The organism is Pontibacter sp. LHS2 (assembly GCF_058932845.1).
The window spans coordinates 403,699-519,041 of sequence record NZ_JBZYWG010000001.1; the positions used below are offsets into that span (position 1 = coordinate 403,699).

The window sequence follows — 115,343 nt, forward strand, 5'->3', positions numbered from 1 at the left end:
TTCGCAGCGATAATGCCGGCTGTAAAGAAGTTCTGCTTGTTGGCCACCCACTTCATCGGCTCAGAGATCGTCTCTGTCTCAGTGCCTTCCGAAATAGACAGATAATCGAAGCTTTCGTCTGCTGTATAGTAATTGATTGTAGACTTAGCACGGTTCTGCTTGATGTCTTTTTCCAGCTGCTTCAGGTTGTCGTTCCAGATCATGGTCACATTGTCACCGCTGATCTGATTGTTCAATCCTTTGAAATCCAGCTTATAACCTACCTGAAAGCTATTGTCAAACAAGGTATAGGTCTGGTCAATGGTTTGGCCATTGCCCAGGTCAGCACGGTACGTGATCGTCTTGGCAGGCACTTCACCCACCGTAACTGTCTGTACATCAGACGGCGTGAAATACAGGTCAGACAGACGGATGCTCTTTCCGTCATTAGTCGTGAACTGCACATCGGTTTGGCTGCTTTCGCGGTCGAACAGCACCAACGTGTTGCCTCTGTAGTCTTTGTAATTCTTCAGGACTACTTCCTCTACCTGGCCGCCTTTGCTGTTAAAGCTAACGGTCATGTTTTGGTTTTCGAGGGTTGTAGAACTGGCCTCACCTGTACCTGCTGCACTGAACGTGCCCAGGGTGGCGGCACGGCGCACTTGTGCCAGTGAGTCATCTTCTACTACAGGAGCGGGGCCCGTCTGTACCTGCTCTACCTTGGCTGTCTGGTCAAAGGCCGGTGTGTTGGCTTCATCTCCCGTTCCAGAGAAGAAGAAGGAGTAAGCCAGCAGTAGCACGGCAATCAATCCAAAGCCAATAGCTTGATTTCTATCCATTTAATAAAAATAATAATGTGTGTTGGTTACTTACTTCGATTTAGTGTAATTCATAGCCGCTTTCACAAACTTCACGAAAAGCGGGTGCGGGTTAAGAACGGTACTCTTTAGCTCCGGATGGTACTGCGCCGCCACAAACCACGGATGGTTCTGTAACTCGATCACCTCCACCAGGCCCGTATTCGGATTTATGCCAGAGGCGATCATACCCGCCTGTTCGTAATCAGCTAAGTACTTATTATTGAACTCATAACGGTGACGATGGCGCTCCGATATTTTGGACTTGCCATAAATAGAAAATGCTTTTGAGCCCTTTTTTAGTTCACAGGTATAGGCACCCAGTCGCATGGTACCGCCTTTCTGCGTGATCTCTTTCTGGTCTTCCATCATGTCGATCACCGGGTAAGGCGTGTTCGGGTCCATTTCGGTAGAAGCGGCACCTTCCAGCCCCAGCACATTGCGGGCAAACTCCACGGCAGCACACTGCATACCCAGGCAGATGCCCAGGAACGGTATACCTGCTTCGCGCACAAAGCGGATCGCTTCCAGTTTGCCTTTGAAGCCACGCTCACCAAAACCAGGCGCTACCAGCACACCGTCCATACCTTGCAGCAGACTGACTACGTTCTCGTCATTGATGTTCTCTGACTGGAACCACTTGATGTTTACCTTGCACTCGTTGGCTGCACCGGCATGCACAAACGACTCTACAATTGACTTGTAGGCATCCGGCAACTCCACATACTTGCCCACCAGGCCAATGGTAACTTCTGCCGTCGGGTTCTTAAGACGGCCCAGGAATTCTTTCCATGTTTCCAGTTCCGGCTCACCGCGCTGCGGCAGTTTCAACTTCGCGATCACCCGCTCATCCAATTTCTCCTTGCGCATGAGCAGTGGCACGTCATATATTGTTTCCGCATCGATTGACTCGATCACAGAGTTTTGCTTCACGTTACAGAACAGGGCAATCTTTTTGCGCAGGTCCGTCGGTATATGGTGCTCAGAGCGGCAAACCAATATGTCGGGCTGCACACCAGCCTCCGACAGGTCACGCACCGAATGCTGTGTTGGCTTTGTCTTCAGCTCACCGGCTGCTTTCAGGTAAGGTACCAGTGTCAGGTGGATCACACAGGTTTCGTTCACACCCAGTTCCCAGCGCAACTGACGCAATGCTTCAATGAATGGCAAGGATTCAATATCGCCCACGCATCCACCAATTTCGGTGATTACGATGTCATATTCACCTGACTCACCCAAAAGCAGCATGCGGCGCTTGATCTCATCTGTGATGTGGGGGATAACCTGTACAGTTTTACCTAAGTAGGCACCTTCACGCTCCTGTGTGATCACATTGTAATAAATGCGGCCAGTGGTCACATTATTTGCTTGCGAAGTAGGCACATTCAGGAAACGCTCATAGTGGCCCAGGTCCAGGTCAGTCTCGGCGCCGTCTTCGGTCACGAAGCATTCGCCATGCTCATAGGGGTTGAGCGTGCCTGGGTCGATGTTGATATAAGGGTCGAATTTTTGGATTGTTACAGAGAAGCCCCTTGCCTGCAGCAACTTAGCAAGAGAAGCGGAGATGATACCTTTACCGAGTGAGGAGGTAACGCCCCCTGTAACAAAAATATATTTAGCAGCCATAAGTTAGGTTAAACTTTATGGGCTACAAAGGTACAAGATATATTTGATTTTGCGGTACGATGTCCCATTGTTCTGTTTTTTGCATAGGATATCTTTCTTAATATTCAACTGATACTATAAATAAAAAGCCCCAATCTAGGTGATTGGGGCTTTCTCAATTTTATTCTATCCGAAAATTAACTTTTCGGATTCAGGATGTTATCGATGCGCACCAGTGCGTCCTGCAGGTGGTACTTCGTCATGCTATCCTTTGTCTTCGGCAGAGAGGCCTTGATCTGGTTGCGTAAGGCAGTCAGTTCGCCACGTACCATCGGACGGATATCAGACTGCGACACGTTTACCTGCGTGAAGCCCATAAAGGCGCGGGCGCCGCTAGGAACCGAACGCTGCTCTTCCTTCATCAGATGTTCCATGCGGTCAAGGTAGCCGCGCTGCAGGTTACGACGGTACATATCCACCGTTTTGCCGCTTCCGATCTCAGACCATAAGCCATTGCGCAAATCAGCCATCATCTCCGGCAAGGTATAGGTACTGCTACCCAGAGAAGCCTGTGACTCCATCAAGCGCTGCATACGGCCCGGCTCCAACACATTGTTCAGGATGTTCACCTGTGCCGTGCGTACACGCTCCACAGCACCAGCTGACTCGATCTTACGGAGGATGTTCTGATCCAGCATCCAGGTAGGAGTAGAGAAGCCCTGCTCGTTAAGGAACTTCATCGCACGCTGCTGCTTTTCTTTTGGCACGGCAGCGTACACATCGCCTTTCTGGTCGTAGGTTTTGTAGTTTTCGTACACACCACCAATGTTAGCCGTTACGTGGCCCATGTAGCGGTTCCACTGGCCCAGCACCTGGGTATACATCTCCTGCAAGTCGTCATAGTTTTTGTTCTCCTCTTTCGTCCACTCCATCAGGTTCGGCATGATGCGCTTCAGGTTCAGTATACCGTAGTGGCTGGCCAGCATGGCATCGTCACCTAAGTCTTCAGTCTGTGAAGAAGGATCTACCGGGTTACCCTGCTGACGGCCAAAGCGGTACATCGGGTCGTCACCTTTATCCAGAATCCACTGGGATAGCTTAGCTACGTTATCGTATCCGTTCATCTCCGGGAAGTACGAGTAACCCCACTTCACAGAGTGCTTGTCATACACGCCTATACCTGGCATGAGCGCCACACCTTTGTCCTCTGGCTGCGCCACGTAGTTGAAACGGGCATAGTCCATGATAGAAGGGGCGGTACCCATTTCCTTGGTAAACTTGGCATCACGCAGTTTTTCCACAGGGAAGGCGGCACTAGAGCCCATGTTATGTGGCAGACCCAAGGTATGGCCTACTTCGTGTGCCGATACGAAACGGATCAATTCCCCCATCACTTCATCTTTGAACTTAATGCCACGTGCATCCGGGTTCACGGCTGCTGTCTGCACAAAGTACCAGTTACGAAGCAGGTTCATCACGTTGTGATACCAGCCGATGTGGCTTTCCAGGATCTCGCCTGAGCGCGGATCGTGCACATTTGGTCCGTAGGCGTTCTGCGTTTCGGAAGAGAAATAGCGGATCACAGAGTAACGGGCGTCTTCGGTGCTGAACTCCGGATCCTCTTCCGGGGTAGGGGCGTCTTTTGCGATGATGGCATTCTTGAAGCCGGCAGCCTCAAATGCTTTGTTCCAGTCTTCCACACCTTGCTTCAGGTAGGGGCGCCACTTCATCGGCGTAGCCGGGTCAATGTAGTAAACAATCGGCTTGATAGGCTCTACCAGTTCGCCACGGGCATAAGCCTCCTTGTCTTTTGGCTCGAGTCTCCAGCGCACGATGTAGCGACGCTTGGCAGCACGCTGCTCGTCGGTGCCATAGTCTGTCTGTGATAGTGTAAAGTAACCTACACGCTCGTCAAATCGACGGGCCGGCATTGGTACTTTAGGCAGCAGGAGCATAGAGTGGTTGAGCTCTACAGTGATGGTTCCAGCATTGGAGTTGGCGGGCGGATCAGTCGCCTCGTAGGTCATGAGTGAGCGTGCCTCAATGTTGAGCGGGAAGCTTTTGATACTCTCCACGAAAGAGCGCTTATCGTCCAGTTTCTTCACTTTATGTTCCTCACGCTGGCGCTTGTTCAAGCCAAGTGCCTGCACGTCTTTTGAGAAGAAGTCAGTTACTTCCACTACCGAAGCACCGTTGTTGAAGGCCTTGATGTCGAAAGCCTGGATCACAGGTGCCAGGTTGGAGTTCTGTACGGAATGGTAGATTTCCAGTGTGTCGCTCGCTACGTTTTGATAAGAGATCAGGCGCAGCAGCATGCGGTTGCCCTTTTTCTCCCAGCGCAGCATCTGGCGGTTCAGCTCTTCACCCCCATAACCGAGGTTGGTAGCGGTCTTGGCGATACGGCTCACCATGAGCATGTCACGGTTCAGGAGCGTGTCCGGAATTTCGTAGAAGTACTTTTCGTCGATGCGGTGCACCTTGAAAAGGCCTTCGTCTGTTACGGCACTCGGGGTAATGACGCTGGCATAAGGTTTTACACCGTTGTCGTCTTTTTTAGGAGTGGCCGGGGTAGCCTGTGTGGTGGTTACTTCCTGCTTAGCTTTTTTCTTCTTCTTCTTTTCCTTGCTTTGGGCAAAGGCGGGAGGTGCTACTAGAGCACCAGCCAGAAGCAGTGTAGCCAGCCGGGCGTAGCGTACATTTTTGCTCATAATGGGGTGAAAGATTAGGTTGTTTTTGGATTAGTGTTTTACAATATACCGGTTTAGGGTAACTGATAAAAGACTAAGCCCGAAAAGAATGGTTTAATGTGAGATGCCTGCTTATTTTTTTATACCTGCTAGGGGATTATTAAAGCTCTGAAAATAAACAATTCCCAGCAGAATGAGTAAAAAATTAGATGAGGCTATACCTTGTTAAAACCTCTAGTTGACTCCCTCTCAGTTAAGCATTTAGTGACTTAACTATCGGCGTGTATCGTCTTTGCTCCTGGAACGCACTCTATTCTTCTATTATCCCGAAAAGCATGCGAATATCATTTGTTATAGCACTCGCCTTATGCTTATGTTTTGTCTCTCCGGTTAATGAATTAACTGCGCAAGGACATGAGACCAAACACGGTACCGTCAACCTGCAAACTTCTTGTGGTGAGGAAGCACAGAAGCATTTTGATACTGGTCTGGCACTCATGCATCACATGATGTATGAACAGGCAGAGCAGGAGTTTTCTGCCGCCGCACAAGTTGCGCCGGATTGTGGAATGGCTCAGTGGGGCATTGCCATGAGCTACATCCACCCACTTTGGGGTGAGCGGCCTTCTGATGATCATCTCCGGAAGGGGCAAGCGGCGGTAGAGGAGGCGATGCAGCAAAAGAACCTGACTGCTCTGGAGAAAACTTATATTAAAGCGGTATCGCGGTTTTATGAAAACTGGGAAAATACGAGCTATGCAGATCAATTAAAAGCTTTTGAGGCAGGGTATAAGGAAGCCTACGCAGCTCATCCGGAGGAAGTAGAGGCAGCGGCTTTTTATGCCTTAGGGCAGCTGGGTACCGCTCCGAAGACAGATAAAACTTTTGCAAAACAGAAAGAAGCTGGTGAACTGCTTGAACAGCTGCATGCCAGGCATCCCGACCATCCGGGACTGTTTCATTATATCATCCACGCCTACGACAACCCTCTGCTGGCGAACAAAGCTGTGAAAGTATCGCGGGAGTACGAGCGCATTGCGCCGGATGTGCCGCATGCCCTGCACATGCCAAGTCATATCTTCATCCGTCTCGGCCAGTGGACTGACGCCGTGGACTGGAACATACGTTCCGCCGATGCCGCATTACGGCATTCATCCAAGGAGGCTGTTTCTATGCACTACCCGCATGCTTTGGATTACATGGCATACGGTTACCTGCAACAGGGGCGAGACAAAAAAGCGCAGGAGGTATTAGAGAAATTGCAGGGTGTTGCGGGCTACGCTCCCAGTTTTGCAACGGCCTACGCGCTTGCGGCTATACCTGCCCGCCATGCACTGGAACGAGGGAAATGGGCGGAAGCTGCCGCCCTACCAGTACGTTCACCCGAAAACTTCACGTGGTACAATTATCCGGGAGCAGAGGCCATTACGCATTTTGCCAAAGGTATTGGAGGTGCCCGATCTGGTAACACCAAAGTGGCCGAAGAAGCCATTGTGGCGCTAGACAAATTGCGGACGCAATTGAGCGGCGCTGGAGATACATACTGGGCGGCTCAAGCAGAGGCCCAGCAGATGGCGGTACAAGCCTGGCTGGAATATCAAAGAGGAGATAAAACCAAAGCGCTGGCCATGATGCGGGAGGCGGCTGACAAAGAAGATGCGTTGGATAAACATCCTGTAACGCCAGGGGCTGTTTTACCGGCCCGAGAGCTGCTAGGTGATATGCTTTTAATGAGCAAAAAGCCTGCTGAAGCCATGCTGGCCTATGAAGCAAGCCTAAAGGTGTCGCCTAAACGCTATAATAGTCTGTATGGTGCGGCCCTCTCTGCTGAAAAAGCCAAAGACAAACAAAAGGCAAAGAGTTACTATACAGAGTTACTGGAAATCAGCCCGGAAGCCGATGGAGACCGTGAGACATGGGTACTTGCCAAAAAACACGCCAGCAAAAAGTAAGCTAAAACTCAATTGTGAGTTGGTAACCCTCCATTTTGTCATGCTGGTAGAGGAGGGAAGAGGCGGTTATACCCAGTAGTCGCACCGGATAGGCTGGCAACTGAGGCGTGCGCAACAGGTCGCGGGCGATGGTGAAAATGGCGTCCACTGACTTGATCTCACCCAGAAAGGTCTTGCTACGGGTGGTCTGGTTGAAATCAAAATATTTGATCTTGACCGTGATGGTTTTGGCCGTAGCCTGCAGTCGCTCCATGTCATGCGCTACTTCCTTGGCCAGCCTGTCGAGTTCGGCCAGCATCACCTCTTCTTCTGTCAGGTCTACCTCAAAGGTGCGCTCCGAGCCGATGGACTTGCGGATGCGGTGCGGCTGCACCTCCCGTTCGTCCTGTGCGCGGGCAATGCGGTAGTAATAACGCCCCGTTTTGCCAAAGTGCCGCACCAGTTCTTCTTCGCTACGCTCCCGCAAGTCGGCACCGGTCAGTATACCCATGCTCTGCAACTTGGCAGCGGTCACTTTCCCAATGCCATAGAATTTCTCGATGGCCAGTGCAGCTACTATTTCCTCGGCCTTGTCTGGCGTGATCAGTGTAAAGCCGTTGGGCTTGTTCATGTCCGAGGCGATCTTGGCCAGAAACTTATTGAAAGACACACCAGCCGAGGCGGTCAGGCCGGTCTCCTCCTGAATTTTGGCTCTGATCTCGTTAGCAATAATGGTAGCGGAGGGCATCCCGATCTTGTTTTCGGTCACGTCCAGGTAAGCCTCGTCCAAGGAAAGCGGCTCCACCAGATCAGTATAGGAATAAAAAATCTCCCGGATCTGACGCGACACGGCACTGTATACCTCAAACCGTGGTTTCACAAAAATCAGCTGCGGACAGCGCTGCGCCGCGATCTTGGATGCAAGCGCAGAGTGTACGCCATACCTGCGAGCCTCATAACTGGCTGCGGCCACCACGCCCCTAGCCCGCGAACCACCCACCGCCACAGGCTTACCACGCAACTCAGGGTTGTCGCGCTGCTCCACAGAAGCGAAAAAGGCGTCCATGTCGATGTGGATGATCTTACGAATAGGCGTATGCATGGCTACAAAGATACGGAGAATTAGAGTTCAGGAAGTTAGAAAGGTATAGCCAGCCTTCACTTGTCTAGTCGCTTATGCGCTATACCTTCTAGTATCATCAACAATCAGCCGGTGACGATCGTTAATCTATTATTGTCAATCATCAATTTGACCATCCAACAATTTAAATATCAAAAAGAACTATGAAAGTATTATTTGTATTGACCTCACACGATCAACTCGGCGACACGGGCAAGAAAACCGGTTTTTGGGTAGAGGAGTTTGCCGCTCCCTATTATACTATGGCCGATGCCGGGGTGAAAGTGGAGCTCGCCTCCCCAAAAGGAGGACAACCACCAATCGACCCGAAAAGCACTGAGAAGGATGCGCAGACAGAGGCGACAAGGCGATTCTATGAAGACGATGACCTGCAGCACAAGCTCTCCCAGACCATAAAACTGAGTGAGGTAAGCGCCAAAGATTATGATGCCGTATTTTTCCCGGGAGGTCACGGACCGCTATGGGATCTAGCCACCGACAAGGACTCAACCCGTCTGATCGAAGAATTTGCAAAACAGCAGAAACCAGTGGCGGCCGTTTGCCATGGACCAGCTGCCCTGATGCAGGCCAAAGGTGCGGATGGTGAGCCGCTCGTGAAAGGTAAAAAGGTAGCAGGCTTTACCAACACTGAGGAGGAGGCTGTGCAGTTAACGGACGTGGTACCTTTTCTAATTGAGGACCGCTATCAGGAGCTAGGCGGTATATACTCTAAAGGAGATGACTGGCAGCCTTATGTGGTCACAGATGGCTTGCTGATCACAGGGCAGAACCCGGCCTCGTCAGAGCCAGCGGCAGAAGCCTTGCTGAAAATGCTTAAAAAGGAGAAGGCGGCTTAATCAAACGGTTTTCCGTATACCTTACTATCAGTGTAGCGTGAAAATCCCACCTATCTCCTAACTGGGAGCGGTGGGATTTTTATGTTAAGTTGATAGGTCTGCGTGGCTTCACAGAGGTTTAACATCAAATCTCTCAATTCCAAGTCTGTTGTTTGGGGTGATGGAAGTTGAATTGAATATAGCCATAACCTGACTGCCCTTTAACTTTAATACCTTTTGATCTAAAAGATGAAAGGTATTCCTATGATTGTCATTTTGTTAAGAATCCAGGTTAAAGAGTATTTAAACCTTTGCTTCTTGTGGGGGCAGGGACCCTTCAGAACCAAGACCCTTACAAGAGACAAAAAGAACTGAGCCAAGAGACAAAAAGAACTGAGCGCATCTATCCTCAAAGGGATAGTTGTACCTGGAACCAAGCTTTCTATGCATTACAGTACAGCACAATATGCCCTACACCTGAAACAATCAGGTAGGTGTTAGGGTAATTGATGTATATACATTATTTTGCGGTAAAGAAATTTAAGCCTTATGCGAAAGATAAAGAAATTACATAAAGCAGTATATGCGCCCATGGATGACTTGGTTACCTACCGGGCTTTACCCACGCGTGAAGTAGAGTACATCGATCCCTTCTTGTTCCTGAACCACCACGGTCCGCAGGTATATAAGGCCGGCAACAGGGGGCTACCTTTTGGTCCGCACCCGCACCGCGGCTTCGAAACACTGACCTTCATTCTGGACGGCGACATTATGCACCAGGACACGGGCGGAGGGAAGGATGTCATTGAAGCAGGTGGGGTGCAGTGGATGACAGCCGGTAGTGGTTTGATCCATGCAGAGGTATCGTCTGACAAGTTCAAGAAGGAAGGTGGCCCGCTGGAGATCTTGCAGCTTTGGTTCAACCTGCCCGCCGAGCATAAAATGACCGCTCCAAAGTACATCGGCCTGCAAAAAGACAAAATTCCGGTAGTGGAACTCGACAATGGCAAGGTGCGTGTAAACGTGATTTCCGGTAGCTGGGGTGAGGCGCAGGCGCCTATCCAGAACCTGAGCGATATTCACATGGTGAGCATAGAAATGCAAAAGGGCAGTGAGTTCGTCTACAACATCCCTTCGGAGCGCAACATTTTCTTCTACGTAGTGCGCGGTGCTGTCAAGGTCAACGGCGAGACGGCTGAAAAACTAACGCTGGTGGAGTTTGCAAACGAGGGAAAGGAAGTGAAAGTGGAAGCAACGGAGGATGCTTACATTCTCTTCGGCCATGCCCACCCATTCAACGAGCCAGTCGTATCGCATGGACCATTCGTGATGAATACCGAAGAGGAGATCCGTGAGGCTTTCCGCGACTACCAAATGGGTAAAATGGGTACTTGGAGTTAGGATGTTAAAAAATTAGAAAGTTTAAAAATTTAACGGTAGGCTTGTAGGGACAGGTCGCGACTTGTCCAATCGTGCACCAAATTTAGACCGGTCACGGCACAGCATAAAAAAGCCCTCTTTCCCGACCGGGGAAGAGGGCTTTTAATTATAGCATCAGCTAATTACTTAGCTTTCAATCATTATCTGCCGCGCTTTGGACCACCACCTTTTGGGGCATCACCGCGTTTACCGCCACTTTTCGGAGTTGCGCTCCTGCCGGGTGCAGATTTAGGGGAGCCTTTAAAGCTACCGCTTCGTGTGCTCTTGCCCGGACTACCAGCGCCGTCTCTGGAAGTGCTTGTTCTTTTAAAACCATCTCTCGAATCGTCTGTTCTTCTGGTGCCGTCGCTTCCTTTGGCTGAAGATCCGGGTCTGCCACCTTTTGCAGGGCCTTGACCCGCACCGCCTCTGGAAGGCGCACCCGAGGCACCACTTCTGGATGAAGCGCTTCTAGCGCCGCCTCTTGCCCCGGAACGTTCACCTCGTGCCGGTCTGTCATAGCTACTTTCTGAAGTCTTTCGGCTGCTCGCTCCCTTACCGCCGGGTACAAGGCTGGTCAGACTGTTGACTTCCTGTGGCGTTAGTACGCGCCAATGGCCTGTTGGCAATTTAGCCAATGAAAACTCACCGAAGCGTACACGCTGCAAGTGCACCACCTTATACCCAAGGCTTTCGCACATGCGCTTCAGGTAGTGATCCGTGCCCGGCTTTAAGGTGATTCGGAATCTTGTCTGATTTTCTTTAGACACGGAATTGTTGACGCGTTCTTCTCCGGGTATTGGTTCTCCGCCACCGCTCATTTTGTGCAGGAAATCAGCCGTGATCGTTTTATCGACCGACACCACATACTCCTTCTCGAACTTATTGTCCGCACGCTTCACGCCGCGCACAAAGTCGCCGTCGTTGCTCAGGAAAATGATACCTTCCGCCTCACGTTCCAGCATGGCGGTTGGCTCCAGCGTAGCCGGAAAATTGATGGCCCGTACCACATTGTCGCGCACGGCCATGTCGGAAGTGGCCGACATGTTGGCCGGTTTGTTAAAGATCAGGTATACCGGTTTCTCCTGCTTCACACGCAGCATCTCATCGTCGATGCGTACTTTGTCCTTCGGTGTCACTTTCATGCCCGGGTCAGTCGGTATCTTCCCGTTCACCGTCACGCGGCCCTGTTCTATCAGCTCGTCAGCATCGCGACGGGAGCAAAAGCCCGAGTCGCTGATGAATTTATTTAGTCTTTTTGGTTCCATGATGTTCGAGGCGTTCGTGTAAACTCTAATCGACACACGTTTCTACGCCAATTCTTTAAGAAGAAGCAAAATTACGGGAAAATATAGGTTTACCTACTTCTTTGCGGCAACTGATATATTTGAGAGAGCTAAATATAGAATCGCCTATTCGTTTTCGAGCGCATAGGAAGTCTGCCGCATAGAAACTGCGAACCCTATGAGACAACCTACAAGTGCCGGTACAATCCAGCCCATGCCGAGGCTGAACAGTGGCAGGTACCTGGCGAACACTTCGCTGATGCCCAACTCAAATCCTGCTGCGCCCAGGCCTTCCACCACACTCACAATACCCGTTAGCAGCACCGACCAGGTATAGATCGCATTTCTGTTACGAAGCAGGGAGCCAAACAAGGTCAGGGTAATCAGGACGATCACGATCGGGTATATTGCCACCAGCACAGGTATAGAGAAAGAGATGATCTGCGTCAGACCCACGTTTGAGATCAGGGCACTCACCAGTGTCAGACCTAATACATATTTCTTATAGGAGATAGAGGGGCGTAGTTTGTTGAAGTAGCTGGAGCAGGCCACAATAAGCCCTATACTAGTGGTGAGGCAGGCAAAGATAATAGCCACACTGAGAATCAGGCTTCCAAAGGTGCCAAACTGCAGTTGCGATATCTGGCTGATGATAAGTCCACCATTCTCCAAGTGGCCGATCGCCTCTACGCTCGTCGCTCCCGAGTAAGCCAGTCCTACATATACTAAACCAAGTCCGGCTGCCGCCACCAGGCCCGCTGTGGTGCAGACTTTGGCGATTTGCTTCGGACTGTCTACCCCCTTTGCTCGGATGGCGTTAATTACAATCAGGCCAAAAATAAAAGAGCCGATGGTATCCATGGTCAGGTAGCCTTCCTGAAAGCCTTTGAAGAAAGGAGCTGCTTCGTACGCTGCCAGTGGTTCGGTTACAGATCCCAGCGGCGATATTATATTCTGCACCAGCAAAGCAGTCAGGATGATCAGCAGCACGGGTGTCAGCATCTTGCCAATGCGGTCTACCACCTTGCCTGGGTTTAATGCCAAGAAGTAGGTCACCGTAAAGAACACCACCGAATACAGCAGCATACCCCAGCCGGATGTTTTCAGTCCCTCAGACAGGAAAGGGGCAATTCCGATTTCGTATGACACAGTGCCGGTCCGAGGAACTGCAAACAGCGGTCCGATAGTCAGGTAAATTATAACCGGAAACAATAATCCAAACAGGGGATGTACCTTGGCTGAGATAGACTGCACATCTTCGTTTTTGGACATACCAATAGCAATGACGCCTAACAAGGGAAGGCCCACACCTGTCATCAAAAATCCAATGATAGCCGGAGTGAGCTCAGTGCCAGCAGCCTGACCCAAGGATAATGGAAAAATAAGGTTACCAGCGCCAAAGAAGATAGCGAACAGCATTAAACCTATAAAAAATGTTTCTTTAAAAGAGATGCTTCTTACTTTCACAATATTTGGTACTCAGTGAGAGGATGTAATGAATCTAACTGCAAGTAAATATCCAACTCACCAAAAACCTACATTTATCTTGTGTTTAGTAAGAGCCGGCTAATTTGAGACCTATTTTCAAGTCTGAATAGAACTTGATTATAGGTGTCTAAGAAAAAATGAAGTTACTAGAGATGATGGGAGAATCTGTTACAGGAAGTGGTTACTTGATCTTACGCAGCATGCGGGCAGGTACAACTACCAAATCTCCGTCCTCAAACTCAACGAGCATATTGGCGTTGCGCCCCCTGATGCACTTCTCCTGGTACCTGACAGCCTTACACCTTTTGCCGACATAGCGGCTCTGCAGCAACCGGGAAAGCTTATCGCCGAGATAAGTATATTCCATACTACTATCAACCTACTTTCAGCCACTGCAGGGCCATACCTGCGTCTTCAAAGTTTCTGAAAGCAAAAGTGGGTTTCAATTCATCTATCAGTTTACTTGCATGCTGCTTTGCCTTCTCTTCTCGCTCCCTATTCAGGGAACCGAGGCGTGCTGTCATCTCCAGGCGGGTATTGCGGAGACTGTAGTACAGTTGTCTGATCAGCTTAGAGTAGGTTTCTTCTTCTACCTTCACCTGGTTGAAACGGGAGTCTATCAGTAGCTTCTTGATGTCATAAAACGTAATCACCTCCTTGAGCTTCTCGAAAGCATACGTGAGTTGGGAACTGGTATAGCTGTCAATGTCGGGCCAACTGACTGAGAGGATGTCTGTGGCGGCATCATAGTTAAGCTCGATTAAGCCGTCGCGGTGTAAAAGCATACAGTGATATTAGAAATGGCTGTACCAAATCTACAAATATTTTTTCAGAGATACGATTTGGTAGATTATCTTTAAGTAAAGAACTGGTTGATTATGTGGGGCTTAATTTTAGATGGGACGCTCAGGGTTAGCTGAGCACTTCAAGTTTGAAACCATTTTAGCCCGGCCAGCCTTATATAGGCATTACTCCGATCGCAAGATTATATTATGTTGGAATACTCCATGTTCGAAAGGCTCCCTTACCGGAGCCAGCGGGAAGCCCTAAAAAAAGAAGGCACGCTCATCGCGAGACGCCAGGTAAACGGGTATACTATACTGTTGTATACCTGGGGGCATACCTTTGTTGAGGTATGGACAGGTGCTGAGGCCGAGGTCGTGAGTACATTCAAGCGAACGGTCGATGCACTAGCGGTGCTAGAGCCTTATGCTAATGATGTCGATATCCGGCAGTTGATCGACCGTTTATAGCCAGAGAAGCCTACAAACACAAATCCCATCTGTAGCAGGTATAGCCTTGCAACAGATGGGATTTCTTATGTCAGAATAGAGCGTCTATTTTTTGAGGGAATACTGTCTGAGCCATTCTTCAGCAGAACTCTTATCTTCAAACACTTTGGCTGTAAATGCCTTTAGCTTGCTATAAAAATTAGAGGCGGTTGACTCGGCAAACGTCTCAGGAGTCGTGATCATGGCAAAGTACTGAATTCCTGCTTTGGCTGCTCGTGGGCTCCAGTCGTTGAGCACCCAATTGAGCGAATGATCCCATCCACCTATTATCAGACGGGTGTCGTTGAGCACACAGTTAAAACCTGCCTCAGCTACCGCTTCGGTATAAGCTTGTGCTCCTGTTTTAATGTTCTCCTCGGTTAGATAGCCCATCCAGTTCACATGTACCCACCTGTTTTGAGAGTCCACTTCTATGGTGAGGTATACACGGCCAAATGGGTTTCTTAGTTCACGCTTCATCGATCGCTTAAGTATTTGTTATCACTTGATCAGGCTTCAAAATTATCATCACTCGCTCAATTCTCAAAAAACAAAAAACCTTATCATATACGGACAGCGAAATTAGTCACAGCCGAACAGGCCATTACCGATAGGCGCACCAGGAGGGAGGTTGATCACTTTGGTTGGTTTCACTTCCTCAGGCTTCTCCATACGTGCCAGGGCAAAATCCAGATGTGCTTTGTAACCTGTATCGCGTGTGCGCTTGGCCTGGCTGTTCGCATGTTGTTTGATAGCAGCCAGTGCGCTGGTGGCTACAGCACGTGCCTGGTAAGAAGCGCTTTGGTCCTGTGCCAAAGCCATCAGATGCGTCAATACCTGTTGCTCAGTTTGTAGCTGTACCTGTGCTGCAAGGCCATTTAGTCGTCTGCTTTTCCAGGTCTGCTCAATCAATTGGTTCGTGACATCCTGCAGACTGAGTGTATTATGACGTGCGCCAAACTCCACTAATCGGGAAGCCCGCTCGGGGTGCAGCAAAAAAGACAGAGAAAATCCTGCGGATGCCTCGGCGGCGGACAGTGGATCGAAGGTGAGACCAGTTCTTTTGGAGAACAGCTCCCGGTTGTTGCCAAGACCAGGCGCACGTGGTGGTATCAGGTTAATGATGTTTTCTGGCAATGTAAGCACCTCCGGTGAAATAGTACGAAGCATGGCGTCGAGGGCTTTCTGCTGCTCCCTCTTGTCTACAACTTCTGTCACTACCTGCTTATCACCGCGCATCGCATAGGTATAGCGCATGCCGCCGATCAGTTTAGCAGCTGCCTCGGTCTGGTAGCGGTGGAAATTGTAAATAGGTACCAGTACATCCTCCAGGGTACTCATCGGCGCATTGGACTTTATGTTCTTTTCAGAGAAATTTTGAAGGGCCTTACGACGCACATCAAGTACCCGCATTAGTTCGTCCGAAGCATTGGTGCCGTTGTCCCATAGGTGAGCAGTGGGATGAGCTCCTCCGGGAGCACGGGCGTCTGAATCTGTGATAAAAGTCAGACCCTTTGCGCGGCCTTGTGCCAGCAGTTCATCCAGCGCCTTCTTTTCATCCGTTCCTTTCGCGAAGTCCTGGTAGCCATAGGTCACGGCTAATTTATCCCATTCCCCTATACCTGTGCCGTAGGCCTTGCTGATGTCGATGTTGCCGGCTCTATCCAGCTGCACCTGCGGGTGGGGGTAGTCCATGACGGAGGCATTGTTATTGGCGTCATAATTATGCATAATGCCTAGCGTATGACCCAGTTCATGGGCTGATAATTGCCGGATGCGTGCCAGTGCCATATCCATCAAAGCCTTGTTCTCAGGCTTACCAGTTTCATAAGGAGTTAACAAACCTTCAGCGATCAGGTAATCCTGCCGCACACGCAAAGAACCCAGTGACACATGACCTTTGATGATCTCGCCGGTACGCGGATCGATGACAGATGCACCGTATGACCAGCCGCGGGTACTGCGGTGCACCCACTGGATCATGTTATAGCGCACGTCCATCGGATCGGCAGTGTCAGGAAGTACCTCTACCCGGAATGCATTTTGATACCCGGCAGCCTCAAATGCCTGGTTCCACCAGCGGGCTCCGTCCAACAGGGCAGAGCGGATTGGCTCCGGTGCGCCATTATCCACATAATACACAATCGGTTTTACTGCTTCAGATACTTTAGCCGAAGGATTTTTCTTCTGCAAACGGTGGCGGGCGATGTAGCGCTTTTCAATGTTCTCGTTTACTGGTGTGGCATAATCAAAATAAGAGATGCCAAAATAACCGGCTCGCGGATCAGCTTCACGCGGGTTATAGTTATTGTCTGGCAGTTCGATAAACGAATGGTGTTGGCGCAGGGTAACTGCCTGTTCATCGGGAGCGACGCTGCGCACGATATTGCCTCCGTTTTCGCTCGTGAAGGTAAGGGTCGACTCAAACTCCGTGTTCTTTGGGAAGTTTTTGGTGCGCGGCAGGTAGAGCGCTGAGCGGCTGGCATCGAGGCGATAAGTGCCCTGATTGGAGCGCCGGAAGCTGCCGATCACATCATGGGCATCGCGCAATAGAAAATCAGTGGCGTCTACCAGCACCCGCTGTCCATCGGCAGCTTCGGCTTTGAATCCCCAGATCACAGACTGGGCAAAAGACTCCTCCACGGCACGCGCTTCGTTTTTATTATCAGTAATGGCTCTATAACGCAGGTTAGGCTGAACGAGCATGACCTTAGGGCCGACTCTTTTGAATGCTACTATGCGCTGGCCACCCAGTTGACCGCGATCGAGTCCGATGTCGTTGGAGCCGAGTCCGCCCGGAAGGGAGTTCACATACAGAAAGTCATGTTCAAACTTGTCGATCTCCAGCCATATCTTTCCGTTTTGCTCGTCCCAGTAATAGGTGAAAAAACCAGTGTGTTTTTTCATGCCGGACGTTTTGGAAGAGATGCCAGGTAGCGTTTGGGCAACGGCACTCCCAAGAGCTAGTAAAGGTAGAAGCAAGCACAGCAGCAACAGGTTTCTAAAAGTCAATGTCATAGTATCAGGTATAGGGTGATGTGGTGTATACACGCTTAAGTTACACATTTCAAGAATAGAAACCCGAAAATATAGTAGGGACTGCATAGAGAGATACACAGTTTTGAAACGTAAAACTTTAAGTGCTCAGGTCAGTACATACTTTCTGGGTGCTCTCAGAGCACGAACAAGAACAAACAAAAACTATTACTATGAAAAAGATACTGATAGCCATCTCAGCCTTCGCGCTCCTTTCAGCCTGTGGCAATGAACAAAAATCCGAATATGAACGCTACTACGAAAGTGACTATCAACCCGACACCACGGCAGTAGCATCACGTGCGCAACCGCCACGTCCGGCCACTACGCCACCTGACAACGCTGCCACAGAGGAGGTACAGACTACTCTGGCCGGCACACCAACAGGTCCGGGAACCACGGATGGTACTGCTCCACAGCAGGAGGCCCTTGCTGGACAGTATGCCAAAGGCGAGAAGCTGATTGCAGGATCTGACTGCCTGGCCTGTCACAAAGTAGATCAGAAAGTAGTCGGCCCTTCTTATGAAGATGTGGCGCAGAAGTATGAGTTCAATGATAAGAACGTAAGCTATTTGGCTGGCAAGATCATAAAGGGTGGAGCCGGTGTTTGGGGACAGATCCCGATGCCTCCGCACCCGAACCATAGCGAAGCAGAAGCAAAAGAGATGTCACGCTACATCCTTTCACTCCGCAAATAACTGAATTATTAGAGCTGTCTTGAGTACCTGTACAGGTATGGGGACAGCTTATTTTTTACCTCAACCTGAGCAAGTCACAACACTATGAGCAGAGCCAAAAATTACAGTGAACTGGATGCGGAACTGGTGCTCGACGCCAAAGCTACATTGGGGGAGGGCGCCATCTGGCATCCGGCCGAAAAGCGCCTGTACTGGGTGGACATAGAGGGCCGCGAACTACACTTATTTGACCCCACTACTGATGAGGACACCGCTTGGCCGGTTGGTGAGCGGGTAGGCACGGTAGTACCGATCGTAAATGGCGGTGCCTTGGTTGCTCTGCAGAATGGCGTGCATTTCATCAACACTGAGACAGGTGACTTGACGGCTGTTGCCAATCCGATCAAGCAGGACGATATCCGGTTCAATGATGGAAAATGTGATCCGGCTGGCAGGTTCTGGGTGGGGACGATGGCACTGGACTCTCGGGAGGGGGCTGCGGCGCTCTACTGCATGGAGCATGACGGGCAGATGGCGCAGGTGCTGGACAACCTGAGCGTTTCCAATGGCCTGGTCTGGACGGCAGACAAGGAGCATATGTATTTTGTCGACACGCCTACCCGTAAGGTGCAGCTTTTTGCTTACGACCACGAAGCTGGAACTATCCGGAAAGAGCGGGATGTGATCGCTATACCTGAGCACGAAGGCAAGCCTGATGGAATGACCATAGATGAAAAAGGAAGACTCTGGATCGCGCTCTATGGCGGGGGCGGAGTTGGCTGCTGGGATCCGGAAACAGGGGAGATGCTGATGAAAGTGAAAGTGCCGGCCCCGCATACTACTTCCTGCGCCTTTGGCGGTGAACGCCTTGATACGCTCTATATCACTACCGCCCGCGATGGCCTCGATAATGACCAGTTGCACGAGTATCCGCTGAGCGGAGGTGTATTTGCCATAAAGCCCGATGCGAAAGGCGTACCTGCGAACTTTTTCTTAAGTCGTTTGTAGAGTTTAAGTTGATCCAGAACTTGCTTGTGTTAGCCTTTAAAAAAGAGGTACTACCGCTTAAGGTATAGCCATTCAAGCAAGATCCTATCCTTGCACCTATACCTGATGATGCAACTTTGAAAAGCATTTCTTTAATTAGAGATGCAGCACTTTTTTTTAAATTAACTTTAATTATAGATTATGATTCCAGCAAAAGCATATGCCGCATTCGATCCTACCAATCCGCTTGGGCCCTTCAATCTGGACCGCCGCGAAGTAGGAGAGCATGACGTGCTGATCGATATAAAATACTGTGGTGTATGCCACTCTGACCTGCACCAGATCCGCGACGAGTGGGGCGGTGCCATGTACCCGATGGTGCCCGGCCACGAAATTGTGGGCGTAGTGAGCAAAGTCGGTTCTAAAGTAAAGAAGTTTAAAGAGGGAGACCTTGCCGGGGTAGGCTGTTTTGTGGACTCCTGCCGCACCTGTGACAGCTGCAAAGAGGGGCTGGAGCAGTACTGCGAAGTGCACAACGTAGGCACTTACAATAGCTACGAACTGGATAAGAAAACAATCACCTACGGCGGCTACTCCAGCCAGATCGTAGTGGATGAAAACTATACCTTGAAGGTGCCGGAGAAGCTGGACCTGGCCAAATCGGCTCCCTTGCTTTGCGCTGGCATCACTACTTATTCGCCTATCATGCAGTGGAAGATCGGGAAGGGGCACCGCGTCGGTATAGTCGGCCTTGGCGGACTGGGCCACATGGCTGTGAAGATCGCTGCCGCTAGAGGTGCTGACGTGACCGTGCTGAGTACATCGCCTAGCAAAAAGCAGGATGCACTGGACCTTGGCGCTCACAATTTTGCCGTGACAAAAGACGAAGCTACCCTCAAGCAATTGCGCAACTCGTTCGACTTTATCATCGACACAGTTTCTGCCCCGCATGACTATAACCTATACCTGTCGATGCTCAAGCGAGATGGCACGATGATTCTGCTGGGAGCGCCGCCGGAGCCTTCGACAGTGGCCGGTTTCAGTCTGATCGCCCGCCGCAAGCGACTGGTGGGTTCTATGATTGGTGGTATACCTGAAACACAGGAAATGCTGGACTTTTGCGCTGAGCACGATATCACAGCAGATATTGAGTTGATCAAGATGGAAGACATCAATGAAGCCTATGAACGTATGCTCCGCAGTGATGTGAAGTACCGCTTTGTGATCGATATGGCGACGTTGTAAAATCCTGAACCAATAGTTTATGTCATTTTGACGATAGGAGAAATCTGAAATATTGCTCAGGCATTAGATTAATCCAGATCTCTCCTAACGTCGAGATGACACCTTAGCGAGACAGTTGTTTCAATTTACGCTATAGTCCTCAACTCCCTCAGCAAATTGGCTCTGGCATTGCCCTCGAATGCCTCTTGAAAAGCTGGTGTTTTGTAGATATGTGGTTGCGCTAAAAAATGCTCCAGCACCTTGCGTCTGCCCGGCTTATAGAGCAGGTCAGGATAGATGCTGTACTCTTTCCGCACTCCTTCTCTATACCTGTCATAGTGTCCTTTGTCTGCTCCCAGTATGGCAAGGTCTAAGTCGATCAGCAAGTTGATCATATTTTCAGCATGAGCCTGATGTGACTTGGTCGCAAGGATCATGCTTTTCACTGTATTTAAGTCATCTTCTGTAAGACCCAGATTGAGCAACCGTTCTATGGCGAGAGCTGCACTTTGCTCTTCGTTATCAGAACGTGTTGCTTTATACACGATGTCGTGGTAAAAAATGGCGAAAAGCAGGAGGTCGTGCTGCTCCTGACTTTGCTTATACCTGTTTGCCAACTCCAGCATGTAGGCGATGTGTTCGAGGTTATGGTAATGCCTGTCCTTCGCTGTATAGCCTTTTTCCAGTTCATGCCAAAGCTGCTCCACCAGCTGCTTATCTGCGGTATAGCGTTGGCAGAGGTCCTCCCACGCTGATCTTACAGTGGTTTTCATCGTTTCTCTGGTCTGAAGCGTACGACAATCCTTACTTTCTGCTCGACCTTAAGGCCATTTTGTGTGGCTGGTTGCCATTTCGGGCCTTGTGAGACGAGTCGCATGGCTTCGCCGTCGCAGCTCTCGCAAAGTCCCCGCAGCACTTCCAGATTTTCCAGTGCGCCACTAGTCGTCACCGTTGCCCGGATCACCACACGTCCTTTCGGCATATCGGAGGTATAGCGCAGGTGCTCGGCAAGGTATTGTCGGTATGCTTTATAGCCTGCAGCAGGTATAGCCGCGACAACAGGAGCAGAGTTCGAAGTACTTGTGCCATAGCCCGTCACCACCACTTCACTCAAAGCACGGTTATCCGCCTGCAAATCCATGGAGATAGGACTTGCGCCCGCATAAACACCTTTTTCTTTTGTCTCATATCCGATATAGCGGAAAACCAGTGTCGCCTTTTCATCTGGCAAGGTCAGCACGAAATTGCCTTGCGCATCGGTCGCTACGCCCTGGGTAGTACCTTTCACAACTACTGAAACCCCCGGCAGCGGAGTACCATCCTGATCTATCACTTGGCCCTGCACCTGATTTGGGCCGAGCTGCTTATTGCGTTGCACCTGCACACCTGCCACTTTTCCTTGCAAGGCCTTGGCTATAGAGGTGCTTTCCGGCTGGAACGTGTTGCGCTGCGGAGTAGGTGGTACTGTGACCTCGGCTAGCTTCTGAGGCTGTGCTGTCACGATTTGCTCAGGTATAGACTCTGTCAGATCAGCTAGATCTATTTCAACTTCCACCTCTTCTGCTAATAAACCTTCTTCTGCCCGAACAGGCTGACCCGTTCGAGCACGTGGGCTACGTAGCCTTCTTGGTTTTGTAACAGCCACGATGGTGCTTTGGCGAACTGTGTCCGGTTTGGCATCCGCTACGCTTTCAGGTACAGCCGGAGCGGAATTTTCAACCTTGTTCATCGCTTCCTGAATCGCTTTTTCCTGCCGGGTGGTTATACCTTGCTGTTCGCTCACTTGTTGGTAGTTGTAATAGAATACCACGATCGTAGAGAGCAGTACCATGGCCAAAGCAGCGGCGACTTTCCAGTCGGTCAGGTATAAAGGCACCGGCTTGCGCTTCTGGCGGCGACTTTTGGCTGCAATGCGGCGGTTGATGTCCCGCACATGACTTTCAGTCTGGGAAGCGTCCGACACAGCCAGTCCTTCCAGCACATCCGAGCATAGGTCACAGTCCAGCAAGTGGCGCTCCAGCTGGTGGTGCAAGGCTTCGGGCAAAGTGCCTTCCTGGTACTGCTCCAGCAGTTCCACGGAAGGGTGATCGCCCCGTTCCCAAAGTATATGTCGATTATCTGGCTGCATGGTTTTTCTCCATGATGATTTTCAGGTTTCGCTTTCCGTTCTGGATGTAGCTTTTCACTTTATTCAGTTCGCAGCCTGTCAGGGCGCTGATCTCTTTGTAACTTTTTTGCTGCAGGTAAAACAGCTCGACGCACTCCCGCTGCTGCGATGGTAGCTCCTTCAGAGCCGCGTGCAAAGCCTGTTCCATTTTCTCTGATTCCTCTGCGTCAGTAGGATGCAGGGGCTCTGCCGTTTCCATAAAAGGCGGGACATTATCTGAGAGCGGTACCGCGTTTTTGTGCTTGTTGGCCCGCAGCTGCATCAGGCAGAAGTTGCGGGTGGTCACGTGCAGCCAACTCTTGAAATTGCTGACCTCGTGCTGCAGTAGCGCTTTCGAAACGTGTTCAAAGAGCTGCATGGTGGCGTCTTTACTTTCTTCGGGGTCCTGCAGGTATTTCTGGCAGACAAGGTATACCAGCTTGGAGTGCCGCTGAAATAGTTCTCCCAAATGCTCCAGATCGCCCGTCTCCTTGTAGAGGCGCACCAACTCCTGATCGTCAGGAGGCGGCTTGGCGTTGGTGAAGAGCTTGATGAAGAATGGGAGCATGTGGCGGACTTGAGATTCTAAAGAAAAGAAAAATATTCTGAAATTTTTATGGAAAGCCTGTGGAGGTGGCATCATGTCAGAAACCAAAACATAAAAGCCATGAAAAAGAATCTCTTCCTGCTACTCGCCCTGCTACTGTTCGGGCTGACTGCAACCGCGCAAAGCCGCACCATCACAGGCACCGTAACTGACGCCAATGCTGGCAATCCGCTACCCGGCGTGAGCATTACGGTAAAAGGTACTACCACAGGAGCCGCCACTGACCAACATGGCAAGTATAGTCTGTCTATACCTGACAATAACGCCGTGCTGGTGTTTCGCTTCATCGGCTATATGACACAGGAGGTAAAAGTAGGCAAGCGCATTGTGCTGGACGTCAAATTGCAAGTAGATAGCCGACAGTTGACTGAAGTGGTCGTAATAGGGTATGGTACACAGAGAAGTTTGGCTGGAAAAGTAGCTGGTGTTTTTTCAGGCAGAAGAGCCACGGAAAACATGGGATATGTCCCTGCGCCGGTTTTCGATGCTGCTCCGATGGTTCACAATACCGAAAACTATGACTTCATCAAGGAGAACTCCTTTTTAGACGCGCAGAAAAATCCGCTTTCCACTTTTTCCATTGACGTCGATAATGCCTCTTACAGTAATGTGCGCCGCTTCCTGAATCAGGGCCAGCGACCACCAGCCGATGCTGTACGCATCGAGGAAATGGTCAACTATTTCAACTATGATTATCCTCAGCCAAGCGGTGATGTACCGTTCTCTGTAACGACGGAACTGTCAGCCTGCCCTTGGAACAAAGACAACCAATTGCTGCACATCGGTCTGCAGGGTAAACGTGTACCTACCGACCAGCTCCCGCCTTCCAATCTGGTTTTCCTGATCGACGTGTCGGGTTCGATGTTCTCACCTGATAAACTGCCACTCGTGAAAGCAGGTCTGAAGTTACTGGTGGAGGAACTTCGTCCGCAGGATCAGGTGTCGATGGTGGTATATGCCGGCGCGGCAGGGCTGGTATTGCCATCCACTTCCGGTAAAGAAAAGAAGAAGATCATTGCGGCTTTGGATCAGCTTGAGGCAGGCGGTTCTACGGCCGGTGGTGCCGGTATTAATCTGGCTTACAAAGTAGCTGAAGAGAACTTTATGAAAGGCGGCAACAACCGCGTGATCCTTGCATCTGACGGTGACTTCAATGTGGGGGTGAGCAGCGACAGCGAACTGCAACGGCTGATCGAGAAAAAGCGCGAGACGGGTGTTTCCCTGACAGTATTGGGGTTTGGTACCGGCAATCTGAAAGACTCTCGCATGGAGCAACTTGCCAATAAAGGAAATGGCAACTACGCCTACATCGACAACATCCGGGAAGCGCAGAAAGTGTTTGTAAATGAATTCGGCGGCACGCTCTTTACCATCGCCAAAGACGTAAAACTGCAATTGGAGTTTAATCCGGCCAAAGTAAAAGCCTACCGTCTGATCGGTTATGAAAACCGCGCACTGGCTAACGAGGAGTTTAACGACGACAAGAAAGACGCCGGCGACATGGGCTCCGGCCATACCGTCACCGCGCTTTACGAAATTGTGCCGGTAGGGACTTCGTCTGAATCGCAGGCAGGAATTGTAGATGATCTCAAGTACCAGAAGACAAGCATCGATCCGAAAGCCAATCGAACGGACGAAATGCTCACAATGAAGCTGCGCTACAAAGAACCGGATGGTGAAACAAGCAGGTTAATGACCACAACGGTTAGCAGTCAGGCTATACCTGCTGCCCAAACCTCCGACAACTTCCGTTTCTCAGCCGCCGTGGCTGCCTGTGGCATGCTGCTTCGTGACTCTGAGTTCAAAGGCAATGCCTCATACCCGATGGTGTTGGAACTTGCCAAGAATGCCCGTGGGAAAGATGAAGAGGGGTATCGGATTGAGTTTGTCAATCTGGTGAAGTCGATGGGGTTGTTGAGTGATGGGAGGTAGTTAGTAATTTTGGTTATGGAAGAGGGGAGGAGTCATTGCTCTTCCCCCTTTATTATTGTGGCAGATAAGAATTAGTAACATTCTTCACCTTATTTTTATCGATCTCTTGAGATCTGTTTCAAGGGATTAATTTAATTAAACAGTATAAAAATTTCAAAAAAAACAATTAAATAAAGAATATAGTATATTCACATATCCACTCACTTAACCCGCACCTATGAAACGCTTGGCTCTTCTTCTGATAGGTACAGTTGCATTAACTGCCTGTGAACCGATTGAGTGTTGCAACCCCGGTCCTGAACCTTTTTTAACAGTCGTCAATACACAGGATGGGAGTAGTTACCTTCAAGTAAACGGGGAGGATTCAGTTGCCTTTTATTATATCGAAAACGGCAAGAAAGTCCCGTTGGAACGATATATTTCAAAGTATGATGATTCAGACGTTCTGTTAGAGGTTATCAATGTAGTGCCTAAAAGTTTAAAGGGTATAAACGACTTTTACCTACAAGTAGGAGAAGATGTGGATACACTGCATGTAGTGCTAGGATCTAAAAGAAATGGTTGGCGGCAGGTAGAGTCGGTCAGTTACAATGGGGTTCCAGGGAAAAAAGTAACTCCTAAATTAGCAGCTGCCCGATGGGAGCTTACTAAGCGTTAGAGCGCGACACTACCCACGTCGTCATCGCCCGTGCTTGCTCTACCAGTACCGTTTTTAATGGCTCTAATCTTTCCATACCTAACCCTTCCTCCACTTCAAACACCAGTTCTTCATCCGCCAGAAACCAAACCGGACCGTGCGGCATCCGATAAAACCGGCCCTCCACCTGCTGCAACTTCCCTTCCAGCCCGATGGTAGTACTAAAACGAGCGAAGAGCATGCCGCCGGGTTTAAGTACTCGCCATAACTCCCGCACGATGCCTTTGAAATGTTCCTCGCTTCGGGCAAAATGCAGCACGGCACTGCAAATCACCACGTCAAACTTGCCAGCCTCAAAAGGCAGTGCATCCAGATCAGAAACAACGAAATTCCTGGCTGGTAGGGTAGGAGCCAGCACTGACGCCAGCCTTCGTGTTTTTTCAATCGCTTCCGCCGAAATATCAGCACCGTATACCTGGACGCCCGCTTGCATCAGGTAAGCGATGTTTCGACCTATACCACAACCGGCGTCCAGCAATTGCATGTCTTTATGGATGCGACCTTTCAGCAATTGGTCGAAAAGGTAGATGTCGATGTCGCCGAACTGGGCGCGGAGAGAAGTGAGGGGAATATGAAACATAGCTACTGTTGTTCAGACAAGGGTGCAACAAGGTGTGAAAGGCTGAAATTAAGCATGATTTTTCTATCCTTTTTGCTCTTTTTTTAAGAATATTGAACAGCAATAATCGACTATAGCCCCCATGAATAACGCAACTACAACTGAAACTGTGAAACGCTCTGGTCTGTCTGTGAGCGAGTTTATCCAGAAATACGCCAACCATCCGACTTATATTCCGCCAACCGGTCCTGAGTTGAATGCCAAAAACTGGCAGTGTGAGGCAGCCCTGCGCATGTTCCTTAACAACCTGACAGACGAAGTGGCCGAGGACCCGAGCCGACTGGTGGTATACGGTGGTATCGGGCAGGCCGCCCGTACCGTGGCCGATGCCCAGAAGATCATCGAAGTGCTGCTCAATCTGGAGGTAGACGAAAGTTTGCTGGTTCAGTCGGGTAAGCCGGTGGGCAAAGTGCGCACGCATGCCGAGGCGCCGCGTGTGCTGATCGCCAACTCCAACCTCGTGCCCCATTGGGCGACGTGGGAGCACTTTAACGAACTGCGTGCCCGTGGCCTGATGATGTACGGGCAGATGACGGCCGGCAGCTGGATCTATATCGGTACACAAGGCATTTTGCAGGGTACCTACGAGACCTTCGCAGCCTGCGGCAGAATCCACTTTAATGATGACCTGCGCCACAAACTGCTCGTTACGGGCGGACTCGGCGGTATGGGCGGTGCGCAGCCACTGGCCGCTACCATTGCCGGTGCTACGTTTCTGGGTGTGGATATAGACCCGGAGCGCATCAAAAAGCGCCTCGATACCCGCTATATCGACAAGATGACCTACGACTACGAAGAGGCCAAGCGCTGGGCGCTCGAAGCCAAAGAAAAGGGCGAGGCCATCTCTATTGGCTTGGTGGGCGACATAGGCGACGTGCTGGAGAAATTGATTCAAGATAACATTACTCCGGAAATCCTCACCGACCAGACTTCTGCCCACGACCCAATCAACGGCTATGTGCCGAACGGATTGACGCTGGAAGAGGCCAAGGCCTTGCGCGAAAGTAACCCGCAGGAGTACAAAGCCCGCTCGCTCAAGAGTATGGCCCGTCACGTGGGCTTTATGCTGGAGCTGCAGCGTCGCGGCAGCCGTACCTTTGACTATGGCAACAACCTGCGCGAGTTTGCGCAGCAGGGTGGTGAACCGAATGCTTTCAACATACCGGGTTTTGTGCCGGAATATATGCGTCCGCTTTTTTGCGAGGGCAAAGGACCTTTCCGCTGGGCCGCTCTTTCAGGCGATCCGGAGGATATCAAGGTGACTGATGCTGCTCTCAAAGAACTCTTCCCGGATAACACGCACATGATCAAGTGGCTGGATGAAGCTGAGGAAAAAGTAGCTTTCCAGGGACTGCCGTGCCGTATATGCTGGCTGGGTATGGGCGAGCGCGAAAAAGCCGGACTCATGTTCAACCAACTCGTGCGCGACGGCAAAGTGAAAGCACCGATTGTGATCGGACGCGACCACCTCGACTGCGGCTCTGTGGCTTCGCCATACCGTGAAACGGAAGGTATGCTGGACGGTTCTGATGCCGTGTCTGACTGGCCGTTGCTCAACCTGATGTCCAACACAGCTGGCGGTGCTACGTGGGTGTCGTTCCACCACGGCGGCGGTGTAGGTATAGGCTACTCGCAGCATGCCGGTATGGTGATACTGGCAGACGGCACCGAGCGTGCCGAACGTTGCCTGAGCCGCGTGCTGCACAACGACCCGGCCATGGGCATCTTCCGCCACGCCGACGCCGGTTACGAAACCGCTCAGGCCAACGCTGAGAAGTTTGGCTTGAACTTGTAACACTATTCCTGCCCTCTCCTAATTACAGGGGAGGGCATTTTTTCGTATCATTTCCTATACCTGGGAAGCAAGCTTTATTGAGCATCAATTACGATTTCACCTTTTAAAAATCGTTTTTATAACGTTTGAAATAGAGGCTTGAGCAGGTATAACAGACAACAGTTTAAAACTATGAGACAGGATCATAACCATACCCTAATTGGGCCTTTTAAACAGGTCGTGACCATGGCCGGACTACCGGAAGCGGGGCCAATTGCTGATGAAGAATTGGTGGTGCTCGAAAATGCAGGGGTGCTGGTGTATGATGGGTATATTGTACTGGTAGAGCAATACGACAAGCTTTTGAAAATTGCGCAGGAGAAGGACTATACCTTGCAGAAAATAGCTGAGCCCATGGTACTATTGCCCGGCCTGATCGACTCCCATACCCACATCTGTTTTGCAGGTTCCCGCGCCAATGACTATGCCATGCGCGTTGCCGGAAAAACCTACTTGGAGATAGCCCGCAACGGTGGCGGTATACTGGACAGTGTGCGCAAAACCCGCGAAGCCAGTTTAGTAGAGCTCGTGGATTTGCTTAAAAAGCGCTGCAACCGTCATTTAGCGGAAGGCGTGACCACTTGCGAAGTAAAAAGCGGCTATGGGCTGTGCACGGAAGATGAACTGAAAATGCTGGAGGCGATTCAACTCGTGAACAAACACCATGCGCTGGAACTCATACCTACCTGTCTGGCCGCGCACATGCGCCCACCCGAGCACACCGACTCGCGGCTATACTTGCAGGAAGTTGTGACCGAACTGCTGCCCCAGATAAAGGAACAGGGACTCGCTAATCGGGTGGACATTTTCATTGAAGACACGGCTTTTAACGAGGAGGATTCGCTGGAGTACTTACAGGCTGCCAAAGAGATGGGTTTTGATATTACGGTGCACGCCGATCAGTTCAGCACGGGTGGCAGCCGGATCGCCGCTGAAGCCGGTGCGATCAGCGCAGACCATCTGGAGGCCAGCGGCGAAGAGGAAATAGCTTTGATGCGGGCAGCCGGTGTGGTGGCAACTGTATTGCCGGGCGCATCACTTGGCCTAGGTATGCACTATGCTCCCGCCCGCAAAATGCTCGACGGAGGCCTTTGCCTCGCCATCGCAACCGACTGGAATCCCGGTTCTGCACCAATGGGTGATTTATTGCTGCAAGCCGCTTTGCTCGGAGCGGCCGAAAAACTTACCACCGCCGAAACGCTGGCCGGCATCACGACCCGTGCCGCCAAGGCCCTCAACCTGAATGACCGGGGTACAATCGAGAAAGGCAAGCTAGCCGACATGATTGCTTTTCCAATTGATAATTATAGAGAAATCCTCTACCAGCAAGGTAAGCTTAAGCCAACGCAGGTATGGAAGCAGGGCAAGGAGGTGTAATCATAATACAGACTACTACTTTTAAGAGTGATTCTTGTGTAGACCGAGTCTCTTTCAAAGGCTAGTGCGTTAAGTTCTTTTAAGACAGACTCAAAACTTTTTGTCTTTTTGTATAAAACTTGGTTGAAAAAGAGGACTTCTACCCCCGTAGGTTAGGCTGATGCTACCCGCTACCAAGATCCTAGCAGGATGACAAAAAAAGTAAGAAGTGAGTATGTAAGAGTCCTGTCCCCAAAGACAGATTAGAGGATGCCATCGTTCCTAAACTAACAATTTAACAATTCCACCATCAACAATAAAACCCATGTATAAACCCACAGAACCCGGCACCTGGAAAGGCAGAGTAGACGCTTCGGACGGTGAGGAAGGAAAGCGCTGGCACCAAGGTATACAATTCCTCAATCTGAGTGATGAGGTGGAGTCTGCAGCGGCAGAACAGGCCATTGCGTTACTGGGTTTTTCCTGCGACGAAGGCGTGCGCCGCAACCAGGGAAGAGAAGGGGCTGTAGCGGGTCCGGCCGCTTTGCGGCAGGCCATGGCCTCGTTTGCATGGCATCTGGAAGATGATACGGCTCTGTTTGATGCAGGGGATGTGTACTGTACCAACCAGAACCTGGAGGAAGCGCAGAAACAGCTGGGCAAAAAGGTGCACGCTCTGCTTGCACATACCTATAAAACCATTGTGCTGGGCGGTGGGCACGAAACAGCCTATGGACATTACCTAGGTATAAAACAGTTGCTGCCGCAGGATAAGCAGCTTGGGGTCATCAACTTTGACGCCCACTTTGACCTGCGCAGCTATGAAAAACAACCTAGCTCGGGTTCTCCTTTCCTGCAGATAGCCGATGACCTGTTGGCCGATAACCGGGAATTCAATTACCTGTGCCTCGGTATACAGCAGTATGGCAATACCCAAAAGCTCTTCAATACGGCCAAGGACTATGGCGCTGATTACGTATTTGCACCCGCCATGCAGGTATACAACTATGAAGCCCTTCGAGAAAAACTGCAGCAGTTTATGGCACTGGTGGACGTGCTTTACGTGAGCATAGACCTGGATGTATTTGCCGCTGCCTACGCGCCGGGTGTAAGTGCACCGGCTGCACTGGGTATACATCCGGAAATTGCGCTGATATTACTGCAGGAGATCATCGGCAGTGGCAAAATGCTGGCATTAGATGTAGTAGAGCTGAACCCGGCACTTGATATCGATAACCGGACGGCAAAACTAGGTGCTTCACTGCTATACCATGTGGTGCAGCAATGGAGCCAGGTATAAGATGCCCTCATTTCATACCGTAAGCAAAAGCGCCCCGCCACAGAATCTGTAGCGGGGCGCTTTTGTTAGAAAATAATGTATTACCGACCGATTTTGAACTTCGTCCAATAGGTCGTGTCGGGGGTTATGACTTCTACCTGGTACGTATCCGGTCTTAATTTGCCCAGATCAAAGCGCCAGGCGGTTTCTTTCTTGGCTACGCTGACTGGCTTCTTGTAGACTATTTTACCAGCCTTGTTTTTTACTTCCAGCCGTGCGTTTTCAGTTAGCACCTGGTTGAAGTCCAGCACAAAGGTGCCTTTCTTAGTGGGGTTCAGAAAAATACCCGATAGTGTTTCCATGCGGGTAAGGGAGTCCGTTTTGGCTATTTCAAGTTGCTTTTGCTCTGCAGGTGGAAGCTGTGTTGAGCTTCTCTGCGCAGAAACACTGAAACCGGCCAATAACAGTGCACCAGCCAGCAGGTATGTTTGTTTCATCTTCATAATTTATCTCCAGTACGATACGTGTACGGAGTATATGCATAATCTGAGCCAGATTTTGTCAGATGGATGATGATTTTAAAAAAATCAGTGCAATTTTTTTAAAATGCGACCCGGTAAGCCACTACGCGGTTGTCATAAAAAGTCGGTATATAGAGCAGTCCTTGTTCTTCAGAATAGAAGATATCGGCTGTGTTCATTTTTCTGTTCTTCGTATCAAGTATCTTCCAGTTACGGCCATTGATATCTACATAGTAAATCTCCCCGTTCCAGTTCGATACCAAGGTACCATCTGTGCCAACCCGTGTTATTCCATCTGCTGATGGAATCTTATCAGTCCAGTCTGTGAAATCCTGTCTTTCAATATCCAGCAAGCGCACTTTGCCGGTATTGTTGGAAGCTACAATCAGGCGGTTGTTGTCATAGAGCAAACCGTTTGGTCGCTCACGCTTGGTATCCAGCCAATGGCTTACGCGGCCATTCCGGAACAGATATATAGCACCTCGCTGTGAATCTGATACATAAACGTTACCAGCATTGTCAACTGTCACGTCGTTGAGCATCTGTGCCTTATCAGCCTTGTGGCGGGCCAGCACGGCTCCTGTTTGAGTGGCGATGGCTACAATCTCGTCCATGTCCGCCACGTAAAGCACATTATTGTGCAAAGCCAATCCTTTAGGGTCATTTAGTCCTGAAACCCAGTACAGCTGTTCTATCTCGCCATTGGGGCTAAGGCGTGAAATAAAGCCGTCCCCGTCTTTACGGTCTTTGCTTACCTGATTGATATTGGAAACGTAGAGCACGTTGCGCTCACGGTCAAATATGACAGACTCTGGAGTGCGTAGAGAATTGTCAGTGGCCCAGGCTTCGGTAAGTGAAACAGGTGCTTTAGAAGAGAAAAGTCCGCCGCTACAGCTCTGAAGGGAGAAAGCTGTTAATAGGATCAAACTGAGGTAGGATAATGGTCGCATAGTAAATTGTTTTGTTTTACCCTACTACGCGATACAGCCATACCTGTTTTAGTCTGTCTCCAATCCCAGCTTTTGCATGGTGCGCAAACGGGACAGTTTGCCGGTAGCTGTTTCAGAGAAAGCCGGGCTGTAGTAAATGTCTTTGGGCATTTCGAATTTGCGCAGCAGGCCACGCATTTTATCCATAAGCTCTTGTTCTGTCGCTTCGGGAAGTTGATCACCTTCCAATATCAGAATCACTTTTTCACCCAACAGCTCGTCTGGTTGCGATGCTACAAAAAAGCGCGGAGGTGTCTCGAGATCTGCAAGGGCTTCTGAAACGGCCACTTCCACAACCTCTGTCTGAACTTTCACACCACCGGTGTTGATGGTGTTATCGGCACGGCCTATCCAGCGGAACCGGGTAGGCGTGAGGATCTCAACGATGTCATTGGTCACCAGCGTTTCGCTGTCGGTGATATCAGCCGTGATGGTAAGGCAGCCCCGATTATCCTGTCCTATCGTTACGCCATCAAGGGTTTCGTAGTAGTCAGCTGCGTCAGGACCATTGAGCAGGCGCAGGGCGATGTGCGAAGCTGTTTCGGTCATGCCATAGGTATGGTATACCGGCACCTGTAGTCCTTGTAGCTCACGCTGCAGCGTAAAACTAACCGGAGCACCACCGACTAAGATCGCCTTCATTTTATCCAGACGCTCGACGGCACCACCGTTTTCCTGCAAAATAGTTTGTAACTGCATGGGCACAAATGATGCGAAATGGTAGGTCTCATCCGCAGGCGTAAGCGTGAGCGGATTCCCCACCGGCTCCACAATTGTTATTTGCATATCGGTCAAGAGCCCGCGAACCAGCATCATCATGCCGGCAATATACTCCGTGTTAAGACACACCAGCATATGTTGCTGTGCTTTTAATCCCAGTAGCTTGACGGTGCGTCGTGCACTGATCTCCATCTGCTGGCGAGTCAGTGTGATCAACTTAGGAGTACCGGTAGAGCCGGACGTTTGAATTGGAAACTCCTGTACTCCGTTGAGCCAGTCACGGCAGAACTCGAGGGTTTTCGCCTCATAGCCGTTGAGGGGTATACTATTGCGGAAAGAGTAAGCTGCTATTTCGTCATAATAGAACTTATTGCCGTTCAGGGTCAGGAACCTTTGCGTCATGGGGTGTCTCTATGTTTGAAGCGAGAACAGCTTTAATACTGCCTCGCTACCTATTCATCATAATACTTTCCGGAGCCTGACGGGTATAGCCTTCAGCTCGTTTCATTGTTTGTCCTATACGCAGCTTGCAGGCTGCCCGGCCATAGCTTATGGGGTATGCATGGGTATAGCCGCCGTAAGTTTTGCTCAAAATTACGAGAATCAGGTATAAGACCTAAATAAGAGTAGGTATAATTTCAACGGAGGGGCACTGACACTATTCATTTTCTTAGCAGGCTCTTACAATTGACATGATCAGCTTCCAGACTTACTTGCTTGTCAGCCAATGTAATCTAGCTGAAAGCTAAACATTAAGGCTATAGATTGCCTGTTTTCCTTCTCTTGAAGTGAAGGAGATAACAAGGGGTTAGCAGCTTACCTGAAGCGTATGTCACGCGCTAATAAAGTATGTCTCTTTCTGGCCTACGGATCAGGTTGTCTACAGATAGACGACCAGAGCCTAGAATCAGAAATACTATCAGCAGAATCAGGACAATAACAGATGACCAGAGTTCGGTGTTCTCTGAGTAAAAACCCCGTTGCGGATTAATGAAAAACACGGCACCCAACAAAATGGGGATTTGAAAGAGGATAGCAATTCGTGTGATCAGGCCCATCGCGATAAGCAGACCACCTACCAGGTGTGCGAACGCCACATAATGCGCCATACCAAACGACACCCATTGAAACTGGCTGTTACGCATGATGCTCTGCAGAGCTGCCGTATCCTGGATAAACATGACACCTTTCACGAATAAAAAGATACCCAGCGCCATGCGCAAAAAGTCTACCCAAACCGGATGGTGTGCATCAGCCCAATGCTCGATCCGGTGCATGTCTTGCGTTAAGTTCATGGCTGTAAGATTTAAGGTTTAAAAAATTGGTATACAATTATTTAAACGAATTATCCAGTGTAATGGATGATAAAGTGGGGGATATGTGGTAGGTGTAGGGAGGTTTTCGCGTAGCAAGCAGATAAAGCACACCTGAGGTAAATTGCCCTTTAAATAGAAGGGCCCTCAACCTGAACTTCAACGCTATACCTTACAAAGCCTTCAGGAGGGCCTGCTTGTAGGCCGCAAACTCGGCTGCGTTACTTTTACTGTTTGTAAAGATTTCGAGTATTCCTGCGCCGGCAGTAGGAGCGAAGAAAGCAGCTAGGGCTTGCTCTAATTCTTCCAGCGACTGACAGGCGGTATATCTCAGGCCGAAGTCAAGGGCGGTATTGCGTGCGTCGAGTTGCTGGCGGGTTTCGAAGAATTCTTCTAATTCGGGCTGGCGTCGCGGGCCGTCAATTAATCGGAAAATGCCACCCGCGTGATTGTTGATGATGACAATACGCAGATTGGCGGGCAGGTAATTGTGCCAAAGACCGTTGCGATCGTAGAAGAAGGCCATATCACCGGTGAGCAGGGTGGTGATGCGTTTGCTGCTTAAGGCACAACCAACAGCGGTGCTGTTGCTGCCATCGATGCCGCTGGTGCCGCGGTTTGCGTATACCTGCACATCCTGTTCCGGCTGTAGGGACAATATATTGGCATAGCGCACAGCCATGCTATTGGCGAGGTGCAAATTGCTTTGCTGTGGCAAACTGTTTAGCACACGGCTGATAGCGGTCAATTCGCTGTAGGGAGCTGTGGAGGTGAAGTCCTTTAAGAATTGAGAAGCCTTGATCTCTATACCTGCCCAAGCCTTAATATAGCCAGAGTCTTCGCGGGTACTGCCAGCCATGCTGCGGAAAAAGCTAGCCGGGGAGCAGCGGATTATTTTGGTTAAAGATTGGAATGTGTCGGCTACGTGACCAGCAGGTTGTATGTGCCAGTGCGCCTTCGGTTTGTACTGACGCAGGTATAACTTTATACTTTTTGAGATAACCGATTTGCCAAAAGTGATCAGCAGATCCGGCTGTAAGGACAGCATCTTCTCTGGCTCCGGACAGGCCAGTATGGCATCGTGGTGACGTACCACACCACTTAGCTGCAATGTGTTACTGATGATGTCACCAACGGCCACAGCCCCTGTAGAGCCCATAAAAGTTTGAAGGGCTTGTAAGAGCTTAGGTTCATGATTTCCCTGCCCGGCCACGATCAATACCCGCTTATAATAGAGCATTTCCTGCTCCAATTTCAGGGCATGCATCGAATTTAAATCATATGCACTGTGGTCTTCGTCAATCACCTTCACATGGGAGTCAAACTGCAGTTTCTCGCCTTCGGCAGGGTAGAAGGGCTCCCGCAGCGGTATGTTTATGTGCACCGGTCCGGCGGGGTAAGCTATCGTTTCATTCAGCGCTTCAGACATCAGTCGCTCCGTGTGCCACACGGCATCTGGATGCTCCAATGCCACCGGAAAGTCAAAACTACGCTTGATGTGCTGTCCGTATACCTGTTGCTGTCTGATCGTCTGGCCATCCAGCTGGTCAATCCACTCTGGCGGTCGGTCGGCGGTGAGTACCAGCAAGGGCACCTGTAGAAAATAAGCTTCTGCCACAGCTGGTGCATAATTAAGCGCTGCCGTACCTGAAGTGCAAACCAGCACGGTCGGGTTCCCTGTTGTCTGGGCTATGCCGAGGGCAATGAAGGCCGCAGCCCGCTCATCACTCACGGTGCGTACTGTCAGCTTCGGATGCCGGGCAAAAGCAATGGTCAGTGGCGCACAACGTGACCCTGGAGACAAAACCACATTTTTCACTCCCTTACGGGCACAAATCTCGGCGATATTGACAACAGGCTGGAGAATCATAATGAGAGCTTTAGTGTATTGATGAATGAGAGATTAGTTGAATGATTGACTCAACTTGAATAAGGCTTCTGGTGAGGGTCAAGTAAATCTGACTGATGATTGTTTTTTTAATCCTCCATTTCTTGATTCACTCCAGCACGCATTCAAAAATTAAAAATCCGATAGAATTTTTCCCATCGTTTGCATTTTGTGCTGTGTTTCCTGCCATTCCTTTTCAGGGGAGGATTCGCCCGTGATGCCGGCTCCCGCATATAGTACGGCTTCTTTTTGCAATAGCTGCATGCAGCGTAGGTTAACAAACAAGTGTGTGCCGGCTTCGCTATTCACAGGACCTAAAAAGCCACTGTAATAGCTGCGTTCATACCCTTCGTGATCAAGTATAAAGCGCAGCGCTGGCTCTTTTGGCAAACCGCAAACGGCAGAGGTTGGGTGTAGTAGACGCAACATATCAGTACCCAAAGTCGGGAAGTCCACTTCCTTTAAATCCACCTTGAAGTCGGTGCGAAGATGCATCAGGTTGCCCGCTATCACAGTGCGTGGGCCCACTTCAGAGTACTCACGGAGACGCAGTTTTTTAAAACAGCTCAGGATATATCGCTCTACCATCCCTTGCTCTTCAATTTCTTTTTGTCGCCAAATGGCATTAGCCGTAGATCCGTCTTCGCAAAGCGGTTGCGTCCCTGCTAATGCGACCGTCTTAAATACTTGCTGCTGGTCCACACTTACCAATATCTCAGGAGAAGCCCCAAGCCAGGTACCTACATCAGGTATGGCTACCATTGAGACAAAGGCATTGGGATAGGCCGAAAGCATTTTCTCAAAGGCCTTGTGTAGACTGAAGGCATCAGAAAGGGGGGAAGAACTGCTTCGGGACAGCACAACCTTTTCCATAGATTCCGCCCGGATCATGTCCACGGCCAAACTTACGGCAGCTATAAAGGTCTCTTCATTGCGTTCGGAGTTGCGTGCTACGTTGGCAGGTATAGGCCAGGTAACTCTGGCTCCGTCCTCAAGCTGTGTTAATACCTCATTGAAAAGCTTGACCTGTTCAGTAGATGCATCAGGTGCGGTGCTAAGCTGCTTGCTAAGGGAGCTATAGGTTATATCAGCTTTCAGGAAGATATGGCCTTCAGATCCTTCCGTTACAAAAGGACAGAACAGGAATCCTGCCGGGCTGGGCTCCAACTCAGGTATAGCGGAGGTGGTCTGCGGAGCAAAGGAGATGCAGGCCTGTACTTCGGTTTGCAGCGGTAGTCGCCAAACAGCGATGGCCTGCTGTTGGCGCAATGCCACCGACAGCACTCGTTCTAAGGTATAGCCTTGTGTATTTGCTTCTGCCATGCCAGCTGCCTCCATCCCTTATTTCTTATCGATTATAGCCACGGTCATGCGGCTCAGGCAGATCAAATCGCCAGACTCGGAGGTGATTTTAATTTCCCATACCTGGGTGCTGCGGCCCTGGTGCAAAGCGCTGGCCTCACCATATACCCACCCTTCGCGCACGCTCCGGATGTGGTTGGCGTTGATCTCCAGCCCCACACATGCCTTCTGGCTCAGGTCTACTGAAAGTGCTGCACCAATGCTGCCCAGCGTTTCGGCCAGGGCGACAGAGGCACCACCATGCAGTAGGCCCATGGGCTGGTGGGTGCGGTGGTCCACTGGCATTTTAGCAATCAGTACGCCCTCTCTGTATGAGGTTAACTCGATGCCGAGGTGCTCCACCATCGTATTTTTACTCCACTCCTGCAGCTTTTCTAACGTAGAATCCATGTTGTATAGGCTTTGAATGCTAACTTCGCATTCTGGTATTAGTAAAGAGGCAAAAGTAGAAGAATTTTGAGTATTAAGAAAATATACCTGATCCGCCACGGACAGACCGATTTTAACCTGCAGGGCATCGTGCAGGGCAGCGGCGTGGACGCGTCGCTCAATGACCTGGGCCGCAGACAGGCAGCCGCATTCCTAAAGAAATATCAGGACATTCCCTTCGATAAGGTATACACCTCCACACTGCAGCGCAGCATACAGTCGGTGCAGGGCTTTATTGACAAAGGTATACCCCACGAGCGCCATGCCGGGCTGAACGAGATAAACTGGGGCACCAGGGAAGGCACCCGCATTACGCCCGAGGAAGATGCCTACTATCACCGCATGCTGCAGACCTGGAACGAGGGCGAGACCAGTCTGTGCATAGAAGGAGGGGAAAGCCCCGATCTGGTGGCGGCCCGGCAGAAACCTGTAGTGGATCTGATCTTAAGTCGGCCGGAAGAAGAAACGGTGCTGATCTGCATGCATGGCCGTGCGATGCGTATTTTGCTGAGTCAGCTGCTGCGCTACCCGCTGCGTTGCATGGATCAGTTTGAGCACCAGAATCTGTGCCTCTACCAGCTGGATTACACGGGTAGTATGTTTACCGTGAAGAAGTACTGTGACGTGGCCCATTTGCAGGATGTAGCGGTATAATTTAGCCTCCTGAACAAAATAGAAAGTATAGTTTGAATAAAATATTTTTAGGTCTAATTTTGGGCCTTATAGATTAGACGAAATAGGCGAACAAACAAGACGATAAATTATGGCTGAAGTGATACGAATGCCTAAGATGAGCGACACGATGACGGAGGGGGTGATTGCATCTTGGCTTAAAAAGGTAGGTGACAAGGTAAGCGCCGGCGATATTCTGGCCGAAGTGGAAACCGACAAGGCGACCATGGAGCTGGAATCCTACGAAGATGGTACCCTGTTGCACATTGGTCCGAAAAAGGGCGATTCTGTACCAGTAGATGCTGTAATAGCGATCATTGGCAAAGAAGGAGAGGATTTTTCTGATCTGTTGGACGGTGCCGGAAACGGTGAGAAGTCCGCAGCAAAAGAGGAGCCTAAAGAAGAGCCAAAGGCCGAGAAAAAAGAAGAAAAGAAAGAAGCGGCTCCCGCTAAAGCTGATGCTCCTGCCGCTAAAACTTCAGTGGATACATCTAACATCAAGGCCAATGTGATTCGCATGCCAAAGATGAGCGATACCATGACAGAAGGTGTGCTGGTAGCCTGGCTGAAAAAAGTAGGCGATAAGGTTAGCGCCGGTGACGTGCTGGCTGAAGTGGAGACCGACAAGGCTACCATGGAACTGGAGTCTTATGAAGACGGTACGCTGCTCTATACAGGTGTAAATGAAGGCGATTCTGTTCCGATTGATGCGGTTATTGCGATTATCGGTGAGGAAGGTGCTGACTATAAGACACTGTTAGAAGTTGAAGGTTCTGATAAGCAGGAACGCCAAGAAAACGCGCAGACGGATGAGGCGATTGAAGCCGGAGTTGACGAGGTAACTTCTGACAAAGTAGAGTCAGAGAAAGTGCCTGCCGGGGAGACCGAACAAGTTTCAGCCGATGGGAACGGCCGTATCAAGGCTTCTCCGCTTGCGAAGAAAGTAGCTAAAGATAAAGGCTTCAACCTGAGCCAGATCAAGGGTTCAGGTGAAGGTGGCCGTATCGTGCTGCGCGACGTGGAGAACTTTAAACCATCTGAAGCCGCACCACAGAAAGAAGCTGCCAAGGCTCCTGCCGCTGCTCCGGCTGCACAGGCTATACCTGGTGCACCGGCTGATTCATACGAAGAAGTGAACGTGTCGCAGATGCGCAAAGTGATTGCCCGCCGTTTGGCTGAGAGCAAGTTCACAGCACCGCACTTCTACCTGACCATGGAAATCGACATGGACAAGGCCATGGAAGCCCGTGTGTCCATTAATGAAGTGTCTCCGGTGAAGGTATCGTTTAACGACCTGGTGATCAAGGCGGCCGCTGCGGCGCTTCGTCAGCACCCTGCCGTGAACTCTTCGTGGCTGGGCGACAAGATCCGCTACAACAAGCACATCAATATCGGTGTGGCTGTGGCGGTAGAGGAAGGCCTGCTGGTACCAGTGGTACGCAACGCCGATTACAAGTCGCTGTCTGCCATCGCTGCTGAAGTGAAAGACCTGGGTGGCAAAGCCAAGAGCAAGAAACTGCAGCCGTCTGACTGGGAAGGCAATACCTTCACCATCTCTAACCTGGGTATGTTCGGCATCGAAGAGTTTACTGCCATCATCAACCCGCCTGATGCCTGCATCATGGCCGTTGGTGGCATCAAGCAGACACCAGTGGTGCGTGACGGTCAGATCAGGATCGGAAATGTCATGAAAGTGACGCTTAGCTGTGACCACCGCGTTGTGGACGGTGCTGTTGGTTCTGCTTTCCTGCAGACCTTCAAAAACCTGCTCGAGAACCCGGTGAGAATACTGGTATAAGCTTAGCTTAAACAATAACAGAGAAGCCTCTTCGGAAACGGAGAGGCTTTCTTATTTATAGGCCGCTGGTGTTATTTAGGATATTTTTATATATACCTGTTTTAAATAGCTACTTCGGCTTTAAGGAGTTACCTTGTGGAAGGTAAGAAAGTGCTATTCAGCAAATCATCAGGATTTAGGTGAAGATGCCATTTTTGTTTGCCATCACCAGTTCCAGATTTTCATTATATGAAATTCATTTATTTATTGAGTGCACTTGCACTGACATTCACTTTTGGCTGTAATAACCCACCACAAGAGGAGCAGGTAAAAGTTGTAGAAACTGAAACAGTCAAAGTTGTGGAAGTGGAAAAGCCTGCAGCAGCTCCGGTTACGAAAGTAGCTATCGAGAAAGAAAAGGGAACTTCTATTGAATTGGGCCCTGAAGGCGGTTCACTTAAAACGAAAAAAGTTGACATTAAAATAAACAACTAGTTTCAAGCAGTTGAGAAACAGAAGAAGCCAGACGATACGTCTGGCTTCTTCTGTTTAGTTGCTTTTGTATTTAGAACTTAGCGCCATCAAAGACTTTATCTGCTGCACTTTCAGTCAATAATCCAAATAATAGGTTTTAATCGTTACCTAATTCCCGGATTACCCTACAGGGATTGCCCGCTGCAAACACACCGGCAGGTATGTCCTTGGTAACCACACTTCCAGCCCCGATCACGCTGCGGTCGCCTATACTGACACCGGGGCAAATGACAGCGCTTCCACCTATCCATACGTCCTCTCCAATCGTGATTGGTTTAGCGAACTCCAGCCCGGAGGCTCGTTCCTGATGGTTCATCGGGTGTGTGGCGGTGTATACCTGCACGTTGGGGCCAAATAGGGTTCGGCTGCCGATGCGCACTTCTGCCACATCGAGCACCACACAGTTGAAATTGAAGAATACTTTATCGCCTACAACCATGTTATAGCCATAGTCGCAGTAGAAAGGAGGCTGCAGCCACAGGCCTTCCCCTGCGTTCGGGATCAGAGCTTTCAGGATACTATGGCGCTCTTCCTTCTGGTCTTCACGGCTATCGTTGAGTGCTTTGATCAGTAGCCGTGCCTGCAGACGTTCATCAGATAATTCCTTATCGAGTGGGTTGTACTGTTCCCCCGCCAGCATTTTCTCTTTCTCGGTTTTCATAGGCGGTTATACGGCAGCCACCGGTTTTGGCTAAACCGACGCCGCTTTGAACCACTCCCTTAGCAGGTCTTTGTTTATGTCCTGCAGGCTTTTGATTTTGATATGGCGCATGTCTTTACCGGTTCCTTCCAGTAGGCCAGCTTGATCATCCAGTTTGTCAAACTGAAAGAAACCCAGTGTGACATAAGCCTTAGCCGTTTTGAGGTAGGCAAAGTCCTTATCAGAACGAAACACAGGTCGGCTCCATTTAAACTCTTCTGTCACATGTGGCACAGTGTCGTGCACGAGTTGGCGCAGTGCTTCAAGGGTTTCCTTGTGCTTATCGGAGGTGTTGATGTAGTCGGTTACTTGTGGATGCATGGAATTTTGGGGTTTAGTGGAATTAGCCATAAAGTGGCGTAGCTGACTTATGGGTATGGTTAGCCACAGGTTTTCTTTAAATTTTATAAGCTACTTTTAGAGATGAATTGATTCTGTCTTCAAGCATTTCTATCAGTTCAGGCTCAAGATACTCGTATTCATCTTCTATGTGAAGTACTTCTATGGGAGGTAAATCCAAATTTCGATATGTTCCTGCAATTCTTGCACCCTGTCCTTGTTCCATTACATATATAATGTCAGCCCATAGTATATCCTTTTCTTTTATTTGCCTCTCACTTTTTGGGCTAAGCCCGACTGACCTGATCTTAAAGCGCATGTCATTTTTGAAGATGTACTCTGCTGTTCTGCTTCTTCTCTTGTTGCGTCCACAAACTACTAGTATATTAGGCTTTTCAGTCACAAAGGTTATTTTATTGTCTATTTATAGATTAACTAATGGCTAACGGTTCTGCTATAAGGTGGCGTAGCTAACTTATAGATCTTGTTGTGGTTTCGTTTTTATTTGGTATCTGACCTTATCCCCTTCGACATAAACGCCTTCAATATACCAGGTCAACAAGTCTCTGAAGGTCATATCTGTGACTTCTCTTTTTTCTGGAAATAAGGCTGGTTTAGCTATTTTGATTTTGTTTAATGTAAGTAGTTCTATCGTCTTCAATGGTAGCCAAACTGACAGGTTCAGTAAATTGACAAGGGCGGCACCAGATCCAAACAGTTCACCCTCAGAATAGAAGTGCTTGTCATATTCAAAGTTGTTGTGGTCCAGCTCAAATTTCTTTATAAACTTCACTAGCAAATCATAGTTGTCATCCCCATAAAGCCCAAGATCTTCAGCCACTTTCGTGTCAAGAGATCTTACTTTTTCCCAGGATTCTGACTCCAAAAAGCTCTTAATTGTGATGTAGGCGTGCCTAAGCTTCGAGAAATCTACTTGTTTGATTTGCCTTTCTTCCATAATTTAAATGTACCACAACTGTTGTATATACGGAAGCCTATACCGTATATCGGCACTATATTTAGAGCTTCTACTCTCCACTTAAACCGCTTTATTTTGACAGAAAGCAGCTTTTAAATGCTTTTGAGTAGAAATATTCCATTTAATCAATATAGCAAGTTATTCTGTAAGTGCCTTATTATTTGACAGAATATTTAACGTAATGGTTTATTAATATGCTTATAGTTTCTATTTTAATTTTAGGGTATATGGTGAGGCTTACTAATATGTTTAATTGTATGTTTCTAATGCAGAGTTTTAGCAATAGTCATAATTTATAAGCCTAAAACTCGTTTTTATGCGTTTATAAAAAACATTTATAAACGCATTACTCGTTTGTGTGAGGTTAATAGCATTGGCTATCTGATACTTATGTTCATTTAATTATAGCGAGTTATAATTTAACAGCTCACTGCCCACGTTAATTGTATTTATCCAAAGCTAACATCAATTAAAATCAACAAAAAAGCCGCTCTACTAATAGAGCGGCTTTCCTATTTTACGCCTAAAGGCTATACCTTACGGAATCCACTTGATGTCCGAAAAGTCTGGCTTGCGCTTTTCCAGAAAAGCATTGCGACCTTCTTTGGCCTCCTCGGTCATATAAGCAAGACGAGTCGCTTCCCCTGCAAATACCTGCTGGCCTACCATGCCGTCGTCGGTCAGGTTAAAGGCAAACTTAAGCATCTTGATAGAGGTAGGGGACTTGGCCAGGATCTCCTGCGCCCACTCGTAAGCCGTGTCTTCCAACTCATCGTGTGGGATCACGGCGTTCACCATACCCATATCATAAGCATCCTGTGCAGAATAGTTGCGACCCAGGAAGAAGATCTCACGGGCACGCTTCTGACCTACCATCTTCGCCAAGTAGGCGGAGCCGTAACCACCGTCGAAGCTGGTCACGTCGGCATCTGTTTGCTTGAAGATCGCGTGTTCCTTGCTGGCCAGCGTGAGGTCGCACACCACATGGAGGGAGTGACCACCACCTACGGCCCAACCCGGTACTACGGCAATTACTACTTTCGGCATAAAGCGGATCAGGCGCTGCACTTCCAGGATGTTGAGACGCGGCATACCGGCCTCGTCTACATAACCTTGATGGCCGCGAGCGTTCTGGTCACCGCCACTGCAGAAAGAATATACACCGTCCTTTGTAGAAGGCCCTTCGGCTGAGAACAGCACCACGCCAATTGAGGTATCTTCACGGGCATCCAGGAAAGCCTCGAAAAGCTCCGCCACGGTCTTTGGCCGGAAGGCGTTGCGCACGTTTGGCCGGTTGAAGGCGATGCGGGCCACACCGTTTGATTTTTTATAGGTGATGTCTTCGTATTCTTTTACGGTCACCCAATTTGCTTTGCTCATATCGTATGTTTTTTGAAGCTGAGTATCTATTCGTCAGGCAAAGATAGCAAAAGGCACTCACTTGGACTCTTTTGTCACCGTGGGCTTCTTACTAAAGTTTACCACATGAGGGTAACCCACCGTGTATTGGTCGCTTGCAGATTTGTGCTCGTACACTGTGTCAAAGTAGCTGAGCAATCTGTTATATTTTTGCTCCATCTCTTCGCTGCTGGCATGCAGTTCGATGACGAGTTGTCTGATTGCTTCAAGGGCTCCTTTTTCGTATAAATCAGCTACCACATCAAACTCTGCTCCCTCAATATCAATCTTTAAGAAATCAACAAAGCGCCCTATAGGTAACAAGGAGGAAAGCCGATAAGCCTTCATTCGTAGCCTGGTACCTTTGGCAATCAAAGGGTTAAGTGACCCGTTCAGACCTGCTGCGGCTTTTGGAATGTAGAAATCAACTTCATGGTCTGTGTTCGAGAGCACGTAGTTAAACAGATGAACTCCCGTGAGCTGATTGGTGGCCACGTTATGCTGCAGGAGCGCAAAGGCTTCGGGGTTTGCTTCGTAAGCCCATACTTCACTTTGGGGGTACAGCTTTTTGAAATATAAAACAGACATGCCGATGTTAGCTCCACAATCTATAATCAGTGGCTGGGTATGGGAAGCCTCGAAGCGGTAGACCTGCTTGATAAAAATATCAATGTAAAGCTCGTTGATCGTCACATAGTTGTAAGCTGATACCGAATACCCCTCTACATTCACCACAATGGGGCCGCCAGATTGCTTTTTAACCTTAGCGAGGGCATGGATGCGCAGGAGCGTCACGAAGGTACGGAAGCGACCTGCCAGAGAGGTGTTCTGTCGGATGAAGGCAAGTTTCCATAACCTGAATAATGTCAGCATAGCTCTTGAGTTTGGAATGTGTCAGGTGGTAACTATACCTGACACAAGTGCTCCTGTAAGACGAAGGTAAGGTTTCTTCTGCAAATGACAGGTACAGGAATCTCTCAGCCAACCGACAATTTGTCGGCTGCTATACCTTTGGCTTTTTGTTTGCAATTGCCGTAGCTTTAGCAATAGATATAAACCACACACAGAGATGGCAAAAATAAGATCGACTACAGTAGTAGGTATATACCATAACGGGGAAGTATGCGTGGGCGCTGACGGACAGGCCACCATGGACAAGCACATAGCCAAGAGCAACGTCAAAAAGATTCGCAAGCTGCTTGATGGCAAAATCGTAACAGGCTTTGCAGGCTCTACAGCTGATGCCTTTACACTGCTGGAGCGTTTTGAGGAGAAACTGAACGCTTACCAGAGCAACATGAAGCGTGCCGCCATTGAACTGGCCAAAGACTGGCGCAAAGACCAGTACCTGCGCAAGCTTGAAGCGATGATGGTCGTAGCTAACAAAGAAGAGCTGCTGATCATCTCTGGCACCGGCGACGTGCTGGAACCCGATAACCAGATCGCGGCCATCGGCTCCGGCAGTATGTTTGCGCACGCAGCGGCACTTGCCCTTAAGAAGCATGCTCCACACCTCACAGCAGAAGAAATGGTGCGCGAAAGCCTGACCATTGCAGCTGACATCTGCATCTATACCAATCACAACCTTGTGATCGAGAAACCGGCGAAGTAAGCGCAAAACAGCAAAAGGTGCAGACCATCGAACAAGCCATCCGGCAACTATACCCTATTTCGGATACGTCTTTTGGGCAGCTCACAGCGCTGATGCAGCGGCAGGAGCTGCCCAAAGGGCATATTCTCTTCCGGGAGGGACAGGTCAGTCATCGGGTGTATTTTATTGAACAGGGCATTGCGCGTGCCTTCTGTTACCGCAACGACCAGGAGGTAACTTTCTGGTTTGGTGCCGAAAACGAGATGCTGCTTTCTTACAACAGCTATGTGGCCAACAAGCCCGGCTACGAAACCGTGGAGCTACTCGAAAACGCGGTAGTACACGCCATGGATCTGGCACGTCTGCAGGACCTATACCTGAACAACATTGAACTGGCTAACTGGGGCCGCAAACTTGCCGAGTACGAGCTCATCAAGACAGAGGAGCGGTTCATGGCTTTCCAGTTTCAGTCAGCTACGGAGCGCTATAAAGCGCTGCTACAGCAAAACCCCGCCCTTATACAGCGCGTGCCTCTCAACCAGATCGCCTCATACCTGGGCGTTACACAGGTTACCCTGAGCCGCATCAGGGCGCAAGTCCGCTGATTTTTTAACATTTGTTAAATTTCTTCTGCCTCGGCATTCCGACTTTTGGGTAAAATAAAGGGAAGAATGGGCTGGATCTATTTAATCATGGCAGGGATGTTTGAGATCGGGTTTACTACCTGTCTCAAGCTATCGAACAACTTCAGTGTCATGAAGTGGTCTGCCGGATTTTTTGTCTGCACAATTATAAGCTTCCTTTTGCTCAATAAAGCAATCCAGACCATCCCGATGGGCACTGCCTACGCGGTCTGGACAGGTATAGGCGCGGTAGGTACGGTCATTGTTGGTATGTTGCTTTATAGAGAGTCAGCGGACATCTGGCGGCTGTTTTTCATCTTGCTGCTTATCGGCTCCATCATTGGTTTAAAGCTGGTATCTAAGTAAGCGGAAAGGCATAATAGATTAAAGCCTATATTTGCGGGAGAAGATCTTTTTTTAACTCATATCGGGTTACAGGAGTATAAAAACGAATTAGTACAAAGTATAAACACAAGGAAAATGGAAGTATCTAATTTTTTAAAAAAGCACTACAAGCACTTCAACGCTGCCTCGCTCATCGATGCTGCCGAAGGATATAAGACACACCTCAACAACGGAGGTAAAATGCTCGTGACACTGGCTGGTGCCATGTCTACAGCTGAGCTAGGCATTATCCTGGCAGAGATGATCCGCCAGGACAAGATCCACGCGATCTCCTGTACAGGTGCCAATTTGGAAGAAGATATCTTCAACCTGGTAGCGCATGATTTCTACGAGCGTGTGCCACATTACCGCGAACTGTCAGCTGCTGATGAAGAGGAACTGCTGAGCCGCCACCTCAACCGTGTAACCGATACCTGTATACCTGAAGAAGAGGCCATGCGTCGTCTGGAGCATGTGGTATTGAAGTACTGGGAAAAAGCGGACAAGGCGGGCGAAGCTTATTTCCCGCACGAGTTTTTCTATCAGATTCTATTGAGTGGCGAGTTGGAGCAATACTACCAGATAGACCCGAAAAACAGCTGGATGCTGGAAGCTGCTAAAAAGAACCTGCCGATCATCTGCCCGGGCTGGGAAGATTCTACCTTGGGTAACATCTACGCCGGTCACGTGATCAGCGGCGACATCAAAAATGTACATACCATGAAAACAGGTATACAGTACATGATCGAGCTGGCGGATTGGTATACGAACACTGCGAAGGAAGAGTCTACCATCGGTTTCTTCCAGATAGGTGGCGGTATAGCCGGTGACTTCCCGATCTGCGTGGTGCCAATGCTGCACCAGGACTTGCAGCGCGACGGTGTTCCACTGTGGGGCTACTTCGCACAGATCTCGGACTCTACCACCAGCTACGGCTCTTACTCCGGCGCTGTGCCAAACGAGAAAATTACCTGGGGTAAACTTGGCAAAGAAACACCAAAGTATATGATCGAGTCGGACGCCACTATTGTAGCGCCGCTAATCTTCGCATTGGTGCTGGATATGTAATTTTTGAATAGAATATCGAATTTTGATATTCCCTGTAATAAAGAAGCCCGCTGCATAAGTAGCGGGCTTCTCGTTTTTTGTCTGAATCAGGATTTACAGGATTTATAGATTTTCAGGATTCTAACTTTCTAACTTCCCAAACTCATCTCGCCAGTTTATCGGCTCTAAACACATGATCCGCGGCTTGCAAAATTTTACCTTTTAGCTTCGGGTTGTAGTCCGGATGGGCTGCCAGGAACTCGCGAATGGTGGCAGCGGCTGTCGGTGTCTGATAATTGCTGAAGGTGGACTGCAGCCAGTTGGTTGGAAAGAAGATATCGCCGGTCAGCTGAATCTCTTCCACCAGCTCCAGACTTTCACGCAAATACTTCTCCGAAGAGGCGGCACGCAGCGGGTGATGCAGGTAGGAGAGGGCGGAACCTACCCAGGCCTCCTTGTCGCGGTTGCTTCGACTCTTCAGCGAGGCAAAAAACTGGTCACGTACCTGCTCCTCACCTGACAGGGCTGGCATCAGGAACTGCAGGCGTTTCTGGCGGTCCGGGTTCTTGATGCGGCCCAGTTGCTGGTTCAGTATACCTTCAGAATTTTGGTAGTCGCGCACGGCCAGCGAAAGCGCCAGGGAGGTATAGTCGTCTTCGGTCAGCGTCACACCTGCCGGTGCTTTCTGAGACTGCCATACCTGGTGTAGTCTGTCCTGTGCTTCTTTGGTCAGTGCAATGCTCTGGTAAGTTTTAAACAGGAGCTTTTTGGCATTGCCGGACTTCTGCTTTTCCATGGCTTCCCACAGGTTCTTTTCAACTCCTGGTGCTATCATTGCACGTCTTTCTGGCGTCGTGAATTTCCAAAAGATATCACTCAGGTAGCCGGTCAATAGTTTTAGGTTGAGTTCATCAGTCTCCATACCTGACTCCATCAAGGCCATCGGAAGCATAAAGCCGGGTTCTACTTTTCTGCCATTGAGCATATTCTCATAGAAGTTGATATAAGTAGTAGCCCTATGCACGGGGTTTTTAATGTTAACGCTTATCCCTCCTGTGTAACGCAGGTCTACTGGAAATACACCGTAGCCTTGGCCCGAAGAATTGAAAAGCACAGTGAGTGGGGCTTTTTTGCCGATGGCGTCTTGTAGCTCTACTGCTGCTTTGTCCATATTCACGGTCAGTTCCTGCACACTGTCTGCATAAACCAATGCCACTTCAAACAATTGAGGCCAAAGGCGGTCCGATCCGTCTTCAGCTTTTTGGTTGATAGTGAAATGGCTGATCTTGCCATCAGCTACCTCCAACTTGTAATCGAACACTGGCCGTCCGGTTTCATTCACCCATACCTGGTTCCAGGCTTGCAAATCTACCTGCGTGCGGGCATCCAGTATTTCGATCAGCTGCGGCCAGGTGGCGTTACTGTTGGCGTAAGTTTTCAGGTATACCTGCAGGCCCTCCTGAAAAGCTTGCTCACCCATCAGTCGCTCCAGCTGCCGCATCATGATCGGGGATTTGTGGTAAATGATGTGCCCGTAAAGCGTGCCGGCATCCTGCAGGTTAGCAAGGTCCTGACGAATCGGGTTGGCACCTGCTGTGCGGTCCACGCTATAGGCCGCCGGGAAGTGATCGATCAGAAACTTAAGGTCGTAATTGCTGTCTTTTACTGTCGTCTTGGATATCTTATCGGCCATGAAATTGGCGAAGACTTCTTTCATCCACACATCGTTGAACCAGCGCATGGTCACGAGGTCACCGAACCACATATGAGCCGTTTCGTGCGCGATCAGGTTCGAGCGTGACACCAATTGGTCTTTGGTTGCGCCTTCGTCAAGGAAGAGGGTAGAGGCCTTGTAATCGATTGCTCCGACATGCTCCATGCCACCATACTGAAAATCAGGTATAGCCACGAAATCAAATTTCTGGAAGGGGTAGGGGATCTGGGTATAATCCTCCATAAAAGCCAGCGCATCACGATGTATGCTAAAGATCGGGTCGATGCTTAATCTGAGCTTATCCGGATCTGTTTCGCGGTGGTAGAAGTGCATGGTACGGCCCCGGTCGCTGTTGCTCACTTTATTGAAGTCACCAGCCACAAAAGAGAACAGGTAGGTCGGGATCGTATCGGAAGGTAGATAGGTATAGGTTTTGGTTGCACCTGTCAGTACTGAGTCTTGCAGCGGGGCATTGGCCAGCGCTTTCCAATCCTGGGGCAGCGTGAGCGTGAGTTTGAAAACAGCTTTCAGGTCCGGCTGATCGAAGCACGGAAATACCGTGCGGGCGCGGTCAGGCACCAGCAAGGTATAGAGGAAGTCTTCGTTGCGGTTGAGGGACAGGTTGCCGGCTGTGAAGTCGATCTGCACTGCGTTCTGACCAGCCTTCAGGTGCTTTGGGGCTATCACGATGTGTTCCTTTTCAAAGAGCAGCGGGATCTCTCTGCCATTTACTTTTACCAGCTGCAGGTTCTCCTGTTTTTCCTTAAAATCAATCTGCAAGGGCTGACTCACATCGGTTAAGTCAAAAGAGATGATCTCGGAAGCAGGTATAGGTGCGTTTTTCCCTTCTGGAATTTGGAGCCTGATGTCATACTGTACATTACGCAAGGCCTGGTTGCGGTACTCAGCCAGTTGGCGTGACACGCCGGTTTCGACAGGTAAGGTATAAGCGCTGATTGCAGGTCCTCGGCTGCAACCGCTTATTAGAGCCAGAGACAAAGCCAGGGTTGTGGCTTTGAGGGTATAGCTGGGTTTTGACATAGTTTGTGTTGAGGGTGTTTGTAAAGATAATGGATTTTGGGGTAACGTTGTGGTGCCATCCCGCTAGGGCGTGAGCTAAGCCATTGGGGCGTCTGGATGCAGGTATAAAGGTATACAGCAAGTTTAGTGAAGCGTAAACTGTGTTTGTGAATGGAGGCGGTTTGTAACAGGCGTAGCGGCTGTCTAGGTATAACAACTGTTACGTTCTGTAGCTTCGCCAGTGCGGCGGGCCCCTCTATTTTTCCTTTATGAAAAATAGAGGGGCCCTTCCCCCACTCGCTGAACGCACTCGACAGGGGGACCCCTTCACCCCCAATAGTGGAGCGCCGCAAAGTGCACCGGGCTAAGGCGATCTGTTTCATGGCTCAAGGGGCAAGTTTGTCTTGCTATACCTGCCAGTGGTGTGCTGCAATCACTACAAGGCTTATACCTGAGGACCGCCAATTACTTGCTCCCCTCCTTGGATAAGGACGGGCAGGGGTGGGTTATAGCAGCTGCCTCACCTCCCTTCAACCAAGATCCTTTCAGGATGACAGAATGAAAAGCAAAAGCTCTAAGTCCCCCTCTGAAGGGGGCAGGGGATGACAATCGTAAACTTGAAACATTCAGCTACCAGGCTTACACCTACATAACTCAAACCAGCATAAAAAGCAAAAGCCGTGAAAATCACGGCTCTTGCTCCAAACAAACAATCAATAACAAACATTAAATAACTTATGCGGGCGTCATGGATTTTTCACGGTCCCAGTGACGGTGCTTTTTGATGGCATCTATGAATTTGCTGGCAAACTCACCGGCATCGGCGTCGGCGCCTGCTGTGATAACGCCGGTGTGTGATACAACTTTGCTGGACTCCTTGTCCGCGAAATTCACACCAACTACAAAAGCTCTCTCAAACAGATTGATACCAAAGCCAGACGTAGCGATAGGTTTGCAGTGCTTGAAAGCTTCGCTTACAAAATGAAGCGCATCTCCCAGGCCCATCATCTTGCGCACGCTCTTCTCTCCATCCGGAATGTATACCGCATCAAACATGATAGATCCGGCCGAAACATGGTGCTTGTCCACTTCAATTTCCTGCCCGGTGCTGGAGATGCGTTTCCCAAGCAGCTTTGAGATGATCTTGGCATGTGCACCGGCTGCCTCTATGGCTTCCTTCACCTGCATTACTTCATTATAGTCAAAACCGTCCTCCAGGAGAATAGCCACTTTTCTTGACTTGGCAGTTTCCACCTTGTTTTTCTCCATGCTGTTTGCCGCCGACTCTTTCACAGATTTGCCTTTGCTTATTTTCTCAGAAGCGGCATCTGCTACGAAATTTCCGGTAGGTACTGAGTCCTGGTCTATTGGCATTTCCACACCAACACCTGCTGCTACAAGCGCAGCAAACTGTGGGTCTACTTTATAGAAATTGGCAATTTGTCTTCTGCGGATCTCCTTGTTCTCTACCTTGCCTAACTCAAAATGCGCGGCAGATACCAGGTGTTCTTTTTCAGCCTCCGTCAGTGAGTTCCAGAACATGGTAGCCTGGCTATAATGGTCATTGAAGCTATCACTTCGTGCACGTATTTTATGACCTTCCACCTTCTCCATGTGGTGCACGAAGCCACCCATGTTTTCCGGGGCCATCATCGGGCAACCATTCCCGATCGAGTTAGGCCAATAGTTTGCCTTGCCTTTGCCGATTGTCATTTTCATAAAGCCGGCACCATGGTGGTTATGAACAGGAGCTACCGGCTTGTTGATAGGCACTTCAGTGAAGTTTATACTGCTAAAGCGGTTGATCTGTGTGTCCAAATATGAGAACAGGCGGCCTTGCAATAGAGGGTCATTCGTTACATCGATGCCCGGCACTAGGTTACCCGGGTGGAAAGCCACCTGCTCAGTTTCCGCAAAGAAGTTGTCGGGGTTACGGTTGAGGACCATCTTGCCCACCGGACGCCGCGGAACCAGTTCTTCGGGAATGATCTTGGTCGCATCAAGCAAATCGAAGTCATATTTAAACTCATCTTCCTCAGGCACCAACTGTACCGATAGCTCAAACTCAGGGTAGTCACCCATTTCTATTGATTCCCAAAGATCGCGTCGCAGCCAATCCGGGTCTTTGCCGGCAAGCTTTTGAGCTTCGTCCCATACCAGCGAGTGGGCACCATAGGTAGGTCTCCAGTGGAATTTGACAAAAGTAGACTTGCCTGCTTCATTTATAAATCGGAAGGTATGCACGCCAAATCCATCCATCATGCGGAAACTGCGTGGGATAGCCCGGTCAGAAAGTACCCACATCAACATGTGCGTCGACTCTGGCATAAGTGAGGCAAAATCCCAGAAGGTGTCGTGCGCAGCGGATGCCTGTGGCATCTCGTTGTCTGCTTCCGGTTTAATGGAGTGCACCAGGTCTGGAAACTTGATGCCATCCTGTATAAAGAACACAGGTATGTTATTGCCTACCAGGTCGTAATTACCCTCCTCTGTATAAAACTTGGTGGCAAAACCACGCACGTCACGCACGGTATCGGCAGAGCCTCTGGAACCTACCACGGTAGAGAAACGCACGAATACGGGCGTTTTGGAGCCAGGGTCAGTCAGGAATTTCGCTTTGGTAAACTCTTTTAACGAACTGTCATATGGTTGAAAGTAACCATGAGCACCGGAGCCACGGGCATGTACTACCCGCTCAGGTATAGATTCATGATCCAGGTGGGTCATTTTTTCGCGGAAGTGAAAGTCCTCCATCAAGGTCGGCCCACGCTGTCCTGCTTTCAGGGAATCATCCGTATGGTTGATCCGGAGACCTTGGTCGGTGGTCATATACTCGCCCTGCCCGTCTTCCCGATAATGCTCTAGTTGCTCGTTTTTGCTGTTTTCATTAACCTGGGTCGGCTTGGGCTGTTTGTTTTCTTTCTCTTCCATGATCGTGTTTGTTTTTAAAATTCAGTGAGATTGGATCTGCTTTGATTTGTGTGTGTAAATCAATCCAAGAATACGGGGATGAATTTTAAGGGGTTAAGAAAAAGTGAAACAAAAGGTGATTAAAATTAAATTAAAATAAGATTATAACCGTGCGTAATGACGACATGAAAGCTTTATGTAGTCAGTTGACCAATTTTGGATAAGACGTGCTTGTATAATTTGGAGAAGAGACTGCGGCGTAAAAGTTTAATCCAGACTAGAGTGAAAGCTCTTTTCGTCCGAAGGTATACTCATCTTCCTTCAGATAATAGTCTCCGCACTTCTGCAGAATGGTGAGGTTATCTATTTTGATCTCCCAGTTGAAGTTATAGCTAAAAAGAAAGGTAAGCACCGGTCCGAGTACATCGGGGCTCGTGTCACCCAAAGCAAGTGAGATGTGAGGGAGCCACATGTTAGGGTTGTAGTAGACGCCCATTTCGCTGCTCATCTCAGAGATATCGCGGTGCAGGCGAGCGTGTAACTGGTTAAGTGGCGCAGTGCGGAGTACAGGTATGTAGATAACGGGTTTCTCGCCCGGGAATACCCCAAGTCCTGTCGTGCGGATGGTAAAGGGCTCCGTTTCACGGCTGGTCTCTTCCAGATACTGCTGTATTTCTTCCATATCCGGTATCTCTGCCGTGAGCAGGGTCAGATGGGGGTAAGGTGTCATCTTCACCTCATTCAGTCCGAATCTCGTGTCAAGTAACTCAGTGAGTTCGGTTACACGTGCAGAATGGGATTGGTCGAGCAGGGATGTAACTGCGATCATAAAAGGTCATATTTTATTGCTGTTCTCAACTTCTCGCACACACATTTTTCAAAAGCATAAAGCTATTGAACGCGGCATATAGCATAATGTTTAGCTGGCAAGGGCTTTTTGCTGCAGGTATATTTTATATCTACGTATGGGGCGGTTTTTGGTCGGTGGGCCTTTGTGCTGGGGATGTTTCCCAAAATAAGTACCTTTGTGGCTCAGCTTTCCGAATCTATGATCTCTATCAACAACCTTAGCTTTCATTTTGGCAGCCGCCCCATGTACGAGGATGCCAACCTGCACATCAAACCCAAAGACAAGATTGGCCTGATCGGGCTTAACGGTACCGGCAAATCAACACTGCTGCGCATCATTGTGGGCGAGTACAAGCCTGACGGTGGCAGCATACAGATGAGCAAGGAAACCACCATCGGTTTCCTGAACCAGGACCTTCTCAGCTACGAAACGCACGAGAGCATTCTGTCCGTAGCGATGCAGGCCTTTGAGGAAGCTATCTCGCTGCAACAGGAGATCGATCAGATACTGGTGGAGTTTGAGAACAACTTTCATGACAAGCTGGTCGATAAGCTGGCAGCACTGCAGGAGCGCTTTGAGGCTTTGGGTGGCTATACCATGCAAGCCGAGGCAGAGTCGATCCTGGAGGGACTTGGCTTCACAACTGAAGAGCTGAAGCAACCACTGGCCTCTTTCTCGGGTGGCTGGCGCATGCGCGTGATGCTCGCCAAGATCCTCCTGCAGAAACCTTCGCTGCTGCTGCTCGACGAACCGACCAACCACCTTGACTTACCTTCTATCAAGTGGCTCGAGTCATACCTGGACCGCTTTGAGGGAGCCGTTGTGATCGTGTCGCACGACAGGGAGTTTCTGGACAAAACCACCAACATCACGGTGGAGGTGTCGGGGGCTAAGCTAAACCTGTACCCGGGTAATTATAGCTTCTATGTAGAAGAGAAAGCGCTGCGTAACGAGATACAGAAAGGAGCTTACGAAAACCAGCAGGCCCAGATCCGGCAGACGGAGCGTTTTATCGAGCGCTTCAAAGCCAAAGCGACCAAGGCCAAGCAAGCGCAGAGCCGCATGAAACAGCTCGAGCGCATGGATCGCATCGAGGAGGTGGCACCGGAGGCGGCAAAGGTAAACTTCAGCTTCCGCTTCAACGTGCAACCGGGCCGGCACATTTTCCGCCTGGAGCACATGAGCAAGAGCTTCGGCAACAAGCTGATTTTCCGCGACACAAACGTGCACATTGAGCGGGGCGACAAGATTGCGCTCATCGGTGCCAACGGTAAAGGTAAGTCTACGCTGTTGCGCATCATTGCGGGCACGGAGCCGATCCAGGGCAAGCGCGAAATGGGGCACAATGTGATCATGTCCTTTTATGCGCAGCACCAGCTGGAGGCCCTGAACGTGGAAAACGAAATACTGCAGGAACTGCAGCAGGCCGGCTCCGGCAAAACAGAGGTAGAGCTGCGCACGCTGCTGGGCTCATTTCTCTTTACCGGCGACGATGTGTTCAAGAAGATCAAAGTGCTGTCAGGAGGGGAGAAGAGCCGTGTGGCATTGGCCAAGACCCTGATCTCGGAGGCCAATTTTCTGATGCTCGACGAACCAACCAACCACCTGGACATGATGTCGGTGAATATCCTGATCCAGGCGCTGGAGCAGTATGAGGGTACCTTTATCGTGATCTCGCACGACCGCTACTTTGTGGAGAATGTCGCGACCAAGATCTGGTATATCGAAGACTATCAACTGAAAGAGTATCCGGGTACCTATCATGAGTTTGAGGTATTCCAGGAGAAGCGCGAGAAAGAAAATAAACGGGATGCCGCCGCTTCGCCAGCCCCTAAGAAAGAGGAGCCTAAGCAGAAGCGCGACAACAGCGAATTCAATGCCCTGAATAATCAGTTAAAACAGGTAAACCGCCAGATCAGCGAAGTTGAAAAACAGGTGCAGATTCTGGAGCAGGAACTGGCCAAATACGAAACCGAACTCGCAGACCCGAAGGTATACGGCAATCCGAATGTGCTGCAGGAGACTTCCCAAAAGTTTGAGTCAGTGCAGAAAGAGCTCGATGCTACTAACCAAAAGTGGGAAAGCCTGATGTTGGATGCCGAAGCACTGGAAGAAAAGCTGGCGAACTAGCGTGGTGCCAGCTTAATTAAATGGCGTTGAAACTAGCACTGGATAATAGTCTGGTGCTCTATAGACGATATGATTAAAATTTGAAGCAGTAAGCCTTTGGTTTACTGCTTTTTTTTGTGTCTACAAATTGTAAGTGTTTGTTTTTCAAGTATTGTTATAAAGGTCTGTGCTATACTTAAGTACAAAATTTCACGTATATTAAAATTGTACTTTGAGATAAAGTGCCATTTTACTATTTTGTTCGAGATACACACACCTTATACCTATGAAAACTTACTTATTGCTACTGTTGCTTATTTTGAGCAGCATGTATAACCGATCTTTCGCTCAGGCTGATGATGAAATAATTGTACAGAAAAGAGGGCTGGGATTTGCCTATTACCAATATGGCAAACAAATCAGTAAAAAACAGCTTTTGCATATTTTAGAGCAACATCCGGAAGCGAGGAAAGAACTTGTTAAAGGTCACCGTAATACACTCCCGGCTTCCGTGCTCACATATGCTGGCGGACTCCTGATCAGCTATCCTATGAGCAGGCAGCTAGCCGGCAATCAGCCTAACTGGCTGGTCTCGGGTGCAGGCGCAAGTTTGCTCACTTTCAGTATTCCGTTTGTGGGCGCCAGAATGAAACGAGAACACCAGGCCATACATGTATACAATGAGGGGTTGCGTTATGCCGCAAAACTCAAACCGGATCTGCGCATCGGGTATGCCTTTAACCGGGCAACTGTCGTGTTTACTTTTTAATCAATAAGTACAACCTACAGCATCACAGTTCTGTGTCCTGCTTTCGCCAGTCGATGGTATGGAATAGCCAGAATACGAGCGTATGGTTGCTGGTGAAGCGCCCTGGCGTCGCTATTTGCACATAGCGGTTCATATAGCCTGCCTGTAGCATCAATCCTTTGTAGCGGGCTGCTGCCATCAGGGAGATGCGGTTCTGATCAAATGGAACCGTGGCTTCTCCGCCCAGGTTCATCAGTAATTCATTTGCCACCACCAGGCTAGGTAACACGCCCGCTATTGTGAGGCTCGGGAAGTTACGGCGCAGCACGGCCTGAACACGCGCCCGGTGGTTGAAGGTATAACCCTCGGCTATTTCACCCGCCATGGTCCGCTGGCGGTAGCGCAAGTCCCAACGAAGCCGATGCTGCAAAGCGAAGTTTCCTCCCAGTGGAGTCGGAATGACAACCTGTGCCCAAGGCCTGTGCTCATGCCGGCGCAGTGCGTCACCTAATGGAAGCCACACATGGGCATAGCCTGCCGTCAGGTCGATGCGGTGGGAAAAATGGGCGGTCAGACCAGTGCGTGCCACACCAAATCCCTCGGGGATGTAATGAAAGTCGTTCCAGATTGAAAGGCGCTCCGACACCCGCGATGAGGTCATATAGCCAAGCCAAAGCTGCTGCCCCTGCTGTACCTCCTTCTGCTGAGCTGCTAACTTCAGAGGCATTAACTGCAGGGTAAGAAGCATGCAGATCAGGAGATAAGTTCCTCGCTTCAGGCCCTTTAGGAAGGCTAATCTACAAAGGTGTTGCATAGCACGAAGATAGAAGAAAATTGAGAAAACGGTGCTCCTCTTAACATCCGGTCCGGTGCCTCGTATCTACAACAGAGTAAATACCACCTTATAATGGATGATTCAAACATAATTCAACAGATAAGTCAGCAGAGTTCCAAAGTTATATTTCACTATAACTTACAGCAAAGCAGATTTGAGCTTCTGTCACCTGCCTTTCATGATATTTGGGACATAGATGAGCAACAGCTAAGCCAAACACCTGAGGTCTTGATCAACTCAGTGGTCGATGACGATCGCCCGGCCGTGATGCGTTGCTGGCATAAACTATTGCAGGGCGACCATGTGGATGAGATTGTGCGGGTAGAGCAACGGGGACAATTGCGGTATATACGTTACCTGATCTACCCAATCTGCAATGCCGCTCAGGAGGTGATAGCCGTGGCAGGTATGGCTGAAAATGTAACCCAGCAGCAAGACTTTATCAATTATCTGGCTGAGTTCGGGCAACGCAAAGACAGTGCACTCGAGATGGTTGCACATGATTTGCGAGGTCCTCTGTCTGTGGCAAAAAGCGTGGCTGCCCTGCTCCGTAAAGAGGTGCACGAAAACACGAAACAGGAAGTAGAGCAATACACCGACATCATAGAAAAGGCTTGCTCCCAATGCACTGATCTGATACAGGATTTGCTAAGTGAAGAGCACCTTCGCTCACCAGAGGTATATGTTCACAAAACAAGGGTGGACTTAAATGATCAGATTCGTAACGTGGCAGAGTTTTACCAAAAAGGAAAGATGGTACAGCAGACATTCTTGCTGCATCTGCCAGCTGAACCGCTTATGGTTGAACTGGATCAGATCAAGTTTTCCCAAGTGCTGAATAACCTGATCTCTAACTCAATTAAATTCACGCCCTACTCTGGGAGTATTATGATCCGGGCTTACCGGGAAGGAGACGAGGCGGTCGTAGAACACAGCGATACAGGTATAGGTATACCTGAGCACTTGTTGTCAAAAGTATTTGAGCCCCGGGGTGTGGCTTGCAGGAGGGGGCTAAATGGAGAAGAGTCCCGCGGGTTGGGACTATCGATCGCCTATAAACTGATCCAGCTACAAGGAGGGAAGATCAGTGTGCAGAGTCAGGAACATGAGGGCACCAGCTTTACGATCAGGCTTCCGATCTATGCGGCTTAGTGTTGTTCTTCCCGTAAGCGCTTGATGGAGCTCAGGCTTTCTTCGTCGAGTGGCTTGTGTAGGAAACCACGTACAAGCGGATAATTTAGCGAAAGGTCCTTATCACTGGCTGCAATAGAAGAAGTAAGGATAAACACATCCAGCTTACCTTTGAGTTTGGCTTCATAAGGGCGAAGGACGTCCAGAAAGTCCCAGCCGCTTTTGCCAGGCATGTTCAGATCCAGCAGGATGAGGTCAGGCATAGGAGCAGTGTCCGATAAAGGCAAATTTGTGAGCGCATCATCTGCTGATGTATAGGCGTGAATCTCTTCAGCAAAGCCTGCGTCTTCCAACACGAGAGTAGTCAGGTATATGCTGATGTCATCATCATCTATTATGTATACCTTGCTGGCCATAGGCTGATTGCTCAAAATGTAATTTGAAGGTTGTACCTACTTCGGGTTCGCTGTCTACTTCTATTTTGCCTCCTAAGGCGTTCATTTGCATTTTCACCAGGTATAACCCTATCCCTTTGCCATCCGGACCAGTATGAAAGCGCTTGTATAACTGAAACAGGCGAGGCCTTACTAATTCCATGTCCATACCGCTGCCATTGTCTTTTACGCATAGCTGCAGGCCACTTTCATTCCTTACGCTATTTACTTCAACAAGTAAGTCGCGCTGCGAAGATTTATACTTTATTGCGTTTGATAGCAGATTGTGCAGGATGCTGTATATATAGGCACGGTTTGCCCATATCAGATCCTCCTTCGCCAGGTGTAGCACGATGCGGCCGCTAGCCAGACTGAGCATGTGCTGGAGACTTTGTACAACCTCGGCTGCCACTTCCGGCAAACTGACCATTTCGTGGGCAGCCTGGAGGTCGGAGGAGCGCACAGCCAGTATTTTATTCAGGTCGCTGATCACATCATCAAGCCGACGGGCAGACTTTTCAAGGTTTTGCAAGCCCTGCTCAAATCGGCCGCTGCTGGGGTCAAGCTTCTGCAGGATAGCCGAGAGGCCCACCAGGTTAGCAACAGGCGCACGCAGGTTGTGCGATACAATATAATTGAACTGCTGTAAGTCCTGATTCTGATGGTATAAGTGCTCTGTCGTTTTCAGTAACTGTTCCTGATCGAGTTTGCGATCAGTGATGTCGGTATGAATGTACACATGGTTAATGACCTGGCCTTGCTCATTAGCAATAGGGGAGATGGTGACATCCGCCCAAATCAGCTCACCGTTCTTCTTGTAACTACGCAACTCCTTTCGCATCGGAATACCCTTTGCTAACTGTTGCCTTATCCAGTTGATTTCACGCGGATCAGTATCAGCAGAAGTAAGGATGTCACTCGGGCGCTTGCCGGCCACTTCTTCTAATTTATAGCCTGTTACATTTGTGAAGGCTTCATTCACCCACTCTATTTCAAGTTGGCTATTGGTAATGATAACGCCATTGGTGGTTTTGCTGGCTACCAGTGAAAGTTTGCGCAACTCTTCCTGAGCGGCAATTTGCTTCGTGATATCTACAAACGATACCAGGACGCCATCCGCGAAAGGGCTCAGGGTGAATCGCAGTACTGCACCCAGTTCACAAAACTGCTCATCGAACTGGGCAGGCTTCTGGGTGTTCGCCACCTCAAAGCACTTTTGCTGAAACTGAGAACCCACCAGGAAGGGGTACTCCTTCCAGATGCAGCGATTCATCAGATCGTCAAGTTCGCGGTTCAGAAAATTAGCGAAAACGGTATTGCCGAAACTGTATCGCCATACCTTATCCAAGGCAAAGAAGCCCTCAGTAATTCCCTCCAATATGTTGTGCAGCTTTTGTGCCTGAGCTTTGACAAGCAGGTTGGCCTCCTTTTCGTTTGTGCTGTCTTTGGCAATACATTGAATGGCCAGCACACGGCCTTCCAGCACAATTGGTACCAGGGTAGCGGATAAGTAACGTTTTGAGCCGTCGAAGTGCCTGATGCACGTTTCAAAAGTACAGGAGTGACCTGCAAGGGCCTTGTAAAACGCGTTAAATGTTTCTTCACGCTGTTCCGGAAGCACAAAATCAGTAAAGTGGCTTTCTGGAAAATCTTCACGCTTGTAGCCCGATAACGCTACAACGGCATCGTTACAGGCTAATACTTTCCCTGAAGTGTTGAGAGTAAAAACAAGGTCGGGGTTATTGAAGAACAGTGCTTTATAATAGGCCTGGCTTTCTTTTTTCTGGCGAAGAGCCTCCATTTGTGAGGTGATATCCCTTGAGTTAGTGACAATGCCACGCACATGCGGGTTATCCAGCATATTGGTAGATACACAGCTTAGCCAGTGCCAGTTGCCATTTTTAGCTTTGCAGCGGAAAGGAGGAAGACTTACCTGTTTTGCACCACCCTGTGTTAGGTTATAGAGTTCTACTTCTAGAGATGCCACATCATCTGGATGAATAACGTTCATCACATAGGTGCTCAAAAGCTCCTCAGGGTTATAGCCAAGCACGGTGCCGATAGAATCAGAGATATATTGGTAACAACCATCAGCGTTAAGTACCGTGATGAGTTCGGATCCGTGTCGTACAATAGAACTGTAGAAATCTGGTGAAAGCACCAGCTCTTCAGTTGGCGTATAATTTACCTTCATAAAGGTGTATTGGCTAAAAACTTCCTGAATGTAATTGTAATTAGGCAATATGGGTTCCTTTGTTAGTTAAAATTTGTGAGAATGTTCTTAATGTTGAAAAAAGGCTTAATAATGTCCAAGATATAACTTTATATAGCGTTTTGAGATACTTTATTTGTTACTGTACTTCATTGGTTTATAATCCTTTAAATAGAATAATTAAAATAAATCGCTGTGTTAAAATTGGATTAAAATCAATCCGAACAAATAAAAAAGCCGGACTGCTGAAAAGCAGTCCGGCTTCTGTTATGAGGGTTTTCAATACCTATTCTGTTACGGCACGGAAGGCGTTTACGCGGCCATAACCATAGTAAGGGTCATGACCAGGTTTGCCCAGATCGTCAGAAGTGGCGCGTAGTTTGGCTAGTACTTGAGCCGGGTTCATCTTGCCACCATTACGGCCGATAAGAAGCGCCGCTACGCCCGCTGCGTGAGGACCTGCCATACTCGTACCAACTGACCAGTAATACTGAGCAACTCCGGGAGTCAGGCTGCTACCCGTGCTGAAAACGTAGTCGAAGACGTAGGCAGGCTGGGTTGTAGGGCCTACTTTAACTAACTTAAAACCATTAGCTTCATAAGCAAACATATAGTCGCCGCCTGGAGCTGCAAAATGCACATCCGAGGTACCATAGTTAGAGTAAGAGGCGAAGTCATCCATAAAAGTACCGAAAGGATTTAGTGCCCAACCGCGCGGAGCCGTAGCCGAGATGGAGATCACGCCGGTAGAAGAAGAAGGTATGTGTACCAGCGACTTGTCTGCGTTTCCGTTGTTGGCGTCATTGCCAGCAGAGGCTATAACGGTTACACCGTTTTTGGTGGCATAGCTGGTGGCGCGGTTAATAGCGATCAGCAACTCCTGCACGGCTTTGGTATCGCTTTCGATAAAGTCGTCAGACGGATCGTTTGGTGTGCCATTGTCGTTCAGGAACTTGCCATTGCGTGGAAGGGCCGCTCCAAGACTCATGTTGATCACATTGGCGCCTTGCTGTGTCGCATGAACAATGCCATTCATCATCCAGGAGAAAGAACCGGAGCCGGAGTCACGCAGCACTTTTACCAGAATCAGTTTCGCCTCAGGCGCAACACCTATAATGCCAATCCCGTTGTCGGCGGCCGCAATGGTGCCGGCTGTATGGGTGCCGTGGCTACCTACACCTGGTAGTGCATAACCCAGTCCTTCGCCTGGAACAAAGTTTTTGCTGGCAGCAAGGTCGATGTTAGGTGCCAGGTCCGGGTGGTCCAAGTCAAAGCCGCTATCCAACACGGCAACACGAACACCATTGCCACGGTGGCCGGCATTCCAGGCTTGAGGTGCTTTTATGGCAGCATGTCCCCACTGCAGGTCAAAGAAGCGGTCGTTATCGCCACTTGCCGGCGGTGTGCCCACATCGCCCAGTTCTACAATCTTCATGTCATCCGGATTATACCACTGCACCTCCAGGTCGCGCACCACAGAGCGTACACCCTTGATTTTAGAAGCGTTGGCAACGAAATTCGGGTCATCAGAATAGACGGTGGCCACACCAGCCTGCTCCATCAAACTGATTACTTTGCCATTGGCTGCGTTCAGTTGGGCAGCTATATCAGCTGACATGGTTTCGCTGCTCGAGAGAACCACATACTGGTTATTATGCAGCTTTACATTTGATTTTGGGTTAATTCCCTGCGCCATTTGCGTGGCTTCCTGGCTCAATTCGCCAGTCGGGTTCATGTCTTCTTCGGGGTTACATCCCATCAGGCCCACAAAGGCGAAGAGAGCCGGATAAAGTAAAGTTTTAGTAGTAAAAAATTTGTTGCGCATAGTTTATAGTTTAAATAATTAATTGGTTTAGGTATAGTTTTAAGGTTTCAAGACGCAAACAGGCCCGGCAGCTTTTTAAATTAAAACAAGTTTCAAAGCTTGGTTTTGGCTTTGAGCAGATTTTATAAAAGCTGGTAAGCATGAAAATAAATAAGGTAAACAGACTACCAGAAGCGGTGAGTATACCTAAAGGTATGTGTAGGTGATGTTATGGCTATATAAAAATACCATAACAGGCTATTCTGAAATTAAGTTATGATTATTTTATTGATTTTAAAAATTAAAATATTGATATTTTTTTATCTGCTCTCCTTTTTGATAGGAGTTCAGGTATATGGAAGTCCTGAGAAAGCTACTAGAGATAGTTCAGACGGCATTTTGTAACGACTATAGGATATTACTTATATTTAATACCTCTGTGAATCATAAGCTTTATTTTTAGGTATCTTGCTTTTGTAAATTTCAGCCATACAGCAAAACAACGTATGCCCCCTCCAGGCCCTGAACAGAACTTATCTCCGCCTCAAGACAGCCCGCACCGATATGGAAGCTTTCTAATTGGCGCTTCGTGCGCTGCTCGACAGCATCAGCCCTAGCGAAAACTAACTTTATGACATGCAGAAAAATCTACTTTACCTATTAGCCATACTGCTTTTATTGGGATGCAAGAAAAACGAGCCCAAGCCTGAAATTAACTGCTACCCGCAAACGTATAGTTACCTCACCCAACATGGCTATAGAGAAAATGAACGCTTTGTATACAATGAGCGAATGCAACTGGTATCATTAGAGGATATTGACCGTGGCATAATCAAAAACCGCTTCTCTTATAACGAAGATGGTACCCTGAAGTCTAATCAGGAACCTCACTACCCTGAAGGGGTATATAGAACGGTGCTTTATTTCTACGACACAAAAAAGCGCCTTATTAAAGCCGATGAATTCATGGGAGAACCCAGCGAAAAAGGCCCGGCCAATTACTACATATTTACTTACAGTCCTGATAATAGCTTTATCAGAAAACAAAAGTTCAGCAGAACAAGCACAGGTGAATTCCATCTATTCGAAAACAGCCTGCATACCTATATAAGCGAAAAGCAGATGAAGCTTGATTACAGCTATACGCTAGCTTCAGGCGAGGGACATGCATTTGAATTTCTGTATACCTTCGATGATCAAAAGTCTTTCTTTTGGTCCTTACCTGCCTATCGGACTATGATGATGGTGTATAGTTTTGTGTTGTCTCACAAAAACAACGTAAAAAGCTACACGGTTTTACCTGAAGAAAAAAACAAACAGCATCATTTTACAAACGAGATGGTCTTTAACTCCGAAGGTTTTCCTGTAACGCAATACCGTACTTATAACTATACTGTAAGAAAGCAAAGCGAAGTCACGTATACCTGCATGTAAGAAGTGGGGTTCATAACTTTATGCTTGTATTATTAAACAGACGGCGAAGCAGCGCAGATAAACTGCCTCTGCCATCTCACCTGCAACAAATTGTTGCTCCTGGACCCGGGCTTCGCCATGCCGGGGCTTACAAATTGTAATAGATCGCCAGGGTACAGCAGGCGAAGGCCTGCTTACATACCTGACAAACGGGCTTTTTCAGCTTGGTCTGTAGCCTTTTGGCGGGATTTTTGAGCTTTTTTCTCCATGCTGAGTGACTTCTTTGCCTGTTTAACAGCATCGGCAGATTCCTTGTCGCGGCGCTTTGCTTCCCGGTAGTGCTGCTGAGCATCTTTCAGATCCTTCTCCGCTGCTTTCAGATCGCTTTTGGTAACTGCCCTTTGGGCACTGTGAAACTGATAAACCGAGTCAGCATTATGAATCCGCTGCTCATTTTGGACTTGTTGTGAAGCTTGGCTTTGCTGATTCGCTGTTTGTGCTTCTGCCTGCTCCGTGTATAGCGTTAGTACCAGGGCTATACCTACATATATAAATAACTTTTTCATATTTATATATACGTGTTGTGTTACATTGCAGGCATGTAAGTTTCAGTAATTCAATAAGTTAATGAATGATGTGCCTTTTTGGGCTGATGGTTCAGGAATAACCCTATGCGCAAAGTAAGCTTAATTGGCAGACAACTTATACCTAGGCCGCTTCTCTGGTATTGGAGAAACAAGGGGCAATAACGAAGGGCAATGTAAACTCTTAGGTTCGGTGGAATCAGATAGGGGGAGGGCTTCTACTATTATGAAAATGAACCAAAAATAATTTAAAAAAGATAACAACTTTCTAATATAGGCGACCGTATATATAGTCAGCTTAACAAAAGCTCATTTTGTGAACGTTAGAAGCGGCTCCGGGGGTGAACGACCGGGGCCGCTTTTTTTGTGCCTGGAATTTTAAGCTTTAAGCCAGACAAGGGCTTCTTCCCTGGTTGTAAAAGTGGTAACCTCATAGGTAAGGGTTCCGGCCTTGCGGGCGGCCTCAATGTTGCGTTGGGCACGGGCTTCATTTTCGGGGTCGAAGGGCTGGATGCGGGCCACCTTGATCAGGCGCGTCTTGGCCAGCATGGCTGCGAGTTCCATCGTAAGCTGCCTGTTCTCCTCTTCCTCTATTTCGATGGATGTAGTGCGGGCGTCAAGCAGAAGTTTGCGCACGTCATAGTTTCGTATCGTCTCCACCATAATCTGCAGGCTGTGCTTGATCTCTGATAAATGAAAGCGTTGCAGATCAGGGTAGCGCACCTGTAATATGTCGGTGGCTGGGTCGTACTCCAGTCGCAGTATGCTGTTTTGCAAAAGAATCATGGGCTGTGAGTCGGTATAAGAAGTCGCTGTAATGAAACAGCGCAAGTTACAAAGCTGGACCTGACCGATCAAGCTAAATGACGAGCAGTTCAATAATTTATACTAAAATCCAACAGAGGTTTTGATTTTAAAACTGGAAACTGTTTATTGCATACCTCAGTCGAAATAGTTAGGTAGGAATGTCCTGGCCATGTAAATGTGGAAACGATTTTATCGTTGCTATATGCGCTAAGACCTGCTAAATAGACCAAGATGCAATGATAATATACAAAAAAAACTATATAAGCATTGCCTATTACGAGGCGCAGCAGCTACTGGAAATTACCTGGTTAGCTTATGCGGGCAGTGCAGAATACCGGGAAGCCATGTTGCAGTACATCGAAGCCCTCAAAAATCATGAGGTCAAGCGCTGGCTCGGAGACTACCGTCAGGCGCGGGTGGTTCGCCTGTCAGACCAGCAGTGGACTACAGAAGAATGGGCACCTCTCTTTTTCTCGCAAACAGTTCAGCTGGATAAAATGGCACGTGTCAGGTCTACTGATATTTCGGCCCGCATCAGTTACGAAAACATGTTCAAACAATTGGGTCAGAATGGGCTGGCCTATGGCTTCAGGGAATTTGAGGAATATGGAGCAGCCCGGAAATGGTTAATGGAAGATCAGACAAAAGCTATATATTTGTGATGGACCTCGCCAATAATTGCGCTGTACCTGAGCAAAAAACATGATCATACCCAACAAGTTTCTTAAATTAGATTACAACCCCACCACTGATATACTGTATATTGAGTGGCCCAACATGCATGATTATACCTTACCGGAGGTGACGTATATCATTAACGAGGTAGTGGAGGCAGTGCGTAGTTACGACATCAAGCGTATCCTGACCGACACCCGCCAGTCAAAAGTTACGTTGCCAATGGAAGAGTACGCCCAGATCATCAATGGCCTGGCGCTGCAACTGGCTACTACCAGACTGCAGAAGTTTGCAAAGCTGCAAACGGGCGACCCTGACCGCGAAACCGTGTCCAACAATGCCGCTGCCCTCGTGATCGGCTCTATCGCCTACCGCAGCTTTGAAAGCCTGGACGAGGCGGTTGAGTGGTTGATCTCCTGATGGTTAAATTGTCGGATAGGTAGCTTGGGGAAATTATTAACATCCTGCTCCTTTAACTTCCCAAACTCTATAACTCCTAGTCCTAAACTCCCCATGCGTCCCTACATACTTGCCGAATCAAACTGGAAAGCCATCAAAGACCAGCAGGTCGAGGTAGCTGTATTACCCTGGGGCGCCACGGAAGCGCACAACTATCATATGCCCTATGGCACTGATAACTACGAAGCGGAGGCGGTGGCTGCGGAAGCGGCACGGCTGGCTTGGGAGGATGGGGTAAAAGTGACGGTCTTGCCGGTTATACCTTATGGGGTGAACACCGGGCAAGCCGACATCACCCTCGACATCAACCTAAACCCAAGCACGCAGCTGGCCATCCTACGGGATATTGTAGAAGTTCTCAATCGTCAGGGTATACGCAAACTGCTGTTACTCAACAGCCACGGAGGAAACGATTTCAAACCTATGCTGCGGGAGCTCGGCCTGAAATTCCCGGATATGTTTTTGCTCACCTGTAACTGGTTTCTGGCTGCAGACCGCAAGGCATTTTTCGATAGCCCCGGCGACCACGCCGACGAGATGGAAACCAGCATCATGCAGCACCTGCGCCCTGACCTGGTGTTGCCGCTCAGCGAAGCGGGGGAGGGGAAAGAGTACAAGTCACGATTAACAGGTATACGCGAAGGCTGGGCCTGGTCAGAGCGACTGTGGTCCCAGGTAAGTGACGACACAGGTATAGGCAACCCAGCGGCAGCCACGCCTGCCAAAGGCAAAGCCTTCTTTGAAGCCACCACCCGTAATATTGCGCAGTTGCTGAAAGAACTCTCTCAAGTAGATCCGAAAGACAGGTATACCAGAGTTTAGGAAGTTAGATAGCTAAGGGTGGGTGCACGATCGGACAGGTCGTGCACCTTCAATCATTCAACAATCAAGAAACTATTTTGCCGCAATGGTACGCAGTGCGTCACGCATTTCGGTGAGAAGTACCTGTTCTTTAGTAGGAGCCGGAGGCACCGCTGGGGAGGCAGCTTTTTTGCGCATCATGCGGTTCATGCCTTTCACGATCAGGAAGATGATGAAGGCCAGGATGATGAAGTTGATCAGTACCGTTACAAAGTTACCCCAGGCAAACACGGCTCCCAGCTTGCGGGCTTCTTCTAAAGCTAAACCATGCGGCACAGCTTCAGAGAGCGGTACATAGAGATTCGAAAAGTCCATGTCACCTATAGCCTTGCCTACCAGTGGCATGATCAAATCGTTTACAACGGAATTAACCAATCCACTGAAAGCCGCACCAATGATGATACCAATGGCCAGGTCCATTACATTGCCACGCATGGCAAACTCCTTGAATTCTTTCATCATACCCATATGCTCTGATTATTTAGGTGAATAACACTACGTATAATTTCGGATATGTAAATATATTCATTTGTAGGTATAATGCAACCCCCTTTGCACAAGAAAAGCCACTGGCTGCGATATCGTTAATACCGGCAGTCAGTGGCTCCTTTTATACGAGATACGGGCAGTGATAACCCCTTATCTCCTTAATCCTTTACTTTATAGCTGCAGTTTTGCTGTGTGCTATACTCGATCTTCTCGTCAGACATCAGGCTCTCAATCAGCTCGTCTGTGTACTGCTTACTGAAGCCCAGGCTCTCGCCTAATGCTCTTTCGTCCAGCTCACCGTTGTTCTTTCGGAGTGCATCCAGAAACTTCTTTTTGTCTTCTTCCATAGTATTGCTATAATCACGGCTTCGTAGAGGCCTGCTTTATTTACGTACCTGCTGTTTAGTCTGTTGATTTGGCTGTAACTGTTGTTTATTCTTCTTCTCGGCCCGGATCAGGTTGACGAGTTCGGAGAGTTCCACTATTAAGTTCTCGTGTTGCCCTTGTCCTGCATTTTTTACCAGGCTGTCGCTCTTGCAGATGATGTAACTGTAGTCCATCCCCATTTTAGAGGCAATGTCATAGAAAGGCTCGATCACAAAACCCTCATGAAACAGTTCGATCACCTTGGTGCCCGGCTTACAGAACATCATACTAACCAAACCCGCCCCAGTGGATGATATCACGGAGCTGGCCTTTGAAAATAGCTTGATACGCTCCATAATAGAGAGCTGGCTTAGCACAACCGGCCGATAACCAAATGGCTTTATCGCTTCGATCAGCTCCGCCTCGTTTTCTACCTGTCTCAACCTGGAGTCGCTTCGGCTGATGTAGAGTTTAACGTTTTGCTCGGTTTCATCGGTATTGTCAGCAAGTGGCACAAAGGCGCTTTGGATATAGTCGCACAGCCAATGTGGTACCAGCGTGTGATTGCCACGGGGTGCTGTAGAGGCTATAACACAGTCAGCCATAATGTGCGGATGCTTGTCGGAAGCGATTATTTTATCGTCCGGTATACCCAGCAGGCGCAGCGTTTCAACCTGGTAGTCATAGCGCAGGCTGGGCACCATAAACCAATCTACCTTGTCATACAGCCCACTTTCTTTGAGCAAGTGCAAGCGGGGCAGCACATCCACAAACCAGTGGCAGATATTGTTAAGCCCGGCACCGCCTGTCAGCATGGAAAACACAGTGCCGTCAAATTTGACAGGACTCGAGAAGTACCGCTGCTCAAAGATATTGCTATACCCGGATTCGGTTACTTTTCCGTCTTTCAGGCTCAAAGACACATTCTCAATCAGGTGATTGTATTTGCTGATGATCGCTACGCAGCTTTCATTATCTGTGTATATTCTTCCGTTCGGAGCTTCCACTACCACATAATCCGTAGTGACCTGTCGCTGTGGTTTCCAATAGTCAGAGCAGGCTTCAAACAACTCCTCTGAAATATCCAGTGTAGTTTGAAGAGCCGGGTAGACAGGGTATAGGATCACCTCGTTCTGACTCTGTGCTTTCGCAAAGTCAGAGTCTATTTTATAAATGCTCTGCGGCCTGTATCTGACTTTGTGGGATATAAATCTACCTGCGATTTTGCCCAGGCGTTTCTTTAGCTTTTGATAGAATAGCTTCATGGTATTGGGTTTAGAGTAAGCAGTAAGCAGGTATAGCCATAAGCGATGGCTAAGTCTTGAAGCAGCTTCTTGCTTTTATAATGGTAGAATAAGGTAATGATTGGTCTGTGTGGTCCTTACATGGCTGATTTTTGCACTGATTAGGAGAAAAATATGCGAATAAAAAACTCCTACTCCTCTTGAGCAGCAAGCGCTGTGAGTCAAGGGGGAGTAGGAGTAGAGTATTTCGGTGTGCAAGCTGTCATCAGTATAGTAAATCAATCTGAATCTATATACTGACTCTGGTATTGGATTGTTCTCTAAAAATTGTATTTAAATTAAGCCAATTTACGCTGCTCGTAAAACTTGTCAAGCCCAATTTGTTCTATACGTATATTCTTGTAAGCTGCCGTCGCCTTAAATTCTTCTAAAATCTCCAGCACATCGTCATCAATGTTCACTGAACGGCTGGCGTCGATCACAACAGTAGAATTTGGTGCCACGTGGTCAAGCGTCAGCATGATGCTGGCCTTGTTCAGGAAAGTAACCTCTTCCGAAAGCACAAGCTCTACGCGTTCGCCCTCATGATGGGCTTTTTTGTCGATAAAGAACGGCGTACGGTAGTTGTCGCGCAGGATCATGAACACCGACACGGCACCACCGATCATAATACCAGTGATCAGGTCGGTCAGCATCACCGCTACGATGGTTACGAAGAAGGGCACGAACTGGCGCTTGCCGGCTTTCCACATGCGACGGAACAGTGCCACCGAAGTCAGTTTGTAACCCACTACAAACAGCACGGCCGATAGCGAAGCAAGCGGTATCATGTTCAGGATAAGAGGAATCGCCATCACACAAATCAGCATCACCGTACCGTGGGTAATGGTTGACAGTGGCGTACGGCCACCAGACGATACGTTGGCGGATGTACGCACAATCACAGCAGTTACCGGCAAACCACCGATGAAGCCTGATACGATATTGCCTATACCTTGGGCTTTCAGCTCGCGGTTCGTAGACGACTTGCGCTTGTATGGATCCAGCTTGTCGCCAGCCTCCGTGCTAAGCAAGGACTCCAGCGAAGCGATAAAGGCAATGCTCATGGCCACTGTATACAGCTCTGGATTCGTGATCTGAGAGAAATCGGGGAAAGTAAAGAAAGAGAAGAACTCACCGATGCTGCCTGCAGCAGGAAGTTGTACCAAGCGACCGCCGCTTAGGGCCAGTTCCGGGAAGTACGCCACAAAGACCTGGTTCAATAGCACGCTCACGATCACTGCGATCAGGGCGGAGGGCACGAACTTAAAGAAGGCATAGCGCTTGAGAGCCGGCTGGTCCCAGGCAAAAATAATGATCAGGGACACGATGGTGATGATCGTTGCACCAAGGCTTATGTAGTTGAATACTTCCAGGATGTCGCTGAAAATATTGGCACTGAGGCCGTCTTCCATACTGCCAAAGATCTCTTTGCCAGAATACCCGAAGGCATGCGGTATCTGGTTGATGATCAGAATCAGACCGATGGAGGCTAGGATACCCTTGATCATGGACGAAGGGAAGAAGTACGCAATGGTACCTGCCCGCAGGAAGCCCAGTATTATCTGGAATATACCGGCGATGATGGTTGCCACCATGACTGCCTGAAAAGAGCCCAGCGACTGAATAGCCATCAGCACCACAAGAGCCACAGAAGCCGCCGGACCACTTACGTTTACTTTAGAGCCGCTTAGCAATCCCACTACAATACCGCCTACTATACCTGCAATGATACCTGAGAAGAGGGGGGCGCCGGAAGCGAGGGAAATACCAAGGCAAAGTGGAAGTGCAATAAGGAAAACCACCAGACCGGCAGGTAAATCGGTCTTCACATGCGAGAAAAAACCGTCGTTAATTCTTTTCTGATCGGGTAAGGAATTCTGATTCATAAATGTGTTCTGGTGTTGACAAATAGAATGAGGTATATAAAGATGTATATTGAAATGGATAGCTGGATTTACAGTGATCTAATGCGACACAGGTGCCGGTATCCTCTATTTTTTCAATTTTTTTAGAATGATCACGCTTCTATCATCTCTGTAAATTATAGCATAACCATAATGCGCTGCGATCCAGTCAAAGGTACCCGGATGGTAAAAGACAACGTGCGTCGGGTCTTTGGCATAGTACCAAGACTGCAAGACACTTAAATCCTGCCATTGCTGTGTCATCACGATCAGGAAGCCGCCTGTACGTAGCAGTTGGCTGAGTCGCTGCATTTCAGTGGCTGGTTCAAAAAAATGCTCAAAGCACTCCGTCGCGAAAATGAAGTCATATACCTGGTCCTCATTCAGCTCCGGATAGAAAAACGGATCATAGTCGTCCATGACAAAGCCCCTATTCCGCAGCAACACCGACAGGGTAGGACCAGGGCCGCAGCCGTAATCTAACCCACGCCAGCCTGCCTGTAGATAGGGGAGCGCCGGAGTGATGGCTTTGTTTAGAAATTGCACATAGCCTTCATTCCGCACTGTGTTCTCGTGCCTGATATAATGCGCCTTTTCCGATTCTGCTGAGGGCAGATCCTCTTTGGCAGAAAAGATGAGCTGGCAGTGCTGACACAGGTATAGCTTCCGGTTGTCTGGCCCCTGCAACTCCTCTGCCTGTTGCCATTCGCAGCACAACGGACAAACCAAACTGCTTTTATCGTGGGAGCCAACCGGCATATCCTGACTGTTCTAACCCTGTCTTGCCGCTTCGAATTTGAAGTCGGAGGTAAAGTGGAAATTCAGCTTCGGATAATGTTCCTGTACTGAGCGCAGTACCCACGACGTGTCAGCGAAAAATACCGGGTTATCGTCTTTGTCATAGGCAATGTGACTACCCTTGATCGCAATGAAACGGGCCAGTGCGTCCTTGTCCTCGGAGGTCACCCAGCAGGCTTTGTAGTAGTTGAGGTGGTAGAGGTCGCAGGTGGCGCCATACTCTTGCTTCAGGCGGAACTTGATCACGTCAAACTGCAGTTCGCCCACCGTGCCGATGATCTTGCGGCTACCGGGCTGCTGCACAAACAGCTGTGCCACCCCTTCATCTGTCAGCTGGCGTATCCCTTTCTCTAACTGCTTTGTCTTGAATGGATCCTTGTTCACCACTTCCTTGAAGATCTCAGGGGAGAAACTCGGTATACCTTTGTACTGCAACAGCTCGCCTTCAGTGAGTGTGTCACCGATCTTGAAAGAGCCGGTATCATAGAGACCTACCACATCGCCAGGCCAGGCTTCTTCGAGCAGGCTTTTTTCGTTGGCCATAAAACTGGTAGGGCTGGAGAAGCGGATACGCTTGTCAAGGCGGGTATGATAATAGAGTTTGTTGCGCTCGAACTTACCAGAGCACACACGACAGAAAGCGATCCTGTCACGATGATTTGGGTCGAGGTTGGCGTGTATTTTAAAGATAAAGCCTGTAAAAGCATTTTCCTCTGGGCGTACTTCCCGCTGTGAGGCGGCCACTACCTGCGGCGACGGTGCGATCTTGACGAAAGTGTCGAGCAGTTCACCCACCCCAAAATTAAAGATAGCGCTACCAAAAAATACGGGAGCCAGATAACCTTCTTTGTATAGATCAAGATCGAAGTTCTCGTAGAACTCTTCCAGAAAATTGGCATCAGAACGCAGTGTGTCGGCAGGCTTCTTCCCGATGATCTCGTCGAGCTGCGAACCGTTGATGTCCTCAATAGAAATCACATCTTTGGTGAGCTGCTGTTTGTTGGCCGTGAAAAGATTCAGTTGCTTGTCATACAGGTTGTACACGCCTTTGAAGGTGGAGCCGATGCCGATCGGCCAGCTCAGTGGTCGCACGTGTATGTTGAGCTCGCGCTCCAGTTCATCGAGCAACTCATAAGGGTCGCGCCCTTCGCGGTCCATCTTGTTGATGAACACGATCACAGGAGTGTTGCGCATGCGGCATACCTGCATCAGGTTGCGGGTCTGTTCTTCCACCCCTTTCACGCAGTCCACAACCAGGATCACACTGTCCACGGCAGAGAGCGTACGGTAGGTGTCCTCGGCAAAGTCCTTGTGACCGGGCGTGTCCAGGATGTTGATCTTGTGGCCCGCATAGTCAAAGCCCATCACCGACGTGGCAACGGATATACCACGCTGTTTCTCTATCTCAAGAAAGTCGGAAGTGGCGGATTTAGTGATCTTGTTGCTTTTGACTGCACCTGCCGTGTTGATGGCACCCCCAAACAGGAGTAGTTTTTCGGTAAGAGTCGTCTTACCGGCATCGGGATGACTGATAATGGCAAACGTACGTCTGCGCAGGATTTCCTCTGAAACCATGTAGCTTAGAATAAGGTCGACCCAACTGGATCTTTATTGAAAAAATGATGATAGTATGGCTGTTTACCCCGGGTAGGGTAAAGTAATGATCAAGGGGGAGTAGGGACGCTATGTGAATGTATTGCGTGCATTTCAGGATGCAAAAGTACTAATAATCCGCTGAATCGCAAAACCTTGTGAATATATGTCTACGCCAGCCATTTTGCAGTATAACTACAGTAGGGCTGCTAAGCAAAGGCTAGAGCTGAAATTATTAACCACTCACATAAATTAACCTAAAACTATGGCGAAGATAAAAGTTGCAATCAATGGCTTCGGTCGTATCGGCAGACTCACATTCAAAGCCCTCCTCCGGAAAGAAAATGTGGAGGTTGTGGCCATCAACGACCTCACTGATACTAAAACGCTGGCACACTTGCTGAAGTATGATTCCGTGCATGGCCGCTTTAACGGCATTGTGGAAGCAACGGAAAACGGTTTGATCGTGGATGGGCAGGAGATCAGTGTGACGGCGGAACGGGAGCCCAGGAACCTGCCGTGGGAAAAGTTGGGTGTGGATGTCGTACTCGAATCCACTGGTCGTTTTGTGGACGAAGCCGGTGCCTCCCAGCACCTGGAGGCCGGTGCGAGGAAAGTAGTGATCTCAGCTCCTGCAAAAGGCAATATTCCAACGGTGGTGCTGGGAGTGAACGAGAATATCCTGACAGGTGACGAAAGGATTATTTCAAATGCTTCCTGCACTTCAAACTGTCTGGCACCGATGGCCAAAGTGCTCGACGATACCTTTGGGATTGAGAAAGGGTTTATGACCACCGTGCATGCTTACACGGCGGACCAAAACCTGCAGGACGCCCCGCACAAGGATCTGCGCAGGGCCCGGGCTGCCGCTTACTCCATTATACCCACCACCACAGGAGCTGCCAAAGCGATTGGGCTGGTCATGCCTCAACTGAAAGGCAAACTGGACGGTGTTGCGATCCGGGTACCTATACCTGCCGGCTCCCTGACGGACCTAACCTGTGTTCTGAAAAAGCCTGCCACCAAAGAGGAGATCAACGCCGCCATGAAAGATGCCGCCGACAGTTCCATGAAGGGAATACTGGAGTATACAGAAGACCCGATCGTGTCCATTGACATAGTGGGTAATAAGCATTCCTGTATTTTCGACGCAGAGATGACCTCGGCGAACGAAACGCTGGTGAAAGTGGTCGGCTGGTACGACAATGAAGTAGGTTATTCCAATAGGTCAGCCGATTTGATTTCTAAAATCGGTTAATTAAATAAGCCGGAGCAGGATGCCCTTAGGCTACATGCTCCGGCTTATTTAATTAATATTTGATGATGAGTGTTCGAGTTAGTCGGGTCGTTGAAAAGGATGCTGCTATACCTTATACCTCATACAAGAAGAAGGGCTGTTCGTAACCCGCCTTTTGCAGCACTGGCTTTGATACATTGTATACCTTTACGCCGGTAGACGTTTCACCTTCCAATGTACCTACGTGTGCGTGCCCGTGAAATGCGACCAGTACACTACGTCGGTTAAGCGGCTCTTCCAGGCGGGAGCATCCCAGGAAAGGGTGGATGGCTTCGGGCTCTCCTTCTACGGTAGCCTTGATCGGGGCATAATGCAGGAGCACGATCTTTTTCATGTCATTCTGTTCGCTGTCGAGTTGGGCCAATGCGGCATCCAGTTTCAGCGCTTCTGTTACGGTTTCCTGCACAAAGTCCTTGTTCAGTTTTTCGCCGAACATCCCCAGCATGTAGTTATCAAAACCGCCACCGTAACCTTTCACACCGGCAAAGCCTACATTCTCTATTACCGTGAAGTCACCGTCAAGCAGTTTGAGATTGGTTTGGGCAAATATTTTGCGCAGTTTTTTTACCTGGTCGTGGTCATAATCATGGTTCCCAAGCACAGCCAATACAGGTATAGAACAGGCTCTCAGCTCCTCGGCCAGCACCTCGGCTTCGCTTTCACGTCCGGTATCGGTCAGGTCACCGCAGAGCAGCAGCACGTCTGCCTCTTCTGAAACCTGCTTAAAGAAATCAACCCACTTTCCTGCATCCTGCTCATGTACATGGATGTCGCCTACGGCTGCTATGCGTAGCTTTTTATGTTCTGTAGTTGCGTCTTGCATCGTGTTTCCTTTGATTGAAAGTAATACTACGTGCCAAGTCCGCCTCAGGATAGGGGAGACGCGCTATACCTACTATAAACTAAACAGCCCCCACACAGGAAGTGCGGGGGCTGAGTAAGCTAACAAATACTATTTATCTAATTTCCAGTTCTGTTGATCTCGTCCAGGTTGATGTTTCGCTTCTTGGCTTCAAAGTCTTTGCCTTTCGCAAAGTTGTAGCGGAGGTTGATGCGGATGCTCTGGGCGCCCTGGTACTGGTCAATGGCGTTCAGGTTACCGTCTAGCAAGGTGCTCACCTTCAACATGCGGGTTCTGAAGATGTCTGTGGCATTTATAGCCAATGACAGGCGGTCATCCATGAACGTGCGCTTCAGGCCGGCATCCAGCCACCACTGGCTTTTGATTTCGTACAGGCCATACACAGCCGGTCCCTGGAAGCCCGCGTTCAACTCCATGCGGATGTTCTGTGGTAGCTGTATGTTTTGGTTAGACTGTACATAAAGCAGTACCTGATCATTAATAACATTCTGGGCATTCACCTCCTTGCTGTAGCGCTGGTAAGCTAGCGTAGCCGTGTTGCTCATCTCCCACTTGCCCGAAATCTGAACAGGCGCTACCAGGGTAGTATACAGGTTCTTATAGTTCTCGATATTGCGCTGGCTGAACACAGTGGTGTTGTCTTCGCTGTTGTAAGTCGGTATCTCACCAATAAAGTCAGTTGTAACAGAGTAGCCGGCCATCAGGTTGTAGCGCTGCTTGAGAGTCTGCGTGATCTCAAACGAATTGGTATACTGCGGCTTCAGGTTCGGATAGCCCTGTGACCAGGTATAAGGGTCGAGGTAGAAGATGAACGGATTCAGCTGACCGTAGTAAGGACGGTTGATGCGGCGGCTGAACTTATAGCTCACCTCGTAGTCATCACTCACTTTTTGCTGCAGAAACACGCTGGGGAATAAATCCAGGTAATTGCGTTTGGTGATATCTTTTAGTGTGATCGAGTTACCTTCTGAACTGGTTTGCTCTGCACGAAGCCCGGCCATTATTTTCCAGGTATCGCTCAGTTTGCCGGAGTAGTTGGCGTAGCCCGCAAAAATATTCTCGGTATAAACAAAGTGGCTGGTGCGGCGTGGGTCCAGGATCTGACGACCATCTGTTACTTCATAAAACAGCAGCTCGTTGTCTGATACCACATGGCTGGCTTTGGCACCAAGCTCTAGCTTGCCGTTCTTACCCAGTTTCTTGCCAAAGTCTACTTTAGCGGCCAGAATGTCGTAACCGGTTGGGTTATAACTGGTCAGGTGCTCTTCGCTTACCAGTTCATTCGTGCCCAGTACGTACTGTCTGTTTTTGAATACAAAGTCAGTCTCGTCTTTGATGCGGGCATAATCTACATCTGCTGAAAGGGTAGTGCCTACTGTGTCGAGCTTGCCATTGTAGTGCAGGTTAAACGTGCCGTTGCGGTAAGTGCTCTGGTGCTCGTTGGTGGCGGAGATGCGCCGGCTGTCAGCAGCTACCGGACGTCGCAAGTCAGATTCAGTGTTGAAAATACCTTCATTTGTATTATAGAACAGGTTGCTCATGAAACCTACGCTATGGCGGTCGTTTATTTCATAGTCAGTACCCAGGCGCAAGGTAGGGCTGATACGCTCACGCTCTTCTATACCTTCCTGGTCAAAGAAACTGCGGCCAGCGGGGTCGTTGAAGATACGCTCCATCTCCATGTCACGGTAGTTCATGCGACGGGCAAAGTCAAGACCGGCGGTCGTGTTCCATTTACCGCTTTTGTGGTTCAGATCGAAGCCCGCGTTATAAGAGCTCAGGCGGTTGAACTGGTAGCCAGCGTATACGTTGCCGTTCATGCCGAAGGCTTCGTTCTTCTTCAGGTTGATGTTGATGATACCGGACGCGCCTTCCGCATCGTAGCGGGCAGACGGGTTGGTAATGATTTCCAGGTCCTTCAGATTTTCAGCAGACATGCCCTGCAGTAGGTTCTGCAGTTGCTTACCGGAGAGGAAAGATTGCTTGCCATTGATCATGACCTGCACGCCTGGCTTACCGTTCAACGTGATATTGCCATCCTGGTCAATCCACACTCCAGGTGACTTCTCCAGCACTTCGTAAGCTGTGCTGCCCTGTGCCAGTCCGGTGCCCTCTACGCTCACTACCATTTTTTCGGCGTCGTTGGTTACGGTAGGGCGCATGGTCTGAATCGTGACTTCCTTCAGCGTTTTTACATCCGGCTTCACCTGCAGTTTGCCGAAGTCACGGCTGAAATCAGACCCGGTTACTTCGAACACCTCCGTGGTCAGGGGCAAATAGCCCAGGCCGCTTAGCCTGAGCTTGTAGTTTCCTTTTGCCGGAGTTTTGATGCGGAAGGAACCATCCATCTCAGCAATGGCTCCTGTCACCACCGCATCAGTATAGGAGGAGAGTACCGCGACGTTCACAAACCCCAGGCCTTCGCCCTTCTCGTCCAGCACTTTACCAGTTATCCAGCCTTCGTTTTGAGCTAATGCACTGTGTGCCAATGCTGTCAAGATAAGCAGGAAGAAAAATTGTAATGACTTTTTCATAGTATTATTTTGTTAGCGTGTATTGTAATGGGATGATGCAAAGCTAGTCTATAGTACTTTGTAATGCAAGGTACTGTTTGCTTTATTATATGAACCGCCTCAAATTCTCCGTTAACAGCTTCAAAAATCCGACGAACGAAAAGTCGGTTATAGGAATTTCGATGAACTCTGATGACGGTGCTGGGCTTTAGGTCATTACAGGAAGCCCGGCATATGAGGAGGGTTGCCTTGGCTATTCCTTCTTAATCGCACAGCTATAAATAGAAAATCCTGTTTACCGGGAATGGTAAACAGGAGAGGAGGGTATGGTAACAAGTTTTGTCTTTTGACTTAATTCGTCAAAGGGCAAAGGCGATGATACTGCTTTGGATGTTTTCTTTTGATCAGCCGTAGCATATAGCGAAAAACGAAATAGCGTTCCCGCTTGCGCTCCTCGTGGTCGAGTGAGGTGCGGTATTCCAATGTTTCGAGTAGGCTGGCGGTATCCTGGTATAGGAGGTAACTGTATACTTTAAAAAAGCATTTTTTCACATTCCCTTTTTTTACGTCTGTTCCGGTAACCTCTACCAAGGCTTTTCTCAAATGATCCATTTTTAAGGCCTGTAATTTTGTAGTGTTGAGCTTTATCGCCGCATATTTTCATATCAAAGCTTAAAGCTAACACATGCACGATTGCTATAAAATGACAGATATCACTTTTATGATCAATGTGTTACGAAAACCGATTGCGTACAGATTGAAATGGAAAACGGGACTTACTAGTTCCGTTCACATTAAAATTCAGCAAGTTCGGGCACTCATATGATGTTTTTTACATAATTCGCACAACAGCCTACGTATTTGTACGTTATATGATTATAGCAGTAAATAATATACTGTTATTAAGATATGAAATCACCTCCTTACCTTCAGGTTCATTACTGTCCGGAGTATGGCCTGATCTCTAGTCAATGGTTGCGCGTTGTGAACAGTGCCGAATACCGAAAGGCACTTGTTAAAGTGTGCCAGCAACTGCAATCAAGTAATGCCAGGCGCTGGCTGATCGACCTCAGTCATTCGGCCAGTCCTAACATGAGCGACCAAAACTGGACGGTTGAACTGTTAGGGCATCGGCTGCCACAAACAAAACTTCGAAAGCTAGCACTGGTACTGCCTGACGATCTTTTTTTTGAAGTAGTAGTGGAAAGAGTGAGTTACAATTTGCTCAGTATGTCTGATTATAAGTTTCAAATCGCCCAATTCTCTGATCTGGAAACAGCCCAGCAGTGGCTTATATCCTTTAATGACCCTGAAGAAGGCCTGTTTCGTAACATCTCCAAATCTTACTCCACACAAGTTCTGAATAGTGGTGATCAGGCTGCTTAATCCCGTACAGTGCCTGATTATAGGGGATAAAATGGAATGAGTAGGTGAGATTTTTACAAATACTTGAAACAATTCTCGAAAATCCTGAAATAATCATGAACTTTTTGTGAATTGTTCATGTAATAATCTTGCTATTAACTTGTAATTCTTTGTACACACGCATGACTATGAAAGAGCTTGAGAGAATCCAGAAAGCGCTTCGGCACAGTAACACTCTTGTATTGAAAGATTGTGAAAAGAAGGTAGAATGTTCTTTTATAAAAGAGGGACTGGTATACGACAATTTCCAAATTGAAAATAACGTATTGGCCTCTGCCTTGCAGGAAGCGAGTCTGAACGGGATTGTTGAAGGATTTAATTTTGAGCGCCTGAAAAACACTTATGAGTGGTTTGCACTGCGTGTGAAATCAAGAATGTTACTGGATACTTTGAAATAGTTTATTCCCATAACTATAGAAAAAGCCCTTCGCTCTTTTAGAGCGAAGGGCTTTTTTATGTGTGCCTGGCAGGGTATAACCTATACAGTACGATTGCAGTAACCTGCTTTATGACGCTATCCCTTTCATTTGCCATCCACATGATCCTGCACTTCACAGTGCCGTTGGCGGTGGCTGCAGTGTTTTACAGGAAACAGTTTTCAAAGGCCTCTCTTATTATGTTGGCCGGCCTTGCCATCGATGCTGACCATTTACTCGTCAGGCCAATCTTGGACCCCTGGCGCTGCAGTGTCGGCTTCCATTTGCTGCATCAATACTGGCTTATACCTGTGTATGTAGCCCTGGCCATTATCCCTAAAACCAGGTTGATCGGCCTGGGCCTTGTCATCCACATCTTCCTGGATTGGACAGATTGTTATTTTTAGTTAAACACTTCCTCGTTGCTACCACACTTAAGCATGCTGTCGCCAAAGTAAGGGTTGCGAATCTCAGCGTTGGTGCTTACCCAGTAGGCGCCCTGGTTGTTGTTCACCATCGGGCAATGCTGGTAGTATACTTTTTTGTCAGTTGCACCAAATGCTTTGGTCAATGAAAACACAGCTTCTGACAGATCTTCCAATTGATTGCGCTGCTCGCCCAGGTCATTGGTAGCGGCGATGGCTGCTGCAGATTTACGTGCTTTTTCAACTTGCTGCTCTGCAAAATCTTTTTGCTCAGGTACCGTGATGGTAGCCACAGGCATTGCATTAGCAGAAGTGAGTACGGCATTGGCCGCTTCCTTGGCAGTTTCCGGATCTGAATTAACCATAGCATCCTTCAGTGCAATGTACTCGTCCAGCATCTGCGACACGTTGCGTTTCATAGGCTCCGCTACCGAATCAAAGGTCGGGGTTTCTACTACCACTGTACCAGCAGCTGGTACGTTGTCGCCGTGTGCCATGCCATCGTGGTGCTCGTGGTCATGCGCTTCAGTTGTGTCTGCATGCTCCTGGGTGCTGTCAGATGAGCAGGATGCGAAAGCAAACATAGCCACAAGCGCTGCAAATATTGTTGTCTTTTTCATAATGATTAAATAGAAAATAGTACGGTTGGTTTCGATAATTTAAGACTCAGACCTGCCCATGCAGAACAGGAATCTGTGCAAAGTTAAGCTTTTTGACGAAAAGCCGGCATAGGGGCTAACATAGCCTGTTGTTTGCTTTTACGTATCTTTGCACAAATAATGGTTAAGCTATGGTGACGATCTATCACAATAACAGATGCAGTAAAAGCCGTCAGACACTGGAGTTACTCCGAGAAAAAGGGGAGAACCTTGAAGTAGTGGAATATCTCAAAGACGCTCCCTCTGCTTCAGAATTGAAAGGGATACTCCAGAAGTTGGGCTTGAAGCCGGAACAGGTGCTTCGCAAAGGTGAGCAAGTATACAAAGAACAGTTTGCAGGCAAAAGCTATACAGACGAGGAATGGCTGCAGATCATGGCCGAAAACCCCATCCTGATCGAACGCCCGATTGTAGTGATAGGAGACAAGGCTGTAATCGGACGTCCGCCGGAAAAAGTACTCCAGATTCTATAAATCAGGTATAGCCAGGTATGCCTGCTATACCTGGCTATACTTATGTTTAGAAGGGGTAACCAATAGCGATGTTGAGTACCATGCCCTGTTGGCCTGGTTCGGGCGTGAACCTGAATTTAAAATCGTTGAGAACAAAACGTTCTCCTTCGGGCAGGTAGGGCACCCGTACAGGTATACCCAGGTCAAACCGAATCACGAAGAATTCAATGTCAACCCGTAGGCCAAATCCCGTACCTACTGCCAGTTCATTGAAGAGGTTGCTTGCTTTGAACTTTGGCTTATCCAGCTCGCCATTTTGATTGTAGGTTTCATTGATAAGCCAGATGTTACCGGCATCCACAAAAACAGCTCCTCTGAAAAACCCGAAGATCGGGAAGCGGTATTCCGCATTCGCCTCCAGTTTGATATCACCTACCTGGTCAAAAAAGGAGAAGGCAATGGTATCTGGTACGTTGTAGGTACCTGGCCCGATACTGCGTGCCCGAAATGCCCGGATACTGTTCGGTCCCCCGATGGAGAATTGCTTTACATAGGGCATGGTCATGGAGTTGCCATAAGGGTAACCGACACCAGCTACAAACCGGGTCGCCAGCTGGCTCATCTCCGTAAAGTTTAAATAATACCGGAAGTCATTGTCAATGCGGGTGTACTGCGAGTACGGCTGATTGAAAATAGTACGCGGTGGCACAGGCGGGTCCGAGGCATCATCGCGTTTCTCATTGCCTAGCAGCGACTGCACGGCGCTCACCATATTACCTGATACGTCGAGGGTAGTCGAGTTAAAAAACTGATGTTTTTTCCTCTCAAGGCCCAGCATGCTGAAGGTATGCTGGTAGATAGAGCCTATAATGAACTGCTCTTCAAAACTGCTCCTCAAAAAAGGGTTCTGCTCTAGCAAATCACTGAACTCCTGCGTTTGACTACCCAAGCGCACATATTGAAGATTGATCGGAGTGAAGTCGTGTGTGGTCGTCTGCTTCGGCCGCCAGTTATACCCATAAGAAGCATTGAATGAGTTCATTTGAAAGAACTGCACCCTGTTCAGAAAGTTATAGCCCAAGGCAATGCGCGTCTTTGGTACAAATGCGGAGCGAAGATTAGGCAGGTTAAACGGGGCAACCAATCGCGGAAAAGTCAGGCTGGTCTGCACGCCGAGCTCATAGGAGTTCAACCCGACCGGATTCTCTGACTGTGATTCGCCACTGCTCACCGTACGTTGACCTCCCACCTGATTCTCAAAGCGACCTGTCAGGTCCACAGTCAAAACTTCAGACCCTCTGAACGCATTACGGTTGCGGAACGAGACCGAAACACCCGGGCCGGCCAGGTTATTGGATTTACTTACCATCTGCGCCTCCGCCCGCAAGGATTTCTTTAGGGCGGGAGTCATGTAGATGAAGGCATCCAGGCGATCTTCTTTCAGCGTATCCCGCTCATACTGCAGGTTCACAAACTTGTAAGCGCTCAGTCCTGAAAGCCTGCTTACCGTAAGCAGGTGGTTGCGACGGCTGTAAACGCTATCCTGCGCTACGAACAGACCCGGCACAATATGCTTTGCCCGAACGTAGTTCTCGTTCGGAATATAGCTATAGGCATCAAAGCGCAGCGTATCACTCACCGAAAGACTGTCATTCAGTATATAGTTGGCATTGATAAAGATGTCATCAATTTTATAAGGCCGCAGGGCATGGGCGGGCATGTCGTTTTTCAGTCGCAGGAGTACATCAACCTGCTTGTTGCCTACCGTCGTGTCAGCGCTAAATATGAGCATGTTGGGGGCAAAGTAGAAGTAGCCCCTGTTTTTGAGCGCCTGGTCTATTCGGGCCCGCTCTGCTATCATCTTGTCCAGGTCATAAGGCTCTCCTTTTTTGAGAAGAGAGTTAGGCTGCATCTTCCGGATTTCCGCATGTATGGGCAGAGAGTCGTTGGCGATATAGGAAACTTCACGTATGCGATAGGGCTCGTGCACGGTAGCGGTCCAGCTGATGGTGCCTTTTTTCTTTTTGATCGTAGTATCGCTCTGGACTGTGTTGTAGAAGTAGCCGCGGTTGTGCAGGCGGGAGTGCATCACTTCATTGATGCTGGATGTGTCCACTTCTGAGAGCAGCACAGGCGGCTCGCCCAGCTTGTGCTGGATCCAGTTCTTGATGCCTTTCTCTTTTTCAGTATAAAAGGCATTGTAGATCCAGAGCTTGGGGCGCATGCCAAGTATAGTGGTGTTGGGTTCGGGGCGGACTGTATTGCTCAACTCGGTCTCCAGTTCGGGGCCACGGTTGCTGCTGTCTTTTTCATCATTTACCTTCACGTCAAAACCTGCAAATAAAGCATCGCCCTCCGGTACGGTTTTGGTACTGCTGCAACCGGGCAGAACCCAGCACAGCGCCAGACATAAAGCAAACAGGGTATAGCGTAAAGCTGCGGTCATAGGTGGCTTATTCTTGATCTTCTGTAACGATTTCTTGTACTTTCTCTTCGGCTTCCTGCTCTTCTCTTCGTTTCTCCCGCTGATTGAACTTAATGGCTTCCTCCATGCGGCGCTCTTCTTTGCGGGCTTCACGAGACTCCAGGCTGCGGAACAGATCGGAGAAGTTGTCATAGTCGCGCACAAAGATCAGCGCAATGCCGGTTGCCCGCACATCCCCCTCCAGGAAGCCTTCGTACTGGTTGCGCTGGAACCCGCGCACCCGCAGTCTGCCGTCTTTTGTGATGGAGTACTCAACGGACACATCCCCGCCAAAGCCGCTCATATTTCTTTGCTGTTCACTTTGTCCTTCCAGCCCAATGTCTGTACCCACCCGCACGGTCAGGCGATCATCTAGGAACTGCTGGCGCATGGCCACATTGAGGTCAGTACGGCCTTCTGCTGATCCTGAGGAGTAGTCTTCATAAGAGCTCACACCCAGTTCCAGTCCAAGCCCACCGGCATAGCGGTTGGTTAGCTGGTTTAGCTGATCTGTCATCACCTGGCTTAAGCTGTTACGGGCTGTGGAGCCCAATCCGCCGCCAGAACTGGCTGTTGGATCCTGCGCCAGGAAGCGCCCCAATACCAGCAAGGCAAATACCTGCTTATTGAGTTCTGAATCGTTTTGGCGCAATGCGGCAAGGCGGCTTTCAACTGTTCCGTCCAGGGCCCCGCGGCGCTCCTCTTCAAGCTGAATGTCAAACCCGATCTCTGGCTCCAGCATCTCGCCGCTCAAATTCACAAATACTTCAAAAGGTAGCTGCGTACGATAACGGTTCAGCGCTGCCTGTTCCATATCCACCTGATCAACAACTAGCTCCATTGGGGCTGTTTGCAATCTGTAAATGGCTGATATCTGCATGTTCGCCTGCAAGGGGTCGCCGGTCCAGTTAATGTAACTGCCTTCAGTGATTTCGAGTTGTCGTGATACCAGGTCATAGAAGTCCATGCTATACCTGCCTTCTGTGATTTCGTAGCGCCCGCTCATGCTGATTTGTCCGCTTGGTGTGATGCCGATGAAAAGGGGAGAGGCTTCACCGCGTACAACCAGGTTATCGCCAGTTGTCGGGTCAATGATGATGGTGATGGTCGTGGCATCTGTTACCGTAATCTGCGCGTCGATATTGGCACCTACGAATCCAGCGTTTGTACTTTCCTCGATGGCCCTGCCAATGACGGCATTAAGGGAATCGTTAAGCGTCACAAACTCGACCACCCCTTCACGCTCAGCCGCTGCCACGTCATCAGCCGGGATTACGGCTGTGAAAGTGGAACCGTCAAGCACTGTGACAAACACCTCGATGTTGGGCTCCAGCATACTGCCTGTGATGTTGGCCTTCAGGGCCATCTGCACATTGCCATAAAAGAGGTCGTTGTCGTCGGCTGTGGAGTTCATGGCCAGGAAGCGGTCTGTTGTGGCACGCAGGTCGAAGGTATAGTCCGTATAGTTTTGAGTCAGGATGTTGCCGTTGATATCGAGTGTATTGCCCAATGTGTCCGTCAGCGTGAATTCGCGCATGCTGATACCCTTTTCAGTGAATTCCAGACGTTCGTTTTGCAAGGTATAGAGCGAGTTGAGCATGGTCAGATTGAACTGCGCCTGATTGAAGTTCAGACCACCCCTGATCGCAGGCTGTTCCAGTGAACCCGTAATGCGTAGTTTGCCATTGGCGCTGCCGGCCAGATCATCCACCATGCCTTGCGTAAAGCCTCCAAATGAGGCCAGGTTGAGGTTAGCGATGTTAGCGTCCAGGTTTAGTAAGCTCGTTTCAGGCTGCATTTCATAAAAGCCATTAACCAATACTTCGTTTCCATTGCCGGTGAGGGCCATGTCAAGATTATAGCGGTTTGCGCCTGCGGTGTTGGCTTTCAGGGCGATGTCCCCAATCGGTATACCTGTGTAGGCAAAGTCAGTTAAAGTAAGGTCCGCTGTGAAAGCCGGACTGCCAGTCATGATATCCGTCACATTAGCGGTTCCGTTCAATACGCCCGTCATCACACTGTCCTGCTGTTGAAAAGACTCCATGATGTAGCCTATTTCAAAATTTCCGAACTCCACCTGTAGCGGTGCGTTGGGACTAACCGGCCCAGTGCTGTTGAGCAGTATATAATTGCCGTTGCGTTCTAAGCGTATGTTCTGAGCATAGAGCAGGTCCGTGTCAAACTGCAGGTAGTTATCCTGAGGAACTGTCCAGCGCTCTCCGTTAATCACGAGTTGCTCCGGGTTGAAAGCAAATCGATAACCAGGCCCCAGGCTGTTCAGCACGCCGCCTATTACAAACTGTTCCACGCTGTCAGTGCCCGCCAAGGCCAGTCGTGCAATCAGGTCATTGTCACGGGCTGCTCCGTTCAGGCTCAGATTGTTGAGCAGCAGGGAAGGGGAGCGAATCTCACGAACACCCAGTGAATAAGCCATTTGTTCCCGGTCGCCGCGTAACTCCAGCGCTACATTCTGTACCTTGTATTCAGCATAGGTCAACTGGCCTACATTCGCATCCATCGCAAATACCTGTGTTTCACCATTGTAAGAAGCTGTGATTGGCCCGTTTATCTGCAGCTGATTCAGGTCAGGCACAAATGAGGCAATGATATCCGGACGGTGTACCTGCAGCTTTACCTCAAAGTCTCCCAGGTTCAGGTTAGCCGGGAAAGGCGGATCGGGTTGCAGATCAAAGTAGGATGAGAAATGTTTGGTAAGGGCAGTCGGAAGCTCGGCAAGGTCATTCATAAAGCGCATATCGGCATCCAGTATGCTGGAGTTGAGCGCTATGGCAGTGCCAGGCATGTTCTGCTTCAGGACCAACTGAAGTGAGTCGATTGGGTAAGAGACACCCTGCAAACGCACCCGCACATTGTCACCCTCCAGCGTACCGCTGATATCACTGGCATCATTACCTGCAAAACGACCGCGCAATTGTCCTCTGATGCCCAATTCTTCCTCGTAGAAATTAAGAGCCTTCAAATCAACTCCTCTCAGGTCGAGGTCAAACACATATTCTCCACGCTCCGCATCGCGCAGATTGAAATCGCCTTTCAGGTCAAAGTTGAGATTCTCGTCACGGGCTTGCGCTGTCACCTGGTATAGGTTGCGGTCGATGCGGGCATCTACATTTACATTGTTGTAAGCATAGTTATTATAATTTGCTTCTTTGATGCGGGCCTGTATATCAGCACGCATGGTTTCAGGGCTTAGGCCTGTACCTCGGGCTGTAGCTTCCAAAGCCACACGGCCTATGCCGTAATCTTCTGTAAATAGTTGCCCCAGATCTAAACCAGAGGTTCTGACTGTTGCCCGGAAAGGCTCCGCACCGGCTGGTCCTTCGTCCATGTCAACCACGGCATTCAGGTTGCCGAAAGAACTGCTGATTGCAGCATTTAAATCAAAGTTGGTGAGCGTACCGCTATACCTGCCCGTCATGCTCAGGTTATTAGGGATTCTGATCTCAGGTGGTATGGTGCCGGGAGGAGCCAGTGCCAGTATGTCGGTGCGGGTAGTGGCCAAACGGTTAATGTCGATATCCATTGCCAGCCGGTCCGGGTCCATGGCGTTGCGTACATTCCCTGATACGTTAACAGTAGTGCCCTGCAAGCCTGCTACCTGCAGTTGCTGAATGTTGATGTTGTCCAGCCTGCCCTGCGCACGACCGTCGAGACGCACGGTAGAATTGGCAATTTTGCGGAACGAAGGATTATCAGCTAAATCGGGCGCAAAGTACAATACATCCTGCATGCCAATGCGGGAATTGTCAATATCGAGGGCCAGCCGAACAGCGTCCAGGTTATCGGTGAGGTCATCCCAGGAGGTATAGCGCAGTGCCAGGTCTTTGCTGATGCGGCTGTGTCCGGTTTGAAGATCCAGGTCAGCCAGTCTGGCATGGGTGGAGTCCAGTGTAATAGCCGAATTAAAATTGTTGATCTCGAATCCGCTTTGCTCTTTGAGCTTGAGTTGATTGAGTTGCATGCCCATGCGGTTCAGGCTATACCTGATGTCTTCGGCATCCATCTCGATATTTGAGAAGCGCAGGTGGTTGTAGTCCATACCCCGTGCCTGACGCGGTGCGTCCGCATTATCCATGCCTGCCTCGAGTCCACTAACGTTTAGCTTGTCTAGGTTTATCACCCATTTAACAGGTTGCCCCTGTGTCTTTTCAACAGATTCATCCAGCTTCTGGACTGTTTTTGCCGGGTTCACCGCCAGGGAGTCTGTCGGTTTCATCTTCTCCTGCACATACAGCACCTTGGAGTCGTGCAGGTCGAAGCTTCGCAGGTCGATGCGGGCGTTTGGCAGGTCGATGTCCTCTACGGTCAGTTCTGAGTTGCCTAGTTTCAGTTCAATGCGCTGGTCAGCAGGTATACTCACGTAGTTCAAGGCAACATTCTCTACGACCACGCCATTCATGCCAAAGTCAAAGGTAATAGGCTCTGACTCTGTTTCGGGCGGAAGCTTCGACTGCACGTATTTTATACCGGCATTCCGAAGCTCTATTTTATCTAACCTATAGATTTCCTCTTCCAGGTTTAGCTTTTCCATGGTGGTGGTCAACTGGCCCACCCTGGCCTTAATGTGGTTACCACCTGCCTCATCGTTGAAGTTGACATACACATTTTCCAGGTTGATCAGACCCAGGTCAATCTGCATGGCAGCAGAGGTGTCGGCAGGTTGAGCTGCCGTGGTATCAGTTGCAAAGGCCTCGGCCAGGAAATCGAAATTGGAAGTAGAGTCGGGTCGTATGTGCAGGTTGACAGTGGCCTGCTGCAAGTCAATTTTGCTGATGTTCAATTCGCCACTCAGCAGTGACCATAATTTGATGTCAAGGCCGAGTCGCTGGCTATACCAGAGTGTGTCCTGCTGCTGGTCCTCAAGGTATACGTCCTCCAGTACAATGGCATTGCGCCAATCTGTTTTGAAACGTCCGATCTCCACCCGTGTATCCAGCATACCCGCCAGGTATGAGGCGCCTTTCTGGGCGGCGAAGTTCTGCACTTTGGGAATCTGTAAGGCGATGATGATGAGCAATAGCAGGCCCACTACGATGGCAAGGAACCATAGTATCACCTTGGCAATGGTCTTTCCGATATGTTTAGCTGATGCGATAGAGCAATAGGTTTTACTGTTTGGCTTTACGAAAGATTGCTAACAAGGATAGAATTTTTTACTAACGTGAATCGTACCCTGCATGAATCTCAGTAGATAGACGACAAAGCTGCTCCTGTTTTGTTCTGTTGGCGGGTATACAGTCGTCGCTATTATTTGGTGAATGGCTGGGGTTAACCTATTAACAGACAAACAACTACGTGAGATAGGAGTAAAAAGTAGAAGGTGTCTGTTTATTTAAAATTTCTACCATATGGCAGCGTCAGCTATACCTCCGGGTTTTCAGGAAATGTTGGGTTTTGGGTTAGTGGAAGCCTTACTGGGTCGCAGATCACGCCGTTTTTTTATGGGAGCGGAAATCCCCGATGGGGTGTTTGCTTACAAATCGAAGCATGAACCCGTACCCCTATCGGAGTTAGAGAAACTACTTGTGGTGACCGCCTGCGCCGGTAATACAGGCTGGCATAACATGATCTACCGGGCACAACGCTATGCACCGCATCTCTCAAATTATGCTGCCGCTGCCGGTGGCCGTACCTTCCCGTCTGCTGCAGGCTTCCATACCTCCATGACATTCTTTACAGATGACACGGGTGTGTATGGGCTCAACAACCGGGATGCGCCAGCTTCAGCTGATAGGGCAGCGGATGGCACCATGGACCTGCAGGCGGTAGTGGAAGCTATGCAGCGCCACGTCACAAAACTGCAGGACGGGCGCTTGAAACTGCCGGCTGAGGTGCCTTTTGTGGAAGCACACAATACGTGGGTAAGCAACAAGCCCGGAACGCTGCTGGTAATTCCGGTGTCGGATCTGGCCCAACATGTGTTACTGGCACTCTGTTACATGCTGCAGAACGGACTTGTGCTCTATGATGATATCAATAAGCAGGCAATACCAGGTATAGAGCGCTTTTCGGATTTGGTGGACCCACATAATACATGGCCCATCACTTTTGTGGAGCAGCTGTCACTGGCAGAGGTGACCGTGGAGATGTCGACTTCCTGTTATGCTGGTGCGCTGATGTTGCAGGCAATGGGGCTGGGAGGATGGTTGTATGATGGCATAGACCCTTTCAGTGTATTGGGTGCCAGTGGGGTTGCCGGCGTAGAGGGGCTAGGTTTTCGGTATGATACTGATGAACGCTGGCCATATCCAAACCCAACCGGATTGGCAGGAGTGCTGGAAGCTTACTGTCCGCCGCACTATGCGGATATGCGTGCTGCCGTGGATGCGGTGTGTGACAGGAAGTTTGGGGAGGGAGGACCTTTTCACCCGGCAACGCCAGGCCCCTGGAAAGACGCAGGACGAGTAAGGGGAGCCGCCCAGGTGCATGACGCAGCATTCCGGGAGTGTGTGGCCCTGCAAGCGCAATACGTGTTCGATACCTTTGGCAAGTTTCCAGGCACGGTACCTTCTGTCTTCATCTGCACCTACCTGCAGGCGCATCACCTGGATATGGATTTTTATGATCAGTTTTATCAACCGGGAGCCTATTTGCATACCCATGCGCATCACATGAAGCAGTGGCATCCGGAGTACAAGCAATCAGAATAGAAAGGAGTTTTACGCCATCATGACATTATAGCGGCTGTACACGCCCATCAATTCGCCCATGGCGAGTACATGCGGCCCCATCACACGAAGCAGTGCCTGCCGGCCAGTACCTTCTTTGATATGGAGCATCACATCCAGGGCGTATACCCTGAAATAGTAATGATGCAAGCCCTGAGGCGGACAGGGGCCTCCATAATGCAGCTTTCCAAAGTCGTTGGTGCCCTGTATACCTGGCACTACCCCTTCTTCAATCAGGTTTGTCGGGTTTACATTCCAGACCAGCCAGTGCGTCCAGATACCACGTGGCGCATCGGGGTCCTCTATGATCAGCACCAGGCTTTCTGTGTACTTCGGCAGGTTTCTGATTTCAAGCGGTGGACTGATGTTTTCCCCATCACAGGTATAGCGAATAGGGATCCGCTCCCCCTGCGAGAAGGCGGGACTTGTCAGGTATAGCTTTCCTTGGGCTCTCGGCTGCATAAAGTTTCAGTTCCTCTTTAGTATGAATGTGACCGCAGTAAGTAAGGGTATGAATAAGTGTGCAGGTTTAATGGTTTTATGTATATTTATATTATAACTTTGTTTCTTTATAAAGGTTTAGATTTTGAATAAATAAAAGGCTATTTTAACTAATTATATTATTAGAAAGGCTTGATTTGGTATTTTAAAGCCTGTTAGCGGACCAAAAATCAAGTTTCAGGAGCGATATATTAGAAGGATTATCTATAAAATATTGATAATTAGCCACAACCTGCTAACTTTCGTATATAAGGCAACTCGGAAAAAAGCATATAGGGTTATGGAGAAATTTATCATCTTAACAGTTTTGGCAATCTATGCAGTGGGCTATTTGTTGTATTACATGTATGGCAAAGAAGACCGAAAGAACCGAAAGTACGATCGTTATCAGTTGTAATTATAATCAATGGATGTGATCTTGGTCTTGAACTAAGCACGCGACTGATACAGCATAAAAAAGGTGCAGGATAGAGTCCTGCACCTTTTTGGTATAAATCAAATGGGAAATTCCGTGTTCTAGCTTGCTTTGCTTAGCTGAAGATAGTTAACCAGATCGTCTATAGAATACACTGGAACCTCATCCGGTATCACGACGTTAAACTTCTTCTCCACTGCCAAAATAATATCTACAACGTCAACTATATCCATTCCATTCTCCCAAAGTCCTTTGGGGCCGGAAAGCTTGTGGGGGGCAATTGCTTTTAATCTGCTTACCAGATTAATTACCTCTTTGTATAAGGTAGTTCTAGGATCTGCCATATGTCTAGTAATAAAGGGTAGTATTGCAGTTAGCATTTCCCCGCCGGAACTCCCACTGCCAGCAGCTGCCGACAGCAGGAGTGGGGGATTAGCCAAATTGATTGCTTAGTGCGCAAACTCGTGCGCCATTTTCTTTTCTTCGAGTTCTTTGGTTTCGTACTCGAGTTCTTTGAGTGACTTCTCTTCCAGGTGTATAACCGTCTTTTTATCCAATCCGAACTTAGCCAGTATGCGGTCAAAACCATAGTAGATGATCGGCACCACGATCAGCGTCAGGAACATGGAAGAGCTTAATCCACCGATCAAAGCCCAGGCCAGACCGTTCTTGGTAGCGGCCACTGATCCGCCCGCTAATGCGATCGGCAACATACCGATTACCATGGCCAGCGTTGTCATCAGGATTGGACGGAAACGGATGCGAACGGCTTCAATCAAGGCTTCTTTTACTTCCACGCCTTCATCTTTCAGCTTGTTCGTAAAGTCAACCACCATAATGGCGTTCTTCGCTACCAGACCGATCATCATAATGATACCCAGGATCGAGAAGATACTTAGTGCCTGTTGCGCCAGCGCCAGGGCCAGCAAGGCGCCGATGATTGCCAAAGGTATAGAGAACAGTACCACCAGCGGGTATACATACGAGTCGTAAAGGGCCACCATGATCAGGTACACGAAGATGATCGATGCAAGCAAAGCTATACCCAGTGTACCGAAACCTTCGCTTTGATTTTTCAAGTCGCCACCATACTCGATGCTCACCCCAGCCGGCATGTTTACGTCCTCCATTAGTGCCTGAATTTCAGCACCTACTGAACCTGATGGACGACCAATTACCTGTGAGTTCACGTTCACAGAAGTTACGCGGTTGTAACGCTCTAACTGTGACGGACCCGTAGACTGGCGGATGTCAGCAAACTGACCCAAGCTTACCAGTTGCCCCGTGTTGTTCACAAAAGACAGGTTAGCAATGTCGGTCACGCTGCGACGATCGAATTCATCTAGACGAATATTAATATCGTAGTCTTCGGTGCCGGAACGGAAGGTTAAGTCGGAGTTGCCATTGAAGGCAAGCTGCATACTTGCACCCACGTTTTCCAGCGACAGACCTACGTTGGCCATCTTGTCACGATCCACTACTACTTCAATCTCAGGGTTACCGCCTTCTACTGAAATCTCCACGTCAGCCGTACCTGGCACACCTTCTACTACACGCATTACCTGCTGCGAGAAAGCCATGACACTGTCCAGGTTAGAACCTGAGATGATCAGCTGTATAGGAGCCTGTGCGTTACCTACCAGACCTACTGGCACTGGCGTTACTTCCACGTTTGGCAGTTTGCTCTCTATGTCGGCTTTGGCCTGACGGCTAAACTGCTCGGTGCTGAAGGTACGCTCCATCACGTCAACCAGCGTTACTGATACCTCGGCTTTGTAAGCCGTGTTCTGGCCTTGCTGCGCCGAAGAGGTAGTACCTACCGTTGTAAACACTTTTGAAACTTCAGGGAAAGCCTCCAGGTACTGTTCCACCTGCCGTGTTGCAAAGTTGGTTTGCTCAACTGTTGCGTTCTTTGGCAACTCGAGCTGCAAACTTACTTCGCCTCGGTCACCAGAAGGTATAAAGGCCGAGCCAATAAAACCCATTGGAACCAGCGCAAAGGAGGCAACCAGCATGATCATGGTAACGCCCAGTGTAATGAGCTTGTGATTGAAAGCCCACTTCAGCGCGGATGTAAAGTTATCAATGATACGGTCCAGGAAGCGCTCAAATGCTAAGATAAAACGACCGAACATATTCTTATCTGAGATGTGCTCCAGACGAGAGAACCGGCTTGCCAATAGCGGAATCAGGGTGAACGCTACAAAGAGTGAAATCATCGTGGATACGGCCACTACCACAGCAAACTGACGGAGGATGTCGGATACCAGACCTTCAGAAAGGGCAATCGGTATAAACACAACCACGATTACGAGCGTGATAGAAGTTACCGTCGACATGATCTCACGGATACCGTCGTAGGCTGCCTGCGCGGGTTTCTTGCCCATTTCCATGTGACGGTGAATGTTTTCAATTACCACAATGGCGTCATCCACCAGGATACCGACCACAAGCGAAAGTGCCAGAAGCGACATCAGGTTGAGCGAGTAACCGAACAGGTACATGAAAATAAAGGTCGCTACCAGTGAGGCAGGTATAGAGATCATCACGATCACCGCATTTCGGAATGAGTGCAGGAATAGCAGCATCACGATCGCTACCAGGATTACCGCGATCATCAAGTCGTGGATTACCGAGTCGGCAGCTTCCAGGGTAAAGTCAGAGGAGTCGCTGGCAATGTTGAAGTTCAGTCCTACATCGGCGTACGTTTTCTCCAAATCAGCCAGGGCTTCTTTAGTCAGTCGGCTTACTTCTACGGCGTTCGCATCCGACTGCTTCTGTATCGTGATACCTACGGAAGGGCTTGCGTTCACACGGGTCAGAACTTCGATGTCTTTCTGTGTATCCTGGATCTCGGCTACGTCAGCAAGGCGCACAATGCCGTTCTGGTCTTCACGGATGATCAGGCCACGCAGTTGGTCCAGCGATTCAAATTTACCAGCCAGACGAATCTGGGTCTGACCGCTTTCCTGCTTGATTCTACCCGTAGGGAAGTCAAGGTTGGAGTTGCGGATCTTCTGCTGAATCTGCAGTATCGAAAGGTTATAAGCCTCCAGTTTGTTCGCGTCAATGTTCACTTTGATCTCACGTTCCTGGCCACCCAGCACTTTGATGGCGGCCATACCTTGTATGCGCGACAGCTCTGGCTTGATCTTCTTGTCGATCAGGTCATAGAACTCAGTTGGCGACATATTAGCCGTAGCACCCATCTTGATGATCGGCAGGTCGTCGAGGTCAAACTTGTTGAGGGTTGGTGACTCGGCATCATCTGGCAGGTTGGCCAGAATGGTATTGATCTTCCGCTGCGCATCCTGCAGGGCCAGGTCCACGTTGGTGCCTTGGTTCAACTCAACCACAATAATCGAGAAACTCTCCATGGAAGTACCACGCATGGTCTTCACGTTCTCAAGCGCCGACAAAGCATCCTCAATCTCTTTGGTCACTGAGTTCTCTACTTCATTAGGCGAAGCACCAGGGTACAAAGTGGAGATAGTCAGCACCGGAGGGTTAAACTTTGGCAGCAACTCGTAATTGAGTGCCTTATAGCTGACAGCTCCAAGCAGTGTGAGGACGGTAAAGACCACCACCACCAGAGTTGATCGCTGTATGGATATTTTCGTTATGTTCATTTCTAAATGTTCTTAAGAAAGAAGTTCTTTTTGTTTCATTTTAAGGAGTTGAATTCTCCTGGAGTTTGTCTTTCCCCTACCCCCAGAGTAGAGGACTCTGATCTCTTCGCTTCTTTTTGTCATCCTGAAAGGATCTTGGTTGAAGAGCGGGCACTACTTTGGTACGAGCCACCAAGAGTCTTACAGAATGACAAAAAAGTTAGAGTATAGCAGACCTATCCTTAGAAGCGGACAGACAGTATAACTGGGTTTTACTTCAGCACTGTCACTTTCATACCTTCGCGCAGGTTGATCTGACCGCTGCGAACTACCTGTTCACCCGGCTGCACACCCTCCAGAATTTCTACCTTGTCTTGTGTTACCACACCTACACGTACCGGGCGGGCGTTGGCTACACCGTTTTTCACCACGTACACACTCGGGTTTTGGATGCTGCCCACAATTGCCTCACGTGGCAACAGGTTGGCATCACGTGTGTCAGCTAATTCAAAGAAAGCAGTACCATACATGCCGGCACGCAGGTTGTTGTCACCTGCATTTTTTACTTCTACTTCCACGTCAAACTTCAGGGTAGGGTCGGCTTGCGCTGCAATGGCGGTTACCACCCCTTCATATCCCTCGCCTGATCCTGCATTCGCTCTCACAGTTACTTTATCACCTTTGTTGATCAGGAGCACTTCGCTCTCAGATGCCTTTACTTTCAGCTTCAGCTTGTCCACGTTCACGATGTCGTAGAGTTTGGTGCCAGCGTTCAGGTAAGAGCCAACCTCCACATAGATCTCATTTATCTCACCGCTGATAGGAGCTGTGATGCGGGTCTTGGTCAGACGCTGGCGGGCAGCTACTAACTGGCCTTCAGTTGACTTCACGTTCAGGCGGGCATCTTCCAATTGTCTTTTGGTGATAGCGTCACCGGCAGCCAGGTTCTCAAAACGCTCCAGATCACGCTTGGCCTTCTCTGCATTCGTCTGGGCAGTAGCGAGGTCGGCAGCCATGGTGTTGCTTTCTACCTGCACCAGCAGTTCGCCGGCTTTCACCTTGTCGCCTTTGCGCTTGTGCACGCTTTTGATCTGGCCTTGTGTTTCTGATAACAGCGTCAGGCTTTGAATAGGGGCGAAGTTGCCCTGTGCTGTAAAGGATTTGTCTAATTTGTCTGTCGCCACCTCTGTGATGGCTACAGGGATAGCATCGCTTTTAATTTGGGCTACTGCGGCATTAGCAGCCATCTGCTCCTTGTTATCCATCAGCTTATAGGCAATAGCACCCAAAGCAACCAGCACAACCAAAATATAAATTACCTTCTTCATGTTCGTATTTCTTGTATGTCTTTATTTAGTAAGATTTCCCAAATCACCTGTGGCCTGCAGGTAGTTAAGTTCAGCCAGTTTATATTTCAGCCTTTCGTTGTTCAGGTTTGTTTGGGCTTCACGCATCGCTGTTTCGGCGTTCAACAGGTCTGTCAGCGGTGAGAGGCCTTCTTTGTAGAGCTGGTTGGTGGTGTCGTATACTTCCTGCGCCAGCTTCACATTCTCTTCCTGCGCCACAATGGAGCTCTTACTATTCTGGAGCTGTGAAACGGCATTAGTAAGCTCTACCTGGGTGTTCTTGTTGTATTGCTTGATGTCGAGGTCGATCTTTTGCATTTCCACTTCCCGCTGCTGCACCTGGGCTCTTTTGCGCAAACCATCGAACACTGGTATATTCAGTTGCACGCCTACCTGCGAGGTTGGGAACCAGTTAACGTTTGGATTGCCAAACAAACTGCCATTGTACATGCTCTGGTAAGTGTAGTTACCGAATGCAGCGAGGGTAGGGTAGTAACCGGCCCTGATGTTATCCATCTCAAGCGACTTGAGCTCTTTCTGCTTGTTAAGCACCTGGTATTGGACGCGGTTCTGAGCGGCCCCCTCGGTGTTGGCCAGCGTTGGCTGCTCAAGTAACAGGGCATCTTCTGCCGAGCCGCTGAGTGTTATAGCTTGCTCCAGTGGCATGCCCATGAAGAACTTAAGCACGTTTTGCTGCTGCTCGTAGGCCGTCATCAGGCTTTTCTTTTGGTTCTCCAGGTTTATCTTATTTACCTTGATGCGGTTCACGTCTACCTTCTTCACCAGGTCGTTTTCATACTGCAGTTGCAGGATGCGCTCCAGTTGCGTTAGCTGCGCCAGGTTAGCGTTTATGGTGTTGAATTGCTCCTGTGTTTGCAGTACCTGATAATAGGCGCTGCCTACGTTATAGATGACCTCTTCTGTGGTCATCTCCTTGCGGATGCGGAACAGATCTTCGGCGGTTTTGACAGCCTTCAGACCTACAAAGTATGATTTGCTGAACAGCAGTTGGGACACTGAAACCCCTCCTTGTAAGTTATAGTCGGTACCCATCTCAGCAAGCAGCGGGCCAGTACCCTCCGGGTTGAATTCGGCAGGTAGGGCAATTCTTGGTTTTTTCAGGGCTTTGACACCCTGCCCTGATATATCCACCTGTGGCAAGCCGGCGCTGCGCGCTTCTTTTACCTGGTATCTGGAGCCGATCTGGTCCAAGGAGGCTTTCTGAATGTTCTCATTGTTTTCCAGGGCGTAGTTGATAGCGCCCTGCAAGCTGAGTCCCGTTGCATCCGTTTGATCCTGCGCCTGGGCAGGTCGCACGAATAGCAAGGCCAGGCCGACTACTAAATATTTAATTTTCACGTCTTTGTTTATTATGTTTTGATATAACTAGTTAGTTCATAAAAAAGTGAACTAACGAAGCAAAAAAATTATTTTCTCGTTTTTTCCCAGTCCTCAATCATGCTTGGCAACTTGTCTTTCATATAGTCCAGAAAGCTTATGAAATCGTTGAGTTTTTCATCGTATATGGGGTTTTCCCGCTCACGTACTTCCATCACTTTCTTGAGAAGGCAGTTCAATGCGCTAAGGTCTTCCATTTTTCTGGCGAAATGATCTCGCCAGTTAGAGGATCTGATGCGAAAGTAGCGCTTGCGGTCACCGGAGAAAGTCGTATACTCGATGTGGCCAGTGTTAAGGAGCATGTTCAAAGCGTTACTGGTAGCACTCTTGCTAATGTTCAAAGTCTCACTGATCTCGTCGAATGAAAGCTCAGGGCTATTTGATACCAGCAAAAGGCCAAGCACACGGGACACCGCCGGTTGAAAACCATTGTTCTCATGGTATATGCCAATCTCCTCTATCAGTTGTCGCTGTTTTTCGCTAAGTGCCATGTCTAAAAGATGCTTTGTTTATTAGCTAACGACACAAAGGTATTACTTAGTTTCATTAGTTCATAATTTACAGAACCAAATTTTTCTAATTTTGTTTTTCCCTTTCTCTTGCACCTATTCTAGTAGGCGTCTCAGGTAGTTGATCTGGCCCAGATGATAATTTAAATGGCCGTGGAGATGGATCAGAAAGTAGCTGACGCTCATGTCATAGCCCAGTACCTGTTGAGGATAGGTTTGTTGTAATTGTGCCGGGCTTAGCTTATCCAAGGTATAAGCTAGCGTGTTTTTAACTTCCGTAATCTGCTGGAGCAATTCCTCCCTGGCTATACCTGTGCGGCTAAATTCCGCCTCGCGGTCGCGTATGTAACCACTTCCACCCAGGTTTGCGCCAATGTAGGTGTTCAGGTTGCCAATCAGGTGAAGGCAAAGGTTACCAGCCGAATTGGTAACCTGCCCTTGTGTTTTCCACAGATTTTCCGCTTGATCGAATGCCTTTATTTCTTCGGCGAGTCTATCCAGGTCCCGAAGGAGTAAGCGCTTGATATCCGTTGCCAGGTGCTGCATAGTCACAATTGCTATACCGGTGTTGCTAATTTTTCGGCTCCTTTATCCGAATCACCATGCCCTCGTCACCGCTCAGGCTTATCCGGTCTTTTACCTCCTTGCCTTCTCGTTCCGTTAGTGTGTCGATCTCAATGGTACCCTCAAACTGGAAGTGCTTCGGGTGAAAATGGCAGGTCTTATGGCTGAGGTTCAGCAGGATCAGGAAGCGCGTGTCAGCAGTATAGCGCATGTACGCCAGCAGTGGTTTTTGTGCCTCCATCGGTTTGTAGTCCCCGATGCGAAGGGCGTCTTCTTTCTGCCGCAGGTTCATCAGGCGTTGATGCAATGCATACATGGAAACATCGTCATCAGATTGCGCTTCAATATTCACGCGGCGGAAATTATCGGGCAGCGGCAGCCACGGTTTCACCTTGCTGAAGCCTGCATTTTCGCTGTCATCCCACTGCATCGGCGTGCGCTGCGGGTCACGGCTCAGGTTGAGACCGGGCATGTTGAGCCCCTGCGGATCCTGCACCTCGTCCTCAGGTATAGGAACGTCCCGCATGCCTATTTCATCACCGTAATAAATAGTGGGTGTACCGCGCAGTGTGAGCAGGAGCATCGCAGCCACCCGTGCCTGATCCTGGCCTACCCGGCTTGAGATGCGCGATTGGTCATGATTGCCCAGCACCCAGTTCGGCCATCCGCCTTCCGGCAAGGCTGCCTCATACTGGTTGATGTTGGAGGCGATTTCCTCTGCATCCCAGTCCGTAGAGAGCAGCAGAAAGTTGAATGGAAGGTGCGCGCCATCCATATTGGAGCCGTAATAGGTCATCAGTTTGTGAATCGGGAGATAGATCTCACCGATCATCATGCGTTCGTCATACTCGTCGAGCACGGAACGCATTTTCCTGACAATGTCATGTACCTCGGGTTGGTCAGTTGAGTAGGCAGGTATAAGCTTTTCGTAAGTGGCCTGGTGGGATTTGTAATCCGGATTGGTCGGGTTATCGCGCAGCTGCTCGTCTTTGATCATGTGCCACATCACATCCACACGGAAGCCGTCTACCCCTTTGTCGAGCCAAAAGCGCATCACATCCATCATCGCATCCTGCACCGCAGGGTTGCGCCAGTTCAGGTCAGGCTGCTCTTTCAGGAAGGCGTGGTAGTAAAACTGCTCGGTGTTTTCGTCCCATTCCCAGGCACTGCCTCCAAATACACTGAGCCAGTTGTTTGGTTCGGAACCGTCTTCCTTGGCATCTTCCCAAATGTACCAGTCGCGTTTCGGATTATCCTTGGACGAGCGGGACTCCTTAAACCACGGATGCTCGTTGGAAGTGTGATTAGGAACAAGGTCCAGGATCAGCTTCATCCCCCGTTCGTGTACGGCCTGCAGGAGGTCATCAAAATCATCCATAGTGCCAAATAGCGGGTGGATGTCGCAGTAGTCAGAAATGTCATAGCCAAAATCAGCCATGGGAGAGGAGAAGATAGGAGAGATCCAGATACCTGTGACGCCGAGTGACTTGATATGGTCCAGTCGCTGGATGATCCCTTTCAGGTCGCCAACGCCATCGTCGTCGCTGTCCTGATAAGAACGTGGGTAGATTTGGTAAATAACTCCTTCCTGCCACCACAGGTATTTTTGCTGCGCGTCTTTCATTGCTGTTGGTTTGTTCTGCCAATCGGCCTTGAGCCGGTAATTTTTAGTAATGTTTGATGTACGGGTAAAGCCGGTTAAGGTATACCTTGCCTGTGGTTCACGGCCAATCCCAGTCGTGCTTTTTTCTAAAAGAAGCCTGAGGTATAGCTCTTGCAGATAGTAGTGCTTTAGCTATCCTTTTACTGCCAGGATACTATCCAACCAGTCAACCCTGCATGCGTTATAAGGAACTGGCTTATAAGGTTATGGAGCAGAGCTTTTCCTCGTTTTTTACTGGTCTGGGACTGATCAGCATCATCATTGGCATGGTGCTGCTGGTGTTTGTCATCTGGAGTGTGATCTGGTGCTTCTACGATGCCCGCCGCCGGGGAAAATCACCCTGGCTGATTTCTCTGATGGTACTGTTCATGGTCTGGCCTGTGGGTTTTTTACTGTGGCTGGCTCTCCGTCCTCAAAAAGTGGAGCATCAGGTATAGGCTATTTCCAGCACACAATGCCTTCATATTCTTTGTGTCGTTTCACATAAGCCTCTACAACAGGGCAGGACGGAATGATCTGGCAGTTCTGTGCCTTGGCGTGGTCCAATCCGCATTTTACCAGTTTATCGGCTATACCTTGTCCGCGATGCGTTTCGGGTACATAGGTATGGTCGAAGTCCATATGCCCTTCGTCCGTTATGAAATAGGTCAGCTCTGCTTCCCCGCCCTCGAGCGTAGCGTAAAATCTGGTATCTTCTTCGTCGTGAATGATTTTCATAGGTATAGGTATGTTCAGGATCAGGTATATGCCGGGCAGACAGGTGGAGTTAAGCAGGCATGTTCGGGAGAAAGCGATTTTTAATGTAATTTGCATGCACAATAACAAAACCTGTTGCGGGCTGTCGGAGTACAATCAGCGGTCCCCAATTTTCATCAATTCTACACTATGCAACAAAACGCTAACCTGATCGGTCGCCTATCGCAGCGGCTATCCCTTTTTGTGTTCCTGTTCCTGATCACCGTATTGGTGCAGGCGCAAACGATCACCTCTCCGGACAAGAACCTGAGCATGACCTTTGAACTGGCCGCCAACGGGGTGCCTACCTACCAGCTGACTTACAAAAAGAAGCCGGTGATCAAGCAAAGCAAGATGGGCTTTGAGATGAAAGACGTGCCTTCGATGATGAACGGTTTTACGGTAGCCAAAACAGAGCAAAACTCCGTGAACGATACCTGGGAGCCGGTTTGGGGAGAGCAGAAAACCATCCGCAACAACTACAATGAGTTGCTGGTAACACTCAACCAAAAGGAGCACAAGGATCGTCATATCCGTATTCGTTTCCGCCTGTTCAACGACGGACTCGGCTTCCGCTACGAATTCCCGCAGCAGCCGGAGCTCAAGTACTTCATCATCAAGGAAGAGCACACCGAGTTCAACCTGACCGGCGATCACAAGATCTTCTGGATACCAGGCGACTACGACACGAACGAGTATGCTTATACCACCTCTCAGATTTCGCAAATCCCGGGTCTGATGGAAAAAGCGACGATTGACGTGCATGCGCAACATCCGATCAAAACACTGGCCGTACAAACACCATCTATGATGAAGTCATCAGACGGACTGTACATCAACATCCACGAAGCGGCACTGATAAACTATCCGGCCATGAACCTGAACGTGGATCCGAAAACTTTCAAGTTCAGCACACACCTGACGCCTGACGCTGTGGGTAACAAGGGCTATCTGCAAACCGATGCGCAAACCCCTTGGAGAACCATTGTGGTAAGCGACAAAGCCACGGACATTCTGGCCTCTAAACTGATTCTGAATCTGAACGAGCCGACCGCTTATGAAGACGTGTCCTGGATCAAGCCAGTGAAGTACATCGGTATCTGGTGGGAGTACTTTGTGGCGGGCAAAAGCACCTGGGCCTATGGCAAAGAAACCAATGTGAAGCTGACCGACGACTATACCAAACTGACTCCAAGTGGCCGTCACGGCGCGACCACCGAGAACGCCAAAAAGCATATTGATTTCGCAGCCGAGCATGGTTTTGATGCGGTGCTGATCGAAGGCTGGAACATAGGCTGGGAGGATTGGTTCGGCAACTGGAAAGAGGAGGTGTTCGACTTTGTGACCGCCTACCCGGATTTTGATGTGAAAGAAGTACAAAAGTACGCTGAGTCGAAAGGTGTGCGCGTGATGATGCACCACGAAACGTCAGGAGCTGCCACCAACTACGAACGCCGGATACACGAGGCCTTCCAGTTCATGCAGGACCATGGCTACAATTCAGTGAAGACAGGTTATGTGGGCAAGATCATTCCGCGCGGTGAGCACCATGACGGACAGTGGATGGTGAACCATTACAACTACGTGGCCAATACAGCCGCCAAGTATAAGATCATGATCAACAGCCACGAGGCGGTTCGCCCGACTGGTTTGCACCGTACCTTCCCGAACTGGTTGGCGCAGGAATCTGCCCGCGGCACTGAGTTTGAGGCGATGGGCGGTCTGGCTCCGGACCACGCAACGATCCTGCCGTTTACCCGCCTGATGGGTGGCCCGATGGACTATACGCCGGGCATTTTCCAGACAGATTTGTCATACTACCACGGGGGTGAGCAGCGTGTGAACACCACATTGGTAAAGCAGCTAGCCTATTACGTGACCATGTACAGCCCACTGCAGATGGCCGCTGACATACCGGACAACTATACCCGTTTCCCGGATGCGTTTCAGTTCATCAAGGACGTAGCGCTTGACTGGGATGATACCTGGGTGCTGGAAGCCGAGCCAGGAGATTTCGTAACGATCGCCCGCAAAGCAAAAGGCAAAAACGAGTGGTACGTAGGTGGCATTACAGACGAAAATACCCGAACCGCCAATATCCGTTTCGACTACCTGCCAAAAGGCAAAACCTATATTGCAACGATCTATGCGGATGCGAAGGATGCCAGCTGGAACAAGAACCCGCAAAAGTACACTGTACGCAAAGTGCTCGTGAACTCGAAGAGCGAACTAAAGCAGCACCTGGCCTCAGGTGGCGGTGTGGCTGTGAGCGTGAAGGAGGGAAGCAAGCAGGAGCAGAAAGGTTTGAAGAAGCTCTAAGTCTTATACCTGACAATAAAGAAAAGCGCCGTTCAGCAATGAACGGCGCTTTTTTTGTGCTGCAATCGAATTATTTTAAGGTAGAGATTGTATCCTATTGATATGTAAACTTTTAGCCTTTTACTTATGAACCCAGACGAATTTGAAGAAAATTATACTCAAATCCTTCATACGCTTCTAAAAGCCTTCGCAAACAGCTCCGTAGTTGAACCCGAAAGGTTCTATAACCTGGCCAATGTTATAGAAAAACTGCGCGATACCAGTCCTGCACTCTACGATGCCATTAAATCTTTAGAAGACGAACAACGCGAAGCCGCTTAATTTAAATTAAGCTGACGGAGCTGTAATGATCCTCATTGAACAAGTAAATTACAGCACCGTCAATTTTTTGATGACTAAACCGCGTTCTGTCTGTATCTGCAGGAAGTAAAGCCCGGCTTTGGCAGTCGGTAGTTTTATTTCCACCGCTTCTGGCCGTGGTCCTGTAATGTGGGTTTGGTGCAGACGCTTGCCAACGGCATCGTATACCTCCATCAGCTGCACATCGAAGTCGGCGTGACGCAAACTGACCGTGAACTGGCCGCTGTTTGGATTCGGGTATACCTGGATCGCTTCGGCTGCAGGCAGTTCCTCCACCACAAAGTCAGTGCTGCTTTGTGACTGGCCGCCGTAGCCGATGATCGTCAGTTTGCCGGTTGTGGCGCCGCGCGGCACTCTTACCTTATACCTGTCGCTGGAGGCTTCCAGCACCAGTGCTTCCTGTCCATTGAAGGCAATCTTGTCCTGCTGGCCCATGATGCCGAAGTGCTCGCCGGTGATCTCCACTATAGTGCCCACCGTGCCTTTGGCAGGCTGCATAGCCTTGAACTTAGGTCCCGGTATCACCTCGAATGCAGTGCCTGCTGTGGCTTTTCCACCGGGCGTCTCCAGAGAGATGAAGCCTGATGCGGCCTGCTCGGGTACGCGCACGGTCAGCTGTTGCAGACTGGCCTCCAGCACCTGGGCCTGGGCCTGTCCGAAGCGTACGATGTTCCTTGATTTGTCGTTGGCAAAGTTCTCGCCGCTGAGCATGATACTCGCTCCCACAATATCCGTCTCTTTACTCAAGGCTGTAATCACCGGCGCGTACCACACTGTGTAGGCTGAGCCGCTTACCGCCTCGCCACCTTTTGTATTGATCCGGAAACTGCCTGATACAGCGTTTGCTGGTACCCGTACTGTCACTGCACCGCCAGTGTTGCTCAGAATCTCGCAACTCAGTTTGCCCAACGTTATTGATTCGATCAGCGCTGCCTGCAGGTGTTCGCCAGAGAGGGTCACCGTCTGGCCCACCATGCCCTCGGCGGGGCTGAAGGAGGCAAGTACCGGTGGCTGGTATACCTGGAATTTAGCCGTAGAGGTAACCCCTCCGTCCGGTGTGATGACTTTCAGGGCACCCGTAGTAGCGCCCGTCGGCACGAGCACTTTCAGCTCAGTGGCCGTGGCGCTGACCACGGTGGCGGCTTTGCCATTCAGGTATACCTTGTTATCGGATGGCTTGACGGCAAAGCGCTGGCCGGTGATGGTGATTTCGCTGCTGAACTTCCCAGCCATTGGCTCAAAGGTCGCTATTCCCGGCGTGGCCAGCACATCTTCCAGGTTCACCCGCACAGATTCGTTGATCACCGGGGGCATGTCAAAGATGCGGTTCTGGGTCACGTTAGTGCGGATCGGAGAGTTAAAGTCGAAGAAGATGTCAGCAAAGTTCTCCACCAGGGTCTTCTCTGGCAAATCAGTTTTTGGTTTGATGCTGAACTGGATATAGCCGTGGCTGCCAGGCTCGTCGGCGGTGGAATCGGGCAGCATGATGTTGTCGAAGGTCCAGGTGAGAACAGGACGACCCTTGCCGCTCACTTCCATGCGGCTTGGGTGGGAGGTGGCGCCTAGTTGGAGGGTGCTCAGGTCCAGGTGTTCGGAGAGCGTGTCTACGACCACCACGCGGTAGGCCACGTCGGTGCCCGTGTTCTGGAAGCGGATCTTGTACTTGAGCGCCGTGTTAGTCGGAGTGTAGAACTCCTCGGTGCGGCCTACTGGCGTCACCAGCTTGTCGTTAGGGTCGTAGGAGTCGGTGATCAGCATGCACTCCATCGATTTCTCGGCCTCCTCGTCGTCAGTGGGGAGCAGGTTGACCTGTCCGGTGCTCACAGAGCTGGCTTCTCCGCCCGGGCAGCCCTCGATAGTGACGCTCACAGACGTGTTGTCCCCATTGCCGGCGGGCTGATCGGCCTCCAGGCGCCAGGTATAGCCCATGGAGGGTACCCACAGCACGAGGCTGTCGCCGGCGGCCAGGCTGAACTGCTCCTGAGAAGCCAGTTTGCCGTTAGCGTACTTGCGGAACAGCTCGTACTGCTCCATGTCAGCTGTGCCGGTGTTGCGTACCACAAAGCGGATCATCCCGGTTTCGACGTTACAGCGCCCAGTGATGGTGACGGTCGGTGTGGGTTTGGCCGGCTTGTTGTTGGAGGGGGTGATCCAGGCGCGGGTGCAGACGGTGAGACCCCGCACCGACTCGTCGCCGCAGGTGACCAGGTCCTGAATGTAAATGTTGCCACTCTCGCCAGCAGCCAAATCCCCAATAGAAAATTCGTAAGCGCCATCTGCCATGCGGGTATAGGGCTTATCGGCCGAACGCAGCTCGACTTCCTTGGGCAACTGAAGGTATACCTTGGCGTTTGTGGCGGTGGCGTACCCAATGTTGGAATAGTATAAGGTTGTCATACTTTCGAAGCAGCGCCGACGGCGGGTAGAAGAGATGCTCACCCGTAAGTACGGGAAATTATTTGCTCTGAAGCCAAAATTAATATTGTCCGCCTGCCTGGTTTTGCCTGTAAGTGCTACCTGCTGAGGAGGACAGTCACTCACAATTAATCTGCCGGTAAGATCCGGGGCAATGCTGCGCACGGTATAGTTACCTGAATCGACAGGTAGTGTATAACGGCCATCCGGTCCGGTCAAGGTATAGAAGGGGCCGGGGGTAGCTTCAATGACAATAGCATGGAAAGGCGCCTCTTCATCCTCAAAAGTACAGTTTTGGTTATTGTCTGTGAAGGCGCGGCCGCTGATTATTCGTTGTGGCTCCTGGTAGTTAGTTGCCCGAAACGAAGCAAATGCTTCTGATTTATAGTCATTCCAAACCAAGCGGGAAGCCTTGCGGTCTACAGCTATGTCTAGAACCACCAGATCATGCTCTTCGTGTACTAAATTTGCCTGCTGGTCAAGTATAAAGAACTTGTAAGGTTTAATGTTTGAGCTAATATACAGGTAACCTTTTCCGTCTACCGCTATACTGCTTTGGGAGTTCTCGTAGTGCCATTCAATGTTAGTGTTATTCCAGGCATGTGACCAGATGAAATTTGCTTGCGGATCGAACTTCTGCACACGACCACCATTGTGATCAAGTACATAAAACTGCCCAAGCATATCAACGACAATTGCGGTAGGCTTTACTATCCTGTCGCTCTCGCCTACACCAATCATGACATATTGTAACAGACCACTGGAATTAAGTTTTCTGACTGCGTTTTCGGTATAGTCCGTCAAGTAGATGTTCCCACTGGCGTCTACAGCCAGATCAGTAAAAAAGTTTGAACTTGCTCCAGGTCCAAAATCACTAAATGTTTCTAACAAGTTACCATTAGGATCAAATTTGTAAATTGCAGATGCGCTGTAAGTCCCAAAGCTGGTCAAAGCGTATATGTTTCCCCAATAGTCGATGGCAATAGCTTGAGGTGCCGTAATCGGTGAGTTACCAGACCGGCCAAATTGCAGTACAACTTCTCCTTCCGAATTAAACTTATTGATCGCGCCACTTATGTCGAGTTGGTACACAAAACCCTGTTCATCCAGTACCAGGTCTTTGGTTTGCCACTTGCCACCCCATACCTGAAGTACATCGCCAGCTTTATTGTATTGTATGATTTTACTGCTCCCATTATGCCTTCTATCCGATACAATTAGATTGCCCTCACTATCAAGTGTGATACCGATGATAGTACCCCAAAGGCGGCCCTCACCGGATTGATGGTAGATTCTTTGTTGGTAATTACCAGAAGTGTCATATACATAGATGCTTCCGTAGCTTGTTTCTGTTACATACACTTGGCCGGTATGCTGATCCACCGCTATGTGTGAAGCAGAGTTTATCTTGTTCTGAGCAGGTCCATTATTGCCGAACTCTAATAGTTTTTCTCCTGCAGCATTAAATTTCACCACTTTACTTCCTTTAAAATTGAGCTGATAAAGGGCATACAAATTATCATTTTTGTCGAAGGCTATACTAAAAGGGTATTCTGCCTCCTGCTGGAGCGTATCCAGATCAGAGTAAATTACAATAGTCTGCAGCAAATTGAAGTCCTTGTCGAAGCGCTGGATGCGGCGGTTACCAGTATCCGCTATATAAATCTCTCCCTTAGAGTTAACTGCGATCTCCTCCGGATTTATGAATTCTCCGGGGCCTGAGCCATACGTGCCAAGCTCGAACAAGAGAGAGCCGTCTTTGTGAAACTTTGCAATTTTAGCATAGGTATTGCTCACCACATAGAGGTTGTCGTCAGCATCAAAGGTCATGCTAAACGTGCCATAGTTTTCATCATTTAACCCTTCCGGCATGAAATTCTCATCCAAGTGACCTGCCTGATTAAATTTCTTGATGTAAAAGTTGGAGTAGTAAATGTTTCCTTTAGAGTCGACGGCTACATCGCGGGGCATACTAATCTGAATGCCAATTCGTTTTTCCAAATCAAATCCAGGTATGCTCGGATTTGCAAGTTGCGCAAAGGATGGCGCAGCACTTACAAGGGCAAAAAAGAAGCATAAAACAGCATGTAAACTTGTTCTCATAGGCGCTGGGCAGGGATATTAATTAAAGAGATTTAAGGTGCTGAATCTTGAAATTACGCTATAAACATAGCGTTATAATGTGTGATATACTAGAAGCAAAATGAAAAAACACCCTGTGTTATACTTGTAAATCTTAACTTTGCCATCTTACCTTCGTTATCACTTCGATCCCTAAAATAAACAAACATGCCCCATACCTATACCAACAAAGTAATGTGGTCGCACCTGGATGCGAACATGCACATGCGTCACTCTGCCTATGCTGATTTTGCGGCGCAGGCCCGTATCGAAGCCCTGGAAGAATTGGGAATGGATCTGAAAACTTTTCAGCGCCTGCACATCGGGCCGATCCTGTTTAAGGAAGAAACTTCGTATCTGCGGGAGGTGGGCATCAACGAGGAAATCACCATCAAGACGGAACTGACAGCCAGCCGTAAAGACGGTTCCCGCTGGTCACTGCGTCACGAGCTGTTCAAGGAGGATGGCGTGAAAGCAGCGGTGATCAAAGTGGAAGGTGCCTGGATGGATGTGTTGAAAAGAAAACTGACTACACTACCTGAGGAACTCGCGCAGCACTTCATGGAGCTGCCTCGCAGCGCCGATTATACTGAGCTAGAAGGTTAAGGCTATACCTATTCTTATACCTATACCTGATCTAAGGCTGGTATAGGTATAGCAGGCGAGTCCTTGTGCGGTACTCTTTGATAATCAAAATCTCTTGTGTTATTCCGGCGAAAGGAGGAGTCTGAGAACCTCATAAGTATGCCTCAGATTTCTCCAGCTGGTCAAAATGACAACAGATGGCTCAAGTGTAGGCTAGGCACTTGGACTGAATAGCTTACTGTTCCATTTTCTTTTTTGCCTCTATACACCAGAGCAGTTCCTTTACAAAATGGTCAGCTCGTTTATCAGTAGCTTCTTTGTCAGTTGCGTTGCCTTCCTCATCGTAGTTGTCTTGCACCTTAGGTACCGGGAACATGGCGGGCACAGTCCAGGCGCGCATTTTCCAGAGCGAAAACTGCAACGAGGTGATTACCTGCGTACCGCCAAAAGCCCCGCCGGATACCGTTGAGATGGCCACTGGCTTGCGGTGCCATTCATCATAGAGCAGATCCACCACATTTTTGAGGCTGGCCGGGTAGCCGCCATTGTACTCGGGTGTCACGATGAGGACGCCATCCGCACCCAGAATCTTTTCCCTGAATTCCTGCATGCCAACCGTGGGCTCTTCCTGTCGGCTGTAGCGCTCATGAAACACCGGAAAGTCATAGGCTTTCAGGTCTATAATCTCTGTTGTGGCCAATTGGTGTTCTTCCAGATACTTTTTCAGGTATAGCACGACCCGGTGACTTTTGCGGCCAGTGCGGACGCTCGAAGAAATAATAGCGATGTGAGGCATTGGATTGGTTTTAGTTAGAATGATCAAAAAGAGTTGAATTATTGTCTTCTACAAATAGCTGAAGTTCTTGGCAAGATCAATTGACTTCAGTCTCCAACTCACTAAGCAGGTCCTGCAGGTCGAGCGGCTGGGTATACATGGTGAGTGAGCCATCCTCGTTTTGAGGCCAGTTCTCTTGTGGTCGGTCCCAGTACAACTCTACACCATTACCATCGGGATCCGACAGGTATAGCGCTTCCGATACGCCATGATCGGATGCTCCGTCGAGGCGGTAGTTTGCCGCAATAATTCGCTTCAAAATGGCAGCCAGGTCTTTGCGGGTAGGGTAGAGGATAGCGGTATGGAATAATCCTGTGCTGCGTGGCGGCGGCGGTGTACCTCCCTTGCTGTACCAGGTGTTCAGCCCGATGTGATGATGATAGCCACCCGCCGAAATAAAGGCTGCATCTGCTCCGTACATCATCACCAGCTCAAAGCCCAACAGGTCGCGGTAAAAGGCCAGCGCCCGATCCAAGTCGGCCACTTTAAGGTGCACGTGTCCGATGCGGGTCTGTGCCGGTACGGTATACTTGTCTGATGCCATGGTCTTCTGCCTTTTAGTCGTCAATACTAGCCCATACGCGCACCGCAATTTTTTGTGTTGATCAAACCCGGAGCGCTGACCTTACAAATCACTCTGCGCCAATTCGAGCAGCACATCATAGTAGGGACGGCGCAGCATTTTCGCTTTGAGCCAGGCATAAAAACTCATGGCCTGTATGTCAGTATTCTCAAAGGACTCAAACTCCAGGCTCTGCTCAACCTGCTGAAAAAAGGCTTCGCTGGCGACAAGTTCCGGTTGGTCTACCATGTGCTTGATCAGTTGTAGGTACTGCTTCACGTTGTAGTAAGCAGGCTGCTGTAGCAGGTCTTTGAAAGTGCGTTCAAATGATCGGATCTTGTTGAGCACAAGGTCTTCATTGCCCATTTCGTACTGCAAAATCAGTTCTCCCATTTTCTTCTTCAGCACCCATTCACGGCCCATGGTCTGCTCCAGCCATTTGTCTGATCGTTTAATACCCAGCAAAACCCGGTTGGCTTTGCCAAAAGCTCCCTGCGCAAAATAATTGAAGCTCAGTCCCAGCAGGGCAGTCAACTGGTCGCGCTGGCTCAGGTGTACCTTGCTTTTGTAGAGTAGTTTTTCCATCAGCCCGATAGCCTCTTCGTTGTTGCGCAGAAAGACCAGGTTGGCTACCATCAAAAATATATAGCGCGGGTAAAAGGTGGCGTAGTGGTTCTTTCCGTCTCCGCTCATGCTGTTGTGCAGCAAGGCCAGGTAGTGGATCGATTCCACAAACTTCTTATTCCGGTACAGCACGTGCGCGATCATGTAGAGGAGGCTGAGCTTGTAATACTGATGCGCTTTGATAAAACCGTATTTATGTTCAGTTTCCTGGTACTGGCTGATGATGAAGGGCTCAAAGTTCAGGAAATCCTTCCGGGCCAGCACGGCACTGCGCGCAATGGACATCAGTTTGTAAAGTAACAGCGGACGTTTGCTCACGGCCTCGGTCAGGTTGTAGCTGACGAGTACTTCCTGCATGATCCGGTCGAAGTGAAGGTCACGGCCCAGCCTCCGGACAGCCTGCAGGCGCTGGTTGATAATACTGCTGGCAATGTTGGCCCTTTCCACTTCGTCGGCAGCCAGTTTGTTCTGATTTCGCCTCCCGATGATTTGGTCCAGCTCCTCGGCAAACTCACTGTCCGCTTTTTCAATCTGCAGGTTATAGATCGTGTTGAGCAGGTCATACTGTTCGTTAGCAGTGGCCATTTTCTCCGCTTTGAGCAGGTAGTGCCAGGCCAGCCGCTCCACCCGCGCATCGAACAGGTAGCGGGCCAGGGAGAGCAAACCCATGATGGAGGAGGCCGCCGTGCTGTCCTCCTCCATTCGCTTGAGCATGATGAAGTCCGTGAGGTGGCGGGTGAGCCTTTTGCGGAGCGCATAGTAGGCTACCGGATTAGGATCATCCGGGTATAGCCGCGCTATCAACTGCTCAGGTGTATAATGCTTTTCCTGCAGCAACAGTTTATAAAGCGCTAGATCCTTGCGGCTCTTCTTTTTTTTCTGACGCTGAATAAAAATACCCAATTCCCGACGGTCTTCCTCTCCGAGCGTTTCCAGCGTTATTTTGAGATCGTCCATCGTGCTTTAGGTATGGGGGTTGTTTTTGTACGACATGGTGGGTATAGTATCTGGTAGCTCAATTAGTTGTTGGGTGAATTTTAATGGATGAAATTCGCTTAAATCTAAATTTTAAAAGTCTAACGATGTGAATATAAGTAATTGTAAGTTAGTAATATATGTTGTATTGAATTAAAATTCAAAAGTCTGTAAAATTGATTTGCTGGCTTTCTATAGCTATGGTGTTGTTGTAAGTTTGATCTATCAAAAAGCAAAAGAAAATCTAACACTATAACACACATCGACCATGAAAAATCTACTGTTCACTATCATTGCCTGCCTCTTTTGTTTTGCTGGTCAGGCGCAGGACATTCTCATCAAACGCAACGGCGACGAGCTGGCGGTTAAGGTACTCGAAATCGACCTGGAGGCTGTCAAATACAAGCGCTTCGATAACCTGGAAGGTCCTGTTATTTCCATTGCTAAGAGTGATGTATTTATGATCAAGTATGAAAACGGGACCAAGGTGACCATGAACGAGATGCGCCCGGCTGTGCAGCAGCCCGTTTATCCGCAGCGCACGGGTTATCCTCAGGAGAACCTGAAGCTGGGTGGACCGCGACTGGGCTTCACTGTCCTGAGCCAGAAGTACATCGACCACATCAGCAATGACTATGATACCAATGTAAATGCCTTTATGACGCAGTTTGGCTGGCAGTTTGAAACGCGGGTGTTTACGCTGGAAAACGGTACCTCGGGTCTGTTTGAGTTTGTGCCACTGGTGGGAGGCCTGGAGCAGGGTAAGTTTTTGCCTAGCCTGAGTGCGCTGGTAGGCATCAGAAGTGCGAAGGGGCTGGAGTTTGGCTTCGGACCGAATGTGTCGCTCGGAGGGGCGGGTATCGTGCTGGCCGTAGGTACTAACTTTCAGAGCCAGGGGGTAAACTTCCCTGTTAACTTCGCTGTGGCACCTTCCAAAGATGGCGCACGTTTTAGCCTGCTGTTCGGTTTTAATTCCCGCAAATACTAAGCAACATAGTGATGAAAAAGCTTCTACTTTTAATCGTATTGCTGGGGATGCACGAGGTACTGCTGGCGCAGGATATAATTGTAAAAACGACAGGGGAGGAAGTGCCTGCTCGCGTCCTGGAAATCTCCCTGCTTGAAGTCCTTTACCAGCATCCAGACTCCCTCCAGGGTATAACAAGGCGTATACCGAAAGCTGAAGTGTTTATGGTCAAGTTTGAGAACGGCTCAAAGGAAGTTTTTGAGCAGCATTTGGCTGACAGTTTGGTTAGCCAAATGCAAGGTATGACACCCGACCAGTTATACGCCTTAGGCAAAGAGGATGCAGCATTGTACTACAAGGGCAACGGTGCCATGTGGGGCTCGGTTGCCAGTTCGTTGGTCATGTTCCCAATCGGCCTGGCGGGCAGCCTGGCTATTGGCGCAACACCTCCCAAAGTAAAGGCTGATCGTGTGTCAGATGCTAGCCTGTTGGCTGAGCAGG

99 protein-coding genes (2 of these 99 only partly in view) are annotated in these 115,343 nt (G+C 49.3%); 38 read left to right on the forward strand and 61 right to left on the reverse strand.

The features are described 5' to 3' along the window. The 3 genes from yidC to AC5FX6_RS01730 form a co-directional block, all read right to left on the reverse strand. Window positions 1-818 carry the beginning of a membrane protein insertase YidC gene (gene yidC, locus AC5FX6_RS01720; RefSeq protein ID WP_493595298.1) on the reverse strand. It extends 1,024 nt beyond the left edge of the window, so 818 of the gene's 1,842 nt are visible here — the first part of the coding sequence; it begins with the start codon at window positions 816-818; its stop codon lies beyond the left edge, outside the window. A gap of 30 nt (window positions 819-848) precedes the next feature. After that, the gene (gene pyrG, locus AC5FX6_RS01725) at window positions 849-2,462 is read right to left on the reverse strand and encodes a CTP synthase (RefSeq protein ID WP_493595299.1); all 1,614 of its coding nucleotides are present in this window, start codon (window positions 2,460-2,462) and stop codon (window positions 849-851) included. A gap of 176 nt (window positions 2,463-2,638) precedes the next feature. Then, complete coding sequence (locus AC5FX6_RS01730; protein ID WP_493595300.1) at window positions 2,639-5,149, reverse strand: zinc-dependent metalloprotease; 2,511 nt, start codon at window positions 5,147-5,149, stop codon at window positions 2,639-2,641. 314 nt (window positions 5,150-5,463) lie between these two features. Here AC5FX6_RS01730 and AC5FX6_RS01735 point away from each other — a divergent pair, with 314 nt between their 5' ends. Next, window positions 5,464-7,080 carry a tetratricopeptide repeat protein gene (locus AC5FX6_RS01735; RefSeq protein ID WP_493595301.1) on the forward strand — a complete coding sequence of 539 codons (1,617 nt, stop codon included), beginning with the start codon at window positions 5,464-5,466 and terminating at the stop codon, window positions 7,078-7,080. A gap of 1 nt (window position 7,081) precedes the next feature. On the opposite strand, the gene dinB is transcribed toward AC5FX6_RS01735, so the two are convergent. After that, window positions 7,082-8,161, reverse strand: a complete 1,080-nt coding sequence (gene dinB / locus AC5FX6_RS01740) for a DNA polymerase IV (protein WP_493595302.1) — start codon at window positions 8,159-8,161, stop codon at window positions 7,082-7,084. A gap of 182 nt (window positions 8,162-8,343) precedes the next feature. Here dinB and AC5FX6_RS01745 point away from each other — a divergent pair, with 182 nt between their 5' ends. Continuing rightward, the gene (locus tag AC5FX6_RS01745; protein ID WP_493595303.1) at window positions 8,344-9,036 is read left to right on the forward strand and encodes a type 1 glutamine amidotransferase domain-containing protein; all 693 of its coding nucleotides are present in this window, start codon (window positions 8,344-8,346) and stop codon (window positions 9,034-9,036) included. A 528-nt stretch (window positions 9,037-9,564) separates the two neighbouring features. Then, window positions 9,565-10,416 carry a pirin family protein gene (locus tag AC5FX6_RS01750; RefSeq protein WP_493595304.1) on the forward strand — a complete coding sequence of 284 codons (852 nt, stop codon included), beginning with the start codon at window positions 9,565-9,567 and terminating at the stop codon, window positions 10,414-10,416. A gap of 179 nt (window positions 10,417-10,595) precedes the next feature. Here the strand turns inward: AC5FX6_RS01750 and AC5FX6_RS01755 are convergent, their stop codons facing one another. The 4 genes from AC5FX6_RS01755 to AC5FX6_RS01770 form a co-directional block, all read right to left on the reverse strand. Further along, entirely contained in the window at window positions 10,596-11,702 is a 1,107-nt protein-coding gene (locus AC5FX6_RS01755; protein WP_493595305.1) for a pseudouridine synthase, read from the reverse strand. 144 nt (window positions 11,703-11,846) lie between these two features. Further along, a complete protein-coding gene (brnQ, locus tag AC5FX6_RS01760) occupies window positions 11,847-13,187 on the reverse strand; it encodes a branched-chain amino acid transport system II carrier protein (RefSeq protein ID WP_493595306.1) in 1,341 nt (446 codons plus the stop codon). A 202-nt stretch (window positions 13,188-13,389) separates the two neighbouring features. Continuing rightward, entirely contained in the window at window positions 13,390-13,575 is a 186-nt protein-coding gene (locus AC5FX6_RS01765; RefSeq protein ID WP_493595307.1) for a hypothetical protein, read from the reverse strand. Between the two features lie 7 nt (window positions 13,576-13,582). Continuing rightward, window positions 13,583-13,993, reverse strand: a complete 411-nt coding sequence (locus tag AC5FX6_RS01770) for a hypothetical protein (RefSeq protein ID WP_493595308.1) — start codon at window positions 13,991-13,993, stop codon at window positions 13,583-13,585. 207 nt (window positions 13,994-14,200) lie between these two features. On the opposite strand from AC5FX6_RS01770, the gene AC5FX6_RS01775 reads away from it, so the two are divergent. Then, the gene (locus AC5FX6_RS01775) at window positions 14,201-14,461 is read left to right on the forward strand and encodes a hypothetical protein (protein WP_493595309.1); all 261 of its coding nucleotides are present in this window, start codon (window positions 14,201-14,203) and stop codon (window positions 14,459-14,461) included. Window positions 14,462-14,545: 84 nt separating this feature from the next. Here the strand turns inward: AC5FX6_RS01775 and AC5FX6_RS01780 are convergent, their stop codons facing one another. Together AC5FX6_RS01780 and AC5FX6_RS01785 are read right to left on the reverse strand one after the other, a co-directional pair. Further along, window positions 14,546-14,959, reverse strand: a complete 414-nt coding sequence (locus tag AC5FX6_RS01780; protein ID WP_493595310.1) for an STAS/SEC14 domain-containing protein — start codon at window positions 14,957-14,959, stop codon at window positions 14,546-14,548. A gap of 102 nt (window positions 14,960-15,061) precedes the next feature. Next, on the reverse strand, window positions 15,062-17,497 hold the full coding sequence (locus AC5FX6_RS01785) for a zinc-dependent metalloprotease (RefSeq protein WP_493595311.1): 2,436 nt from the start codon (window positions 17,495-17,497) through the stop codon (window positions 15,062-15,064). Window positions 17,498-17,688: 191 nt separating this feature from the next. Here AC5FX6_RS01785 and AC5FX6_RS01790 point away from each other — a divergent pair, with 191 nt between their 5' ends. The 3 genes from AC5FX6_RS01790 to AC5FX6_RS01800 all read left to right on the forward strand — a co-directional run bounded on the left by AC5FX6_RS01790 (window position 17,689) and on the right by AC5FX6_RS01800 (window position 20,424). Then, window positions 17,689-18,213: a c-type cytochrome gene (locus AC5FX6_RS01790; protein ID WP_493595312.1), complete on the forward strand. Its 525-nt coding sequence runs from the start codon at window positions 17,689-17,691 to the stop codon at window positions 18,211-18,213. Window positions 18,214-18,297: 84 nt separating this feature from the next. Beyond that, window positions 18,298-19,200: an SMP-30/gluconolactonase/LRE family protein gene (locus AC5FX6_RS01795; protein ID WP_493595313.1), complete on the forward strand. Its 903-nt coding sequence runs from the start codon at window positions 18,298-18,300 to the stop codon at window positions 19,198-19,200. A 180-nt stretch (window positions 19,201-19,380) separates the two neighbouring features. Beyond that, complete coding sequence (locus AC5FX6_RS01800; RefSeq protein WP_493595314.1) at window positions 19,381-20,424, forward strand: NAD(P)-dependent alcohol dehydrogenase; 1,044 nt, start codon at window positions 19,381-19,383, stop codon at window positions 20,422-20,424. Between the two features lie 125 nt (window positions 20,425-20,549). On the opposite strand, the gene AC5FX6_RS01805 is transcribed toward AC5FX6_RS01800, so the two are convergent. Genes AC5FX6_RS01805 through AC5FX6_RS01815 form a run of 3 tightly spaced genes read right to left on the reverse strand, consistent with a single transcriptional unit; the run spans window position 20,550 to window position 23,117 of the window. Continuing rightward, window positions 20,550-21,176 (reverse strand): HD domain-containing protein, encoded by a 627-nt coding sequence (locus AC5FX6_RS01805; protein ID WP_493595315.1) that lies wholly within the window; start codon window positions 21,174-21,176, stop codon window positions 20,550-20,552. Next, window positions 21,173-22,531, reverse strand: coding sequence for a carboxypeptidase-like regulatory domain-containing protein (locus AC5FX6_RS01810; protein WP_493595316.1), 1,359 nt, complete (start codon window positions 22,529-22,531; stop codon window positions 21,173-21,175). Before AC5FX6_RS01810 ends, AC5FX6_RS01805 begins: the two co-directional genes overlap by 4 nt. Beyond that, a complete protein-coding gene (locus AC5FX6_RS01815) occupies window positions 22,518-23,117 on the reverse strand; it encodes an RNA polymerase sigma factor (RefSeq protein ID WP_493595317.1) in 600 nt (199 codons plus the stop codon). Before AC5FX6_RS01815 ends, AC5FX6_RS01810 begins: the two co-directional genes overlap by 14 nt. A gap of 99 nt (window positions 23,118-23,216) precedes the next feature. On the opposite strand from AC5FX6_RS01815, the gene AC5FX6_RS01820 reads away from it, so the two are divergent. Together AC5FX6_RS01820 and AC5FX6_RS01825 are read left to right on the forward strand one after the other, a co-directional pair. Then, window positions 23,217-25,088: a vWA domain-containing protein gene (locus AC5FX6_RS01820; protein ID WP_493595318.1), complete on the forward strand. Its 1,872-nt coding sequence runs from the start codon at window positions 23,217-23,219 to the stop codon at window positions 25,086-25,088. Window positions 25,089-25,305: 217 nt separating this feature from the next. Beyond that, entirely contained in the window at window positions 25,306-25,746 is a 441-nt protein-coding gene (locus tag AC5FX6_RS01825) for a hypothetical protein (RefSeq protein ID WP_493595319.1), read from the forward strand. On the opposite strand, the gene AC5FX6_RS01830 is transcribed toward AC5FX6_RS01825, so the two are convergent. Beyond that, entirely contained in the window at window positions 25,736-26,365 is a 630-nt protein-coding gene (locus tag AC5FX6_RS01830; RefSeq protein ID WP_493595320.1) for a class I SAM-dependent methyltransferase, read from the reverse strand. The genes AC5FX6_RS01825 and AC5FX6_RS01830 overlap by 11 nt on opposite strands. Window positions 26,366-26,486: 121 nt before the next feature. Here AC5FX6_RS01830 and hutU point away from each other — a divergent pair, with 121 nt between their 5' ends. The 3 genes from hutU (at window position 26,487) to hutG (ending at window position 30,894) form a co-directional block, all read left to right on the forward strand. Next, the gene (gene hutU / locus AC5FX6_RS01835; protein WP_493595321.1) at window positions 26,487-28,199 is read left to right on the forward strand and encodes a urocanate hydratase; all 1,713 of its coding nucleotides are present in this window, start codon (window positions 26,487-26,489) and stop codon (window positions 28,197-28,199) included. 171 nt (window positions 28,200-28,370) lie between these two features. Beyond that, entirely contained in the window at window positions 28,371-29,615 is a 1,245-nt protein-coding gene (hutI, locus tag AC5FX6_RS01840) for an imidazolonepropionase (RefSeq protein WP_493595322.1), read from the forward strand. A gap of 304 nt (window positions 29,616-29,919) precedes the next feature. Beyond that, window positions 29,920-30,894 carry a formimidoylglutamase gene (gene hutG, locus AC5FX6_RS01845; RefSeq protein WP_493595323.1) on the forward strand — a complete coding sequence of 325 codons (975 nt, stop codon included), beginning with the start codon at window positions 29,920-29,922 and terminating at the stop codon, window positions 30,892-30,894. A gap of 80 nt (window positions 30,895-30,974) precedes the next feature. Here the strand turns inward: hutG and AC5FX6_RS01850 are convergent, their stop codons facing one another. The 7 genes from AC5FX6_RS01850 to AC5FX6_RS01880 all read right to left on the reverse strand — a co-directional run bounded on the left by AC5FX6_RS01850 (window position 30,975) and on the right by AC5FX6_RS01880 (window position 38,056). Then, window positions 30,975-31,370, reverse strand: a complete 396-nt coding sequence (locus AC5FX6_RS01850; RefSeq protein ID WP_493595324.1) for a hypothetical protein — start codon at window positions 31,368-31,370, stop codon at window positions 30,975-30,977. A 104-nt stretch (window positions 31,371-31,474) separates the two neighbouring features. Beyond that, complete coding sequence (locus AC5FX6_RS01855) at window positions 31,475-32,344, reverse strand: SMP-30/gluconolactonase/LRE family protein (protein ID WP_493595325.1); 870 nt, start codon at window positions 32,342-32,344, stop codon at window positions 31,475-31,477. A 48-nt stretch (window positions 32,345-32,392) separates the two neighbouring features. Continuing rightward, entirely contained in the window at window positions 32,393-33,505 is a 1,113-nt protein-coding gene (locus AC5FX6_RS01860) for an AMP-binding protein (RefSeq protein ID WP_493595326.1), read from the reverse strand. A gap of 437 nt (window positions 33,506-33,942) precedes the next feature. Further along, on the reverse strand, window positions 33,943-34,398 hold the full coding sequence (locus tag AC5FX6_RS01865; protein WP_493595327.1) for a DoxX family protein: 456 nt from the start codon (window positions 34,396-34,398) through the stop codon (window positions 33,943-33,945). Window positions 34,399-34,588: 190 nt separating this feature from the next. Beyond that, complete coding sequence (gene menD / locus AC5FX6_RS01870; RefSeq protein ID WP_493595328.1) at window positions 34,589-36,286, reverse strand: 2-succinyl-5-enolpyruvyl-6-hydroxy-3-cyclohexene-1-carboxylic-acid synthase; 1,698 nt, start codon at window positions 36,284-36,286, stop codon at window positions 34,589-34,591. Between the two features lie 150 nt (window positions 36,287-36,436). Beyond that, window positions 36,437-37,627 (reverse strand): isochorismate synthase, encoded by a 1,191-nt coding sequence (locus AC5FX6_RS01875; RefSeq protein WP_493595329.1) that lies wholly within the window; start codon window positions 37,625-37,627, stop codon window positions 36,437-36,439. 18 nt (window positions 37,628-37,645) lie between these two features. Then, entirely contained in the window at window positions 37,646-38,056 is a 411-nt protein-coding gene (locus tag AC5FX6_RS01880) for a hotdog fold thioesterase (RefSeq protein WP_493595330.1), read from the reverse strand. Between the two features lie 66 nt (window positions 38,057-38,122). Between AC5FX6_RS01880 and AC5FX6_RS01885 the strand changes: the two genes are divergently transcribed. The 3 genes from AC5FX6_RS01885 (at window position 38,123) to AC5FX6_RS01895 (ending at window position 41,039) form a co-directional block, all read left to right on the forward strand. Continuing rightward, window positions 38,123-38,749, forward strand: coding sequence for a histidine phosphatase family protein (locus AC5FX6_RS01885; RefSeq protein ID WP_493595331.1), 627 nt, complete (start codon window positions 38,123-38,125; stop codon window positions 38,747-38,749). Window positions 38,750-38,858: 109 nt separating this feature from the next. Further along, entirely contained in the window at window positions 38,859-40,565 is a 1,707-nt protein-coding gene (locus tag AC5FX6_RS01890) for a pyruvate dehydrogenase complex dihydrolipoamide acetyltransferase (protein WP_493595332.1), read from the forward strand. Window positions 40,566-40,793: 228 nt separating this feature from the next. Next, window positions 40,794-41,039 (forward strand): hypothetical protein, encoded by a 246-nt coding sequence (locus tag AC5FX6_RS01895; RefSeq protein WP_493595333.1) that lies wholly within the window; start codon window positions 40,794-40,796, stop codon window positions 41,037-41,039. A gap of 136 nt (window positions 41,040-41,175) precedes the next feature. Here the strand turns inward: AC5FX6_RS01895 and AC5FX6_RS01900 are convergent, their stop codons facing one another. The 6 genes from AC5FX6_RS01900 to AC5FX6_RS01925 form a co-directional block, all read right to left on the reverse strand. Beyond that, complete coding sequence (locus tag AC5FX6_RS01900; protein ID WP_493595334.1) at window positions 41,176-41,739, reverse strand: sugar O-acetyltransferase; 564 nt, start codon at window positions 41,737-41,739, stop codon at window positions 41,176-41,178. Window positions 41,740-41,769: 30 nt separating this feature from the next. After that, window positions 41,770-42,099, reverse strand: coding sequence for a DUF1801 domain-containing protein (locus AC5FX6_RS01905; protein WP_493595335.1), 330 nt, complete (start codon window positions 42,097-42,099; stop codon window positions 41,770-41,772). A gap of 76 nt (window positions 42,100-42,175) precedes the next feature. Then, window positions 42,176-42,520, reverse strand: coding sequence for a protein-tyrosine-phosphatase (locus AC5FX6_RS01910; protein WP_493595336.1), 345 nt, complete (start codon window positions 42,518-42,520; stop codon window positions 42,176-42,178). Window positions 42,521-42,592: 72 nt separating this feature from the next. After that, entirely contained in the window at window positions 42,593-43,075 is a 483-nt protein-coding gene (locus AC5FX6_RS01915) for a DUF1493 family protein (RefSeq protein ID WP_493595337.1), read from the reverse strand. A gap of 558 nt (window positions 43,076-43,633) precedes the next feature. Further along, complete coding sequence (locus AC5FX6_RS01920) at window positions 43,634-44,506, reverse strand: 1,4-dihydroxy-2-naphthoyl-CoA synthase (RefSeq protein WP_493596632.1); 873 nt, start codon at window positions 44,504-44,506, stop codon at window positions 43,634-43,636. 27 nt (window positions 44,507-44,533) lie between these two features. Further along, a complete protein-coding gene (locus AC5FX6_RS01925) occupies window positions 44,534-45,367 on the reverse strand; it encodes an FkbM family methyltransferase (RefSeq protein WP_493595338.1) in 834 nt (277 codons plus the stop codon). A 196-nt stretch (window positions 45,368-45,563) separates the two neighbouring features. Here AC5FX6_RS01925 and hslV point away from each other — a divergent pair, with 196 nt between their 5' ends. The 4 genes from hslV (at window position 45,564) to AC5FX6_RS01945 (ending at window position 48,160) form a co-directional block, all read left to right on the forward strand. Further along, window positions 45,564-46,106 (forward strand): ATP-dependent protease subunit HslV, encoded by a 543-nt coding sequence (hslV, locus tag AC5FX6_RS01930; RefSeq protein ID WP_493595339.1) that lies wholly within the window; start codon window positions 45,564-45,566, stop codon window positions 46,104-46,106. Between the two features lie 17 nt (window positions 46,107-46,123). After that, a complete protein-coding gene (locus AC5FX6_RS01935) occupies window positions 46,124-46,690 on the forward strand; it encodes a Crp/Fnr family transcriptional regulator (RefSeq protein ID WP_493595340.1) in 567 nt (188 codons plus the stop codon). 66 nt (window positions 46,691-46,756) lie between these two features. After that, a complete protein-coding gene (locus AC5FX6_RS01940; protein ID WP_493595341.1) occupies window positions 46,757-47,074 on the forward strand; it encodes a DMT family transporter in 318 nt (105 codons plus the stop codon). A 114-nt stretch (window positions 47,075-47,188) separates the two neighbouring features. After that, window positions 47,189-48,160, forward strand: coding sequence for a deoxyhypusine synthase family protein (locus tag AC5FX6_RS01945; RefSeq protein WP_493595342.1), 972 nt, complete (start codon window positions 47,189-47,191; stop codon window positions 48,158-48,160). Between the two features lie 142 nt (window positions 48,161-48,302). Here the strand turns inward: AC5FX6_RS01945 and AC5FX6_RS01950 are convergent, their stop codons facing one another. The 3 genes from AC5FX6_RS01950 to AC5FX6_RS01960 form a co-directional block, all read right to left on the reverse strand. Beyond that, complete coding sequence (locus AC5FX6_RS01950) at window positions 48,303-50,894, reverse strand: M1 family metallopeptidase (RefSeq protein WP_493595343.1); 2,592 nt, start codon at window positions 50,892-50,894, stop codon at window positions 48,303-48,305. Between the two features lie 714 nt (window positions 50,895-51,608). Next, window positions 51,609-53,804, reverse strand: coding sequence for a catalase (locus AC5FX6_RS01955; RefSeq protein WP_493595344.1), 2,196 nt, complete (start codon window positions 53,802-53,804; stop codon window positions 51,609-51,611). A gap of 256 nt (window positions 53,805-54,060) precedes the next feature. Beyond that, window positions 54,061-54,612: a 2'-5' RNA ligase family protein gene (locus AC5FX6_RS01960; RefSeq protein ID WP_493595345.1), complete on the reverse strand. Its 552-nt coding sequence runs from the start codon at window positions 54,610-54,612 to the stop codon at window positions 54,061-54,063. A gap of 219 nt (window positions 54,613-54,831) precedes the next feature. Here AC5FX6_RS01960 and AC5FX6_RS01965 point away from each other — a divergent pair, with 219 nt between their 5' ends. Then, complete coding sequence (locus tag AC5FX6_RS01965) at window positions 54,832-56,763, forward strand: ABC-F family ATP-binding cassette domain-containing protein (RefSeq protein ID WP_493596633.1); 1,932 nt, start codon at window positions 54,832-54,834, stop codon at window positions 56,761-56,763. Between the two features lie 265 nt (window positions 56,764-57,028). Next, window positions 57,029-57,511, forward strand: coding sequence for a hypothetical protein (locus AC5FX6_RS01970; protein WP_493595346.1), 483 nt, complete (start codon window positions 57,029-57,031; stop codon window positions 57,509-57,511). Between the two features lie 22 nt (window positions 57,512-57,533). Here AC5FX6_RS01970 and AC5FX6_RS01975 read toward each other — a convergent pair whose 3' ends face one another. Then, on the reverse strand, window positions 57,534-58,217 hold the full coding sequence (locus AC5FX6_RS01975) for a DUF2490 domain-containing protein (RefSeq protein WP_493595347.1): 684 nt from the start codon (window positions 58,215-58,217) through the stop codon (window positions 57,534-57,536). Window positions 58,218-58,553: 336 nt separating this feature from the next. Here AC5FX6_RS01975 and AC5FX6_RS01980 point away from each other — a divergent pair, with 336 nt between their 5' ends. Beyond that, complete coding sequence (locus AC5FX6_RS01980) at window positions 58,554-59,477, forward strand: sensor histidine kinase (protein ID WP_493595348.1); 924 nt, start codon at window positions 58,554-58,556, stop codon at window positions 59,475-59,477. On the opposite strand, the gene AC5FX6_RS01985 is transcribed toward AC5FX6_RS01980, so the two are convergent. From AC5FX6_RS01985 to AC5FX6_RS01995, 3 genes are all read right to left on the reverse strand, one after another. Next, complete coding sequence (locus AC5FX6_RS01985) at window positions 59,474-59,872, reverse strand: response regulator (RefSeq protein ID WP_493595349.1); 399 nt, start codon at window positions 59,870-59,872, stop codon at window positions 59,474-59,476. The two genes, AC5FX6_RS01980 and AC5FX6_RS01985, sit on opposite strands and share 4 nt — an antisense overlap. Continuing rightward, entirely contained in the window at window positions 59,844-62,084 is a 2,241-nt protein-coding gene (locus AC5FX6_RS01990; RefSeq protein WP_493595350.1) for a PAS domain-containing sensor histidine kinase, read from the reverse strand. The genes AC5FX6_RS01985 and AC5FX6_RS01990 overlap by 29 nt, the downstream gene beginning before the upstream one ends. 304 nt (window positions 62,085-62,388) lie before the next feature. Beyond that, on the reverse strand, window positions 62,389-63,927 hold the full coding sequence (locus AC5FX6_RS01995) for a S8 family peptidase (RefSeq protein ID WP_493595351.1): 1,539 nt from the start codon (window positions 63,925-63,927) through the stop codon (window positions 62,389-62,391). Between the two features lie 615 nt (window positions 63,928-64,542). Between AC5FX6_RS01995 and AC5FX6_RS02000 the strand changes: the two genes are divergently transcribed. Beyond that, window positions 64,543-65,340, forward strand: coding sequence for a hypothetical protein (locus AC5FX6_RS02000; protein ID WP_493595352.1), 798 nt, complete (start codon window positions 64,543-64,545; stop codon window positions 65,338-65,340). 173 nt (window positions 65,341-65,513) lie between these two features. Here AC5FX6_RS02000 and AC5FX6_RS02005 read toward each other — a convergent pair whose 3' ends face one another. Together AC5FX6_RS02005 and AC5FX6_RS02010 are read right to left on the reverse strand one after the other, a co-directional pair. After that, window positions 65,514-65,885, reverse strand: a complete 372-nt coding sequence (locus tag AC5FX6_RS02005; protein WP_493595353.1) for a hypothetical protein — start codon at window positions 65,883-65,885, stop codon at window positions 65,514-65,516. 396 nt (window positions 65,886-66,281) lie between these two features. Further along, a complete protein-coding gene (locus AC5FX6_RS02010; protein WP_493595354.1) occupies window positions 66,282-66,689 on the reverse strand; it encodes a hypothetical protein in 408 nt (135 codons plus the stop codon). A gap of 257 nt (window positions 66,690-66,946) precedes the next feature. Between AC5FX6_RS02010 and AC5FX6_RS02015 the strand changes: the two genes are divergently transcribed. From AC5FX6_RS02015 to AC5FX6_RS02025, 3 genes are all read left to right on the forward strand, one after another. Next, a complete protein-coding gene (locus tag AC5FX6_RS02015) occupies window positions 66,947-67,372 on the forward strand; it encodes a hypothetical protein (RefSeq protein WP_493595355.1) in 426 nt (141 codons plus the stop codon). A gap of 40 nt (window positions 67,373-67,412) precedes the next feature. After that, complete coding sequence (locus tag AC5FX6_RS02020; RefSeq protein ID WP_493595356.1) at window positions 67,413-67,805, forward strand: hypothetical protein; 393 nt, start codon at window positions 67,413-67,415, stop codon at window positions 67,803-67,805. A gap of 93 nt (window positions 67,806-67,898) precedes the next feature. Continuing rightward, the gene (locus AC5FX6_RS02025; RefSeq protein WP_493595357.1) at window positions 67,899-68,666 is read left to right on the forward strand and encodes a creatininase family protein; all 768 of its coding nucleotides are present in this window, start codon (window positions 67,899-67,901) and stop codon (window positions 68,664-68,666) included. Between the two features lie 72 nt (window positions 68,667-68,738). On the opposite strand, the gene mscL is transcribed toward AC5FX6_RS02025, so the two are convergent. From mscL to AC5FX6_RS02055, 6 genes are all read right to left on the reverse strand, one after another. Next, window positions 68,739-69,167, reverse strand: a complete 429-nt coding sequence (gene mscL / locus AC5FX6_RS02030) for a large conductance mechanosensitive channel protein MscL (RefSeq protein WP_493595358.1) — start codon at window positions 69,165-69,167, stop codon at window positions 68,739-68,741. 185 nt (window positions 69,168-69,352) lie between these two features. Then, complete coding sequence (locus AC5FX6_RS02035) at window positions 69,353-69,541, reverse strand: hypothetical protein (RefSeq protein ID WP_493595359.1); 189 nt, start codon at window positions 69,539-69,541, stop codon at window positions 69,353-69,355. Window positions 69,542-69,577: 36 nt separating this feature from the next. Beyond that, the gene (locus AC5FX6_RS02040) at window positions 69,578-70,825 is read right to left on the reverse strand and encodes a glycosyltransferase family 61 protein (RefSeq protein WP_493595360.1); all 1,248 of its coding nucleotides are present in this window, start codon (window positions 70,823-70,825) and stop codon (window positions 69,578-69,580) included. A gap of 317 nt (window positions 70,826-71,142) precedes the next feature. After that, on the reverse strand, window positions 71,143-72,732 hold the full coding sequence (locus tag AC5FX6_RS02045; protein ID WP_493595361.1) for a SulP family inorganic anion transporter: 1,590 nt from the start codon (window positions 72,730-72,732) through the stop codon (window positions 71,143-71,145). A 105-nt stretch (window positions 72,733-72,837) separates the two neighbouring features. Then, window positions 72,838-73,509 (reverse strand): class I SAM-dependent methyltransferase, encoded by a 672-nt coding sequence (locus tag AC5FX6_RS02050; protein ID WP_493595362.1) that lies wholly within the window; start codon window positions 73,507-73,509, stop codon window positions 72,838-72,840. Window positions 73,510-73,521: 12 nt separating this feature from the next. Next, the gene (locus tag AC5FX6_RS02055) at window positions 73,522-75,123 is read right to left on the reverse strand and encodes a peptide chain release factor 3 (protein WP_493595363.1); all 1,602 of its coding nucleotides are present in this window, start codon (window positions 75,121-75,123) and stop codon (window positions 73,522-73,524) included. 283 nt (window positions 75,124-75,406) lie between these two features. Here AC5FX6_RS02055 and gap point away from each other — a divergent pair, with 283 nt between their 5' ends. Next, window positions 75,407-76,399: a type I glyceraldehyde-3-phosphate dehydrogenase gene (gene gap, locus AC5FX6_RS02060; protein ID WP_493595364.1), complete on the forward strand. Its 993-nt coding sequence runs from the start codon at window positions 75,407-75,409 to the stop codon at window positions 76,397-76,399. A 112-nt stretch (window positions 76,400-76,511) separates the two neighbouring features. On the opposite strand, the gene AC5FX6_RS02065 is transcribed toward gap, so the two are convergent. The 3 genes from AC5FX6_RS02065 to AC5FX6_RS02075 all read right to left on the reverse strand — a co-directional run bounded on the left by AC5FX6_RS02065 (window position 76,512) and on the right by AC5FX6_RS02075 (window position 80,425). Further along, a complete protein-coding gene (locus AC5FX6_RS02065; RefSeq protein WP_493595365.1) occupies window positions 76,512-77,261 on the reverse strand; it encodes a metallophosphoesterase family protein in 750 nt (249 codons plus the stop codon). Between the two features lie 137 nt (window positions 77,262-77,398). Continuing rightward, on the reverse strand, window positions 77,399-79,834 hold the full coding sequence (locus tag AC5FX6_RS02070) for a TonB-dependent receptor (RefSeq protein ID WP_493595366.1): 2,436 nt from the start codon (window positions 79,832-79,834) through the stop codon (window positions 77,399-77,401). A 330-nt stretch (window positions 79,835-80,164) separates the two neighbouring features. Further along, window positions 80,165-80,425, reverse strand: coding sequence for a hypothetical protein (locus AC5FX6_RS02075; protein WP_493595367.1), 261 nt, complete (start codon window positions 80,423-80,425; stop codon window positions 80,165-80,167). 297 nt (window positions 80,426-80,722) lie between these two features. Here AC5FX6_RS02075 and AC5FX6_RS02080 point away from each other — a divergent pair, with 297 nt between their 5' ends. The 3 genes from AC5FX6_RS02080 to AC5FX6_RS02090 all read left to right on the forward strand — a co-directional run bounded on the left by AC5FX6_RS02080 (window position 80,723) and on the right by AC5FX6_RS02090 (window position 82,061). Next, complete coding sequence (locus AC5FX6_RS02080; RefSeq protein WP_493595368.1) at window positions 80,723-81,199, forward strand: hypothetical protein; 477 nt, start codon at window positions 80,723-80,725, stop codon at window positions 81,197-81,199. Between the two features lie 167 nt (window positions 81,200-81,366). Then, window positions 81,367-81,636, forward strand: coding sequence for a hypothetical protein (locus tag AC5FX6_RS02085; RefSeq protein WP_493595369.1), 270 nt, complete (start codon window positions 81,367-81,369; stop codon window positions 81,634-81,636). A 110-nt stretch (window positions 81,637-81,746) separates the two neighbouring features. Continuing rightward, on the forward strand, window positions 81,747-82,061 hold the full coding sequence (locus AC5FX6_RS02090) for a DUF6122 family protein (RefSeq protein ID WP_493595370.1): 315 nt from the start codon (window positions 81,747-81,749) through the stop codon (window positions 82,059-82,061). Here the strand turns inward: AC5FX6_RS02090 and AC5FX6_RS02095 are convergent. Next, window positions 82,058-82,699 (reverse strand): DUF3347 domain-containing protein, encoded by a 642-nt coding sequence (locus tag AC5FX6_RS02095; protein WP_493595371.1) that lies wholly within the window; start codon window positions 82,697-82,699, stop codon window positions 82,058-82,060. The genes AC5FX6_RS02090 and AC5FX6_RS02095 overlap by 4 nt on opposite strands. Window positions 82,700-82,869: 170 nt before the next feature. On the opposite strand from AC5FX6_RS02095, the gene arsC reads away from it, so the two are divergent. After that, window positions 82,870-83,211, forward strand: a complete 342-nt coding sequence (gene arsC / locus AC5FX6_RS02100; RefSeq protein WP_493595372.1) for an arsenate reductase (glutaredoxin) — start codon at window positions 82,870-82,872, stop codon at window positions 83,209-83,211. Between the two features lie 46 nt (window positions 83,212-83,257). On the opposite strand, the gene tamL is transcribed toward arsC, so the two are convergent. Further along, the gene (tamL, locus tag AC5FX6_RS02105) at window positions 83,258-85,636 is read right to left on the reverse strand and encodes a translocation and assembly module lipoprotein TamL (protein ID WP_493595373.1); all 2,379 of its coding nucleotides are present in this window, start codon (window positions 85,634-85,636) and stop codon (window positions 83,258-83,260) included. A 7-nt stretch (window positions 85,637-85,643) separates the two neighbouring features. Further along, window positions 85,644-90,728 (reverse strand): translocation/assembly module TamB domain-containing protein, encoded by a 5,085-nt coding sequence (locus AC5FX6_RS02110; protein WP_493595374.1) that lies wholly within the window; start codon window positions 90,726-90,728, stop codon window positions 85,644-85,646. Window positions 90,729-91,020: 292 nt separating this feature from the next. Between AC5FX6_RS02110 and AC5FX6_RS02115 the strand changes: the two genes are divergently transcribed. Continuing rightward, the gene (locus AC5FX6_RS02115; protein WP_493595375.1) at window positions 91,021-92,322 is read left to right on the forward strand and encodes a hypothetical protein; all 1,302 of its coding nucleotides are present in this window, start codon (window positions 91,021-91,023) and stop codon (window positions 92,320-92,322) included. Between the two features lie 9 nt (window positions 92,323-92,331). Here AC5FX6_RS02115 and AC5FX6_RS02120 read toward each other — a convergent pair whose 3' ends face one another. The 8 genes from AC5FX6_RS02120 to AC5FX6_RS02155 all read right to left on the reverse strand — a co-directional run bounded on the left by AC5FX6_RS02120 (window position 92,332) and on the right by AC5FX6_RS02155 (window position 102,305). Beyond that, window positions 92,332-92,802 carry a YbhB/YbcL family Raf kinase inhibitor-like protein gene (locus tag AC5FX6_RS02120; RefSeq protein ID WP_493595376.1) on the reverse strand — a complete coding sequence of 157 codons (471 nt, stop codon included), beginning with the start codon at window positions 92,800-92,802 and terminating at the stop codon, window positions 92,332-92,334. Between the two features lie 555 nt (window positions 92,803-93,357). Next, a complete protein-coding gene (locus AC5FX6_RS02125) occupies window positions 93,358-93,600 on the reverse strand; it encodes an acyl carrier protein (protein ID WP_493595377.1) in 243 nt (80 codons plus the stop codon). 105 nt (window positions 93,601-93,705) lie between these two features. Further along, window positions 93,706-96,885 carry an efflux RND transporter permease subunit gene (locus AC5FX6_RS02130; RefSeq protein WP_493595378.1) on the reverse strand — a complete coding sequence of 1,060 codons (3,180 nt, stop codon included), beginning with the start codon at window positions 96,883-96,885 and terminating at the stop codon, window positions 93,706-93,708. Window positions 96,886-97,136: 251 nt separating this feature from the next. Then, entirely contained in the window at window positions 97,137-98,192 is a 1,056-nt protein-coding gene (locus AC5FX6_RS02135; RefSeq protein ID WP_493595379.1) for an efflux RND transporter periplasmic adaptor subunit, read from the reverse strand. Between the two features lie 21 nt (window positions 98,193-98,213). Beyond that, a complete protein-coding gene (locus AC5FX6_RS02140; protein WP_493595380.1) occupies window positions 98,214-99,569 on the reverse strand; it encodes a TolC family protein in 1,356 nt (451 codons plus the stop codon). Between the two features lie 68 nt (window positions 99,570-99,637). Next, the gene (locus tag AC5FX6_RS02145; protein WP_493595381.1) at window positions 99,638-100,099 is read right to left on the reverse strand and encodes a GbsR/MarR family transcriptional regulator; all 462 of its coding nucleotides are present in this window, start codon (window positions 100,097-100,099) and stop codon (window positions 99,638-99,640) included. A gap of 114 nt (window positions 100,100-100,213) precedes the next feature. Then, complete coding sequence (locus tag AC5FX6_RS02150; protein ID WP_493595382.1) at window positions 100,214-100,663, reverse strand: DinB family protein; 450 nt, start codon at window positions 100,661-100,663, stop codon at window positions 100,214-100,216. Between the two features lie 25 nt (window positions 100,664-100,688). Next, on the reverse strand, window positions 100,689-102,305 hold the full coding sequence (locus AC5FX6_RS02155; RefSeq protein ID WP_493595383.1) for an alpha-amylase family glycosyl hydrolase: 1,617 nt from the start codon (window positions 102,303-102,305) through the stop codon (window positions 100,689-100,691). 215 nt (window positions 102,306-102,520) lie between these two features. On the opposite strand from AC5FX6_RS02155, the gene AC5FX6_RS02160 reads away from it, so the two are divergent. Beyond that, the gene (locus AC5FX6_RS02160) at window positions 102,521-102,781 is read left to right on the forward strand and encodes a hypothetical protein (RefSeq protein WP_493595384.1); all 261 of its coding nucleotides are present in this window, start codon (window positions 102,521-102,523) and stop codon (window positions 102,779-102,781) included. Window position 102,782: 1 nt separating this feature from the next. Here AC5FX6_RS02160 and AC5FX6_RS02165 read toward each other — a convergent pair whose 3' ends face one another. Beyond that, window positions 102,783-103,157: a GNAT family N-acetyltransferase gene (locus tag AC5FX6_RS02165; RefSeq protein ID WP_493595385.1), complete on the reverse strand. Its 375-nt coding sequence runs from the start codon at window positions 103,155-103,157 to the stop codon at window positions 102,783-102,785. Between the two features lie 72 nt (window positions 103,158-103,229). Here AC5FX6_RS02165 and AC5FX6_RS02170 point away from each other — a divergent pair, with 72 nt between their 5' ends. After that, window positions 103,230-105,398, forward strand: coding sequence for a glycoside hydrolase family 97 protein (locus AC5FX6_RS02170; protein WP_493595386.1), 2,169 nt, complete (start codon window positions 103,230-103,232; stop codon window positions 105,396-105,398). Window positions 105,399-105,524: 126 nt separating this feature from the next. Continuing rightward, window positions 105,525-105,719: a hypothetical protein gene (locus AC5FX6_RS02175; protein ID WP_493595387.1), complete on the forward strand. Its 195-nt coding sequence runs from the start codon at window positions 105,525-105,527 to the stop codon at window positions 105,717-105,719. A gap of 48 nt (window positions 105,720-105,767) precedes the next feature. Here the strand turns inward: AC5FX6_RS02175 and AC5FX6_RS02180 are convergent, their stop codons facing one another. Next, complete coding sequence (locus AC5FX6_RS02180; RefSeq protein ID WP_493595388.1) at window positions 105,768-110,174, reverse strand: DUF7619 domain-containing protein; 4,407 nt, start codon at window positions 110,172-110,174, stop codon at window positions 105,768-105,770. Window positions 110,175-110,462: 288 nt separating this feature from the next. Between AC5FX6_RS02180 and AC5FX6_RS02185 the strand changes: the two genes are divergently transcribed. Continuing rightward, the gene (locus AC5FX6_RS02185; protein WP_493595389.1) at window positions 110,463-110,900 is read left to right on the forward strand and encodes an acyl-CoA thioesterase; all 438 of its coding nucleotides are present in this window, start codon (window positions 110,463-110,465) and stop codon (window positions 110,898-110,900) included. 214 nt (window positions 110,901-111,114) lie between these two features. Here the strand turns inward: AC5FX6_RS02185 and AC5FX6_RS02190 are convergent, their stop codons facing one another. From AC5FX6_RS02190 to AC5FX6_RS02200, 3 genes are all read right to left on the reverse strand, one after another. Further along, entirely contained in the window at window positions 111,115-111,675 is a 561-nt protein-coding gene (locus AC5FX6_RS02190; protein ID WP_493595390.1) for an NADPH-dependent FMN reductase, read from the reverse strand. A 76-nt stretch (window positions 111,676-111,751) separates the two neighbouring features. Beyond that, window positions 111,752-112,258, reverse strand: coding sequence for a VOC family protein (locus AC5FX6_RS02195; RefSeq protein WP_493595391.1), 507 nt, complete (start codon window positions 112,256-112,258; stop codon window positions 111,752-111,754). 81 nt (window positions 112,259-112,339) lie between these two features. Continuing rightward, the gene (locus AC5FX6_RS02200; protein WP_493595392.1) at window positions 112,340-113,857 is read right to left on the reverse strand and encodes a hypothetical protein; all 1,518 of its coding nucleotides are present in this window, start codon (window positions 113,855-113,857) and stop codon (window positions 112,340-112,342) included. 286 nt (window positions 113,858-114,143) lie between these two features. Between AC5FX6_RS02200 and AC5FX6_RS02205 the strand changes: the two genes are divergently transcribed. Continuing rightward, window positions 114,144-114,863, forward strand: coding sequence for a hypothetical protein (locus AC5FX6_RS02205; protein WP_493595393.1), 720 nt, complete (start codon window positions 114,144-114,146; stop codon window positions 114,861-114,863). Between the two features lie 11 nt (window positions 114,864-114,874). Beyond that, window positions 114,875-115,343 carry the 5' portion of a hypothetical protein gene (locus AC5FX6_RS02210; protein ID WP_493595394.1) on the forward strand. The gene runs 134 nt beyond the window's last position, so the window shows 469 of its 603 coding nt (coding positions 1-469); its start codon is at window positions 114,875-114,877; its stop codon lies off the right edge, out of view.

Excerpts from the sequence above, each read along its gene's own strand:
- AC5FX6_RS01970 (WP_493595346.1), top strand. The coding sequence starts at position 57,029 with ATGAAAACTTACTTATTGCTACTGTTGCTTATTTTGAGCAGCATGTAT.
- AC5FX6_RS02055 (WP_493595363.1), bottom strand. The coding sequence starts at position 75,123 with ATGGTTTCAGAGGAAATCCTGCGCAGACGTACGTTTGCCATTATCAGT.
- AC5FX6_RS02045 (WP_493595361.1), bottom strand. The coding sequence starts at position 72,732 with ATGAATCAGAATTCCTTACCCGATCAGAAAAGAATTAACGACGGTTTT.
- AC5FX6_RS01950 (WP_493595343.1), bottom strand. The coding sequence starts at position 50,894 with ATGTCAAAACCCAGCTATACCCTCAAAGCCACAACCCTGGCTTTGTCT.
- AC5FX6_RS01800 (WP_493595314.1), top strand. The coding sequence starts at position 19,381 with ATGATTCCAGCAAAAGCATATGCCGCATTCGATCCTACCAATCCGCTT.
- AC5FX6_RS01915 (WP_493595337.1), bottom strand. The coding sequence starts at position 43,075 with ATGGAAGAAAGGCAAATCAAACAAGTAGATTTCTCGAAGCTTAGGCAC.
- AC5FX6_RS01785 (WP_493595311.1), bottom strand. The coding sequence starts at position 17,497 with ATGACATTGACTTTTAGAAACCTGTTGCTGCTGTGCTTGCTTCTACCT.
- AC5FX6_RS01780 (WP_493595310.1), bottom strand. The coding sequence starts at position 14,959 with ATGAAGCGTGAACTAAGAAACCCATTTGGCCGTGTATACCTCACCATA.
- AC5FX6_RS02205 (WP_493595393.1), top strand. The coding sequence starts at position 114,144 with ATGAAAAATCTACTGTTCACTATCATTGCCTGCCTCTTTTGTTTTGCT.
- AC5FX6_RS02090 (WP_493595370.1), top strand. The coding sequence starts at position 81,747 with ATGACGCTATCCCTTTCATTTGCCATCCACATGATCCTGCACTTCACA.
- AC5FX6_RS02125 (WP_493595377.1), bottom strand. The coding sequence starts at position 93,600 with ATGGCAGATCCTAGAACTACCTTATACAAAGAGGTAATTAATCTGGTA.
- AC5FX6_RS01860 (WP_493595326.1), bottom strand. The coding sequence starts at position 33,505 with ATGACGCAAAGGTTCCTGACCCTGAACGGCAATAAGTTCTATTATGAC.
- AC5FX6_RS02145 (WP_493595381.1), bottom strand. The coding sequence starts at position 100,099 with ATGGCACTTAGCGAAAAACAGCGACAACTGATAGAGGAGATTGGCATA.
- AC5FX6_RS01745 (WP_493595303.1), top strand. The coding sequence starts at position 8,344 with ATGAAAGTATTATTTGTATTGACCTCACACGATCAACTCGGCGACACG.
- AC5FX6_RS01900 (WP_493595334.1), bottom strand. The coding sequence starts at position 41,739 with ATGAAAACCGAGAAAGAGAAAATGCTGGCGGGGGAACAGTACAACCCA.
- AC5FX6_RS01765 (WP_493595307.1), bottom strand. The coding sequence starts at position 13,575 with ATGGAATATACTTATCTCGGCGATAAGCTTTCCCGGTTGCTGCAGAGC.
- AC5FX6_RS02000 (WP_493595352.1), top strand. The coding sequence starts at position 64,543 with ATGCAGAAAAATCTACTTTACCTATTAGCCATACTGCTTTTATTGGGA.
- AC5FX6_RS01975 (WP_493595347.1), bottom strand. The coding sequence starts at position 58,217 with ATGCCTCTGAAGTTAGCAGCTCAGCAGAAGGAGGTACAGCAGGGGCAG.
- AC5FX6_RS02065 (WP_493595365.1), bottom strand. The coding sequence starts at position 77,261 with ATGCAAGACGCAACTACAGAACATAAAAAGCTACGCATAGCAGCCGTA.
- AC5FX6_RS01965 (WP_493596633.1), top strand. The coding sequence starts at position 54,832 with ATGATCTCTATCAACAACCTTAGCTTTCATTTTGGCAGCCGCCCCATG.
- gap (WP_493595364.1), top strand. The coding sequence starts at position 75,407 with ATGGCGAAGATAAAAGTTGCAATCAATGGCTTCGGTCGTATCGGCAGA.
- AC5FX6_RS01955 (WP_493595344.1), bottom strand. The coding sequence starts at position 53,804 with ATGGAAGAGAAAGAAAACAAACAGCCCAAGCCGACCCAGGTTAATGAA.
- AC5FX6_RS02195 (WP_493595391.1), bottom strand. The coding sequence starts at position 112,258 with ATGGCATCAGACAAGTATACCGTACCGGCACAGACCCGCATCGGACAC.
- AC5FX6_RS02200 (WP_493595392.1), bottom strand. The coding sequence starts at position 113,857 with ATGGACGATCTCAAAATAACGCTGGAAACGCTCGGAGAGGAAGACCGT.
- AC5FX6_RS01880 (WP_493595330.1), bottom strand. The coding sequence starts at position 38,056 with ATGGATTCTACGTTAGAAAAGCTGCAGGAGTGGAGTAAAAATACGATG.
- AC5FX6_RS02130 (WP_493595378.1), bottom strand. The coding sequence starts at position 96,885 with ATGAACATAACGAAAATATCCATACAGCGATCAACTCTGGTGGTGGTG.
- AC5FX6_RS02185 (WP_493595389.1), top strand. The coding sequence starts at position 110,463 with ATGCCCCATACCTATACCAACAAAGTAATGTGGTCGCACCTGGATGCG.
- AC5FX6_RS01770 (WP_493595308.1), bottom strand. The coding sequence starts at position 13,993 with ATGCTTTTACACCGCGACGGCTTAATCGAGCTTAACTATGATGCCGCC.
- AC5FX6_RS01795 (WP_493595313.1), top strand. The coding sequence starts at position 18,298 with ATGAGCAGAGCCAAAAATTACAGTGAACTGGATGCGGAACTGGTGCTC.
- AC5FX6_RS01895 (WP_493595333.1), top strand. The coding sequence starts at position 40,794 with ATGAAATTCATTTATTTATTGAGTGCACTTGCACTGACATTCACTTTT.
- AC5FX6_RS02160 (WP_493595384.1), top strand. The coding sequence starts at position 102,521 with ATGCGTTATAAGGAACTGGCTTATAAGGTTATGGAGCAGAGCTTTTCC.
- AC5FX6_RS02070 (WP_493595366.1), bottom strand. The coding sequence starts at position 79,834 with ATGAAAAAGTCATTACAATTTTTCTTCCTGCTTATCTTGACAGCATTG.
- AC5FX6_RS01945 (WP_493595342.1), top strand. The coding sequence starts at position 47,189 with ATGGAAGTATCTAATTTTTTAAAAAAGCACTACAAGCACTTCAACGCT.
- tamL (WP_493595373.1), bottom strand. The coding sequence starts at position 85,636 with ATGACCGCAGCTTTACGCTATACCCTGTTTGCTTTATGTCTGGCGCTG.
- AC5FX6_RS02135 (WP_493595379.1), bottom strand. The coding sequence starts at position 98,192 with ATGAAGAAGGTAATTTATATTTTGGTTGTGCTGGTTGCTTTGGGTGCT.
- AC5FX6_RS02025 (WP_493595357.1), top strand. The coding sequence starts at position 67,899 with ATGCGTCCCTACATACTTGCCGAATCAAACTGGAAAGCCATCAAAGAC.
- AC5FX6_RS01990 (WP_493595350.1), bottom strand. The coding sequence starts at position 62,084 with ATGAAGGTAAATTATACGCCAACTGAAGAGCTGGTGCTTTCACCAGAT.
- AC5FX6_RS01890 (WP_493595332.1), top strand. The coding sequence starts at position 38,859 with ATGGCTGAAGTGATACGAATGCCTAAGATGAGCGACACGATGACGGAG.
- AC5FX6_RS02190 (WP_493595390.1), bottom strand. The coding sequence starts at position 111,675 with ATGCCTCACATCGCTATTATTTCTTCGAGCGTCCGCACTGGCCGCAAA.
- AC5FX6_RS01730 (WP_493595300.1), bottom strand. The coding sequence starts at position 5,149 with ATGAGCAAAAATGTACGCTACGCCCGGCTGGCTACACTGCTTCTGGCT.
- AC5FX6_RS02175 (WP_493595387.1), top strand. The coding sequence starts at position 105,525 with ATGAACCCAGACGAATTTGAAGAAAATTATACTCAAATCCTTCATACG.
- AC5FX6_RS01960 (WP_493595345.1), bottom strand. The coding sequence starts at position 54,612 with ATGATCGCAGTTACATCCCTGCTCGACCAATCCCATTCTGCACGTGTA.
- AC5FX6_RS01735 (WP_493595301.1), top strand. The coding sequence starts at position 5,464 with ATGCGAATATCATTTGTTATAGCACTCGCCTTATGCTTATGTTTTGTC.
- AC5FX6_RS01830 (WP_493595320.1), bottom strand. The coding sequence starts at position 26,365 with ATGTTTCATATTCCCCTCACTTCTCTCCGCGCCCAGTTCGGCGACATC.
- AC5FX6_RS02080 (WP_493595368.1), top strand. The coding sequence starts at position 80,723 with ATGAAATCACCTCCTTACCTTCAGGTTCATTACTGTCCGGAGTATGGC.
- AC5FX6_RS01925 (WP_493595338.1), bottom strand. The coding sequence starts at position 45,367 with ATGCTGACATTATTCAGGTTATGGAAACTTGCCTTCATCCGACAGAAC.
- menD (WP_493595328.1), bottom strand. The coding sequence starts at position 36,286 with ATGATTCTCCAGCCTGTTGTCAATATCGCCGAGATTTGTGCCCGTAAG.
- AC5FX6_RS02010 (WP_493595354.1), bottom strand. The coding sequence starts at position 66,689 with ATGATTCTTTTGCAAAACAGCATACTGCGACTGGAGTACGACCCAGCC.
- AC5FX6_RS02005 (WP_493595353.1), bottom strand. The coding sequence starts at position 65,885 with ATGAAAAAGTTATTTATATATGTAGGTATAGCCCTGGTACTAACGCTA.
- AC5FX6_RS01790 (WP_493595312.1), top strand. The coding sequence starts at position 17,689 with ATGAAAAAGATACTGATAGCCATCTCAGCCTTCGCGCTCCTTTCAGCC.
- hslV (WP_493595339.1), top strand. The coding sequence starts at position 45,564 with ATGGCAAAAATAAGATCGACTACAGTAGTAGGTATATACCATAACGGG.
- AC5FX6_RS02150 (WP_493595382.1), bottom strand. The coding sequence starts at position 100,663 with ATGCAGCACCTGGCAACGGATATCAAGCGCTTACTCCTTCGGGACCTG.
- AC5FX6_RS02165 (WP_493595385.1), bottom strand. The coding sequence starts at position 103,157 with ATGCAAATTACATTAAAAATCGCTTTCTCCCGAACATGCCTGCTTAAC.
- AC5FX6_RS01865 (WP_493595327.1), bottom strand. The coding sequence starts at position 34,398 with ATGAACTTAACGCAAGACATGCACCGGATCGAGCATTGGGCTGATGCA.
- AC5FX6_RS02170 (WP_493595386.1), top strand. The coding sequence starts at position 103,230 with ATGCAACAAAACGCTAACCTGATCGGTCGCCTATCGCAGCGGCTATCC.
- AC5FX6_RS01875 (WP_493595329.1), bottom strand. The coding sequence starts at position 37,627 with ATGGCAGAAGCAAATACACAAGGCTATACCTTAGAACGAGTGCTGTCG.
- AC5FX6_RS01750 (WP_493595304.1), top strand. The coding sequence starts at position 9,565 with ATGCGAAAGATAAAGAAATTACATAAAGCAGTATATGCGCCCATGGAT.
- hutU (WP_493595321.1), top strand. The coding sequence starts at position 26,487 with ATGAATAACGCAACTACAACTGAAACTGTGAAACGCTCTGGTCTGTCT.
- mscL (WP_493595358.1), bottom strand. The coding sequence starts at position 69,167 with ATGATGAAAGAATTCAAGGAGTTTGCCATGCGTGGCAATGTAATGGAC.
- AC5FX6_RS01995 (WP_493595351.1), bottom strand. The coding sequence starts at position 63,927 with ATGCGCAACAAATTTTTTACTACTAAAACTTTACTTTATCCGGCTCTC.
- AC5FX6_RS01985 (WP_493595349.1), bottom strand. The coding sequence starts at position 59,872 with ATGGCCAGCAAGGTATACATAATAGATGATGATGACATCAGCATATAC.
- AC5FX6_RS01855 (WP_493595325.1), bottom strand. The coding sequence starts at position 32,344 with ATGCGACCATTATCCTACCTCAGTTTGATCCTATTAACAGCTTTCTCC.
- AC5FX6_RS01940 (WP_493595341.1), top strand. The coding sequence starts at position 46,757 with ATGGGCTGGATCTATTTAATCATGGCAGGGATGTTTGAGATCGGGTTT.
- AC5FX6_RS01850 (WP_493595324.1), bottom strand. The coding sequence starts at position 31,370 with ATGAAACAAACATACCTGCTGGCTGGTGCACTGTTATTGGCCGGTTTC.
- AC5FX6_RS01805 (WP_493595315.1), bottom strand. The coding sequence starts at position 21,176 with ATGAAAACCACTGTAAGATCAGCGTGGGAGGACCTCTGCCAACGCTAT.
- AC5FX6_RS01905 (WP_493595335.1), bottom strand. The coding sequence starts at position 42,099 with ATGCATCCACAAGTAACCGACTACATCAACACCTCCGATAAGCACAAG.
- AC5FX6_RS02050 (WP_493595362.1), bottom strand. The coding sequence starts at position 73,509 with ATGCCGGTTGGCTCCCACGATAAAAGCAGTTTGGTTTGTCCGTTGTGC.
- AC5FX6_RS02040 (WP_493595360.1), bottom strand. The coding sequence starts at position 70,825 with ATGAAGCTATTCTATCAAAAGCTAAAGAAACGCCTGGGCAAAATCGCA.
- hutI (WP_493595322.1), top strand. The coding sequence starts at position 28,371 with ATGAGACAGGATCATAACCATACCCTAATTGGGCCTTTTAAACAGGTC.
- AC5FX6_RS02015 (WP_493595355.1), top strand. The coding sequence starts at position 66,947 with ATGATAATATACAAAAAAAACTATATAAGCATTGCCTATTACGAGGCG.
- AC5FX6_RS02115 (WP_493595375.1), top strand. The coding sequence starts at position 91,021 with ATGGCAGCGTCAGCTATACCTCCGGGTTTTCAGGAAATGTTGGGTTTT.
- AC5FX6_RS02035 (WP_493595359.1), bottom strand. The coding sequence starts at position 69,541 with ATGGAAGAAGACAAAAAGAAGTTTCTGGATGCACTCCGAAAGAACAAC.
- pyrG (WP_493595299.1), bottom strand. The coding sequence starts at position 2,462 with ATGGCTGCTAAATATATTTTTGTTACAGGGGGCGTTACCTCCTCACTC.
- dinB (WP_493595302.1), bottom strand. The coding sequence starts at position 8,161 with ATGCATACGCCTATTCGTAAGATCATCCACATCGACATGGACGCCTTT.
- AC5FX6_RS01820 (WP_493595318.1), top strand. The coding sequence starts at position 23,217 with ATGAAAAAGAATCTCTTCCTGCTACTCGCCCTGCTACTGTTCGGGCTG.
- AC5FX6_RS01810 (WP_493595316.1), bottom strand. The coding sequence starts at position 22,531 with ATGCAGCCAGATAATCGACATATACTTTGGGAACGGGGCGATCACCCT.
- AC5FX6_RS02120 (WP_493595376.1), bottom strand. The coding sequence starts at position 92,802 with ATGCAGCCGAGAGCCCAAGGAAAGCTATACCTGACAAGTCCCGCCTTC.
- AC5FX6_RS02155 (WP_493595383.1), bottom strand. The coding sequence starts at position 102,305 with ATGAAAGACGCGCAGCAAAAATACCTGTGGTGGCAGGAAGGAGTTATT.
- AC5FX6_RS02075 (WP_493595367.1), bottom strand. The coding sequence starts at position 80,425 with ATGGATCATTTGAGAAAAGCCTTGGTAGAGGTTACCGGAACAGACGTA.
- AC5FX6_RS01815 (WP_493595317.1), bottom strand. The coding sequence starts at position 23,117 with ATGCTCCCATTCTTCATCAAGCTCTTCACCAACGCCAAGCCGCCTCCT.
- AC5FX6_RS02095 (WP_493595371.1), bottom strand. The coding sequence starts at position 82,699 with ATGAAAAAGACAACAATATTTGCAGCGCTTGTGGCTATGTTTGCTTTC.
- AC5FX6_RS01755 (WP_493595305.1), bottom strand. The coding sequence starts at position 11,702 with ATGGAACCAAAAAGACTAAATAAATTCATCAGCGACTCGGGCTTTTGC.
- AC5FX6_RS01825 (WP_493595319.1), top strand. The coding sequence starts at position 25,306 with ATGAAACGCTTGGCTCTTCTTCTGATAGGTACAGTTGCATTAACTGCC.
- AC5FX6_RS02020 (WP_493595356.1), top strand. The coding sequence starts at position 67,413 with ATGATCATACCCAACAAGTTTCTTAAATTAGATTACAACCCCACCACT.
- arsC (WP_493595372.1), top strand. The coding sequence starts at position 82,870 with ATGGTGACGATCTATCACAATAACAGATGCAGTAAAAGCCGTCAGACA.
- AC5FX6_RS02085 (WP_493595369.1), top strand. The coding sequence starts at position 81,367 with ATGAAAGAGCTTGAGAGAATCCAGAAAGCGCTTCGGCACAGTAACACT.
- hutG (WP_493595323.1), top strand. The coding sequence starts at position 29,920 with ATGTATAAACCCACAGAACCCGGCACCTGGAAAGGCAGAGTAGACGCT.
- AC5FX6_RS01775 (WP_493595309.1), top strand. The coding sequence starts at position 14,201 with ATGTTGGAATACTCCATGTTCGAAAGGCTCCCTTACCGGAGCCAGCGG.